The organism is Acinetobacter sp. NIPH1876 (assembly GCF_022808535.1).
GTDB classification, from domain to species: Bacteria; Pseudomonadota; Gammaproteobacteria; order Pseudomonadales; family Moraxellaceae; genus Acinetobacter; species Acinetobacter higginsii.
The window spans coordinates 1-115,343 of record NZ_JALGBR010000001.1; the positions used below are offsets into that span (position 1 = coordinate 1).

The 115,343-nt window shown below is 40.9% G+C and carries 108 protein-coding genes, 2 pseudogenes and 1 riboswitch (1 of these 111 running past the window's edge); of the genes and pseudogenes, 67 read left to right on the forward strand and 43 right to left on the reverse strand.

Going from position 1 to position 115,343, the window contains the following annotated elements; all coding sequences use genetic code 11:
* Positions 1 to 82: 82 nt before the first annotated feature.
* The 8 genes and pseudogenes from MN869_RS00005 to MN869_RS00040 form a co-directional block, all read right to left on the reverse strand.
* Positions 83 to 661 (reverse strand): annotated as a pseudogene (locus tag MN869_RS00005) (YoaK family protein); the annotation flags it as partial.
* 6 nt (positions 662 to 667) lie between these two features.
* Complete coding sequence (gene sstT, locus MN869_RS00010; RefSeq protein WP_005316023.1) at positions 668 to 1,870, reverse strand: serine/threonine transporter SstT; 1,203 nt, start codon at positions 1,868 to 1,870, stop codon at positions 668 to 670.
* 197 nt (positions 1,871 to 2,067) lie between these two features.
* Complete coding sequence (gene sulP, locus MN869_RS00015; protein ID WP_033133288.1) at positions 2,068 to 3,768, reverse strand: sulfate permease; 1,701 nt, start codon at positions 3,766 to 3,768, stop codon at positions 2,068 to 2,070.
* A gap of 81 nt (positions 3,769 to 3,849) precedes the next feature.
* Positions 3,850 to 4,161, reverse strand: coding sequence for a metalloregulator ArsR/SmtB family transcription factor (locus MN869_RS00020; protein WP_004807645.1), 312 nt, complete (start codon positions 4,159 to 4,161; stop codon positions 3,850 to 3,852).
* Between the two features lie 565 nt (positions 4,162 to 4,726).
* The gene (locus MN869_RS00025) at positions 4,727 to 5,293 is read right to left on the reverse strand and encodes a TetR/AcrR family transcriptional regulator (protein WP_004807643.1); all 567 of its coding nucleotides are present in this window, start codon (positions 5,291 to 5,293) and stop codon (positions 4,727 to 4,729) included.
* Between the two features lie 476 nt (positions 5,294 to 5,769).
* Positions 5,770 to 6,293 (reverse strand): annotated as a pseudogene (locus MN869_RS00030) (hypothetical protein).
* A 37-nt stretch (positions 6,294 to 6,330) separates the two neighbouring features.
* Positions 6,331 to 7,386, reverse strand: coding sequence for a linear amide C-N hydrolase (locus MN869_RS00035; RefSeq protein ID WP_004807638.1), 1,056 nt, complete (start codon positions 7,384 to 7,386; stop codon positions 6,331 to 6,333).
* A gap of 199 nt (positions 7,387 to 7,585) precedes the next feature.
* Positions 7,586 to 8,752, reverse strand: a complete 1,167-nt coding sequence (locus MN869_RS00040) for a cupin domain-containing protein (RefSeq protein ID WP_033133003.1) — start codon at positions 8,750 to 8,752, stop codon at positions 7,586 to 7,588.
* A gap of 202 nt (positions 8,753 to 8,954) precedes the next feature.
* On the opposite strand from MN869_RS00040, the gene dnaX reads away from it, so the two are divergent.
* The 19 genes from dnaX (at position 8,955) to MN869_RS00135 (ending at position 28,972) form a co-directional block, all read left to right on the forward strand.
* The gene (dnaX, locus tag MN869_RS00045) at positions 8,955 to 10,931 is read left to right on the forward strand and encodes a DNA polymerase III subunit gamma/tau (protein WP_243306735.1); all 1,977 of its coding nucleotides are present in this window, start codon (positions 8,955 to 8,957) and stop codon (positions 10,929 to 10,931) included.
* A 113-nt stretch (positions 10,932 to 11,044) separates the two neighbouring features.
* Positions 11,045 to 11,683, forward strand: coding sequence for a VWA domain-containing protein (locus MN869_RS00050; protein ID WP_005203231.1), 639 nt, complete (start codon positions 11,045 to 11,047; stop codon positions 11,681 to 11,683).
* Between the two features lie 37 nt (positions 11,684 to 11,720).
* Complete coding sequence (locus tag MN869_RS00055) at positions 11,721 to 12,362, forward strand: TerD family protein (RefSeq protein ID WP_005203232.1); 642 nt, start codon at positions 11,721 to 11,723, stop codon at positions 12,360 to 12,362.
* A gap of 37 nt (positions 12,363 to 12,399) precedes the next feature.
* Complete coding sequence (locus MN869_RS00060) at positions 12,400 to 13,035, forward strand: VWA domain-containing protein (RefSeq protein WP_005203233.1); 636 nt, start codon at positions 12,400 to 12,402, stop codon at positions 13,033 to 13,035.
* A 34-nt stretch (positions 13,036 to 13,069) separates the two neighbouring features.
* Positions 13,070 to 14,128: a TerY-C metal binding domain-containing protein gene (locus MN869_RS00065; RefSeq protein ID WP_033133004.1), complete on the forward strand. Its 1,059-nt coding sequence runs from the start codon at positions 13,070 to 13,072 to the stop codon at positions 14,126 to 14,128.
* A gap of 21 nt (positions 14,129 to 14,149) precedes the next feature.
* Positions 14,150 to 15,961 (forward strand): PP2C family serine/threonine-protein phosphatase, encoded by a 1,812-nt coding sequence (locus tag MN869_RS00070; protein WP_033133005.1) that lies wholly within the window; start codon positions 14,150 to 14,152, stop codon positions 15,959 to 15,961.
* Positions 15,954 to 17,483: a lipopolysaccharide kinase InaA family protein gene (locus MN869_RS00075; RefSeq protein WP_033133006.1), complete on the forward strand. Its 1,530-nt coding sequence runs from the start codon at positions 15,954 to 15,956 to the stop codon at positions 17,481 to 17,483. The genes MN869_RS00070 and MN869_RS00075 overlap by 8 nt, the downstream gene beginning before the upstream one ends.
* On the forward strand, positions 17,480 to 18,532 hold the full coding sequence (locus tag MN869_RS00080) for an ATP-grasp domain-containing protein (protein ID WP_033133007.1): 1,053 nt from the start codon (positions 17,480 to 17,482) through the stop codon (positions 18,530 to 18,532). The genes MN869_RS00075 and MN869_RS00080 overlap by 4 nt, the downstream gene beginning before the upstream one ends.
* Before the next feature lie 42 nt (positions 18,533 to 18,574).
* Entirely contained in the window at positions 18,575 to 19,714 is a 1,140-nt protein-coding gene (locus MN869_RS00085; protein ID WP_033133008.1) for a phosphoribosyltransferase domain-containing protein, read from the forward strand.
* The gene (locus MN869_RS00090) at positions 19,707 to 20,528 is read left to right on the forward strand and encodes an HAD hydrolase family protein (RefSeq protein ID WP_005203240.1); all 822 of its coding nucleotides are present in this window, start codon (positions 19,707 to 19,709) and stop codon (positions 20,526 to 20,528) included. The genes MN869_RS00085 and MN869_RS00090 overlap by 8 nt, the downstream gene beginning before the upstream one ends.
* A complete protein-coding gene (gene stiP, locus MN869_RS00095; protein ID WP_033133009.1) occupies positions 20,512 to 21,663 on the forward strand; it encodes a cysteine protease StiP in 1,152 nt (383 codons plus the stop codon). Before MN869_RS00090 ends, stiP begins: the two co-directional genes overlap by 17 nt.
* 4 nt (positions 21,664 to 21,667) lie before the next feature.
* The gene (locus MN869_RS00100) at positions 21,668 to 22,549 is read left to right on the forward strand and encodes an HpcH/HpaI aldolase/citrate lyase family protein (RefSeq protein ID WP_033133010.1); all 882 of its coding nucleotides are present in this window, start codon (positions 21,668 to 21,670) and stop codon (positions 22,547 to 22,549) included.
* A 25-nt stretch (positions 22,550 to 22,574) separates the two neighbouring features.
* Positions 22,575 to 23,774: a TerD family protein gene (locus MN869_RS00105; protein WP_033133011.1), complete on the forward strand. Its 1,200-nt coding sequence runs from the start codon at positions 22,575 to 22,577 to the stop codon at positions 23,772 to 23,774.
* Positions 23,775 to 23,876: 102 nt separating this feature from the next.
* Positions 23,877 to 24,455, forward strand: a complete 579-nt coding sequence (locus MN869_RS00110; protein ID WP_243306736.1) for a TerD family protein — start codon at positions 23,877 to 23,879, stop codon at positions 24,453 to 24,455.
* A gap of 59 nt (positions 24,456 to 24,514) precedes the next feature.
* Entirely contained in the window at positions 24,515 to 25,585 is a 1,071-nt protein-coding gene (locus MN869_RS00115) for a DUF475 domain-containing protein (protein ID WP_005203250.1), read from the forward strand.
* 87 nt (positions 25,586 to 25,672) lie between these two features.
* Positions 25,673 to 26,248, forward strand: a complete 576-nt coding sequence (locus MN869_RS00120) for a TerD family protein (RefSeq protein WP_004653185.1) — start codon at positions 25,673 to 25,675, stop codon at positions 26,246 to 26,248.
* Positions 26,249 to 26,327: 79 nt separating this feature from the next.
* Positions 26,328 to 27,626 (forward strand): VWA domain-containing protein, encoded by a 1,299-nt coding sequence (locus MN869_RS00125; RefSeq protein ID WP_033133013.1) that lies wholly within the window; start codon positions 26,328 to 26,330, stop codon positions 27,624 to 27,626.
* A 12-nt stretch (positions 27,627 to 27,638) separates the two neighbouring features.
* Positions 27,639 to 28,358, forward strand: coding sequence for a TIGR00266 family protein (locus MN869_RS00130; RefSeq protein ID WP_033133014.1), 720 nt, complete (start codon positions 27,639 to 27,641; stop codon positions 28,356 to 28,358).
* 32 nt (positions 28,359 to 28,390) lie between these two features.
* The gene (locus MN869_RS00135) at positions 28,391 to 28,972 is read left to right on the forward strand and encodes a TerD family protein (RefSeq protein WP_004807602.1); all 582 of its coding nucleotides are present in this window, start codon (positions 28,391 to 28,393) and stop codon (positions 28,970 to 28,972) included.
* Positions 28,973 to 29,048: 76 nt separating this feature from the next.
* On the opposite strand, the gene MN869_RS00140 is transcribed toward MN869_RS00135, so the two are convergent.
* Positions 29,049 to 29,483, reverse strand: coding sequence for a thioesterase family protein (locus tag MN869_RS00140; RefSeq protein ID WP_004807599.1), 435 nt, complete (start codon positions 29,481 to 29,483; stop codon positions 29,049 to 29,051).
* On the reverse strand, positions 29,480 to 30,640 hold the full coding sequence (locus MN869_RS00145) for an iron-containing alcohol dehydrogenase (protein WP_033133015.1): 1,161 nt from the start codon (positions 30,638 to 30,640) through the stop codon (positions 29,480 to 29,482). The genes MN869_RS00140 and MN869_RS00145 overlap by 4 nt, the downstream gene beginning before the upstream one ends.
* 224 nt (positions 30,641 to 30,864) lie before the next feature.
* Here MN869_RS00145 and MN869_RS00150 point away from each other — a divergent pair, with 224 nt between their 5' ends.
* Positions 30,865 to 31,956: a DUF6670 family protein gene (locus tag MN869_RS00150; RefSeq protein ID WP_033133107.1), complete on the forward strand. Its 1,092-nt coding sequence runs from the start codon at positions 30,865 to 30,867 to the stop codon at positions 31,954 to 31,956.
* A 130-nt stretch (positions 31,957 to 32,086) separates the two neighbouring features.
* Here the strand turns inward: MN869_RS00150 and MN869_RS00155 are convergent, their stop codons facing one another.
* Complete coding sequence (locus tag MN869_RS00155) at positions 32,087 to 32,422, reverse strand: hypothetical protein (RefSeq protein ID WP_005203261.1); 336 nt, start codon at positions 32,420 to 32,422, stop codon at positions 32,087 to 32,089.
* A gap of 545 nt (positions 32,423 to 32,967) precedes the next feature.
* On the opposite strand from MN869_RS00155, the gene MN869_RS00160 reads away from it, so the two are divergent.
* Positions 32,968 to 33,417: a BLUF domain-containing protein gene (locus MN869_RS00160; protein WP_005189145.1), complete on the forward strand. Its 450-nt coding sequence runs from the start codon at positions 32,968 to 32,970 to the stop codon at positions 33,415 to 33,417.
* 39 nt (positions 33,418 to 33,456) lie between these two features.
* Entirely contained in the window at positions 33,457 to 33,924 is a 468-nt protein-coding gene (locus MN869_RS00165; protein WP_005189133.1) for a BLUF domain-containing protein, read from the forward strand.
* Between the two features lie 61 nt (positions 33,925 to 33,985).
* Here the strand turns inward: MN869_RS00165 and MN869_RS00170 are convergent, their stop codons facing one another.
* The 4 genes from MN869_RS00170 to MN869_RS00175 all read right to left on the reverse strand — a co-directional run bounded on the left by MN869_RS00170 (position 33,986) and on the right by MN869_RS00175 (position 35,436).
* Positions 33,986 to 34,246 carry a hypothetical protein gene (locus tag MN869_RS00170; RefSeq protein ID WP_017402300.1) on the reverse strand — a complete coding sequence of 87 codons (261 nt, stop codon included), beginning with the start codon at positions 34,244 to 34,246 and terminating at the stop codon, positions 33,986 to 33,988.
* A gap of 168 nt (positions 34,247 to 34,414) precedes the next feature.
* On the reverse strand, positions 34,415 to 34,516 hold the full coding sequence (locus tag MN869_RS20450; protein ID WP_241345107.1) for a hypothetical protein: 102 nt from the start codon (positions 34,514 to 34,516) through the stop codon (positions 34,415 to 34,417).
* Between the two features lie 11 nt (positions 34,517 to 34,527).
* On the reverse strand, positions 34,528 to 34,650 hold the full coding sequence (locus MN869_RS20355; RefSeq protein WP_264673601.1) for a hypothetical protein: 123 nt from the start codon (positions 34,648 to 34,650) through the stop codon (positions 34,528 to 34,530).
* Between the two features lie 153 nt (positions 34,651 to 34,803).
* Positions 34,804 to 35,436: a glutathione S-transferase gene (locus tag MN869_RS00175; RefSeq protein ID WP_033133108.1), complete on the reverse strand. Its 633-nt coding sequence runs from the start codon at positions 35,434 to 35,436 to the stop codon at positions 34,804 to 34,806.
* A gap of 598 nt (positions 35,437 to 36,034) precedes the next feature.
* Here MN869_RS00175 and MN869_RS00180 point away from each other — a divergent pair.
* Genes MN869_RS00180 through MN869_RS00195 form a run of 4 tightly spaced genes read left to right on the forward strand, consistent with a single transcriptional unit; the run spans position 36,035 to position 39,765 of the window.
* On the forward strand, positions 36,035 to 36,544 hold the full coding sequence (locus tag MN869_RS00180; protein ID WP_033133017.1) for a low molecular weight protein-tyrosine-phosphatase: 510 nt from the start codon (positions 36,035 to 36,037) through the stop codon (positions 36,542 to 36,544).
* Positions 36,545 to 36,557: 13 nt separating this feature from the next.
* Complete coding sequence (gene murB / locus MN869_RS00185; protein WP_005203267.1) at positions 36,558 to 37,592, forward strand: UDP-N-acetylmuramate dehydrogenase; 1,035 nt, start codon at positions 36,558 to 36,560, stop codon at positions 37,590 to 37,592.
* Between the two features lie 8 nt (positions 37,593 to 37,600).
* Entirely contained in the window at positions 37,601 to 38,737 is a 1,137-nt protein-coding gene (locus tag MN869_RS00190) for a YdcF family protein (protein ID WP_033133018.1), read from the forward strand.
* Entirely contained in the window at positions 38,737 to 39,765 is a 1,029-nt protein-coding gene (locus MN869_RS00195; protein ID WP_033133019.1) for an alpha/beta hydrolase, read from the forward strand. Before MN869_RS00190 ends, MN869_RS00195 begins: the two co-directional genes overlap by 1 nt.
* Positions 39,766 to 39,795: 30 nt before the next feature.
* Here the strand turns inward: MN869_RS00195 and MN869_RS00200 are convergent, their stop codons facing one another.
* The gene (locus tag MN869_RS00200; RefSeq protein ID WP_243306738.1) at positions 39,796 to 41,466 is read right to left on the reverse strand and encodes an FMN-binding glutamate synthase family protein; all 1,671 of its coding nucleotides are present in this window, start codon (positions 41,464 to 41,466) and stop codon (positions 39,796 to 39,798) included.
* Positions 41,467 to 41,573: 107 nt separating this feature from the next.
* Positions 41,574 to 41,807, reverse strand: a complete 234-nt coding sequence (locus MN869_RS00205; RefSeq protein WP_004653215.1) for a hypothetical protein — start codon at positions 41,805 to 41,807, stop codon at positions 41,574 to 41,576.
* A 469-nt stretch (positions 41,808 to 42,276) separates the two neighbouring features.
* Here MN869_RS00205 and hppD point away from each other — a divergent pair, with 469 nt between their 5' ends.
* Positions 42,277 to 43,332, forward strand: coding sequence for a 4-hydroxyphenylpyruvate dioxygenase (gene hppD / locus MN869_RS00210; protein ID WP_004807569.1), 1,056 nt, complete (start codon positions 42,277 to 42,279; stop codon positions 43,330 to 43,332).
* Between the two features lie 68 nt (positions 43,333 to 43,400).
* Here the strand turns inward: hppD and MN869_RS00215 are convergent, their stop codons facing one another.
* From MN869_RS00215 to fahA, 4 genes are all read right to left on the reverse strand, one after another.
* Entirely contained in the window at positions 43,401 to 44,180 is a 780-nt protein-coding gene (locus MN869_RS00215) for an IclR family transcriptional regulator (RefSeq protein ID WP_033133021.1), read from the reverse strand.
* Between the two features lie 283 nt (positions 44,181 to 44,463).
* Positions 44,464 to 45,012, reverse strand: coding sequence for a VOC family protein (locus MN869_RS00220; RefSeq protein WP_033133022.1), 549 nt, complete (start codon positions 45,010 to 45,012; stop codon positions 44,464 to 44,466).
* Positions 45,013 to 45,031: 19 nt separating this feature from the next.
* Positions 45,032 to 45,664, reverse strand: a complete 633-nt coding sequence (gene maiA / locus MN869_RS00225) for a maleylacetoacetate isomerase (RefSeq protein WP_033133023.1) — start codon at positions 45,662 to 45,664, stop codon at positions 45,032 to 45,034.
* Positions 45,651 to 46,955: a fumarylacetoacetase gene (gene fahA, locus MN869_RS00230; protein WP_033133024.1), complete on the reverse strand. Its 1,305-nt coding sequence runs from the start codon at positions 46,953 to 46,955 to the stop codon at positions 45,651 to 45,653. Before fahA ends, maiA begins: the two co-directional genes overlap by 14 nt.
* 356 nt (positions 46,956 to 47,311) lie before the next feature.
* Here fahA and MN869_RS00235 point away from each other — a divergent pair, with 356 nt between their 5' ends.
* Both MN869_RS00235 and MN869_RS00240 read left to right on the forward strand, forming a co-directional pair.
* Positions 47,312 to 48,700, forward strand: coding sequence for an amino acid permease (locus MN869_RS00235; RefSeq protein ID WP_033133025.1), 1,389 nt, complete (start codon positions 47,312 to 47,314; stop codon positions 48,698 to 48,700).
* A gap of 180 nt (positions 48,701 to 48,880) precedes the next feature.
* Positions 48,881 to 50,053 (forward strand): MFS transporter, encoded by a 1,173-nt coding sequence (locus tag MN869_RS00240; protein ID WP_081406939.1) that lies wholly within the window; start codon positions 48,881 to 48,883, stop codon positions 50,051 to 50,053.
* A 1-nt stretch (position 50,054) separates the two neighbouring features.
* Here MN869_RS00240 and MN869_RS00245 read toward each other — a convergent pair whose 3' ends face one another.
* Positions 50,055 to 51,545: an amidase family protein gene (locus MN869_RS00245; protein WP_033133027.1), complete on the reverse strand. Its 1,491-nt coding sequence runs from the start codon at positions 51,543 to 51,545 to the stop codon at positions 50,055 to 50,057.
* 204 nt (positions 51,546 to 51,749) lie between these two features.
* Here MN869_RS00245 and MN869_RS00250 point away from each other — a divergent pair, with 204 nt between their 5' ends.
* The gene (locus MN869_RS00250; RefSeq protein WP_005189081.1) at positions 51,750 to 52,229 is read left to right on the forward strand and encodes a hypothetical protein; all 480 of its coding nucleotides are present in this window, start codon (positions 51,750 to 51,752) and stop codon (positions 52,227 to 52,229) included.
* A gap of 54 nt (positions 52,230 to 52,283) precedes the next feature.
* Here MN869_RS00250 and accC read toward each other — a convergent pair whose 3' ends face one another.
* The 5 genes from accC to MN869_RS00275 all read right to left on the reverse strand — a co-directional run bounded on the left by accC (position 52,284) and on the right by MN869_RS00275 (position 56,915).
* Positions 52,284 to 53,648: an acetyl-CoA carboxylase biotin carboxylase subunit gene (accC, locus tag MN869_RS00255; RefSeq protein ID WP_004807534.1), complete on the reverse strand. Its 1,365-nt coding sequence runs from the start codon at positions 53,646 to 53,648 to the stop codon at positions 52,284 to 52,286.
* 17 nt (positions 53,649 to 53,665) lie between these two features.
* Positions 53,666 to 54,085 carry an acetyl-CoA carboxylase biotin carboxyl carrier protein gene (gene accB, locus MN869_RS00260; RefSeq protein WP_004807532.1) on the reverse strand — a complete coding sequence of 140 codons (420 nt, stop codon included), beginning with the start codon at positions 54,083 to 54,085 and terminating at the stop codon, positions 53,666 to 53,668.
* Positions 54,086 to 54,111: 26 nt separating this feature from the next.
* On the reverse strand, positions 54,112 to 54,561 hold the full coding sequence (gene aroQ, locus MN869_RS00265; RefSeq protein WP_005315896.1) for a type II 3-dehydroquinate dehydratase: 450 nt from the start codon (positions 54,559 to 54,561) through the stop codon (positions 54,112 to 54,114).
* A gap of 728 nt (positions 54,562 to 55,289) precedes the next feature.
* The gene (locus MN869_RS00270) at positions 55,290 to 56,324 is read right to left on the reverse strand and encodes an ABC transporter substrate-binding protein (protein WP_033133028.1); all 1,035 of its coding nucleotides are present in this window, start codon (positions 56,322 to 56,324) and stop codon (positions 55,290 to 55,292) included.
* Positions 56,325 to 56,915, reverse strand: coding sequence for an ANTAR domain-containing protein (locus MN869_RS00275; RefSeq protein ID WP_005189070.1), 591 nt, complete (start codon positions 56,913 to 56,915; stop codon positions 56,325 to 56,327). It lies immediately after the preceding gene.
* A 526-nt stretch (positions 56,916 to 57,441) separates the two neighbouring features.
* Here MN869_RS00275 and MN869_RS00280 point away from each other — a divergent pair.
* The 5 genes from MN869_RS00280 to MN869_RS00300 all read left to right on the forward strand — a co-directional run bounded on the left by MN869_RS00280 (position 57,442) and on the right by MN869_RS00300 (position 66,728).
* Entirely contained in the window at positions 57,442 to 58,800 is a 1,359-nt protein-coding gene (locus MN869_RS00280; RefSeq protein ID WP_162180567.1) for an MFS transporter, read from the forward strand.
* Positions 58,801 to 58,828: 28 nt separating this feature from the next.
* Positions 58,829 to 61,375, forward strand: coding sequence for a nitrite reductase large subunit NirB (gene nirB / locus MN869_RS00285; RefSeq protein WP_033133029.1), 2,547 nt, complete (start codon positions 58,829 to 58,831; stop codon positions 61,373 to 61,375).
* Between the two features lie 11 nt (positions 61,376 to 61,386).
* Positions 61,387 to 63,006: a nitrite reductase small subunit NirD gene (nirD, locus tag MN869_RS00290; protein ID WP_033133030.1), complete on the forward strand. Its 1,620-nt coding sequence runs from the start codon at positions 61,387 to 61,389 to the stop codon at positions 63,004 to 63,006.
* Positions 63,007 to 63,324: 318 nt separating this feature from the next.
* Positions 63,325 to 66,105, forward strand: coding sequence for a nitrate reductase (locus MN869_RS00295; protein WP_243306743.1), 2,781 nt, complete (start codon positions 63,325 to 63,327; stop codon positions 66,103 to 66,105).
* Entirely contained in the window at positions 66,102 to 66,728 is a 627-nt protein-coding gene (locus MN869_RS00300) for an NTP transferase domain-containing protein (RefSeq protein ID WP_033133032.1), read from the forward strand. The genes MN869_RS00295 and MN869_RS00300 overlap by 4 nt, the downstream gene beginning before the upstream one ends.
* On the opposite strand, the gene MN869_RS00305 is transcribed toward MN869_RS00300, so the two are convergent.
* Together MN869_RS00305 and MN869_RS20360 are read right to left on the reverse strand one after the other, a co-directional pair.
* Positions 66,725 to 67,882, reverse strand: a complete 1,158-nt coding sequence (locus MN869_RS00305) for a YbfB/YjiJ family MFS transporter (RefSeq protein WP_033133033.1) — start codon at positions 67,880 to 67,882, stop codon at positions 66,725 to 66,727. The two genes, MN869_RS00300 and MN869_RS00305, sit on opposite strands and share 4 nt — an antisense overlap.
* A 19-nt stretch (positions 67,883 to 67,901) precedes the next feature.
* Positions 67,902 to 68,027, reverse strand: coding sequence for a hypothetical protein (locus MN869_RS20360; protein ID WP_017402313.1), 126 nt, complete (start codon positions 68,025 to 68,027; stop codon positions 67,902 to 67,904).
* Between the two features lie 102 nt (positions 68,028 to 68,129).
* On the opposite strand from MN869_RS20360, the gene MN869_RS00310 reads away from it, so the two are divergent.
* The 8 genes from MN869_RS00310 to MN869_RS00345 all read left to right on the forward strand — a co-directional run bounded on the left by MN869_RS00310 (position 68,130) and on the right by MN869_RS00345 (position 75,574).
* On the forward strand, positions 68,130 to 69,008 hold the full coding sequence (locus MN869_RS00310) for a LysR family transcriptional regulator (protein WP_033133034.1): 879 nt from the start codon (positions 68,130 to 68,132) through the stop codon (positions 69,006 to 69,008).
* Between the two features lie 175 nt (positions 69,009 to 69,183).
* Positions 69,184 to 70,170 carry a quinone oxidoreductase gene (locus tag MN869_RS00315; protein WP_033133035.1) on the forward strand — a complete coding sequence of 329 codons (987 nt, stop codon included), beginning with the start codon at positions 69,184 to 69,186 and terminating at the stop codon, positions 70,168 to 70,170.
* Between the two features lie 11 nt (positions 70,171 to 70,181).
* Positions 70,182 to 71,030, forward strand: a complete 849-nt coding sequence (locus MN869_RS00320; protein ID WP_005315873.1) for a TauD/TfdA family dioxygenase — start codon at positions 70,182 to 70,184, stop codon at positions 71,028 to 71,030.
* A gap of 60 nt (positions 71,031 to 71,090) precedes the next feature.
* Positions 71,091 to 72,143, forward strand: coding sequence for a 3-keto-5-aminohexanoate cleavage protein (locus tag MN869_RS00325; RefSeq protein WP_033133036.1), 1,053 nt, complete (start codon positions 71,091 to 71,093; stop codon positions 72,141 to 72,143).
* Positions 72,144 to 72,260: 117 nt separating this feature from the next.
* Positions 72,261 to 73,601: an MFS transporter gene (locus tag MN869_RS00330; protein WP_033133037.1), complete on the forward strand. Its 1,341-nt coding sequence runs from the start codon at positions 72,261 to 72,263 to the stop codon at positions 73,599 to 73,601.
* On the forward strand, positions 73,598 to 74,245 hold the full coding sequence (locus MN869_RS00335) for a DsbA family oxidoreductase (protein ID WP_033133038.1): 648 nt from the start codon (positions 73,598 to 73,600) through the stop codon (positions 74,243 to 74,245). The genes MN869_RS00330 and MN869_RS00335 overlap by 4 nt, the downstream gene beginning before the upstream one ends.
* 5 nt (positions 74,246 to 74,250) lie before the next feature.
* Entirely contained in the window at positions 74,251 to 74,577 is a 327-nt protein-coding gene (locus MN869_RS00340) for a Rieske 2Fe-2S domain-containing protein (protein ID WP_033133039.1), read from the forward strand.
* Positions 74,570 to 75,574, forward strand: a complete 1,005-nt coding sequence (locus tag MN869_RS00345) for a putative sulfate exporter family transporter (protein WP_033133040.1) — start codon at positions 74,570 to 74,572, stop codon at positions 75,572 to 75,574. The genes MN869_RS00340 and MN869_RS00345 overlap by 8 nt, the downstream gene beginning before the upstream one ends.
* 73 nt (positions 75,575 to 75,647) lie before the next feature.
* On the opposite strand, the gene MN869_RS00350 is transcribed toward MN869_RS00345, so the two are convergent.
* Entirely contained in the window at positions 75,648 to 76,664 is a 1,017-nt protein-coding gene (locus MN869_RS00350) for an AraC family transcriptional regulator (RefSeq protein ID WP_033133041.1), read from the reverse strand.
* A 300-nt stretch (positions 76,665 to 76,964) separates the two neighbouring features.
* On the opposite strand from MN869_RS00350, the gene MN869_RS00355 reads away from it, so the two are divergent.
* Both MN869_RS00355 and MN869_RS00360 read left to right on the forward strand, forming a co-directional pair.
* Entirely contained in the window at positions 76,965 to 77,558 is a 594-nt protein-coding gene (locus MN869_RS00355) for an alpha/beta hydrolase (protein ID WP_033133042.1), read from the forward strand.
* Between the two features lie 230 nt (positions 77,559 to 77,788).
* Positions 77,789 to 79,621, forward strand: coding sequence for a DUF1302 domain-containing protein (locus tag MN869_RS00360; RefSeq protein ID WP_033133043.1), 1,833 nt, complete (start codon positions 77,789 to 77,791; stop codon positions 79,619 to 79,621).
* Between the two features lie 74 nt (positions 79,622 to 79,695).
* Here MN869_RS00360 and dsdA read toward each other — a convergent pair whose 3' ends face one another.
* Entirely contained in the window at positions 79,696 to 81,021 is a 1,326-nt protein-coding gene (dsdA, locus tag MN869_RS00365) for a D-serine ammonia-lyase (protein ID WP_033133044.1), read from the reverse strand.
* Positions 81,022 to 81,348: 327 nt separating this feature from the next.
* Between dsdA and MN869_RS00370 the strand changes: the two genes are divergently transcribed.
* The 8 genes from MN869_RS00370 to MN869_RS00405 all read left to right on the forward strand — a co-directional run bounded on the left by MN869_RS00370 (position 81,349) and on the right by MN869_RS00405 (position 89,494).
* Positions 81,349 to 82,224, forward strand: a complete 876-nt coding sequence (locus MN869_RS00370; RefSeq protein WP_033133045.1) for a MaoC/PaaZ C-terminal domain-containing protein — start codon at positions 81,349 to 81,351, stop codon at positions 82,222 to 82,224.
* Between the two features lie 18 nt (positions 82,225 to 82,242).
* On the forward strand, positions 82,243 to 84,522 hold the full coding sequence (locus MN869_RS00375) for a molybdopterin-dependent oxidoreductase (protein WP_033133046.1): 2,280 nt from the start codon (positions 82,243 to 82,245) through the stop codon (positions 84,520 to 84,522).
* 288 nt (positions 84,523 to 84,810) lie between these two features.
* Positions 84,811 to 85,842: a GTP 3',8-cyclase MoaA gene (gene moaA / locus MN869_RS00380; RefSeq protein WP_033133047.1), complete on the forward strand. Its 1,032-nt coding sequence runs from the start codon at positions 84,811 to 84,813 to the stop codon at positions 85,840 to 85,842.
* 24 nt (positions 85,843 to 85,866) lie between these two features.
* Positions 85,867 to 86,118 (forward strand): MoaD/ThiS family protein, encoded by a 252-nt coding sequence (locus MN869_RS00385; RefSeq protein WP_033133048.1) that lies wholly within the window; start codon positions 85,867 to 85,869, stop codon positions 86,116 to 86,118.
* 2 nt (positions 86,119 to 86,120) lie between these two features.
* Complete coding sequence (locus tag MN869_RS00390; RefSeq protein WP_033133049.1) at positions 86,121 to 86,660, forward strand: molybdenum cofactor biosynthesis protein MoaE; 540 nt, start codon at positions 86,121 to 86,123, stop codon at positions 86,658 to 86,660.
* A gap of 17 nt (positions 86,661 to 86,677) precedes the next feature.
* Positions 86,678 to 87,601 carry a bifunctional molybdenum cofactor biosynthesis protein MoaC/MoaB gene (gene moaCB, locus MN869_RS00395; RefSeq protein ID WP_033133050.1) on the forward strand — a complete coding sequence of 308 codons (924 nt, stop codon included), beginning with the start codon at positions 86,678 to 86,680 and terminating at the stop codon, positions 87,599 to 87,601.
* Positions 87,601 to 88,830, forward strand: a complete 1,230-nt coding sequence (locus MN869_RS00400) for a molybdopterin molybdotransferase MoeA (protein ID WP_241345100.1) — start codon at positions 87,601 to 87,603, stop codon at positions 88,828 to 88,830. The genes moaCB and MN869_RS00400 overlap by 1 nt, the downstream gene beginning before the upstream one ends.
* A gap of 181 nt (positions 88,831 to 89,011) precedes the next feature.
* Positions 89,012 to 89,494, forward strand: a complete 483-nt coding sequence (locus MN869_RS00405) for a helix-turn-helix domain-containing protein (RefSeq protein WP_005203362.1) — start codon at positions 89,012 to 89,014, stop codon at positions 89,492 to 89,494.
* Position 89,495: 1 nt separating this feature from the next.
* On the opposite strand, the gene MN869_RS00410 is transcribed toward MN869_RS00405, so the two are convergent.
* Entirely contained in the window at positions 89,496 to 90,893 is a 1,398-nt protein-coding gene (locus MN869_RS00410) for a PLP-dependent aminotransferase family protein (RefSeq protein ID WP_033133052.1), read from the reverse strand.
* A gap of 125 nt (positions 90,894 to 91,018) precedes the next feature.
* Between MN869_RS00410 and MN869_RS00415 the strand changes: the two genes are divergently transcribed.
* Positions 91,019 to 91,882, forward strand: coding sequence for a DMT family transporter (locus MN869_RS00415; protein WP_033133053.1), 864 nt, complete (start codon positions 91,019 to 91,021; stop codon positions 91,880 to 91,882).
* Between the two features lie 8 nt (positions 91,883 to 91,890).
* Here the strand turns inward: MN869_RS00415 and MN869_RS00420 are convergent, their stop codons facing one another.
* From MN869_RS00420 to tusD, 4 genes are read right to left on the reverse strand one after another with little or no spacing between them, the layout of a single operon-like run.
* Positions 91,891 to 92,202, reverse strand: coding sequence for a TusE/DsrC/DsvC family sulfur relay protein (locus MN869_RS00420; RefSeq protein WP_004807454.1), 312 nt, complete (start codon positions 92,200 to 92,202; stop codon positions 91,891 to 91,893).
* Between the two features lie 38 nt (positions 92,203 to 92,240).
* Positions 92,241 to 92,516, reverse strand: coding sequence for a hypothetical protein (locus MN869_RS00425; RefSeq protein WP_033133054.1), 276 nt, complete (start codon positions 92,514 to 92,516; stop codon positions 92,241 to 92,243).
* A gap of 9 nt (positions 92,517 to 92,525) precedes the next feature.
* Positions 92,526 to 92,876 (reverse strand): hypothetical protein, encoded by a 351-nt coding sequence (locus MN869_RS00430; protein ID WP_033133055.1) that lies wholly within the window; start codon positions 92,874 to 92,876, stop codon positions 92,526 to 92,528.
* A 43-nt stretch (positions 92,877 to 92,919) separates the two neighbouring features.
* Positions 92,920 to 93,288, reverse strand: a complete 369-nt coding sequence (gene tusD, locus MN869_RS00435; RefSeq protein ID WP_005203370.1) for a sulfurtransferase complex subunit TusD — start codon at positions 93,286 to 93,288, stop codon at positions 92,920 to 92,922.
* A 67-nt stretch (positions 93,289 to 93,355) separates the two neighbouring features.
* Between tusD and MN869_RS00440 the strand changes: the two genes are divergently transcribed.
* The gene (locus MN869_RS00440) at positions 93,356 to 94,363 is read left to right on the forward strand and encodes an NAD-dependent epimerase/dehydratase family protein (RefSeq protein WP_005315793.1); all 1,008 of its coding nucleotides are present in this window, start codon (positions 93,356 to 93,358) and stop codon (positions 94,361 to 94,363) included.
* Between the two features lie 115 nt (positions 94,364 to 94,478).
* Positions 94,479 to 95,873, forward strand: coding sequence for a class II fumarate hydratase (fumC, locus tag MN869_RS00445; RefSeq protein WP_033133056.1), 1,395 nt, complete (start codon positions 94,479 to 94,481; stop codon positions 95,871 to 95,873).
* A gap of 78 nt (positions 95,874 to 95,951) precedes the next feature.
* Here fumC and MN869_RS00450 read toward each other — a convergent pair whose 3' ends face one another.
* A complete protein-coding gene (locus MN869_RS00450) occupies positions 95,952 to 96,605 on the reverse strand; it encodes a hypothetical protein (protein ID WP_227505273.1) in 654 nt (217 codons plus the stop codon).
* Positions 96,606 to 97,119: 514 nt separating this feature from the next.
* Here MN869_RS00450 and MN869_RS00455 point away from each other — a divergent pair.
* Both MN869_RS00455 and MN869_RS00460 read left to right on the forward strand, forming a co-directional pair.
* Positions 97,120 to 97,611 carry a hypothetical protein gene (locus MN869_RS00455; RefSeq protein WP_004807438.1) on the forward strand — a complete coding sequence of 164 codons (492 nt, stop codon included), beginning with the start codon at positions 97,120 to 97,122 and terminating at the stop codon, positions 97,609 to 97,611.
* Positions 97,612 to 97,747: 136 nt separating this feature from the next.
* Positions 97,748 to 97,837, forward strand: a riboswitch (glycine riboswitch).
* A 179-nt stretch (positions 97,838 to 98,016) separates the two neighbouring features.
* Positions 98,017 to 99,261, forward strand: a complete 1,245-nt coding sequence (locus tag MN869_RS00460; protein ID WP_033133058.1) for a D-amino acid dehydrogenase — start codon at positions 98,017 to 98,019, stop codon at positions 99,259 to 99,261.
* A 47-nt stretch (positions 99,262 to 99,308) separates the two neighbouring features.
* On the opposite strand, the gene MN869_RS00465 is transcribed toward MN869_RS00460, so the two are convergent.
* Positions 99,309 to 99,956: a hypothetical protein gene (locus MN869_RS00465; RefSeq protein ID WP_005315780.1), complete on the reverse strand. Its 648-nt coding sequence runs from the start codon at positions 99,954 to 99,956 to the stop codon at positions 99,309 to 99,311.
* A gap of 98 nt (positions 99,957 to 100,054) precedes the next feature.
* On the opposite strand from MN869_RS00465, the gene ispF reads away from it, so the two are divergent.
* A complete protein-coding gene (gene ispF / locus MN869_RS00470; protein ID WP_004807433.1) occupies positions 100,055 to 100,546 on the forward strand; it encodes a 2-C-methyl-D-erythritol 2,4-cyclodiphosphate synthase in 492 nt (163 codons plus the stop codon).
* Here ispF and MN869_RS00475 read toward each other — a convergent pair.
* The 5 genes from MN869_RS00475 to glnL form a co-directional block, all read right to left on the reverse strand.
* Positions 100,534 to 101,058 (reverse strand): protein tyrosine phosphatase family protein, encoded by a 525-nt coding sequence (locus MN869_RS00475; protein ID WP_005188959.1) that lies wholly within the window; start codon positions 101,056 to 101,058, stop codon positions 100,534 to 100,536. The genes ispF and MN869_RS00475 overlap by 13 nt on opposite strands.
* 145 nt (positions 101,059 to 101,203) lie before the next feature.
* Positions 101,204 to 102,124: an ornithine carbamoyltransferase gene (argF, locus tag MN869_RS00480; RefSeq protein ID WP_004807430.1), complete on the reverse strand. Its 921-nt coding sequence runs from the start codon at positions 102,122 to 102,124 to the stop codon at positions 101,204 to 101,206.
* A 111-nt stretch (positions 102,125 to 102,235) separates the two neighbouring features.
* Entirely contained in the window at positions 102,236 to 102,877 is a 642-nt protein-coding gene (locus MN869_RS00485; RefSeq protein WP_243306745.1) for a TetR/AcrR family transcriptional regulator, read from the reverse strand.
* Positions 102,878 to 103,022: 145 nt separating this feature from the next.
* Entirely contained in the window at positions 103,023 to 104,516 is a 1,494-nt protein-coding gene (gene glnG / locus MN869_RS00490; RefSeq protein WP_033133060.1) for a nitrogen regulation protein NR(I), read from the reverse strand.
* Positions 104,503 to 105,612, reverse strand: a complete 1,110-nt coding sequence (gene glnL, locus MN869_RS00495) for a nitrogen regulation protein NR(II) (RefSeq protein ID WP_004807423.1) — start codon at positions 105,610 to 105,612, stop codon at positions 104,503 to 104,505. Before glnL ends, glnG begins: the two co-directional genes overlap by 14 nt.
* Before the next feature lie 328 nt (positions 105,613 to 105,940).
* Between glnL and rimO the strand changes: the two genes are divergently transcribed.
* From rimO to bamA, 8 genes are all read left to right on the forward strand, one after another.
* Positions 105,941 to 107,284, forward strand: a complete 1,344-nt coding sequence (rimO, locus tag MN869_RS00500; protein WP_004807421.1) for a 30S ribosomal protein S12 methylthiotransferase RimO — start codon at positions 105,941 to 105,943, stop codon at positions 107,282 to 107,284.
* 52 nt (positions 107,285 to 107,336) lie between these two features.
* The gene (gene pyrH / locus MN869_RS00505) at positions 107,337 to 108,065 is read left to right on the forward strand and encodes a UMP kinase (protein WP_004807419.1); all 729 of its coding nucleotides are present in this window, start codon (positions 107,337 to 107,339) and stop codon (positions 108,063 to 108,065) included.
* Between the two features lie 76 nt (positions 108,066 to 108,141).
* A complete protein-coding gene (frr, locus tag MN869_RS00510; RefSeq protein WP_004807417.1) occupies positions 108,142 to 108,696 on the forward strand; it encodes a ribosome recycling factor in 555 nt (184 codons plus the stop codon).
* A gap of 7 nt (positions 108,697 to 108,703) precedes the next feature.
* Positions 108,704 to 109,453 (forward strand): polyprenyl diphosphate synthase, encoded by a 750-nt coding sequence (gene uppS, locus MN869_RS00515; protein ID WP_004807414.1) that lies wholly within the window; start codon positions 108,704 to 108,706, stop codon positions 109,451 to 109,453.
* A gap of 2 nt (positions 109,454 to 109,455) precedes the next feature.
* Complete coding sequence (locus MN869_RS00520) at positions 109,456 to 110,280, forward strand: CDP-archaeol synthase (RefSeq protein WP_004807412.1); 825 nt, start codon at positions 109,456 to 109,458, stop codon at positions 110,278 to 110,280.
* Entirely contained in the window at positions 110,281 to 111,477 is a 1,197-nt protein-coding gene (gene ispC / locus MN869_RS00525) for a 1-deoxy-D-xylulose-5-phosphate reductoisomerase (RefSeq protein ID WP_005315764.1), read from the forward strand.
* A gap of 5 nt (positions 111,478 to 111,482) precedes the next feature.
* Complete coding sequence (gene rseP, locus MN869_RS00530; protein ID WP_033133061.1) at positions 111,483 to 112,838, forward strand: RIP metalloprotease RseP; 1,356 nt, start codon at positions 111,483 to 111,485, stop codon at positions 112,836 to 112,838.
* Between the two features lie 34 nt (positions 112,839 to 112,872).
* Positions 112,873 to 115,343, forward strand: partial view of an outer membrane protein assembly factor BamA gene (gene bamA / locus MN869_RS00535; protein ID WP_216077037.1) — the 5' portion only. It continues 40 nt past the right edge of the window; only the first 2,471 of its 2,511 coding nucleotides appear in the window; the start codon lies at positions 112,873 to 112,875; its stop codon lies off the right edge, out of view.

Here is a 115,343-nt window from a genome sequence, read left to right on the forward strand (position 1 = left end):
CTTGAACGGGAATAGTATCTATTTTTTGCTTTCATATAAGGAAGTTACCATACTTTTTAATATGCTTAACTTCCTAAGCCCCTAAATAAGGATAAAGCAGACTCGCAATAAGTCCACCACATAAAAAACCGATAAAGATGAGAAGATGCAGAAAAATACGGCGTTTTTCTACTTTTAAGCCACGTGCTTTATAACCTAATGCTAAACCGATATCGGTCAGGACGCCAGATAAGTGCGTTGTGCGGATAATTGCACCTTTGTAGTGGCTCACCATGGCATTCTGTACGCCCATGGCAACACAGGCCCATAACAGGCCGTAGCGCGGGAAATAAGGCAGTAAGAGCCAAGTGAGAACCAGAAAGATCGCGACTAAACTAAGCGGCAAGCCATAACGTCGACCAAATGCAACGCTGCCATTGCCAAGGATTAAGCCACTATAAAAAGAGCCAATCACAAAGCAAAGGATAACCAGACTGAGGTAGATAAAATGCTCAGGCTGCCAGTCAAGCAAACTCATTGCTAACATACTGACATTGCCTGTCATGTGTGAAACGGACTGATGTAGGACTGTAAATAAGCCCAAAACGTTTACCATTCCTGCATTCAGTGCAAGGAAGAAAGCACCGAGTTGAATCCAGTTAGGTAAACGTTGAAGTGGCATAGCAACCTATGATCTTGGATGGTCTCTAAAATCAACAGCAGCGGTAAATAATACATCTGTCGATGAATTCAATGCTGTTTCCGTTGAATCTTGCAATACACTGATAATCATACCAATCGCAACAATTTGCATGGCAATTTCAGATGATATACCAAACAAACTACAAGCAACAGGGATTAACAATAAAGACCCACCTGCAACGCCTGAAGCGCCACATGCAGAAACCGTTGCAACCACCGATAAAATAATCATGGTACTCAAGTCGACAGGAATATCGAGTGTATGCACAGCAGCAAGGGTAAGTACCGTAATCGTGACTGCTGCACCTGCCATATTGATAGTCGCACCCAATGGAATTGATACGCTTGCAGTTGCTTCATTGACACCTAAACGCTGAGCCAAATCTAGGTTTACTGGAATATTGGCAGCTGAACTACGGGTAAAGAAAGCGGTGATACCACTTTCTTTTAAACAGGTAAAGACTAAAGGATATGGGTTAGCCTTCATGGTAATCGCAACCAAAATTGGATTAATCACCAGTGCAACAAACAGCATTGTGCCGATTAGAACCGCTAATAGGTGGGCATAACTGGTCAGTGTTGCTAGACCTTCGCTTGCAAATGTCACTGCAACTAAACCAAAAATACCAATCGGAGCAAAACCAATCACGGTATGAATGATTTTATTGACTGCTCCAGCCACATCAGTCAAAACTTGCTTGGTCGTGTCAGAGCTATGACGTAAAGCCAGACCTAAACCAATTGCCCAAGCCAAGATACCAATAAAGTTGGCTTCACCAATTGCTTGAACAGGGTTTGCAATAAAACTTAAAAGTAAATTCTTTAGAATCTCTGCAAGGCTACCTGGTGCTTGAAGGCCTGTTTCTGCCGGTAAATGTAAAAACAGTTGGCTTGGAAACAAAACACTTGCAGTTACTGCACTGAATGCGGCAAGTAACATCCCGACTACATATAAAACCAGTACAGGTTTGATATTTGAATTCTGACCAATCTGGAAATTTGCAATTGAAGATAGAACTAAAACAAAAACTAAAATCGGTGCAACAGACTTTAATGCTTTAATGAATAATTCACCCAATAAACTTAAGTAGGGTGTAAAGTTAGGAAAGAGCAAAGCGACGCCAATCCCTAAAAAAATAGCGATAATAATTTTGCTAACTAAGCTCAAGCGAGACAGTACATTAAACATATAAAGGCCTTATAAACCTATGCACGGTTTAAGGTTAAACAAGCGCGGTATTCTATACCTAAGAACCGTGAATAATAAAATTTTTTTTGCAATTCAATTACTTTAAAAATACCGAAAAAATTAACACAATGTTTTTTAAAAATAATTATGAAAACATGATACATCCTTTTGTATAAAAAAAATCCAATAAAAGCTGCTCATTCTACAAGCATTTCAGGCGAAAGTGTTTGTATTGCTTGATAATGTGATAAAAATATTTGGCCTGTAAGCTCATTTTTGAGCTGGGATTTACATAGTCGCTCCATAACAGGGCTCTTCACTTCGGATAAATGTAATTGGATAGTCAGCTGAGCTAATTCTCGATTTAGGTCTTCTAACATTTCTAATGCACTGAGATCGATATTGCTAATGCTTGAGCAGTTGATCACAACATGTCGCAACAGCGAATTCTGGCTAACTTCTGTAATCACATAACCTTTCAGAACATGGGCATTTAAAAAGTTAAGGTTTTCATCAACACGGAAAGAAACCACAGTTGGAGTTGTAATGACATTGTAATTTGAGATGTTTCTAAAGTGTTGAGTTCCTTCAATTAAACCAATAACAGCAATATGAGGGCGGCTAATACGCCAAAGCAGTAGAATAAAGGTCAGTACAATACCAATGATCAGTCCTGTTGAAATATCTATACAGGTTACACCAAAAAAGGTAACCCACATTGCCAGTCCGTCAGCTTTTGAATATTTCCATGTTTCAATAAATGGAGTCAGTGTTATCAACTTCCAGATAGAAACAAAAATTGTGGCAGCTAATACAGCGAGTGGTAGGTTTTGAAAGAAGCCTGTAAAGTAAAGGCTGACTGCAATCATCAATAAAGATGAAATAACACCAGACATCGGGGTTTTCGCTCCCGCATCAGCGTTGACAACCGTACGAGATAGGCTACCAGAGACTGCAAAACCGGAATTAAATCCCGCAGCAATATTGGCTAAGCCTAAAGCAATCAGTTCTTGGTTACTGTCTAAGTCATCGCGCTTTTGTAGTGCTGTGGCTTGCGCAATGGCCAGCGATTCTACAAAGCTAATCATTGCAATCATAAATGCGCTTGGGAGTAGTTGCAGAATCAGCTCAGTGTTCCATGTTGGGAAATGAAAATTGGGCAGGCCTGTTGGGATGACTCCAACTGTTTTGATTGCCTGATCATCGTTTCCAATAAAGGTGATGACCGCGATAGAGAGCAAAACCAGTAATAAAGGTAATATTTTGTTCAGAAAATTGGACCGAATCAGTTTTGGAAGCATAAACAGGAGTAAAACAGAAATTAGCCCAAAGCTTATGCCTGTCAAAGTCACTTGGTGCAAGTTTTGAGATAAGCTCAGTAAAAACTCAGGAATATTGCCTGCTTGTAACGGGATATCCAGTAAAAACTTAAATTGTCCTAAGGCGATCAGTAACGCGGATGCAATGATAAAGCTTTGAATAACAGGATGACTAATAAGCTGAATAAGAAAACCGAAACGCAATAAACCTAAAAGCAGAGAAATGATCCCGACAAGTAGCGCTAATAAGTAAGCAGCTTCGATATAGGCAGTTGATCCAGCAGCAAATAGTGGGTCAAGTGCTGTAAATACCATCATCGAAATAATGGCGACAGGACCAATCGAAAGGGTGGTACTACTTCCTGTAAAGGCATAGATAATCATGGGTAGTATACTGGCGTATATCCCCATAATTGGCGGAAGCCCTGCCAACATTGCATAAGCCATACCTTGTGGTACCAACATAGCCAATACAATGCAGGCTGCAATCAGATCAGACTTTAGGCTGGAAAGCTGATAACGACTTAACCATTTTCGCGCAGGAAAAAGTTTAGATAGGTTTAGGTTTAGCAATTTCATGCGCAATAGTCTAAATCATAAATTTATATATATTATGCAGAAAAAATGCTAAAGAGGGTACGGTTGAATTTTTTTTGAGAATTATGCCTGAGGGCAGTAATGCTCATACAGCGTATTCAAAACCACTTGCAACTTTGGATCTAAAATTGAGTAAAAAATTTGTTTGCCATCGCGACGGGTAGAAACAACATTACTTTTTCTTAACATCATCAATTGCTGTGAAAGCGTAGGTTGGAAGATTTGGGTTAATTCTTCAATTTGTGAAACATTAAGTTCTTGTTTAGCCAAATGACACAAAATAATTAAACGATCAGTATTTGCCAGAGATTTCAGTACAGTCACAATTGTACCAGCTGACTCTCTCATGGCGTCGATCTCGAAATCCTTTTGCATGCATATACTCTCTAGGTTACAGCCGAGGCTAGTATAAAGTCACGCAATGAAAAAATTGTAGTAAAACTGAATAATTGCAATGGTTTTTAATGAAAATGTATATCAGTAAAAGTAATAAGAAGGTGTTATACTGTTGATTAATCGGTTGTTTGAGTGAAATTCGTGATTAAATTCACATTATCGTGGTTTTGAGAGATTTATATCCAGTTTGACGCCATTAAGATTCGATATCCTTTGCTTTATTCTTTAAAAATACTAAATAATAAAATTAAGTGGTTAATATAATTAACGAATATAAAAAACTAAAAAAAAGATTGTGCTTTACAAAAAAACATATATAATGAGAAACAAGACAGAACGATCTGTCTGCATAAGAAGGATCGGAAGTGCGAAAGTGCAACCGCCAGAGGGTAATAATATTTATTATTCTTTTTACACTCAGACGCAAGCGTGAGCCACAATAATAACTATAAATCACGCTTTATTTTTTTATGCAATGATACCTGATTTTTCAAACACTTTTAATAAAAAAATATCCCTTTATTTATAAAGGGATATTTTGTATTTATGCCAAAGCTTTTTCAAAACTGATTAAGTGCTCAACGCGTTTCCAGTATTCATCCATTTCAACTGAGTGCTTATTGACATGGGCTTGAATCGTCATACCATCTAAAATGCTGACAATCAATGTTGCAAGATGAGTCGGGTTACGAATATCCAAACTTTTCAATAAGTTTTCAATTAAAGCTGTTAACCAAATTTTATATTGGGTAGCAGGTTGCAACGTAGAAGGATAGATTTTAATCACTTCTTCTAACGCTTTCTGAAACATACAGCCATTAAAATCTTCGCTGTTAAACCAGGCTGCATACCATCCAAAGATTGCTTTAAGTTGGTCAAGATGATCCTCTGGATCACATTCTGCCAAAGTTGCATTTAAAGAAGTTTGGAGATTAATGTTACGTTGCACTAAGCATTCTTCAATTAACTTTTCCTTTGAAGGGAAGTATTTGTAGAAAGTCATTTTTGCAACGCCCGATTCACTAATGATTCGATCTACACCGATCGAGTTATAGCTATGCGAATTAAAAAGTCTTAATGCAGTGGTAATAATATCTTCTTTTTTTGACATACAACGCCTCTAGTTCGCCCATCGCCAAGAGCATCATGTTGCATTTCATCATGCAATTTTGGCAGGGATTTTACATGGTATTTTGAAAATATCATAGGAAAAAATAACATTATTCATTTAAATGATTCTTTTGTCCGTATTTTCAAGTACAGAGTTTGAAATGAATGTTTATATCTATAGAAAATAACTATTAATAAAATCTTAAAATACGATAAAAGATTAGAATAACTTAAATTTATTTGATCCGTGATTATTCATCTAATTGTTTTCAAAGGATAACTAGTTTTATGGGGTGTTTAGATTTAATTATGATGGTTATGTTGAGATTTATTCTTGTTTGTAGGTTTGTGTATATTTAAGCAACGCTTCTACTTTTAATGCTTACTCTGGAATCTATTTTGAATAAATACATAATATAAAAGCCAGTTAGTTATAGTTAAAATAAATAACTGACTTTCATCGTATAATTTTCTATTTTAAGATTTGTTTTGTTGCAATGGTAGTGTTGCAATGAGCTTTATAAAATTATGGTAAAGCATCGATTGTTGGCTTGGGGTATAGACAGAACGTTTGATGTTGCCTTTATCTGTTTCGATCGAAAGTTCGACATTTTTTGCTTTTTTCAGCTCGTACAGGAATGTACTCGGCAGAATGAAGCTATTCGATGAGCGTCTTGGAATCAGTCGATTGATGTCTTTTTGCTGCGTTGGACCAACGGGCTGATAAGTAAAAGTCTTATCATCAATTAAGAAAGTAAGGCTAAAGTAAGGCTTTTGATATCATAATAATCATAGCTACTGTTGAGTACGGTCTCGACTCTTAATTGCTCTTTGTGTTGTTTATCCCATTCAACAAAAACATTCGGGCAAAGTTCGTTGGCTTTGCAGTTCAAAGAGCCTGCGGTTGCGAGATTGTCTGTTGAGTTTGCAGAAGAGTCAGGTAAGGTCGCGCAGCCACTCATCACAATACAAAGGCTCAGTAAACTTAAAGTTTTTTTCATCTTTTTAACTCTCTAGGATGTACTCAATATTTCAGTGTTAATGATGTAGTTGTGGACCAAGAAATTCAAATGGTTTTGATATTTTAAATTGATTGGTTGCATCACCAGCAAAAGTATTCTGTTGATCTTTGCCAAGATCAAGTTTACGCGTTAAACCATCTTTAAAGTTAATTTTCTTTAAATCCACCCAAAATACATTGGGGGAGACTGCAGATTCAAAGAAATAAAGTTGTTGTTTGTGGTCTGCAACGGTTCGCCAGCGTGTCGATGAAATATTCGGTTCTTCTGCTGTATTGAGGCCATAAGGAACAGATGCATTACGAATCACACTAAAAACAGAAGCTAAGGCATCTTTAGGATTGTCATTTTTTGGAATCGCATTGATATAAAAAGAGGCACGTGCAAAGCGGTCAGCAGCACGATTGGTCCCTGGTAACATGACTGTACCACCAATTTGTTGCCAGTAAGTGTTGAGTGCCAGTTGTTGATCAAATATTGGTGAGTTGGTCATAACTTGATATTTTTTATTGTGGTGAATAACTTGCTTGCCCCCAATATATTCGATAATGGCACTATCACCGGTTTTGTCTGAAATAGATAAATGCAATGTCGCGAGGCGTTGTTCGCCTGGCACGCTGTCAGTAATCAGATCGAAGGGTTCTTTTTCTAAAGCACTGACAGCTTCTGCAACGCTTGCATAGTTATCAAGTACATATTGCGCCCAAGCCGAAATGCTGAGTTGCGGTTTTTTAGATTGTTTGGTGTCTGGATATTGAGATTCAACCAACCATAATACATTGGCAACCAATCCAGCTTCATTCATGCCGTCAGTCGTTGAAATATCATAACCTGTGGCAATCACACTGCCGTATTTAGCTTTCCATTTTAGAGATTTTGGCCCTGCATTGCTGTCTCTAAGTACACCACTGGGTAAAATCCAAAGATTAGTGCCTACATCAACCTTCCAGTCCATGGAGCGGGCGGTGATGATATGGTCATTGTTGCCTAAATAAACTGCTCGGGTGCAGGCATGGCTGGTTTGTAGAATGAATGAGGATGCGAGAAAGGAAAAACATAATATTTTTTTAAACACAAGTCAGACTCCTTGCTGTAGTATCAAAGTGATTTATATCAAATATTTTTATAATGACTTGGCTTTAGTCTATTAAAAAAAAATTCTTATTCAAGCATTAAAATGTAATCATTATAAAAAGTAGGGTTTTATTTTTTTGATCTGGAATTTAGATAAATGTGGATAGAGATTAATCTCTATCCACAAGAAAATGGATGTTCTAGTTTTCGTTTGGTGGTAATAACATCACGACGGCGGTATTCAGCAACGTTGTGATATCTTCTAGAATCTCAACTTCATTAAATCGGTCATCTAGCAAGAGGCTTTCACCATCTGCAATTTGCTTCAAAAAAGGAATAAAAGCTTCTGATACACAAACGGTATCGCCATTTGCCCAAAACTCTAAAGATTCACCTTGTTTTCTGTAAAGCAAACGAGAGGCGGGTTCTAGAATAATTTGATAATCCGCACCAATAATCTCGGCAACATCATGAGCATCAACCTCTTCAGGTTCTGGAATGTTGTTTGGATAGCTTGCTTCACTCATATAGGCCATGATCGCTGCATCAAATTCAGGTGCCTGAGTGAGATAATCAAGTAATTGAGTCTTTAAATATGAAAACTCAGTACTGTTAATTTCCCCTAAATGTGCTGTTTGCTGGCGTGCAATATCGATCAATGGATTTTTGAGTAAGGTATTCTCTGCAAATTTATCACTCACTTGATCAATCATTTCTGAGAGGTTTGGCATGCGGAAGCCAAAAGAGTAGGTTAAGCAATCATCTTCAGCCACACCATAATGCGCGAGACCTGGTGGGACATAAAGAAGGTCGCCTGGGGCAAGAATTTCATCAAAATGAATGTCTAAGTCTGCTAGAAGTTTCAGCGGTTGATCTGGCAAAAACTCAGTTGATTCATCACACATTTGACCTAATTGCCAACGGCGATGACCATGGCCTTGTACCAAGAACACATCATAAAAATCGAAGTGCTTACCAACAGAGCCACCTTTAGGTGCATAAGACACCATGATATCGTCGCGGCGCCATTGAGGGATAAATGGAAACTTCTTCCAAAGCTCTGAAATATCAAATGAATAATGATCTACTGCTTGAACTAGAAGTGTCCAAAGATTTGGCAGCTTTTGGAAATCACCTTTGGTTAAAGGAGAGGATTTCACATGCCACTCATTTGGATTTTTATTTTTCTGACGGATTAAGCGAGCGGTGACATCTTCTTCCAATGCCAGTTCTTGAACATCTGCTGGTTCTAATAAGCCGATAATTTCAGGCATTGCATTACGGACCAACAACGGCTTTTTCTGCCAATATTCATTAAGAAATTGTTCTGCGCTAATGCCGCCGAGTACCGTTAAAGATTGAGACATGGGAAATAAAACCAACAACACATAAATTAGTGCGTATTCTCCCTTGAGTTGAATATTGGCGCAAGTCTTGTCTGAATGTGATGAAAAGATCGGAAATAGTCATCAAAAGTGCAGCAATGTATTTAATCTTGATCAATTAGAAGCGGATTCATTCACAGACTTTCAAAAAAACAGTATGCTTAAGACGCAAAAAGGAGCATTCATGTATCAAGTACTGGCAAGAAAATACCGTCCACGTAATTTCAATGAGTTAGTGGGGCAAAACCATGTTTCTCGTGCTTTAACCAGCGCATTAGAACGTGGGCGTTTGCATCATGCCTACTTGTTTACTGGAACGCGTGGTGTCGGTAAAACCACGATTGCCCGTATTTTAGCCAAATGTTTGAACTGCGAGACAGGCGTGACGTCAACGCCCTGTGAAGTTTGTGCAACTTGTAAGGCGGTAAATGAAGGTCGTTTTATTGATTTAATTGAAATCGATGCGGCGTCACGGACCAAAGTTGAGGATACCCGCGAGTTACTCGACAATGTGCCTTATGCGCCGACACAGGGTCGCTTCAAAGTTTATCTGATCGATGAAGTGCATATGCTTTCAACGCATTCATTCAATGCCTTGCTCAAGACACTGGAAGAACCACCTGAGCATGTGAAGTTCCTCTTTGCAACGACAGATCCACAAAAACTGCCGATTACCGTCATCTCGCGCTGTTTGCAATTTACCTTACGTCCTTTGGCTGTTGATGAAATTACAGAACATTTGACAGCAATTTTAAATAAAGAGCATATCGAAGCCGATCAAGATGCGATTTGGCAAATTGCAGAATCTGCGCAAGGTTCATTGCGTGATGCATTGTCTTTGACAGATCAGGCAATCGCCTATGGTCAAGGTGCAGTCCATCATCAAGATGTTAAAGATATGCTTGGTTTGATTGACCGAACCATTATTTATGATTTGATTTTGGCAATTCATCAAAATCAGCAAGCACGAGTAAGTCAGCTACTTCTACAATTTAGACAGCAAGCTTTAGACGTGTCTTTGGTTTTGGATCAATTGGTTTCTACCTTGCATGAACTGGCATTGTTGCAATACTTGCCTGATCTTGCATTGAAATATAGTGAAGAAATTAACCAGAAAATTCTGCAGCTGTCGAAACTTATTTCTGCTCAAGATTTGCAGTTGTATTATCAAATTGCCTGTAAAGGTCGAGCTGAGTTGCAACTTGCGGTGACACAAGAGCAAGGATTTGAAATGACGGTGTTGCGTTTACTGGCATTTAGACCGTTAACGTTGAATGAAGTCACGGTTACGGCAATGCCTGTTACGCAAATTACAGCACCTGAAGTGCTTCAGCCAGTACCGGATTTAAGGATAGAAAATCAGTTTGCAGTTCAGCAAGAAACGGTTAGCGTTGAACCTGAACCTGAACCTGAACCTGAACCTGAACCTGAACCTGAACCTGAACAGCGCAATCAAGATCCTCATCTCATGGTGTTTGATGTCGAGGACGGTCAGTTAATTGGATTGGATGTATCAGTACAACAACACACGATTCAGTCGAATATCGTTGAAGCAGATGAGGTGCTGGTTTTTCCTGTTGAGCAAAATCTTCAAGAACAGCTGGAGCAGCCCAAAGTTGAGCAAGTACTTGATCTCGTATCAGAGTCAGTAGCTGAAGTCGTTGTTTTGGAGCCGAGTGTTGTTGCAGACAAGCCCGTTGCACCTAAAATACAACAGCAAGTTCATGAACAAACTGATCTGATGCCTCAAGATATTTTAAAACTGCGTGAGCAGGTCTTAGACGGTGAGTGGGATTTGGAGAAGTGGGAATATTGGTTTAGAACCAGCCAGCTTTCACCTGCGGTTCAAGAGTTAGCTCAACATGGTGTGATGCAAGGACAGATCAATGGCACTTCTGTTTTTCAGATTCCTCAAGAATATGAAGGCATGTTGTCGCAATTGCAGCATGGTTTGGAGGAGGCTTTAAAAGCGCAATGGCCACAAACCCTGTTTAGTGTGCAATATGCTGCAGTGGATTCCAATACGCCTTTAATGATGCAAAATGAGCGTAAAGAAAGAGCATATCATCGTGCAGTCGAGTTATTACACCAAGAGCCGACAATTAAGAGTTTGGTCGATACTTTTGATGCCGAACTAGTCAATATTAAGCTTAATCCTTAGCTGAAATAGGTAGACAGAAGAGTATTTATTTTTTACTTTGTAATGATTTAGATAAGCTAAAAGTGTAATCTAGGCTTAAAATTTAAATCATAACGAAATAAGGGTAAAAAATAATGCGTCGTTTACCAGTTTATTTATTACTTGATACCTCAGGTTCTATGCATGGTGAGCCTATAGAAGCCGTAAAAAATGGGGTACAAATTTTACTTTCGACTTTACGTCAAGATCCTTATGCGCTGGAAACGGCCTATTTATCTTTAATCAGTTTCGACAGCCAAGCCAAACAGTTAGTGCCTTTAACTGAATTGGCTGTTTTCCAAGCACCAGATTTGCAGGTCACAGGAACCACAGCCTTGGGCGATGCTTTAGCGCTATTAGCCGATAAAATAGAACAAGAAGTGGCAAAAACCACAGCAGATGTCAAAGGTGACTGGAAACCATTGATTTTCATTATGACTGATGGTGTGCCAACAGATGATTGGCGTAAAGGTTTGCAACGTTTACAACAAGTCAAAACAGGGGTGATCGTGGCCTGCGCAGCGGGACATGGTGCTGATACTTCAATTTTAAAACAAATCACAGAAGTTGTTGTTGAATTGGCAACGGCAGATTCAAATACGATTAAAGCATTCTTTAAATGGGTTTCTGCCAGTATTTCAACTGGCAGCCAGAAAGTGGATGCAGGGCAAAAAGAAGTCACAGGCTTGGGCGATTTGCCACCTCCACCGCCTGAAGTCAACATCGTACTATAAAAAAAGCAAAATAAAGATTAAATAAGAGGGTAAAACCATGGCTGTAAGTTTAAATAAAGGTCAAGGCATAAGTTTAAGTAAAACTGAAAATAATTTGTCTCAAGTAACGATTGGTTTAGGTTGGGATATTCAGGAACAGAAAAAAGGCTTTCTTGGCGGATTATTTGGTGGCAATAGCGCTGAATATGATCTGGATGTGATTGCCTTCCTTGTGGGGAGTAATGGCAAGGTTAATAATCTGGGGCGAGATGCGCAGGGGAATGTCACCTTAGAAAATAGTGATGTTATCTTTTTTAATAATCAAAAGCATTCTTCGGGACATATCTGGTTAACCGGTGATAACCGTACAGGTGCGGGGGATGGCGATGATGAACAAATTATCGTGAAGCTCAATGACCTGAATCAACAATACCAAAAAGTGGTTTTTGTGGTGCAAATCTATAAAGCCGCAGAAAATAACCAACATTTTGGTCAAGTTAAAAATGCATTTATCCGTGCAGTGGATACCACAGGCAAGGAAATGGTCCGTTTCGATTTGTCGGGCACAGGCCAATATGATCAACAGCGCTCATTACTCTTTGCTGAACTTGTCCGTGAATCAGCTGGATGGAAATTTAATGCAGTCGGACAGGCCTCCCAATCCGATTCATTTGTAGAATGGTTAAAACAATACGCTTAAAAATTTGATTTTCGGCTAAAGAAAGGTTTAGAACAACATGCGCCGTTTACCCGTTTATATTTTATTAGATACCTCTGGATCGATGCGAGGTGAGCCAATTCATTCGGTGAACGTCGGCTTGCAGTCTATGTTGAGTGCATTGCGTCAAGACCCTTATGCATTGGAGAGTGTGCATTTAAGTATTATTACCTTTGATTTGGAGGCGAAGGTTTATTTGCCTTTAACGCCCTTAGATCAAGTGCAACTGGCTGATATCGATGTGCCGAGTGCGGGCGCAACTTTTATGGGCGCTGCACTTGAGTTGCTTGCTGAGCAAGTCACTCAGCAATTACAGAAAAGTACCGATGAGGTCAAAGGGGACTGGCGTCCACTATTGTTTGTGATGACAGACGGCTCACCGTCTGATGTCTATGCTTACCAGCAAGCGATTCCTGTCATAAAACAGTTAAACTTTGCCAGTATCGTTGCCTGTGCCGCTGGGCCAAAAGCCAAGCAGGAACATCTGCTACAACTTACTGATAAAGTCGTGGTATTGGATACCATGGATGCGGCCTCTTTTGCAGGATTCTTTAAGTGGGTGTCTGCCAGTGTTGTGGTGGGAAGCAGTAGTGCTGGGATTTCAGGCTCTGTTTCATTGCCACCACCGCCGCCAGAAGTGCAGTTGGTGCTGTAAATAAAATAAAGAATACATTAAGGATAATCAGAAGATGCGCCGTTTACCTGTTTTTTTCGTATTGGATTGTTCTGAGTCGATGGCGGGGCAAAATATTCAACAGATGCAACAAGGCATCCAGTTGATTATGCAGCAATTACGTCAAGATCCATATGCCTTGGAAACTGTATATGTTTCTGTTATTGCCTTTGCAGGGATTGTCCGAACTTTAGTTCCGTTAGTGGAAGTGTTTGCTTATTATCCTGCGAAATTACCTTTGGGCGGCGGGACACATTTAGGCAAAGCCTTAGAACATTTGATGAATGAATTTGATCGTCATTTGATTAAAACAACGGAAGAAATTAAAGGGGATTGGAAGCCAATCGTATATTTGTTTACAGATGGTCGTCCGACCGATGAATGTAAAGATGCGATTTACCGTTGGCAAAAGAAATATGCACGACGCTGTACGCTGATTGCCTTAGGAATGGGTAAAAACGTCGATTATGCAACGCTCAAGCAATTAACAGAACACTGTATTGCTTTTGATGAGTTGAAAGAACAAGACTTTAAAAAGTTTTTCCAGTGGATTAGTGCTTCTGTGGTTGCACAAAGTAAAAGTATTGGCGATGGACAGCAGCAAGATCATTTACCGCCAATCGATGAGCGTTATATGCGTCTGGTCAAGGATTTGCCAGCCAAGAAAACCTTGGTGGATGAAAACTGTGTCACTTTTGTGGGACGCTGTGGCAAGCTGAATCGACCCTATTTAATGAAATTTGAACGTGAAATTCAGTATCAAGCACCTCAAGATTTAAATATCAACCTGAATTTATATCATTTTCAATTAACCGAATGCTGCAAAATTGATGAGGATTATTTTACTTGGTCTGATCAAACCCAACATCAGCAGCAGGTCAATACCACGCTATTACAAGGTACTCCAGAATGTCCACATTGTTTGGCCGAAACGGCTTTTGCCATGTGTGGTTGTGGCCAATTGATGTGTTATGACGGTTTTAGCGAAGACGTGACTTGTCCATGGTGTCGTCGCCAAGTCAGTTTTGGCTATGGTGGAATGGACGGCTTCGATGTGCAACGAGGGCGTGGTTAACAATTGGATCTAGGAAAAGCCATGTCGCAAACTTTGACTCCTGACGTTCAGACAGTTTTTTTAAATACATTAAAGCAGCTGTTACAAGATCAAACTCAACAGAATCCTCTGTTACTGGATGATAATTCTATTGATCAATTACTAAGCAATAAGAAGATTTATAATGCCTATCATGATTTGGCTGAACAGATTTATGAGCTGATGGGCTTTCAATTAGAACAGTCAGCAGCGTTTCAGCATTCTTTATTACAGCGCATCCTGGAGCAGGGGCGCTTGCCGGTTTACATCTCTAAAGCTGAAAATATCAATAGCGCTGAATCAAGCCAACCGCTATTCGATCATATCCAAATGATGCAGAATTCAATTGATGAGACGGATGTATTGGAGTCAGTTGATCAGCTTGATTTTCTAGATGAACTTTATTTGTCCCCGTCTATTGAAGCAGAAGCTGATCCTTCTTTTATAAATGATTGCTTTGTCGCTACGCCACACCAGACAACCTCGCTGCTGTCAGTTAAGTCGATCACAGATATCGACGCAAATAATACAGACCACAATCAGAATAATGCCTCAGGAAAATCAAATCATGAGGTGAAAATGGTGAAAAAAATGCCTCATTTTCAGATACCCAATGCGCGTGTTGGGCAAGACTATCAAGCCCGTATCCAAATGCAATATCCAGTCAAAGAGGACGTGCTGATTTGCTCAGAATCGATCAAAATTCCAGACGACTTAGGCATCGTATTTGATGATGAAACGCAACAATTACAGGGCATACCGCTACAAGCTGGTGAATTTAAACTGGCATTTCAGTATAAAAATAACGAAGCCACACAAGCATGGTCTTCGGGTGAGGTGACCTTTATTATTACTGCCGATCCGCGTAGTTTATGGCAGGTCAATGAGCCTGATATCCATGCGCCTTATCAGAAAGCACATAGTGATCACCAATTGATCCAGACTGAGCACTTTAACCTTGCTGCCTGTAGCCAGCGCGGGCGCTCACATGAACACGCAGGTACATTCCGTGATGATGACTTTCTGATTACTCAAGTTGCAGAGACCGATTGGTCAGTATTGATCGTTGCAGACGGTGCTGGCAGTGCCAGTTATTCTCGACAAGGTTCTTTGCTTGCAGTGCAAAGTGCAGCCAAAACGCTGACGGATTATCTCGAACAGCATCATCCGCATCTTGATCGCTTATTGCAGCAATGGCAAGTTGGCAGTGACGATGAAATGACCAAGTCTGTTGCACAGAAAATCTATAAAGATTTTCATGATACTTTCTATAAAACAGCTCAAGTGGCCATTGAGGCCATTGAGCAGGAAGCCGAGTTAAAGCAGGTTGCAGCCAAGGCCTATGCCACGACTTTATTGGTGGCTGTGGTTAAACAATGCGAGCAAAAAACCTTTATTAGTACCTTTTGGATGGGCGATGGCGCGATTGCTGTATATGCCAAAGATAAAGTACGTTTAATGGGCAAACCAGATGGTGGCGAGTTTGCTGGGCAAACTCGTTTCTTGGATCGCAGTTTTGCACAGCAGTTTGCTAGTCGCGTCAATATTGGCTATTACGATGATTGTGAAGCTGTAATTCTGATGACAGATGGTATTTCCGATCCACGCTTTGAAACGGATGCTGGACTTGCGAACCACGAAAAATGGCAGGCCTTATGGCAAGAAATTGAACCACAGTTACAGCAGCCACACCCAGATCAGGCTTTATTGGAATGGTCAAAGTTCTTTAGTGCAGGGCATCATGATGATCGTACTTTGGCGATTTTATGGAATAAGCCTGTGAGTGTGGATGTGGAGGGTCTTGCCCATGACTAAGATTATCCAGTGTCAAACCTTAGATGGTCGGCCAGTTGCATTCGTTGATGAAGTCATTGGCTCAGGAGCAATGAAAGATGTCTATTTTTCTCCTGATAAATCTTATGTGGTGTGTTTTTTTAGCAAAGAAAAAAACCATTTCTATCAGTCACATGCTGAGCTGGAAAGACAGAAGGACCGCTTAAAGGAAATTGTTGGCAATAAATGGCAAGGTATTTTCAACAGTGCAGGCGGGGATTACTGGAAAAATGTGTTTTGCTGGCCCGATGGTTTGATTGAATATAATGGTTTGTTGGGGATTACAGCACCGACCTACCAAAAACAGTTTTTCTTTGAACATGGGTCTAAAAATAATGATTTTTTAGGCATTAAAGGTAAGGAAAAAGAAGGGAAATGGTTTGCCAGTGCCAATAACCAAAATCGGTTTTTAGATGAAAAAGAAAAAGGCAATTGGTCGAATTATCTGCGTATTTGTATTTTAATTGCCCGTGCTGTACGCCGTATGCATGCAGCAGGTTTGGCGCATTCAGATTTATCCTACAAAAATATTTTGATTGATCCTGTAACTGGCCGTGCCTGTGTAATTGATGTTGATGGTTTGGTTGTGCCGGGTAAATATCCACCTGATGTGGTCGGAACGCCTGATTTTATTGCACCTGAAGTGGTGAAAACCAATCATTTAAAAAAAGATGACCCACAGCGAAATCTCCCAAATATCATGACCGATCGCCATGCCTTGGCGGTCTTGATCTACATGTATTTGCTGTATCGGCATCCATTACGTGGTGGCAAAGTCCATGATGTGAATGATCCTCAGCGCGATGAAAATCTGGCAATGGGTGATAATGCCTTATTTATTGAACATCCAACCGATTCAAGCAATCGGGTAAAAGTTAGTCAAGTCCGTCCAAGTGCTTTACCGTGGGCCGATCCTGAAAAAATTCCATTCACTGTGACAGGCCCTTATTTAAAAGAACTGTTTTTACAAAATTTTGTGACAGGTTTACAGCAACCGCAGCAGCGGCCTTCAGCCAATGATTGGGAAACCGCTTTGGTTAAAACGGTGGATTTGATCCAGCCTTGTTTAAATAGCGATTGCAGTCAAAAATGGTATGTATTTGATAATACAACAAAACCAGTATGTCCATTTTGTGGTACAGCCTTTAAAGGCAAGTTACCTGTACTGAACCTCTATTCGGCACGCCGAGAAGGTAGTTTTAGACCTGATAATCATCGTTTAATGGTCTGGACAGGGCAGTCACTTTACCCGTGGCATGTCAATAATTTGATTGCACCGAACGAGCGTCTAACAGCAGAGCAAAGCAAACGTGTCGGCTATTTTGTTTTTCACCAAAATCAGTGGTGGCTGGTCAATGAAAATCTGCCTGACCTCATGGATGTGGCAAGCAAAACAACGATTCCAATTGGCGAAAAAGTTGAATTGCTGGATGGAAAACAAATTTTACTTTCACGTCAGGATGGAGGCCGCTTAGTGGTGGTGCAAATGGTGGAATGTGTATGACACAAATAGTGAATGATCTTGCTCAGATTGGAATTACTGAAGATTCGATCGGGATTTGGTTTACCCAAGCGCATTCTTGTCAACGTGATTTAATTTTGGCCGCAAAAACGGCGCCGTTTGATACCCGAATTCATGTGGTGGCATCACATGCAGACGATCGTCCTGAAATTACATCTGTTGCCGATATCGCTTTACAAGAACCGCCTTTGTTAGAGCGAGTCGAGTGGGTTTTACAGCAGGCACAACGCTTCAATGTCAAATTGATTATTGCTGGGCATCATGCTGAACTTTATCTGGCGAAAAAACAGCGCTTCGAACAATTGGGCATCCGTCTCATGGCGGGCTGTGATACGGTTGAGCAGATTGAGCAACTGAATGACAAAGCTCTGTTCACTCAGATCTGTGTAACACACGGCTTGGCGGTCGCGCCTGCAACCATTGTTGAAAATGCCGAGCAATTAGAAGATGCATATCATGACTGGTTGCAACAAGGCGATGTGTGCGTCAAGCCTGCCAAAGGGGTTTTTGCTTCAGGGTTTTGGCATTTAGATCCTAAAGCGGATGCTTTTGATGTGTTTGCCAATAGTATGAAATTCAAGGCGCATCCTGAAAGTTTTATTGAGAGTTATCGCCAGTTAGAACAGCCTCCTGTGTATTTGGTCATGCCATTTCTTGCTGGACTGGAGTGCTCAGTGGATATGTTGTGCGTACATGGTCAGGTGCATGGTGCGATCGCACGTTATAAGCAAAAGAATGGCTGCCAGAGTTTGACATTTGAAGATCCAGCGATTGAGTTGGCCAAACAGGTGGCTGCATTATTTGGTTGTGATGGGCTGGTGAATATGCAGGCTCGATATAATGATCAACAGCAGTTATATATTTTGGAAGTGAATTCTCGGCCATCAGGTGGCATTGCACATACCTTCATGAGCGGCGTGAATTTGGTGCATTTGGCGATTGCCCAAGCACTACAGCTCAATTATCAACCTGAAAAGATGAAAAGTTCGGTCACTGTACGCAGCATAAGTCAGAGTATTTGTGTAATATAAAGACCATTATGTATATTATTTTAACTTAGATTTAAGAATTATATGATTGAGATTGAATTACAACGTGGCAAATTGGATTTAAAGCCCGATGAAAATAGCCATTGGAAATGGCAGGATTTACTCGGTTTTGCTGAACGAATAAATCCGAAGAGAGCTTTTTTATTTGTCTCAAAAGTCTTGGGGAGACATATTCCAGTCAGTCCTCAGGTGATGCGCCATGCGTTTACTGATTTAGCCCAACTGATTCCGAGTGATTTACCTGAGCCAATCTTGGTGATTGGGATGGCAGAAACCGCGGTAGGTTTAGGCGCAGGTGTACATCAAGTCCTGCAAGAACGCTATCCAGATGCACTGTATGTCACCACGACTCGTCATCCTGTTGAAGGCGCACCGTTATTGGCTCGCTTTTTAGAAGAACATAGCCATGCCCAAGATCAATTGCTGTATGGATCTCCTGATGCTGATATCCAAAAGAAAATTTTAGCCAGCAAAAGTATCGTATTGGTTGATGATGAAGCTTCTACAGGGAAAACCTTTATCAATTTAGTGTCTGCACTACAAGCGGCTGGCTTTGATCAAATTTCCCATATTGTGACGGCTACTTTGGCAGATTGGTCATCAGGTATTCATATTGCTGGATTAGATTGTCAGTCCGTGGCGTTGATGACGGGTAAATGGCAGTGGCAGGATGCCGAAAATCCACCACAGATCAACATGCCCAAAGTCGATACCGTGGCATTTGGTGAGTACGCGACCTTGTCTGAACCGACTTGGGGACGTTTACCGATTCAGGATACTTCTGCCTATATTCGTTTGCAGGTCGAACCTCAGCAACGGATTTTAGTATTAGGAAGCGGTGAATATGTCTGGTCTTCATTCTTATTGGCTGAAGATTTGCAGCGTCAGGGCGCAGAGGTGAAATTTAGTGCGATCACCCGCTCACCGATTGCAGTAGGGCATGCAATTCAATCTGCTTTAGCTTTTTCAGATAACTATGGCTTAGGTATTCAGAACTTTGTCTACAATATCAATCCATTAGAGTATGACCGAATCTTTATTACAGTGGAAACCTGTGCTGAGTCAGTCGCCGATAGCCTATTAGACGCGATTCCAAATGCTGAAGTTATCAGCGCAGTAGAATTCCCACATCAAACCTTTAATCTGTGTAGTGCGAATGACTAATTTCTTATTTGACGCGCCAAATATTGCAACGCCGCTCATGTTGGTTGATCTGGATGATACTTTATTCCAGACCCATCGCCGTATTGTTCCCCAAGCTGACTTTAAAATGGTCACCACGGACAAACAGGGACAAGCATTGGCGTATATGAACCCGATTCAGCAGCACTTTGTGCAGTGGTTGTTGCATAGTACACATTTGATTCCCGTCACAGCACGAAGTGCAGAGGCATTGTCTCGGGTACATTTACCTTTTCAGTATGGAGCAGTTTGTTCTCATGGCGGTACGGTACTGAATGCAGATTTCAGTGTAAATCTGGATTGGCATGCACAGATGCAACATGCATTGGCCCCTTATCAAGCACGGCAACAGGCTTTAATTGAGGTGGTACAGCAACAGGCAACCCATTTTGGTTCTATCCGTACTTGGGTGGTCGAAGAGCAAGGTTTAGGTTTATACGTGGTGGCCAAGCAAAATACCGAAAATGATAATCCTTATGCACCGAATTTCTTACCAGAACTATTAAATAGCTTAAGTCCAGATGTATTAGATGGGTTCTATTTTCATTTAAATGGCAATAATTTGGCTTTGATTCCCGAACCTGTAAGCAAAGCCAATGCAGCCCGTTTTTTATTGCAACAGTTTGCGTCTCAACAACGTCCGATTCTCGGTTTTGGCGATAGTTTATCCGATGTGGAGTTTTTGAATCTATGTCATTGGTGGGGCATGCCGAATCACAGTCAATTGAATCGTTGGGTAAAACATAATTTGACGCAGCAATATAAACAAGAAGGATATTATGGCGATTATCAATAAAGATAAAGCAAATGAATTAATTTTAAAACAAGGGTTTAGCGGTAGTTATCAATCAGAACAAGTGACTTTTTTACTTAAACGGACGCATATTGAACCAACCGATACCATCGAAAAAGAACGCCTGATTCAATCGGGCGAAAAGCATTATTCGCAAATGATCAGTTTGGAGAGTGCACCGACCGAACGCCATTTACAGTTGTTTGAACAGGCCATGCAGCAAGGGCAACAGCGTTTGGCTCGAGAAGTTCAGCAGTTGGCACAAGCTTTGGTTGCACAATTCAAGGAACCAATTGTATTGGTGAGTTTTGTACGTGCGGGCGTACCCTTAGGTGTACTGCTTTATCATGCGGTACAGGATTTAGGTCGTGATTGTGTACATTATGGCATCAGTATTATTCGAGACCGTGGTATCGATTTTGCTGCCTTGGAAACCATTATTGCCAAACATGGACACCAATCGATTGTATTTGTGGATGGTTGGACGGGTAAAGGCGCGATTCGTCAAGAATTGCAGCGTAGTTTAGGCAATGATGCGCGTTTTGCTGGGCGGCCTTTACCGTTGGTGGTCTTGTCGGATATTGCCGGTTGTGCATGGTTGGCGGCCAGTGGTGAAGATTGGTTGATTCCGTCAGGTATTTTGGGGTCGACTATTTCGGGCCTTATTTCCCGCAGTATTTGTGAAGGTGAAACCTTGAGTGCCGAGGAAATCAATGCCGAGAATATCGATCAATGGCATCGCTGTATCGAATATAGCCATTTAAAAGAATTTGATACTTCGCAGCAATTTATTCAGCGCATCAACCAGATTCGCACCCAGCTTAATCCACAGCCCAATGCAGTTTGGGCAGAAATACAACAACAGGAACAACAAAATCAAAGCCAGCAAGTGGTACAGAAACTGGCTCAAGAATACGACATTCAAAATATAAATCGGATAAAACCGAGTATTGCTGAAGCAACCCGAGCGATTTTAAGACGAGTGCCTGATCTGGTCTTACTTCGCGACGCCGATGATGCCGATACCCGTTTATTGCGTTATTTAACGCAAGTCACTGAGACACCGGTACAAGTGGTTGGTGATCAAATTGCGCCGTATAGAGCGATTACATTGATTCAAAAATTGGGGAAAGGATAATTTTATGTTATCTGCATTATCTTTAGGGGCAACATTATACATGCCTGCCACGCGTCCAGATTTATGGGCTGTGGTGAAGGGTGAAAAATATCCAGAGTTGCGCTCTTTGGTGATCTGTCTGGAAGATGCGATCACTGAACAGGAAATTGAGTTTGCTAAACAAAATCTCAAACACTTGTTGCAGCAAATTCAACAGCAACAGCGCCTTGAACAACATCCAAAAGTATTTATTCGCCCTCGTCACCTTGCAATGGCCGCTGAGTTAGCAGAATGGCAAGAAATCACCGCTTTAGATGGCATGGTATTGCCGAAATTTGGTTTAGCCAGCTTTAAGCAATGGCTTAGCGTTCTTCCACCAGATCTTCATTATATGCCTACGCTTGAAACAGCTGATAGTTTTGACATGGGGCAAATGAAAGAGCTGAGACAAGCCTTGCCAGAATTTCATAAAGTATTGGTACTTCGGGTTGGGGGCAATGACTTACTCAATTGTTTGGCCTTACGTCGGCCGAGTGATATGACCTTATACCAAACGCCCATCGGCACACTCATTGCAAATCTAGCAGGTCAGTTTTTACCTTATGGTTTTGCACTGAGTGCACCTGTCTGTGAGCATTTTAGTCAGGTGAAATTATTGCAGGATGAATTATATCTGGATTTACAGCATGGCTTGTCGGGTAAAACTGTGATTCATCCTGCACAGATCTCGATTGTACATCAGGCTTATCAGGTCAATGAAATCGAGTTGAAACAAGCGCAGGGTATTTTACAGGATGGCAGCAAGGCTGTATTTGCCTGTCATGGCAGTATGCTTGAACCTGCAACCCATCGTCGTTGGGCGGAACGGATTTTAGAACGGGCAAAAGTGTTTGGGCTAAAAGTATAAAAATCAAAAAATATAGGAATAATCGATGCAACAACTGATTACAGGAGCCAATTTGGCATTGAGCCAGTCACAGTGCCAAGTGAAAATTAAAACCACATTAGCGGCGCATATCGGTTTAGATGTCACCGCCTATGTCTTGAATGCTCAGGCGAAGGTTCGTGGTGATGCGGACATGATCTTTTATGGGCAAAAGCAGACACCGAACCGTAGTGTGGAATTGGTCGAGGCAACCACAAAAGCCCCGTATATTGCGCAATTTAATCTGAACACTCAATTATTCGATGCGGATATCAGCAAGCTTGCGATGTGTGCAACGATTGATGGGCAAGGTGCAATCAATGCGATTCAAGATATTCAGATTGAATTATGGGAAAACGGACAGCTCACGGCAACAGCAACGGTAAAAAGTGCTGAAAAGACTGAAAAAGCACTGATTTTGGCCGAAGTTTATCGTCATAAAGAGCAGTGGAAATTCCGCTTTGTCAATCAGGGGTTCAATGGTGGTTTAAAACCGCTAGCTGAACATTTTGGCGTAGAAATTAGTGATCAAGCTGCAACGCCTGAGCCAGTGCCTCAACCTGTACCTACGCCAGTACCACAGCCTAGAATTAATTTAAGCAAAATTACCTTAGATAAACGCAATAGCCAGATTAATTTACAGAAACAGGCTCACGGTTTTGGTGAGATTAAAATTAATCTGAATTGGAACCAACGGACTCAACAAGCTCAGTCAGCTGGTTTCTTTAAAAAGCTGCTCAACCAAAATCAAGGTATTGATCTGGATTTGGGTTGCCTATTCGAGATGCAAGATGGTAGCAAATCGGTGATTCAGGCTTTAGGTAATCGATTTGGTGATTTTAACGGCTTCCCCTTTATCCAACTTTCTGCGGATGACCGTACTGGTGCATTAACAGAGGGTGAGTGGCTCAGAATTAATGGACAGCACTGGTCGCAGATTCGCCGTGTAGTGTTGTTTGCCTTTATTTATGAAGGTGTCCCGAACTGGGCTGAAACAGATGCTGTGGTCACCATTTATGTTCCAGATCAACCACCGATTGAAATCCGTTTAACTGAAGGGCAGCCTTTGGGGATGTGTGGAATTGTTGAATTGGTGAATCAAGGCGGTAGTATTCAAGTACAACGTCACGTGCGCTATGTACCTGGACATCAGGAGTTGGACCAAGCCTTTGGTTTTGGTCTGCGCTGGGTTGCAGGCAGTAAATAAAGTTGATATTTAATCATGTATTAGATAACAACAATTTCGTATCTATGTAGACATTATTAAGACCATTGAATTTTAAGTGTTCAAACGAGGAGAAAAAACAAAATGGCAATTAGTTTAAATAAAGGTGGAAATTTATCCCTAAGTAAAACAGATCCAAATTTAGTTCGTATTTTAATTGGATTGGGCTGGGATGAGCGTGCGACTGATGGCGCAGCATTTGACTTGGATGCGAATGCATTCTTATTAACTGCAACAGGTAAAGTACGTGGTGATCACGACTTTATTTTCTACAACCAACTTAAATCTCAAGATGGTTCAGTCGAACATACGGGTGACAACCGTTCAGGTCAAGGCGATGGTGATGATGAAACCTTATTGGTTGATCTGTCAAAAGTCTCACCTGAAATTGAAAAAATTGCGATTACCGTGACCATTCATGATGCACAAACACGTGGTCAGAATTTTGGTCAGATTGCCAATGCCTTTATTCGTGTTGTGAACCAAGACACCAATGTAGAAGTGGTTCGTTTTGATTTGGCAGAAGATTATTCGACTGAAACTGCCATGGTGTTTGGCGAGGTTTATCGCCACAATGGCGAATGGAAATTTAAAGCCGTTGGTCAAGGCTATGCTGGTGGGCTTGCTGCAATGTGCCAACAATATGGTATTCAGGTCGGCTAAGGTTCTCATTTCAACACATAAATGATGAATAGCTTAAAGCTGTTTAGAAAAGGAAAAAAATGAAACATTTTCGTTTCTCAATTATTTTTACAGTAATCTGTCTAGGGTTATCAGCATGGTGGGGCTTTACGCATGGCCCAAATGCTGGTTTCTCGATGATGCTTAAAGTTTTATTGATTACGACAGTACTAGCGGTCATGGAAGTATCCCTGTCTTTTGATAATGCTGTTGTCAATGCATCAGTACTCAGAAACTGGGACGAGTTCTGGAAAAAACTATTTCTTACCGTTGGTATTTTAGTTGCTGTATTTGGTATGCGTTTAATCTTCCCACTCTTAATTGTTGGTGTAACCGCTGACATGGGAATGATTGAGGTTGCGAAACTGGCACTGAATGATCCAAAAACTTATTCAGAAAAGTTACTTGCACATCATGCTGAAATTGCAGCCTTTGGTGGGATGTTCCTACTGTTGGTGTTCTTAAACTTCTTGTTTGATGATGGTAAAGATACGCACTGGTTCCATTGGCTGGAAACCCATTTATCGAATCTAGCAAATATTCCTGCGATGTCAGTATTCGTGTCACTGATTGCTTTACTGACTATGGCTGCTTTTGTACCTGAGCAACAAAAACTGATTGTGATTGTCGCGGGGATCTGGGGCATCGTGGTTTATATCGGTGTACAGGTATTGGGTCATTTGCTTGAAGGCAGCAGCGAAGATGATGAAGCCGATGAAAAACCAGTTACTGGTACTTCAAGTAATATCGTCAAAGCAGGCATTGGTGGTTTCCTTTACCTCGAGGTATTAGATGCTTCGTTTAGTTTTGATGGTGTGATTGGTGCATTTGCGATCACAAGTGATGTGGTTGTGATTATGCTCGGTCTGGCCATTGGTGCAATGTTTGTCCGTTCGATGACGATTTATTTAGTTGAGAAAGGCACACTAGAAGCATTTATCTATCTGGAGCATGGCGCACATTATGCGATTGGTGCTTTAGCTGCAATTATGCTTTATACCGGAACAGGTGGTCATGTGCCTGAAGTTGTAACAGGCTTGATTGGTATTGCATTCATTATTTGGGCTGTATTATCTTCAATTGCTTACAGTAAACAACAAACACAAGCTTGATAAAAATGTATGGATACATCATTTATATGATGTCCATGATTCAAATGAAATAAACAATGAGTTGAAATTTAATAAGGAGAAACTCGAATGGCAATTAGTTTAACCAAAGGCGGCAACGTTAGCTTAACCAAAGAAGCGCCTGGCATTACAAAAACAACTGTTGGTTTAGGTTGGAATCCTCGCGTAACTGATGGTGCTGCATTTGACCTAGATGCAATTGCATTTTTAGTCAATGAAGGTGGTAAGGTTCGTGCTGATAATGACTTTATTTTCTTTAATAACTTAAAGTCATCTGATGGTTCTGTGGTTCACAATGGTGATAACCGTACAGGCGAAGGCGATGGTGATGACGAAACCCTAAGTATCGATTTAAGCAAAGTTCCAGCTGACGTTGCAAAAGTGATCTTTGCGGTTACGATTTATGATGGTCAAACCCGTAACCAAAACTTTGGTCAAGTTGCGAATGCCTACATTCGTGTAATTAACGATGCGGGGGGGACTGAAATTGCACGTTATGACTTGTCTGAAGACAGCAGCACTGAAACTGCAATGATCTTTGGTGAACTTTATAAACACGGTAGCGAGTGGAAATTCCGCGCAATCGGTCAAGGTTTTGCTGGTGGCTTAGGGCCATTAGCCGCTTCTTATGGTGTTTCTGTTTAAGATGCCTGTGGAAGATAGTGTTTAGGCACTATCTTCTTTTTCGATATTTATAAATGATAAAAATAGGTTATTCCTGAATATGTTGAATTTAGTTCGCGGACAAAAAATAAAATTAAATGATGTTTTACAGGGGCAATCCTCTTTTTATATCCAGATTCAATATCAAGCCGCTTTTGATTTAGATATCGCCAGTTTTGGGCTTGATCCGCAGTATCGTTTGAGTGATGAGCGATACATGACCTTTTATAATCAGCCTGAAACGCCATGCCAAGCGGTTCGTCTGATTGAAAATCACAATAAATGCAGCCGTTTTTTAGTTGATTCTGCAAAACTACCTGCAAATATTCAACATCTGGTTTTGACCGCTGCAATTGATGGACAGAATGTCATGTCGCAATTACAGCAAGCGACGATTCAAATTCTTAACTTGCAGTTACAGCCGATTGCTGAACTGAAGTTAGATGGCAGCATCTTTGATCAAGAACGTGCCACCATGCTGATTGAGATTTATCGAAAAGACGGTATTTGGCGTTTAGCCGCTATTGGACAAGGCTTTAATGCAGGTCTTGCTGCCTTAATTCAACATTTTGGTGGAGAGGTTGCCGAAGAGCCAACAGCACAACAGTCGACACCAGTAACACCACAATCGAATATCGATTTAAAGAAAAAATTATCTTTGCAAAAGGCCGGAAAAACGGGCAATGCATCCATTATCGATCTGACCAAAAAATCACTGGTCCAACTGGAAAAGAAAAACTTACTGGGTGTAACCGCACGCGTGGCACTGGTCTTGGATGCATCTGGCTCAATGGATGGGCAATATCGCCGCGGTGATGTGCAAAAGGTGGTGAATCGCTTAATGCCACTGGCCATTCATTTTGATGATGATGGCAGTTTTGAGTGTTGGGCTTTTGCTGCTAAAACGACACAACTAGATGATGTGACGCTCGACAATGTCAATGATTTCATTAATACCACCCAACGTGGCTGGAAAAACTGGCAAGTGGGGGCACGTTATAATGAGGAAATTCCAGCAATTGAAGCTGTGATTAATTATTTCCAAAAATTCAAAGATCAAATCCCGACTTATGTTTTATTTATTTCGGATGGTGGCGTGGGCAGCCGTCGACAAATGCAGAAAATATTATCCCAAGCAGCCAAACTGCCTATTTTCTGGCAATTTGTCGGGATTGGCGGGCGAGATTATGGTGCACTAGAAAAGCTGGATGAAATGTCAGGTCGAATTGTCGATAACTGTAATTTCTTTAGTTTAGACCGCATTGATAGTGTTTCAGATGAACGTTTATATGAATTGTTATTACAAGAATTCCCTGATTGGTTAATCGCTGCAAAGCAACATCAGATTGTTAGAAATTAAAAGGAATAAATAATGGCACAGTTTAGCTTAGTTGGTTCACCAGAACCGTTCCTGCATGTATCCATGCGCCGTGGCGACAAAATCTATTGCGAAAGTAATGCCATGGTGATGATGGAAGCGCCTTTGGAGTTAAAAGGGCGTTTGCAAGGTGGTTTAATGCAATCCCTATTACGTCGTTTTGCCAATGATGAATCGTTGTTTCAGCAGCATATTGAAGCTGTACGCGGTGATGGTGACTGTCTGTTATCCGCAGCGTTGGATGGGGATATGCAGATTTTAGATGTCGGTGCGACGCAGTATTTGCTGAGTGACGGGGCTTTCGTGGCGGCACATGACTCAGTTGAAGTCAAAGCTCGTTTAAACAGCAGTCTGGGTGGTGCATTTTTTGGTAATACAGGTGGTTTTTTGGTCATGGAAACCAGCGGGCAAGGCCAAGTGGTGGTGTCTGGTTGTGGCACCTTGTTTGAGCTTGAGGTTGAACCAAACAAAGAAGTGATTATTGATAATGGACATGTGGTCTGTTGGGATTCACGCTTAAATTATAATTTATCCGTTTCTACTTCACAGAGTAGTGGTTTTCTTGGCAATTTGGTCAATAGTGTGACCAGTGGCGAAGGGATGGTATTACGTTTTTCCGGCCAAGGTAAGGTGGTGATTTGTTCTCGAAACCGTAACAATTTCCTGCAATGGTTAAGCTCGAAGTTAAATTTAAACCGTAATCAATCCAATTAAAACAATCATTTTTATCTAGAGGAGAAAAACACATGGGAATTAATTTAGAAAAGGGCCAAAAAATTAGTTTGCAAAAAGCAGATGGCAGCAGCTTACAACAAATCTTTTTAGGTGTGGGCTGGGACGTTGCGAAAAGCAAAGGCTTTTTCGGCTTTGGTGGGGGCGGTGGGAATATTGACCTTGATGCCTCTGTCATTTTATTTGATGATAACAAACAAGTATTGGATGTGGTTTACTTTGGTCAATTGCAAAGTAAGGATGGCAGTATCCACCATTCTGGCGATAACTTAACCGGCGAGGGCGATGGTGATGATGAAGTCATTCGTGTTAATTTGAACCAGATTCCAGCACAAGTAAAATCGTTGGTATTTACTGTGAGCAGTTTCCGTGGACAGACATTTGAGAAAGTTGAAAATGCATTCTGTCGTTTGGTGGATCAATCCAGCAATCAGGAAATTGCAAGCTATAAGCTGTCTTCACAAGGCGCACATACTGGTTTGATTATTGCAAAAATTTATCGCCACAATGATGCATGGAAAATGCATGCGATTGGTGAAAATGTGCATGGTCGTACCTTCCAAGATATTGTGCCTTATGCTTTACCACATATCTAATGATTTAGATTGATCATGGCCTGCCGTAACATCGTTCAATACAATGTTGCGGCATGTTTATTTCTACGATCTGAAATTACAATAAATAGTGGTTTAGAACGTCCCGCATCGCTTCTGGAATGGTGGTGCTTTTTCGGCTTACCCGATCCACAAAGACATGGACAAAATGTCCTTGAGCAGCAGCCTCGTGCTGACCTTGTTTAAAGATCGCCAACTCGTATCTAAGTGATGAGTTTCCTACTTTGCCAATCGCTACACCTACTTCAATGATTTCTGGAAACGACAGTTCCTGTTGAAAGCTACAAGCCGAATCAACCACTAGACCAATAATTTCACTGTGATGAATATCGAAACCTGTTTTCTGAATCAGTAATGAATTGGCTGCAGTATCAAAATAACTATAATAAGTCACGTTGTTGACGTGGCCGTATATATCATTATCGGCCCAACGGGTCTGGATTGGAAAAAAGAACTTAAATTGTTCGCGTCGTTTTAAAGTCGGTTTGCTCATGCATAAATCGCCTGATAGATCTGTAATGCGTCTTGTTCGGTCATTTCTCTTGGATTGTTCTGCAACAGTCGAGTTTGCAGCATGGCATCTTTGGCAAGTTGTGGTAATTTCGCTTCAGCAATATCGAGTTCTTTTAACTTCAAGGTTAAGCCACTTTGGTCCAGATGATTCTGCATATGGTCTATAAACAGGTCGCAAAGGCCATCGGTACAACCCGTACTTCGAGGGTCTAGTAATTGCATCAATTCTGCATAGTGTTGTTTGGCTTTGGGTGCATTAAATTTTAAAACTTCAACCAGTACCAATGCATTGGTATGTCCATGCGAAAGGTGAAAATGCCCACCCAATGGGTATGCGAGGGCATGTACCGCACCAACGGGGGCATTAGCAAAGGCTTGACCAGCTAACATAGAGCCCACCAACATGTTTTGGCGTGCCTCTAAATCAGCCCCATTTTTCAAGACTTTGGCTAAATTATGATTAAGTAATTTCAATGCATTTTTAGCCAGCATATCGGCATAAAAATTCTTTTTAATATTTGAGGTATAAGCCTCAATGGCATGCACCATGGCATCGATGCCTGTCGCCGCAGTAAGATGCGCAGGTAAACCTTGAGTGAAAGTCGCATCTAAAATGGCAACATCGGCATATAAAATGGGTGAAACCACGCCCATTTTGGTGGTTGCACCTGTAGTCACAATTGAAATGGGAGTGACTTCTGAACCTGTGCCCGCTGTGGTCGGGATGAGAATCAGTGGTAAACGCGGGGCTTTGGCTTGGTTTACGCCGTAGATTTCACTGAGGTTTTGTTGTTGTTCAGGATGTGCCAGCAAGGCAATGATTTTGGCCACATCCATTGAACTACCGCCACCAAAACCGATGATCACATCTATCTTTTCTTGTTTCGCAAAATCAACAGCTTCCAGCACAATATGTTCTGGTGGATCTGCTTGGATATCGGAATAAATAATGTATTCAAGACTAATCTGATTCAGAATTTTTAAAATGGGTTGATGCAATTGATGTTGTATCATTCCTGCATCGGTTACAATCAATGCCTTATGATAATTTTGTTGTGTTAAAACACTTTTAAGTTCTTGTATTGAACCAAGCCCCGCAATGATGTTCGGAACAGTTTGAAATTGAAACGAGTTCATACATACATCCTTATTTTTCATAATAAATACAACATTTTTATATCATGTGACTATAAGTTTCACTGTCTAAATAAATTAACATAAGGCGTTCCTAAAAAGTGTAGCTCTGAGCAAGAAAAGAAGAAAAAGGTATTTGTTCTGTCCTCATTTAACATTAATAAAACTGGTTGTAAGTTCTAATATAGAACTAATTTTAATTTTAAGTAACCCATTTAAAAATGTTTATGTTAGCTTCAAGTCATTTAGGGCCAAAGGGCATTAAAGATATAGTTAATAGCAAATTAGCTAAGTTTTCAGGATATTTATTAGGTGCTGTAACCCCAAAGAAACAGAGTACACTTCCTAAAGCTTTTGAATTAAGCCCACATATTGACTATAAGCGATATGGAAGTACACATTACGGGATCATGGTACCAGACTTGCCTGAACCATATCGTTATCTCTCTTGGGCTTCAGTGATAGGTTATGTTGGCTTTCCGATAACAGACTCAGAATATCAAATGTCCATTAGAGGAAAAGGTGATACCGCTTCATTGGTCCATGGGACAGCTTTATCTTCTACTGAAGAAGCATTTAAAACATATTCGATAGTTGATGATATACAGTTTAGTGAAAAGCCATTTTCTGTCATTTTTAACAATGAAACTTCTCTCACAGAAATTGACAATGGGTTTCTTCTAACTACAAAAAGAAAAGATTTGCAAATTGAAATACATTTGGTACCTACCGGAGCAATCACATGGTTTGCATATGGTTCTTTATACAAGCATTTCAGTGTATTGATGAAATATGAAGGACGAATGATTCAAAATGATGAAAGTATGGAAGTAAATGGGCTTTGCACTCTTGAATCATGGAAAGCTATAGCAACATCAATGCTAAAAAATCAAACATTAGTAAATGCTATCCAAATTCCTGTAAAGATTTTCAGTTATCAAGTAATTAACTTAGATGATGAACAGCAATTGGTGCTGGCTTTTATTTGTTATGAAGATCAACCTATTTTAACATCAGTCTATTACCGTCATATCGATGGTACTTCAATTCAATTTAATGGTGATATAAGGTTTGAAGTTACTAAGAATAAGGTTGAACCTCAGATAACACCTGATGGTTATAGCATGTATGTACCAGAAACATTTGAATGGATTGCATATCACGATAATTTGAAGATTTTAGAAATCAGAGCAGAAGTAGATACCGCATATTGCTATGGTTTAGCGGCTGGTTATGTTTCTTCGTATAAGTGGCAAGGAATGTTCCAAGGGAAAGATCTTATTGGCAGAGGGTATTTAGAGTATATCGATAGACGTTAAAAAAATTAACTTAAGAATGAACTGAATAATTTTAAAAAAGTCCTCTGATGAGGGCTTTTTTAATTAAAGTGATTCGACCTTAAATTTTCAATGCGTCTATCAGCCTTGTATTCGAATACCGACTAAGAAATTAAAAAGCATCAGTTTTATAAAGTGGGATTACTACATTCTTTTTTAGTTTTGGCATAAGCGTTTCAATTAAAATTAGTGTAGATAGTGAAGTCAAAAGCATCAACAAAACTTCTAGAGAATGACTTAATAGGAATAGTATCGTGTAAAACACAGAAAAGCATAGAAGACTGACCAAAAAATTTTTAAAATACAGTGTGATAAATACAGAGTATAAGAGTGAGGAAAAGAATAAATTAAAGTTTTGGTTCATTCCCATCTTGTCAAACACGATTATAACTAGAGAAATAATTATTACAGAAAGAGCAAAAATAAAAAAATTCTTGATGATATTCATTGTTTTTCCTCTAATTCAAGTTGAAAAGAAAATCCCCACCTTTAAGGGCCTCATCTCAAAGGTGGGGATTTGTGTGTACACCATTTTTAAAGTAAGCCTATCTATTGGTTTTGTCGTCTAAAATAATCATGGCTAGAATTTTAAACTCAATAAAAATAATGGATTATCGAAATACTGGTGTATGAGAAAATTATAGTTATTCAAAAATCTAACGGTATAATCTTTGGCTTACATGATCATAAGAAATCTCGTACATTTGATTGTTATTTGATCAATAAATAGTTGGAATAAAAATTTAATATTTATTTATATCAAATTCTTAATTTTAATATCTCTGGAATTCTCAAAAATCCATTAATATTTTTTAACAGAAGTATGGCAGAAGGCATACGTAATGAAGTAAAAAATTAAAATAGTATTAAAAAACAAATGTATGTATTGTATTAGACGGTTTTATTGTAGTCGCTGATCCTATAGACTTTTCACTTTAGTCGGTAGATTTAGCTTTTACCTATTATGTAATTTTATAGCTGGAAGTGATAAAAATGGAGTTCGTGAGAGTTTTATACGCAAGCAAGGCCACCAATATCTATCCAGATCTTAAACAGGATTTGATAAAAATCTTGGATACAGCTGTAGATTTCAATTCTCGAAATGAAATTACAGGCGTTCTTTACTATGGGCATGGATACTTTGTTCAGTGTTTAGAAGGGCGTAAGAGTAAAATTGATGAGCTTTTCTATGAAAAAATTTTAAAAGATGATCGTCATAAAAACTGCGAAATTTTATTTTATGAAAAATGTGATTTTGGACTTTTTAAACATTGGAACATGAAGTTTGCACCAATTAATAAAAGATTAGGGGACTTCTTTTTAGAAAACCATAGAGATGATTTTAATCCTTTCTTACTTACTACAAATTCAATCCCATCATTCATTGAGCTTCTAGCTTCAGAGTATGCAACAGAGCCATATGTTTTTGAAGTAAATGACTAGTACCAAATTTTAACCATGCATCGTACATGAGAGAAGAAAATGAAGATTCAATTGTGCTATGCAAGTTCACGACAAGGTCTTGCTGACGATCTGATTGATGATCTAAGCAATATCCTGACTGTAGCAAGAGACTTTAATTCCAAGAATGCTGTATTTGGAGTTTTGTACTATGCAAATAATGCATTCTTCCAATGTTTAGAAGGGGAAGACTTTATTGTTTTACCTTTATTCGAAAGTATCAAAAAAGACGCTAGACATAACAGTATTATTGAATTTGAAGTTAAAAAAATTCAGAAATATAGTTTTAAAAACTGGTCTATGAAGTATGTTCAAAAAAGCTCGAAAGTAGATATTTTCTTTAATCGGTTAGGCTGTGAAGAATTTATCCCATCTGTTTTAAATGATCAAAATTTGAATGGATTGCTTGAAGCATTATTGAATGAAAATCAAACTCGCGTTCGTAAAAGAGTGGGTTTAAATCAAAGAGGTATTCACCCATATCTTTGAAAAAATTGATTGAAGCTTATGGGGGATAGGTTTTTAGGTAAATGTGTATTGTATCAGTGGTTCAGGAATATCTAATTTTACCCATAGAGTTAATTTCAATGACCTTGTAAAGCTTGTTCTTATAATGAATTACTTTATTGACATACGCATTGTCTAGCTCATCCCATATATCAAAGTTAAAAAACTCGGCTGTTTCAGCATAAATCCATAGCCAATTTGAAACTCTATTGTTGTGGGCTGAGTCGTACACGGAGTCTTGCACTTTTTGGAGCTTATGTAACTTTAAGTCTTCATCCTGAAGAACCACTGCATTAATCTTCAAAAAAATGCCTCTTAAAAAATATAGGTAGATGTAATTTTATACAATTCGAGGATAGAGTCACATTTCAGAATGTAAAATAATTTTTAAGAAAAATTAGGAGATGTAACGGTCTATACTGGCTTCTTATTTAAGTAAACGTTGTACAGTAGGCCTATAATTTGAGAGATCTTAATTTTTAGGAATCTCAGGCCTCGTTGGCTTTCCCACCTCCCTAATAAATCGTTCTTCCATTGCGCTATACTGTTTAAAGTTTTCACGGGCTTGGTTCAGTAATGGTGCATTTACTTAAGCGCGAAAGTCATGATCTTCTGCTTTACTGGATCAGCCTCCAAGAAATATACTGGACAGATGTCATAGCCGCCGTTATATGGTTCATCTTTAGTTAAATAGCCCAGCATAAACATGGCTAAAACATTCTATTTCTCTATTCGTCTTCGTAATCACACTGAAATTTGTGTAAAAGTTCTCATAAGAGGACTTGTTTCATCAGTTAATCTGTTCAAAGTGTGACTTTACGATTCATATTTGTTAAGTGATTCACCCATATATTTTTATCTTTAGATCAGCATGCCGTCTTGTTCAATTTTTTCTGCTGCCTTCCAACTTGGTAGTGAGCTTAAACGTTCTACATAACTTTTAATATATGGATAATTTTCACCTTGTTCCATATGATGAATTAAGCCGTGAAGCCCAAATCCCATCATAAAGTCTGCCCCTGTTAAACGATCATCCACTAAAAAATTTTTATCTTTTAAATAATCATTTAAAAAACCAAAAACTTTATCAAATTCAACTTGAGTATAGTTTTCTAGAAACACCAATTTCGTACCATGCCTAGCTTCTATCTGATTAAACGTTTTTAATAAAAATGGCACCATAGCAGAGCTTTCAGCGAAGTGAATCCATTGTAGATAATCTGCATAAATAGCGTCATTTATATCTGGTGCAAGATGTGGAGCAAGTCTTTGAATCAACAACTCTACTATAGCACCTGATTCCGCAATGACTTTACCTTGCCATTCAATTACAGGAGATTTTCCTAAAGGATGAATGGTTTTTAGTGACTCAGGTGCCAAATGAGTCGTTAAGTCACGGTAATAGCGTTGCAATTGATATGGTTGTTTGATTTCTTCGAGTAACCACAAAATTCGGAAAGAACGTGATTGGTCTAAGTGATGTAATGTAATCATGATAATGCCTGCTTTAAAAATCTTATGGGTCATTTCCCCAAATTTTACGGTTTCCAATATACGCTTAAGTTTACAGATAGTGCTGTTTAGCTACTTAAATAATAGTCGAACTGCTATAGCAAATATGAAAAAGCAAATGTTTTCAATGTTTAAAGTTGCAGAGCAGGATTAAGTGATTCCTTAATCAAAATGTATCTTAACTTTTTCAACAATCATTCTTAGTCTTTGATAGAGGTGGCGTGAGTCGAATGCCCGTCCGCAAAAACCGTATTCTTTGAGCGTTTTTTGCATTTTAGCTTTATATAATTGACCTTTAAACATTCAGTTTCTTTATGAGCTTGGTTGTTCAGTGTGGTTTCATGCAACGGTTGTGAGTGGTACACATTGTTAATTCCAAAAAAGTACATATTCATACAGAATATTCAAAAGAGACAAACACTATTTCCTTTCAAATCAAAGCAATTTTTGACAAAATAGCTGATGTCAGAAAGGTCAATTCAGGCATAATGACATTTAATCGTTTTGCGTTTATTTTGCTGGAATTTTGCATGCAATATTTTAATCTCCTTATAAAACAAAATATTGGAATGTTTTTCTAATGGCTACAAAATATAATGTGTTATGTGTCTGTTTAGGGAATATTTGTCGATCTCCAACTGCGGAAGCGATTCTCAGACATTATTGTGATGTGCATGGCCTAAATGTCACGGTCGACTCTGCTGGGACCAGTAATTACCATCCGAACAAAGCACCAGACCTACGTAGTCAAAAACATGCTGCAAAACGTGGTTATGATTTATCTACCTTACGTGCTAGACAGATTGTTTTAGCAGACTTTGTTGAATTCGACTTGATTTTAGCAATGGACCATGAAAACTTTGATGATATTCAAACACTCATGTCTCAGGCTGTGCAACAGTTCGGTACACATCAGATTCGCGCCAAGTTAGCATTGATGAGTGAACATGATCCTCAATTTAGTCAACAAGCGGTGCCTGATCCATACTATGGTGGTGCAGATGGATTTGATCGAGTACTTGATCAGTGTGAATCCAGCAGCCAAGCGTGGGTCGATATTTTTAAAAATCAAATGAAAGCAGGGCAATAGGATTTAATTTAATATGCAGCTACAAGCGCAGGTTCAGCTTAAAAACTTAAATACATTAAATTTGAATGCGATTGCTTCACATTATGTACAAATCAATCATCCAGATGACGTCCTTGCGGCATTAGAATTTGCGGAGCAGCAGCATTTAAACGTTTTGGTACTTTCGGGTGGCAGTAATGTTTTATTGCCACAGCAAGTACAAGCCTTGGTGATGCATTTAAATATTCAGGGAATTGAAGTTCTTTCTGAAGATGAAAATACTATTACGGTTAAGGTGGGTGCTGGGCAAGTCTGGCATGACTTTGTTTTATATAGCACGCAACAGCAATGGTTTGGATTGCAAAATCTTGCTTTGATACCGGGGTTAGTCGGTGCTTCACCTGTCCAGAATATTGGTGCCTATGGCGTTGAAGCGGGTGAGTTTATTGAATCGGTACAAGTTTATGATCGTGAACTAAAACAGTTTGATTCGATCTCTGCGCAAGATTGCCATTTTGCTTATCGCCATAGTATTTTCAAAGATCACCCCAATCGTTACATCATTGTCAGTGTGACTTTTAAACTATTGAAACAAGCTGAACTTAAACTGAATTATGGTGATCTGAAGCAAGCAGTAGGCGATGAACTGACCGCAGAAAACTTACAGAATCAGGTGATACACATTCGCCAAAGTAAATTGCCAGACCCGAAAGAATTTCCAAATGTTGGAAGCTTTTTTAAGAATCCAATTTTGGCACAAGTTGAATTTGATAAAATTACTCAACAATTTCCAAACATTCCGCATTATCCGCAGGCAAATAGCAGTGTTAAAGTGGCTGCAGGCTGGTTAATTGATCAAGCAGGTTGGAAGGGTAAGCAATTAGGCTCAGTTGGGATGTTTCATAAACAAGCTTTGGTTTTGGTGAATTATGCTGAGGCGACTCTAGCGGATGTACAAAGCACTTATCAGGCTGTACAAAGTGATGTAAAACAAAAGTTTAGTATTCTATTGGAACCTGAACCTGTGTTATACAGTGAACAAGGTTTGATTCAAGCGCATAGTGGGTGAAGAAATCTATGGCGAAAGTACATTGGATGGTCAGTTTAGTACGAGTAATTACCATATTATTCGTGCTACTGGGCTGGTTTGTGCTTTTTTTATATTCGCCTTTTTATTCACAGTTGGTGGTGAAAGGTCTGAACCGCTTTGTTCCTGTCGATGTCAATGAGGTTGCAGCGCAGAGTCAGCGCCCTGCAGCGTTGAGTGAGCACGAAACCTTAGAGCCTGGTTCGAACCTATGGATTGCTCGACAGGCTTATTTGAAACTCATGGAAAGAAGCTTTCAATCTGAGCAATCAGAAGATTTAAGATTAATACAAGCACGTTATAAGTTGTTGCAAGAGCTGATTGCTGAAGAGCAGGAAAAAGAAAGCCAAGATGAAAAAAAGCAACCCAGTATTCCATTGATGAGTGAACAACAAGCTGAGCAGGATCAAGCAAGCTCAGCTGTTGTGATTAATACACCCTTAGATTTTTTACAGTGGAATACACCTGATAATCAGGCATTGATGGGTAAATATATTGCCTTTTTAGAAACCTATCCAATTGCTTTACCTGTGAAGGAAGAAGATAAAGATCAGACCAATAAAGACCTGATTGAATTGAAAAATAATAAAGAGAACTTGGTTGAGCCACAAAGTGCTTCACAGCCGAATGCAATTGTCGTATTGGGCGGTGGCCTCACTCTTGGTGCCAATGGTAAAGATATTGTGGTGAATAATTACACACGCTTACGCTTGGAAAAAACCTTACAAGTCGAGAAGAAATATGCTTTACCAATCGTACTGAGTGGTGTCGAAGCACCTTATATGCAGGCATGGTTAAAAGAGCGTGGTGTGGATGCTAAATTGTTAGAAAACCGCAGTATGAATACTTGTGAAAACTCTCGATTCAGTTCTCTATTACTACAAAAGAAAGGTGGTGCGCCAACCGTCATTTTGATTACCGATGAGTACCACATGCCACGGACACGACGTTTATTTGCTTTAAATGGTATTGAGACTGTGCCTGTCATGGCCCCAATGCCAACGACCTTAACGCAATGGCGTCCAAGTGAACAAAACTATGATCATAGCCGCCGTGCCAACTATGAAATGCTGGCTACGATTCGTGATATGTTATTTGGCTCAAGTGATTGTCGAGAGATACCCTAATGTCCGATATTCCATTTTTAAATCCGACAATTTTAAAACAACTGGATTTACCTGTACCAAATCGTGAGACCACACCTCAGGTGCTTGAACCTTTGGATTTATCGCGTGTCACAGAGATCTCAAAGCCATTACAGGCGTATCGTAAGTTATATGGTTTACATTTATTGGATGGCGAACATTGGCAGGGCTATGTAGAAATGCCACTGTTCCGTGTGCATGTCCAAGTGTTTCAGCCTAAACAACAGAAATTACAGGGTACGGTGTGTTTGCTGCACGGTTATTTGGAACATAGCGGTATTTATCAACCGATTATCAAAGAAATTCTTGAGCAGGGCTTTAGTGTTGTTACTTACGATTTGCCTGGACATGGCTTAAGCAATGGTTCACCTGCCAGTATTCAGAATTTTGATCACTATCAGCAAGTTTTACACGCGGTTTACGATGCGGTTCGTGGTGCGAAGCAATTACCGAAGCCGTGGTTAGGGATTGGGCAAAGTACGGGTGGTGCAATTTGGATGCATCACTTACTTGAATATGCAGAACGCCGAGAAGATCCTATTGTCGATCGGGTATTATTGTTGTCGCCATTGATTCGGCCTGCGAAAACGGCATGGTGGCATAACTCGGTTGGTCTGGGCATTATCCGTAGGATCAAAAGTCAAGTACCACGACATTTCCGTCGTAATAATCATAATCCTGAATTTTTACGCTTTGTTCGTTTAAAGGATCCTTTGCAACCTCGAATGATGGGCATGGACTGGATTTTGGCGATGTCAAAATGGATGCTGGAAATGGAACAGCGACCAGCATGTCGTATTCCTGTGTGGCTCGCACAGGGTGCTTTAGATCAAACCGTAGATTGGCGTTATAACATTGAATATATTCGCCGTAAGTTTAGATTGCAGACTTTATTGATGCTGGAAGAAGGCTCACACCAATTAATTAATGAACGTGCTGATATTCGTGCTGCGCTGACAGGCTTAATTCCTGCTTTCTTACATGCAAAACCAAATCACCACTATTACTAGTGGTGATTTTTATTGGCTTAAACGTTTATATTAAAATTGATTGGCATCCGCCATTTTCCACATACGATAGTAGAAATTCTCGTCATCATTTAAATCGCTATGCAGCAATTCATTTTCTTTTAAGAAGAAGTGGATCTGTGCATAGTTTTTGATTTCGCGATCATTCATACGCTGTGCCAAATGATGCGCTTTAATGTCGGATGGGTGATGTAAACCCGCAGCTGCAATCATTTCAGATAAGGCGTGCAGCGTGTTTTTATGGAAGTTAAACACACGTTCAGCTTTACTTGGAACATCAATCGCTTTCTGACGATCTTTATCCTGTGTTGCAATACCAACAGGACATTGGTTGGTATGGCAGCTTTGTGCTTGGATACAACCTACCGCAAACATAAAGCCACGTGCGGAATTGACCCAATCCGCACCTAAGGCAAAGGTGCTGGCAATATCAAAGGCGCTGATCATTTTACCGCTGGCACCAATTTTGATTTGATCACGCAATCCTGTACCCACTAGTGTATTATGCACAAAGCGCAAACCTTCTCTGAGTGGCGTACCAATATAGTCACTAAACTCGATTGGTGCTGCGCCAGTTCCGCCTTCAGAACCATCAACCACCACAAAGTCAGGCACAATTTTGGTTTCGAGCATGGCTTTGACAATGCTCATAAATTGCCAAGGTTGACCAATACAGAGTTTAAAGCCAACTGGTTTACCACCTGAAAGCTCTCTGAGTTTTTGAATGAAATGCATCATTTCAATCGGGGTGTTAAAACTTGGGTGTTTAGAAGGGGAAACACAGTCATGGTCTCTGGAAATACCACGAATACGGGCAATTTCTTCAGTGATTTTATGCTTGGGTAAAATACCGCCGTGACCTGGTTTCGCACCTTGTGAGAGCTTGACCTCAATCATTTTAATATTCGGATTTTTGGCTTGCTGTGCAAACTTGTCTGGATCAAATAAGCCTTCAGCGGTACGGCAACCAAAATAGCCACTGGCAATTTGCCAGACAATATCGCCACCATGCTCTAAATGGTAGGGGCTGAGACTACCTTCACCGGTATCGTGGTAGAAGTTGCCTAAATGTGCACCTTTGTTCAATGCACGGATTGCGTTAGCACTCAGACTACCAAAGCTCATTGCTGAGATATTCATGATCGATGCGCTATACGGCTGGCTACATTGCGCATTACCAATCAGTACCCGGAAAGATTCTGGATTCGCAGGAGGACACGGGGCAATGGAATGTACAATGAAGCGATAGTTTGGATCATAGACATCAATGATTGAACCAAAGGGCTTATCCGCATTTTCATTTTTTGCACGTTGATAAACAAGGCTGCGTTGCATACGTGAAAAAGGCAGGGCATCTTGATCCGATTCAATGAAATATTGACGAATTTCAGGGCGAACATCTTCAAACAGAAAGCGGAAATGTCCCAAAATTGGATAGTTTCTCAAAATTGCATGTTTCTTTTGCAGTAAGTCGCTTAAACCAACAATGCTGAGCACCCCAGTGACTAACCAAAGACCGTTTAAAAGGGTATCAGATATAAAATAATAAATGGTATGTGGGGTATAGGTAAATTTAAACCAAGTAATGGTTAAAGCAGTAAAAATACAAAGAAACCAAACAGAATGTCTTGAAAAGAAAGTGTTAAGTAATTTATGTCTTATAGCTTGCGCTGGACTAGCCATCGGCAGGAGATTCCCATAATGAAGCAACTGACAAACGATGCCAAGAAGCTCACACAAGCTCAAGTAATGAATTGTTAGATATGAGAATTATTCTCTTTCCAGGGGCGTTATTCTAGCTCAAGCTGATAGTCATCTTTGGTGACTTTAATTTTAATCTTTTTATACTTTCTTTTATTGGGGTTTAAAGCGGAGTCAGTAACTTCGGTGGCAAAACTCGAATTTCCCATCAAGTCATAATAGGCCTTATAACCAATCAAAATCTTTTGCGGTCTACCACTATGCTCATGACTATAGCTTTCAATGAGTTGAGTTAACTGTTCTAAAATCGAAGTTTGTGTCATGTCTATCTCATTCGCCTGCGTAGCTCATAGGCTTAAGCTAATCGAACTTTGTTAAGGAAATAAGACAGGCCGTCTACTCACAATACTTTTATTCGTATCAGCTTGAGACCATAGTCTGATTTAGAGATATCGCCAATTATTCTTTAATAGCGACCTTTAATTGGCAGAGCCAAACAGTAATAAAATTACACATAACATAATTGAATTATGTATTGCATAAATTTAGACTTTCTTGTAGCATGAATTTATAGCTGAGAGCCAAGATCAAGAATCATGATTTCTTCATTTGGCTGACTTATGGACGGAAAGGGCTTTAATACGGATGCTTTTACATACTTATAAAAACACCGGTCGCCTTTTCTGATAACGCATGTATAGGTTGATGCTTTTAGATAGCGATTAAGCAATTGAAGAATAAGACCTATACAGAGCATTAAACGGATGAATTTATCTAAATAAGGGAAACTAGATGGACATTTTAGATAACCCATTAGAATTATGTGGTTTTGCTTTTATTGAATTTGTTTCGACGGAAAACGGATTAGATCAGATCTTTGAGACCATCGGTTTTTCTAAAGTCGCAAAGCATAAGTCTAAAAAAGTTTATTTATGGCGTCAGGGTAATATCAACATTATCTTGAACTACCAGCCTGAATCTTATGCTTCATTCTTCTTTAAAGAACATGGCCCTTCAGCCTGTGCAATGGGTTTTAGAACTCGTGATGCAGCCAAAGCATTTAGCAAAGCCGTGGAGCTTGGTGCAGAACCAATGTATTCACAAGCTGGGCCAATGGAATTAAATATCCCTGCGATCAAAGGGATTGGTGGCATGCCAATTTTCCTTGTTGATCGTGATATCTATGAAAATGACTTTATTTTCTTTGATGATGCAGACAGAAATCCAAAAGGTGCGGGCCTGAACGAAATCGACCATTTAACTCATAATGTCTATAAAGGACGTATGGAGTATTGGGCGAACTTCTACGAAAAAATCTTTAACTTCCAAGAAATCCGCTACTTTGACATCAAAGGCGAATATACAGGTTTAACCTCTAAAGCCTTGACTGCGCCAGATGGCATGATTCGTATTCCACTGAATGAAGATTCAGACAAGGGCAACGGTCAAATTGCAGAGTTCTTGGCAGATTTTAATGGTGAAGGCATTCAGCATATCGCGTTTATTACCGATGACCTGCTTTCAACATGGGACAAGTTAAAAGGGATTGGTATGCAGTTTATGACTGCACCACCTGAAACCTACTATGAAATGTTGAAAGAGCGTTTACCTAATCATGGTGAGCCAACGGAAGAACTGCAAAAACGCGGTATCTTGTTGGATGGCAATACCAAAGATGGTCAGAAAAAACTGTTGTTGCAGATTTTCTCGCAAAACATGCTTGGGCCTGTGTTCTTTGAATTTATTCAACGTAAAGATGATGATGGCTTTGGTGAAGGCAACTTCAAGGCATTGTTTGAATCCATCGAACGTGACCAGATCCGCCGTGGTGTACTAGAAGCAAAATAATTCAGCTCAAAGCTTGAAACAAAAAAGCCAAGAAGTTTGCTTCTTGGCTTTTTTATATGGATGAATTATTAACGGGTTTGAATATATTGATTGATTGCTGCAACTTCACGTTTAAACAGTTCTAAGTTCTCGCTGCCCTCATGAACTGAGAAAAACATTTCACTGTCCAACGCGACAATACAAAACTCCATTGAATGATGCGCATTAAAGATCGGTAGACCCACTGCATTAATCCCGACCAAAAGATCACCCTGAGCAATCGACATGCCATGTTGCAGGACATTCTCTTTGAGTAATAGAAACTCATCCCAATCAGTCGGTCTAATCGGGTAATGGTTATGAGCCGCTTTTTCCCATTCCGCTTGCATCAACGGCTTAATCACGGCTTCAGGCATATAAGAGGCAAACACACGACCCGCTGCGGAATTGACCAATGGCATGATCGAACCAACCTTGGTCACGATTGAAATTGGATGGTTGGATTCAATCGATTGAACCACTAAAGGCCCTTTGGGCGACCATTTACTGATTTGAATACCACAGCCAATCTTGTTTTGTAATTCATAAATCAGGTGCTGAACCAGCTGTAATACATCGGTATGCTGGATACAGTTCAAGCCTAAACGCCATGCTTGATCGCCTAAGGCGTACTGACCATCGGTGAGCTGCTTGGCGTAATTCATGCGAATCAGACTGACCAGATAACGGTGTACCTTGGCAGGGTGCATATCCAGTTTGCTGGATAGGTCTTTTAATATAATGGGCTTGTTATGCTCTAAAAGGGCATTGAGTACCGCTAAACCGACCTCAAGTGATTGAACCCCACCAGATAACTTTTCTTCAATCATTCAATAACCCTTAAGCTGCGTGCTTTCACGCCGTGTTTGTTGCTGTCAATCATGGACAATTTACATCCAGCACATAATGCCTGAGCAGTTGGCAAAATAGAAATCATCTTTTTAAATGAATCAAATTGGTGAATTGCATAAGCATACAATTGTTTTTAGAGAGATTGCACGCTATTTTGCTGAGCCTACTATGCCTTAAAAATATACAAAATGCTTTAAATTTAGACCATAAAAAAAGGCATTAACATTTTACAATGCTAATGCCAAATTCATGGAACTGAATTTATGCACCGAGTTCATCTTCGTGTAAGAAATGAGTATGGTGTGGTGCACGTTTGGTGCGACTCCACTCATCCAGCATTTCTAATTTCATTTCTTCGGTAATTCGTGCAATCTTGGCATCGGCATTGACATCATTATAGGTCAGTTCCAGACGATGACCATTTGGATCGAAGAAGTAAATCGAGTGGAAGATACCATGGTTGGTCACCCCTAATACCTTCACGTCATTGGCTTCGAGATGTGCTTTTGCTGCCATCAGCGCATCTAAATCTTCCACTTCAAAAGCAATATGCTGTACCCATTGTGGTGTGTTTTCATCACGGCCCATATCTGGTTGCGTCGGCAGTTCAAAGAAGGCCAATACATTGCCTTGGCCCGCATCTAAAAACAAATGCATGTACGGATCAAAGGCTTTGGTGGATGGCACATGGTCTTCTGCAAAGGCCAGAATGAAATCCATATGCAGCATTTTTTTGTACCATTCGACGGTTTCTTTCGCATCTTTACAGCGATAAGCCACATGATGAATTTTTTTAATTGCAAAGCTCATGATAAAACTCCTTTTATCTCTATTCCCAATCTGGTTGTTGTTCTGGGGTCGCATTTAAGAATGCGGGAAGGGTTAAACAATGTTGGTAGATCGACTCAATCTTGGGAAAAGCACTTAAATCAATTTTAAAGCGCTTGGCGTTGTAGACTTGAGGAATCAAGCAGCAGTCTGCAAAAGTTGGCTGTGAGCCAAAGCAGAATTGCCCATTGGAATGCTGTAATTGCATTTCTAAGCTGTGAAAGCCTTCTAAAATCCAATGTCTGTACCACAGCGTTTTTTGCTCATTACTGATCGCAAGATCGTTTTGTAGATACTTCAACACTCTCAGGTTATTGATCGGATGAATATCACAGGCAATGCTTTGTGCAAAGGCACGAACTTTGGCACGTTCAATCAGATCTTTGGGTAACAGCGCTTTGGCTGGATAACGTTCTTCCAGATATTCCAAAATGCTGAGCGACTGGGTAAAGACCTGATCTTGGTCAAGTAGTGTCGGCACCAACTGACTTGGATTGAGGGCACGATAACTTGCCAGTTGCTGCTCATTTTTAACGAGATGCACTGCTTCAGTTTCATAGGGCAATGCTTTTAGGTTAAGCGCGATACGTACCCGATAAGCCGCAGAGCTACGAAAGTAACTATACAGTTTCATAACGCTCGTCCTTTTGTTGATTAAAACGAAAGTGACGTGCTGGTAAAATGGTATTGGCAACTTCGCCAAAGCCCACGCGGATTCCATCTTTTTCACAGTAGCCTTTCATCACAACACGGTCACCATCTTCCAAGAAGCCACGCTTTTCGCCGTTGCAAAGGTTGAGCGGTTTGGTGGTATTCCACGTCAGTTCCAGTAAGCTGCCATAAGAATCTTCAGTTGGGCCTGAAATTGTGCCTGAACCCATTAAATCGCCGACTTGGACATTACAGCCTGCAATAGTGTGATGGGTCAGTTGCTGTGCCATTGACCAATACATATATTTGAAGTTGGTTTGGCAAATCACATTAGACTGTGAAGATTGAGGGGTTTGAACTTCAACACTAAGCTGAATATCATAGCTGTTTGCGGTGTTTTCTTGTAGATAGCCTAATGGTTTTGGTTGTTGCTCCGGACCTTTGACTTTAAATGGTTCAAGCGCTTCCATGGTCACCACCCACGGTGAGATGGCACTGGCAAAGGTTTTGGCATTGAAAGGACCTAAAGGGACATATTCCCATTGTTGAATATCACGTGCTGACCAATCATTCAGCAACACCATACCGAAGATATGTTCCCATGCATTTTCAATGGCAATCGGCTCGCCCAATTCAGTTGCTTTACCCACGACAAAAGCAGTTTCTAATTCAAAGTCGAGTTTACGGGTTGCCGAGAACATAGGACGTTCTTCATTCGGTAATTTGATTTGTCCTGAAGGGCGCACAATGTCTTTACCGCTGACAATCACAGAACTGGCACGACCGTTATAGCCGACAGGCAATTCGCTCCAGTTCGGCAATAGCGCATTTTTAGGGTCTCTAAACATGGTACCGACATTGGTGGCATGTTCTTTCGATGAATAGAAGTCGGTATAGCCAGGTACATGAATCGGTAAATGTAAAACCACATCTTCTTGTTTAAACAAGACTTGCTGACGTAAATCTGCATCATCACGTAAGGTCGGATTTTCCGCAGACAATAAGCTTTGCACAGTGCTGCGAACCGTATGCCAATTGTGTTTGCCTGTTTCAATAAATTTATTCAATGTTGGCTGATTAAAGCAGTTTACTGTTGTGAGCTGTAATAAGCCTTTTTGCTCTAATGCGGCAAGGTCAAGCACCCATTCACCAATTGCAACGCCAACGCGTTTTTCACCTTGTGCTGTCTCGCTGAAAATGCCGTATGGCAAATTATGTATTGTGAAATCTGATTGGGCATCAATCTCAAGAAAAGAAGTTAAATGATGTGCCATGATTCGCTTTCCTTGTCTTTAATTCTGTCGGTCTAATCTGGTTATTTAGGGAGTGTTTTGATTAAGCGATTGAAAGATAAAATGATGTATAGGTTTTTATCGGTCAATTCTAGTTTGCTTAGAGCAAAAATCCCTGTGTCTTAATTTCTATCATACTGAAAATAATTAATTACGCAATACATAATTTAATTACATTATTCATAATATTTGTTATTTGTTGAATTTTCTGTTTATATGCGCGGTTATTCGAAAAGTGAATTAATTATTTTTCGGGTTAGATATAGGCATTTGTGATTAACTTATGATATACGTAATTTTAGACAGAAAAATTACGCGACACGGATGAGAATAATCATATGTCAAAACAGGAGCAAGGAAACCTGAACCCAGGTTTAAGCAATCGGCATATCCAGCTTATTGCGCTAGGTGGTGCGATTGGCACAGGTTTGTTTCTAGGTATCTCACAATCGATTAAGCTGGCTGGCCCATCGGTCATTCTGGGTTATGCGATTGCAGGGCTCATTGCATTTTTAATGATGCGACAGTTAGGTGAAATGGTGGTACAAGAGCCAGTCAGTGGTTCATTTAGCCATTTTGCTTATAAATACTGGGGCTCATTTGCAGGTTTCATGTCAGGTTGGAACTATTGGGTACTCAATGTGCTGGTCTGTATGGCTGAGCTCACGGCGATTGGGTTATATATTCAATATTGGTGGCCTGAAATCCCGACATGGGTTTCGGCATTGGCCTTTTTTATCTTAATTAACGGTATCAACCTTTTGCATGTCAAGTTTTTTGGTGAAATGGAGTTTTGGTTCTCTATCATCAAAATTTTAGCAATCTTGGCCATGATTGGTTTTGGTTCGTATTTACTTGCAACAGGAACAGCAGGGCCACAAGCTGGTATCAGTAATCTTTGGGCATTGGGTGGATTCTTTCCATTTGGTGTAGAAGGTCTGGTCATGGCCATGGCAGTGATCATTTTCGCCTTTGGTGGAATTGAGTTATTTGGTATCACTGCGGCAGAAGCACGTGATCCTGATAAAACCTTGCCGAAAGCAGTGAATCAAATTATCTATCGTATTTTGATTTTCTATATTGCAACGCTTTTCATCTTATTCGCACTGTTCCCTTGGAACCAAATGGCGCAAGGTGGTAGCCCATTCGTGATGGTCTTCGCATCATTGGATAGCCAAGGCGTTGCAACAATGTTGAACTTTGTGATCTTAACTGCGGCTGTATCTGTTTATAACGGAACCAGCTATTGCAGTAGCCGTATGTTATTGGGCTTGGCTCAACAAGGTAATGCACCTAAGTTCCTTCAGAAAATCAACAAACGTGGTATTCCAACCAATGCGGTTTATGTATCTGCATTCGTTACGGTACTGTGTGTGTTGTTGAACTATGCATTCCCTGCGAAAGCATTTGGTTTGTTAATGATGCTGGTGGTTGCAGCGATTGTGATTAACTGGGTGGTGATTTCATGGACGCATTTAAAGTTCCGTAAGGCCATGCAAGCACAGGGTGTCACTACCAAGTTCCCAAGTATTGCTTATCCATTTAGTAATTATCTGTGCATGATCTTTATGTTGGGTATTCTCGTGGTGATGTCAATGACTGCGGATATGCGGATCGCAGTCATGATGATTCCCGCATGGATTCTGTGTTTAATGCTAGCCTATTATTTGAAACAGCGAAAATTAAGAAATGCTCAGCCGAGTGTGGCTTTAAATACGGATGTTTAACTTTCAAAGCGGATATGTAAAAAAAGGGCTGAATTTTCAGCCCTTTTTTTACATATCCGCTTTGATATTCATGCGGATATTTGGCGAATTGTTTGGTGAAATGAGCTAAAATTCGCTTATATCAATCGAGTTTATTTTCTCTATTTATTCTTATTTGACACTTTAAAAAAGGCATTTGAATTGCTTCAATCATTAAGTATCCAAACACGATTGGGTGGTTTCTACCTGTTCTACTATGCCATAGTCGGAACGTTCATGCCGTATTGGAACCTGTATCTACAAGATCAGGGGTTCAATTACCAAGAGATCGGCATTCTTTCTTCAATTGCGATTATTACCCGTTTTTTTGCACCATTAATTTGGGGCTGGATTGCTGATAAATCAGGAAAGCGAATGCTTTTGGTACGTATTGCGACCTGGATGGAAACCTGTATCTGGTTTGCCATCTTCGTAATCCCGAATAGTTTCCAATCAGTGGCGTTACTGATGTTGATTTTCAGTTTCTTCCAAAATGCCATCTTGGCGCAGTTTGAGGGCGTGACTTTATTCTGGTTAGGTGAAAAACGTGCGGAACTCTATGGCAAAGTGCGTAAATGGGGTTCAGTCGGTTTTATTGTCGGTGTATTTGTAATTGGGGCTTTATTGGAGGTTATTCCAATCTCAATGCTGCCTATTTTATTGCTCTCTGTTTCATTTCTGGCTTTTCTTTGGTCATTTAGTATTAAAGAGCCTGAACATGCACCAAGCTCTCAGAAAACGCTTGAACCGCTACTCCCGATTTTAAAACGGCCCATCGTTGCTGCATTTTTTAGTATTGAATTTATTTTGCTGTTTTCATTGGCGCCGTTTTATAGCTTTTATAGTAACTATCTAAAAGAAATTGGCTTTAGCACCACACAAATTGGCAGCTTATGGGCGATGGGGGTGATTGCTGAAATCATTATGTTTGCTATTGCACAAAAGCTCTTCTTCACTCGCTTTTCATGGCGAACATTGGTAGTGATTTGCCTGCTTTTAACCAGTTTACGCTGGTTCTTGGTCGGTGTTTTAGAAAACAATTATATTGGACAGTTACTTACTCAGTGTTTACATGCCTTTAGTTTTGGCCTGTTCCATCTGATTGCCATGAAAGTGATTTTCCAAAACTTTACACCAGAGCAGCAAGGCCGAGGACAGGCATTGTATAGCACCATGTGGGGCTTAGGGGTAGCATCTGGAAGTTTATTGGCTGGGCACTATTGGCAAATATTTTCAGGTGCGACCATTTTCTTCTGTGCCAGTGTGGTGGTCTTGTTTGGTTTATTACTGGTGCTATGGCTGCCGAATCAAGTGGAAACAGCAGCCAAAACTTAGACTAGATTTGGATGTGTTTATATTGCGGCAACCATGGTTGTGCTTGTTCCAGTTGAGCGGCAAGTTGCAACAAGCGGTCTTCACATCCAAAAGGTGCGATAAACTGGCTACCGAGTGGCATACCGTGTTTATTCCAATACAAAGGGACTGACATGGCAGGTAAACCGGTTACATTGGCGAGCTGGGTAAAAGGTACCCAACTCAAATTGTCCTGTACCATTTTCTCTACCAACTTACCTTGTGCCAAGTAGTGGGCTTTTCCTAGTTTTAGCAAGCCTTTTAGGATTGGCTTCTGCCAAGCAGGTGTGGCAACCTCACCATTTTTAGGCGCGACTGAGGCCGTGGTTGGCGTGAGGTATAAGTCATATTTTTCAAAGAAAATATTCATCTGGGTGCTGTACAGTCCCCAATTATTAAGCGTATGAATATATTCTGTCGCCGTGGTCTTCGCTCCAAAGGCAGCCAAAGTAATTGAATCGAGTTCGAAATCACGATTTTTTGCACCCGCCATTTGTTTGATTTGTGCCTGCATATAGGAGAACTGACTGAACCATGTGGTGACAAAATCTTTTGCCAGTTCGAGACCATCTATTTTAGGTCGGTCTTCAACCACAATATGACCCAATGATTCCAATAGCTTCGCAGTTTTTTGCACAGCTTGGATTGCATCTTTAGAGATTTTGGTACCAATCGGTGATTGGGTATTAAATGCGATACGAAGTTTTTTTGGACTTTGTTGAATGATATCTAAGTAGTTTTGTTTCGGTGCTTCAATACGAAATAGTGAGGTTTGTTCAGGACCTTGCACTGCATCAAGCATGGCTGCACTATCTCGAACGGTTTTGCTGAGCACATGCTGCATGGCAGCGCCGTGCATGGCTTCGCTAAATTGTGGTCCCCATGGCGTACGTCCACGACTGGGTTTAAGTCCAAATAGACCGCAATACGAAGCAGGGATACGAATTGATCCACCGCCATCACCCGCACCCGCAATAGGGACTAAGCCGCCTGCAACTGCTGAAGCAGAACCGCCTGAAGAGCCACCGCTGTTATGCTTTAAATTCCAAGGATTATGGCATGCTCCCCAAGCATCAGGCTCAGTAATCCCTTTAATACCAAATTCAGGCGTATTCGTTCGTCCAAAAGTGACAATACCAGTTTGTTCCCAGCGATTGACAATTTCTGCATTAAAGTCTGGTGTGTAATTGATTTTTTTTAATGCTTGACTGCCATAAGACGTTGGCACACTTTGGTATTCTTGAAATAGATCTTTGACTAAAAATGGAACACCTGAGAATGGACCTGATAAAGCGTGTTGAGCGCGTTGTTTGGCTTGTTCATACATTGGGATAATGATGGCATTCAGTTTCGGATTGACTTGATTGCTTCGTTCTAATGCGATTTCGAGCAGCTCTGACGGCTGAACTTCTTTGTTTTTGACTAACTCGGCTAACCCTAAACCATCGTACTGTACGTATTCTGAAAATTTCATGGCTTTTATCCCTAAAGCGAAAATCTTTATAAAGTAAAAAGTTAAATACAATTTGAAAAATAGCATACCTGAAAAAGTGTCAAAACAAGCAATTAAATTACATGGTAAAAATATTGTGTTTATATGGTTATGAATGCATGCTTTTATCAAAAAATATGCTAATTTAAGCCTATGCACCGTTAAGATGACGACTTAATTAAATCTATGAAAAATATTTATATTATTGGATTATTATGGGCTTGCTCAACATGGACTATGGCAGAGACGGTCGTAAATGACAAAGCAGCAGTAACCCCTCAACAAATAGCTAAAGCCAATGCGATTCGGGTCACAACTCGCCCTGAGATTATGGGGCTGTGGGGAATGGAAATTCCAAACAATAAGAAGTGTGTCGAATACTATAACTTCCGTGGTGCAAGTGATGTGGTGATTAAAAGTGGTCAAGAATGGTCGTATGGCTTATATGATTATCAGCCATCAGAAGATCATAAAGAGCGCTTGCCCGCATTAGTTCTGCAAATCAAATATGACAATAATGAAATGGACTGTTCAGGTCAAAAGCAAGATCAAACGGGTGAAGTTTCGCAGTACTTTGTAAAATGGGCCAATGATTCAACTATCGATTTTTGTGCCAGTGAAAAAGGCGATAAGTGTTTTGCGACCTTGCGTCGTGTTTTACCCTAAGAATTAAGATTGAGTTAGAAATAAAAAAGCCTCTTGAGTAAGAGGCTTTTTTATTTAGGCTTTTTCAGCTTTTGGTTCAAGCTGTTTTAGCAAATGTTTTTCAAGATAATGAATATCCATTGCCTGTTCACAGAAATTTTTGTCTTGTAAGATCAAATCTTTATGCAAAGGAATATTGGTTTTAATTCCTGTCAAAATCATTTCATCTAATGCTTGGCGCATGCGAGCTAATGATGTTTCACGGTCTTTACCATGAGAAATCAATTTTGCAATCATTGAGTCATAGTAAGGCGGGATGTTGTAGCCCTGATAGATGTGTGAATCCAAACGGATACCAGCACCACCTGGCGCATAGAAACTTTCAATTTTACCTGGAGAAGGCAAGAAAGTAGTTGGATCTTCAGCATTGATACGGCATTCAATCGCATGACCTTTAACTTCGATTTGCTCTTGTTCAAGTTCAAGACCTAAACCAGCTGCAATACGAAGTTGCTGTTCAATGATATCAACCCCAGTCACCATTTCAGTGACAGGATGTTCAACTTGCACGCGAGTATTCATTTCGATGAAGAAGAATTCGCCATCTTCAAATAAAAATTCAAATGTACCTGCACCACGATACTGCATCAACTTACATGCATTCACACAGGCTTCTAAAATATCAGCACGTGCTTGTTCAGGTAGGTTTGGTGCCGGTGCTTCTTCTAATACTTTTTGATGACGACGTTGTAAAGAACAGTCGCGATCATAGAGGTGAATCGCATGACCATTACCATCACCAAGAACCTGTACTTCGACATGGCGAGGTTTCTGTAAGAAACGTTCCATATAAACCGTATCGTCACCGAACCACATCTCTGCATCGCGTTGCGCCGCTTGAACCGATTCAAGTAGCGTGTCGACACGTTCTACGATACGCATACCACGACCGCCGCCACCAGAAGCCGCTTTCACGATCAATGGGAAGCCGATTTCTTTTGCTTCCGCGAGTGCATTGTTAATGGTTACGGCATGATCACAGCCAGGTACCGTTGGTACACCTGACTTTTTCATGGCAATAATCGCTGATACTTTATTCCCCATAAGACGAATATGTTCAGGGCGAGGGCCAATGAAAATAAAGCCAGAACTTTCAACGATTTCAGCAAATTCCGCATTCTCGGATAAAAAACCATAACCAGGATGGATTGCATCCGCGCCTGTGATTTCTGCAGCAGTAATAATTGCAGGAATATTTAAATAGCTTTCACTACTTGCACCCGGTCCGATACACACTGCTTCATCAACGAAGCGTAAGTGCATTAAATCTTTATCGGCATCTGAATAGATACCAACTGTTTTAATGCCAAGAGTTTTACAAGCCCGAGTAATTCGTAAAGCGATTTCGCCACGGTTTGCAATTAATACTTTTTGCAACATAGGAATCCCCAAACTGATTAAGCACGGTAGCGGAAAAGTGGTTGACCGAATTGGATCACTTCACCATTTTTCACTAGAATTTCTTCAATTACGCCGCTTTTTGTTGCTTCAATTGGGTTCATGATTTTCATTGCTTCAATGATCCCTAATGTTTCACCCGCAGATACTGTTTGACCTACATTTACAAATGGTGCTTCACCTGGACTTGGTGCTGCATAGAACACACCAACCATAGGTGATGATTCAACTGCACCACGTGGTGTTTTTGCTGCTGGTGCTGGAGCAGCAACCGTTGGAGCTGCAGCTACAGCAGCCGCGGCATAAACAGGAGTAGGGCGAGTTAATGAGATGGATTGGTCGCCTTCCTTAACTTCAATCGCTTGTAAGTCAGATTCAATCATCAAGTCGATGAGCTTCTTGATTTTACGGATATCCATGAGTGAGCATTCCTAAAAAGTCTAAATTAGTTAGAAGATTGAATTTTTTCGATAGCGTAATCGAGAGCAAAGGAATAACCCTTTGCACCTAAGCCACAAATTACGCCAATGGCTTTATCTGATAAATATGAGTGATGACGGAATGATTCACGGGCGTGAACATTTGACAAATGAACCTCAATAAATGGGATGGCAACACCAAGTAAGGCATCGCGTAAAGCAACTGAGGTATGGGTCAAGGCTGCAGGGTTGATAATGATAAATTTCACACCCTCGTTTTGTGCTTGATGGATACGATCGACAATCGCACCTTCCCAGTTGCTTTGAAAAGTATCTAGTGTGAGTGATGCATGTTGGGCTTGAGCGATGAGTTGCTGGTTAACATCATCTAGCGTGAGATAACCATATACCTCTGGTTCGCGTTTTCCTAGCAAGTTCAAATTCGGTCCATGAATTACCAAAATGGTTGAGCTCATTCAGCCTGCTCCAATTTCTAAATCTGCAAAAGTTTTTTGCAAGATGTCTGCAAAGTTTGCTTATTATGGCACAAAATTCTGCAATTTTTTTATAATTTGTTTTAATCGATGAAGAAATTTGCATGCCAAGCATGGTGCATATAATGAAAACTTTGCAAGGAATTGGCAATGTTAAAATATGACAAAATTTAGCGTAATTTTATTTTTAAACATTCTAAACTGAATTACCTCATTTCGTTCATGGGATTTGTGTAACTCAGCAGTCAAGCTATTTATATTTTGGTATCTTAGTGCGACTTAAATCCTTAGAAAAGAATTGGGTAAAGTGTATTTTTATGTGATCCAATAGGATGAAGGTTTTATACTAACATATTGTTTTTATGTGTTTAAATTATTATTTATGAGGATAGTAAACCTGTAGTTGCTAAAATATGAATATTGAACCTTTTCTGATGCTACTTGTTGATTGCGTGACATTGTGAAGCGCTTGATGACTGCAATGCAAGATGATTAGAGATTGAACACTGTTGTCGCTTAATCAGTTGGCAGAAATGATAAAAATTCGCATTCTAGATGGCAGTTAATGACATAAAAATGTCCGAAAAAGATATCTCTGCTTTCAATATGATAGTGACTACTTAAGGGATTACTTGTGATTGGTGTAATCCCTTTTGGGTCTTTCAAAAGCTGTCTTTAAATATCAAGACAGCTTTTTTTTGTCCTTGGTTTTATGTGGGATTCGCAGCAGCTTTATAGGTTTCAAGCAGTAGGCAATTCTGAGCTTGAGTCATATAAGTGTCTCGTTCAAGTTCTACAGCATTCCACTTATGCATTTGTTGAAATAGCCATTCAAAGTCTTGGGCTTTTGGCTCAGCACTGTTTTGTACAAAGTTACGAATGATATTCTGGATGGTAAAGTACTTTTCAACATGAACGTCTGGCGAGCAATGGAATTGAATCACATCAAATTCAATCAGAAGTTGCCATACAGGGCTGAAATCATCTAGTTGTCGCAACTCTTGTTGCGCTTTGAGAATGGCACTGGTTAAGGCAATCAAAGTGTGTGGATGTTGTTGCGCCCATTCTTGCGTGACTGCTAAGACTTTGTCGGCAACATTCGGGATAATGTGCTGACTTGAACAGACAATTTGGCTTAGACCTTGTAACTCAGCTTGAGTATTCCAAGGTTCACCGACACAAAACCCATCTATTAAATGATTACTGATCGCTTCAACCATATAAGGTGGCGGTAAGGTTTTCATTTGAATGGTTTGCGCTAGTTGAGGGTCAGCCAAAGCGAGCCATTCTCTTAAGCAGTAGTGATGAATCGAGTGTTGGAATACATGTGCCAAAGAGACGTTTTGATCTTGGCGGATATAATCCGTCAGTTTCTGTGCGGAGCTCTCTGCGTTGTCTTGCTTCTGAATATTCAGTGCATAACAGAGCTTCTGGCTTAAGCTGATAAAGGCTCGGTTTTCACTCAGCACGAGAGAGGTTTGTAGTGGAATCCCAATTTGATCAGTTCCGACCGCTGCTGCTGGCAACATGGCAGACAGGCAATGTGCAGCATCGAGTAAGCCAAAAGCTAAACGATCACGTAAACTGGCCCAAGAAGCTTCCTTGACTAAATTGACATTTAAACCGACTTCTTCAAAAAAACCACGCTGCTTTGCCCAGAGTAATGCGACACAATCAAGTAAGGGAATATAGCCCAGTTGTAATTCGGTTTTTTCTACTTTTGCTAATTCGACTAAATGGCTCATCTATTCATCCTTTAGTTGATTATTTAAAAGTTGTTGGGCATCGAGTAAACGGCGTGCCATTTCTCCAATAGTCATGCGGTGGCTCATGGCATTTTTTCTGAGTAATTGAAACGCGGTGTCTTCAGTTAAGCCATGCAGTTGCATGAGCAACACTTTGGCCTTTTCGACATCTTTACGATCTGCAAGTTTGGTCTTGGCATCTTTCAGGTCACATTCCAGTTTTTTATGCTTTTTATACTGCTCAATCGAAATATCTAAAATGGTGTGTAAGCGGCTTGGGTCTATACCATCGACGATATAGGCGGTAATCCCTGCATCAATGGCTTGTTTGATAGTGTCTTTATCGGTGTTCTTGGTAAATAAGACGGTAGGCAGATCAAAGTTGCTGACACAACTTTCGATCACATCGCGATGTGGGTGATCCATATCAAGCAGAATGACATCGGCTTGAAGATGTTCGAGTTTAAAAATATTGAGATGATCGAGGGTAAAACAAGCCACTACATCAAAGTCATGTTCAATCAAACAGGTTTTTATGTATTCAGCCCGAGCCTGGTCGTCATCAATAAGTGCGATCTTGAGTTTCGGCATAAGTATATAGGTCAAACGGTGGGGTTATGCACAGAGATTAAAGTACTGTGCGTATTGTTTTTGAAGCAAAAATAGTGCCAGTGAAGCTATTTTGATTTCTTATTCGGTGCAATCGCTCCATGGGGCGTATTGTTTATGCGCTTTATTGTATCGCTGTGACCAAGTAGAAGAAATGAAAAATTTGACTTATATCCTCCAGAATAAAACTGCACTTTTTAAGTGCGTAAAAAGAATTGTTTTGAAGCAGTGCGAATTGTGCTTTAAAACAGGTCGTTGTACTGAACTTGTTCTCTTCAACCGAATTGGTATTCATTAAAAATAAAGAGTAAATGAATAAAATTAATATAAAACAATAACTAATGTTATGTTGGTGTGATTGTGGTTAGAACTTGGCACAGCATTTGCTAACTATTCCTTGAGTCAAAGATGACTTGCAAAATTGTAAGACGGCCAACGATGTCCGATCTGATCGGTTTGTTGATACAGCGTGCTGTATGAGCAACACATGATACGTTCAGTATGGGAGATGGCAATGTCTTTAGATTTATCGGCGAAAAAAGCCACGTCAATTAAGTTATTCAACTTTTCCGCACCAGCGATGCGGGCATTCCACATGAGTTGGCTTGCTTTCTTCGTTTGTTTCTTTGCTTGGTTTGCTTGTGCACCATTAATGCCAGTGATTGCAGGCGAGTTCCATCTCACCAAAGATCAGATCGCCAATATTAATATTGCTGCTGTTGCAATCACGATTGTGGTTCGATTAATCGTTGGTCCACTGTGTGATAAGTATGGTCCGCGTAAAACGTATACTGCATTGTTATTGTTGGGCAGCATTCCTGTATTTGGTGTTGCTGCAGCAAATAGTTATGAATCCTTCCTATTCTTCCGTTTATTGATTGGTGCAATTGGCGCCAGCTTTGTCATTACTCAATACCATACCAGCATTATGTTTGCACCAAATGTTGTAGGCACTGCAAATGCCGCATCAGCGGGCTGGGGGAATGCAGGTGGTGGTGCGACACAAGCCTTGATGCCTTTACTGTTGTCTGCCTTGGTGATGTTCGGTGTAGAACAAGCCATGGGTTGGAGAATTGCATTGCTTGTACCGGGTGTGATGATGCTGATCGTGGGTGTGCTTTATTGGAAGCTGACTCAAGATTGCCCACAAGGCGATTTTAAAGAACTTCGTGCGCAAGGTGTTGTGGTGGGAAGCGATAAAAAAGGGGGCTTGGCAATCCTAATGCATGCAGCACGCAACTATCGGGTCTGGATTCTATTCTGCTCTTATGCGGCATGTTTTGGTATTGAAATCTTCATGCACAACATCATTGCGATGTATTACGTCGAACACTTCAACTTTGGCTTAAAAGAAGCAGGACTGGCTGCTGGGGTTTTTGGTTTGCTGGCACTGTTTGCCCGTGCCCTTGGTGGGATTGTTTCAGACAAAGTCGCGCTGAAAAAAGGTCTAGATGGTCGTACCAAAATCTTGTTTCTGTTGATCTTGGGTGAAGGACTGTTCCTGATGCTATTCGCGCATATGAATAGTGCAGTTCTTGCAATCCTCAGTATGACCATCTTCGCACTGTTTACCCATATGGCATGTGGTGCGACTTATGCATTGGTTCCATTTATTGATCGTGAAGCACTCGGTGGTGTGGCAGGCATTATTGGTGCAGGTGGCAATGTCGGGGCAGTCGCAGCAGGATTCTTGCTGAAAGGAATGGTCGATTTTCAAACTTGTTTAATGGTTTTAGGTGGCTTGGTAGTGATTGCTGCAAGCTCGGTGATGCTGATCCGATTCTCGGTAGAGCATAAACAAAAAGAACAACAGCTGTTTGAACAAGCCATGTTGGAACGTAGCTCAGAACAAAGCAGCGCAGCTTAATCAAAGATTCGATTTGAGGAGAAACACAATGAAATTAGTGATGATTGGTCACGGTATGGTGGGGCATAAATTCATCGAAGCCATCTTGGAGAAAGCTGATGATGAATTAGAAATTACCATCCTTGCAGAAGAACCACGTATTGCCTATGACCGCGTACATTTGACTGAATACTTCTCTGGTAAAACAGCCAAAGATTTATCACTGGCTCGCTTTGATTTTGCAGACGCGCACGGTATTGATTTAAGACTCAATACCAAAGCGGTAGAAATTAATGCAGCTGAGCAAACGGTGACTACCAATTTAGGCGATGTCATTCATTATGACAAATTGGTCTTAGCAACAGGTTCATATGCCTTTGTTCCACCAATTTCAGGCAATGATCGTGAAAACTGTTTTGTCTATCGTACCATTGAAGACTTAGATGCCATTCGTGCTGCGAGCTTAAATGCCAAAACAGGTGTGGTGATTGGTGGTGGTTTATTAGGTCTGGAAGCTGCCAAAGCATTGCGAGATTTAAATCTGGAAACGCATGTGGTGGAGTTTGCACCGCGTTTAATGGCGGTACAAATTGATGATCTAGGTGGCAAGGTATTACGCCGTAAAATTGAAAATCTTGGGGTAAAAGTCCATACCCAAAAAGCCACGCAATGTATTGAAGCCGGTGATAGCACAACGCACATCATGAAGTTTGCGGATGGCAGTGAGCTGGAAACAGATATCATTTTATTCTCAGCGGGAATTCGCCCACGTGATGAATTAGCGCGCTTGAGTGGTTTAGCGTTGGGTGAGCGTGGCGGGATTAAAATCAATGATTATTGTCAAACCTCAGATGAGCATATCTATGCGATTGGTGAATGTGCGCTGTGGGATAATAAAATTTATGGCTTAGTCGCACCCGGCTATGACATGGCACGTATTGCCGCAAAACATATCTTAGCCGAAGAAACCCATTGTTTCGCAGGTGCAGATATGAGCACCAAGTTGAAGTTGATGGGGGTTGATGTGGCATCCGTCGGTGATGCGCATGGCATGACGCCAAACTCACTCAGCTATTTTTATGCTGATGAAGATAGCTTGGTTTATAAAAAGATCGTGGTCGATGCAGATAAAACCAAGTTGCTTGGTGCGGTCTTGGTCGGTGATGCCAAAGAATATAATGACCTACTACAAATGATGCTAAATGGTCTGGCACTACCAGAAACACCTGAAAGTTTGATCATGCCAGGTTTTGCCGATTCAGGTGCCAAAGCAGGCGGTAGTGGTGTCGATTTATTGCCAGATAGCGCAACCATTTGTTCTTGTAATAACGTGTCCAAAGCCGATATTTGCCAAGCAATTTGTGACGGTTCAACCTCACTTGGTGCTTTGAAAAAATGTACCAAAGCGGCGACAGCCTGTGGTGGTTGTGCACCTTTAGTCACGCAAGTGTTGAAGTCTGAGCTACAACGGCAAGGCGTAACAGTCAATAACCATGTGTGTGAGCACTTCCCGTACTCACGCCAAGAAATTTATCACTTGGTTCGTGTCAATGAAATCAAGACCTTTGATGATTTGATTCATCAACATGGTCATGGTCTAGGCTGTGATATTTGTAAGCCAATGGCGGCCAATATTTTGGCATCGTGCTGGAATGATTTTGTACTTGAACCCAGCCATGCGGGCCTACAAGACAGTAACGACTACTACTTGGGTAATATTCAAAAAGATGGTTCTTACTCGGTTGTTCCGCGTATGGCAGGTGGTGAAGTCACTCCAGATGGCTTAATCGCCGTAGGTCAAATTGCCAAAAAATATAATCTGTATACCAAAATTACCGGTGGACAACGTGTCGACTTATTTGGTGCGCAAATTCATCAACTCCCGTTTATCTGGGAAGAACTCAATGCAGCGGGTTTTGAATCAGGTCATGCTTACGGTAAATCATTACGTACCGTGAAATCCTGTGTCGGTAGTACATGGTGCCGTTACGGGGTGGATGATTCTGTGGGCTTGGCGATTGAACTTGAGAACCGCTATAAGGGCCTACGTTCGCCACATAAATTGAAAATGGCGGTTTCAGGTTGTACCCGTGAATGCGCCGAAGCGCAAGGTAAAGATGTCGGGGTGATTGCAACAGAGAAAGGTTGGAACATGTATGTCTGTGGTAATGGTGGCATGAAACCACGTCATGCAGAGTTATTGGCTTCTGACCTTGATACCGAAACCTTGATTCGTTATATCGACCGTTTCTTTATGTTCTATATCCAAACTGCAGATCGTTTACAACGTACCAGCGTATGGCGTGACAATATGGAAGGCGGTTTGGATTATCTCAAATCAGTGATTGTCGATGATTCGCTAGGACTTGCCGAAGAACTCGAAAGTCGTATGAGTCATGTGATTGGGACTTATCAAGATGAATGGCGTACTGCGGTTGAAGATCCTGAGATTCGTAAACGTTTCCAAACCTATATCAATGCCAGTGCAGAACAGCAAGCTGACCCACATATTCAATTTACCCAAGTGCGCGATCAGATTCGCCCTTTGAATGACGCTGAACGCTCAGTCGATCGTATCCCAATGGTTGAAGCATAAGGAGAACTCAAATGACCAGTTTAAAGAACATCGATATGCTGCCAGAAAATCAATGGGTCGAGGTGTGTGCGTTGGATGACATCACACCAAATACGGGTGTGGGCGCACTGATCGAAGGTCAATCCGTTGCACTGTTTCGTGTTGGTCACGAAAAGCGGATTTATGCGCTTAGCAATAAAGATCCATTTAGCCAAGCCAATGTGATGTGTCGCGGCATCATTGGCGATTTACAAGGTGAACGCGTGATTGCATCGCCGATTTATAAACAACATTTTAGTTTAGCGACGGGGCGTTGTCTGGAAGATAAAGATCAAAAGCTCTTGGTTTTTCCAACCAAAATTGAAAATGGTCGGGTGTGGGTCGGGTCTGTTCCGCAAAAAACCTATATTACCAACAATGGGGCTGCTCAAGAAAAGCTGAAACTGGTGTTAATTGGCAATGGTTTGGCGGGGATGCGTTGCCTAGAAGATTTATTGGATATGGCACCGGATCGTTATGATGTAACCGTGATTGGTGAGGAGCCTTGGGGCAATTACAACCGTATTATGTTGTCGCCAGTACTTTCAGGTGAAAAAACCATTGATGACATCATGTTGCATCCACATGCGTGGTACAGCGACAAAGGGATTCAATTTATTGCGGATGATCCTGCAATCAAGATTGATCGTACTCGCAAAGTTGTTCATACCGAGAAAGGCGAAAGTGTTGATTATGATCGTTTGATTATTGCCACTGGTTCATTACCATTTGTTCCACCTGTGCAAGGTGTAGATCTAAAAGGCGTGATTAGCTTCCGTGATATTTATGATGTCAATACCATGATCAAATATTGCGAAACCAAAAAGAATGCGGTGGTGATTGGTGGTGGTTTACTGGGTCTGGAAGCGGCCTATGGACTGAAACAACGTGGCATGAATGTCACGGTTCTACACCTGATGGATCGAATTATGGAGCGTCAGTTGGATGGGCGTGCCAGCCGTATGTTGCGTCATAGTATTGAGCAAAAAGGGATCAATATCATTACTGAGGCGAATACCGAAGCTTTGATCGGTGAGGATGGTCATGTCAGTCAAGTCCGCCTTAAAGATGGAACGGTACTGGATGCGGATTTAGTGATTTTTGCGGTCGGGATTCGCCCGAATATTGCCTTGGCTCAAAGTGCTGGACTGCGTTGTAACCGAGGTATTTTGGTCAATGACACCATGCAAACTTTTGATCCAAGTATTTATGCTGTGGGTGAATGCATCGAACATCGTAATCAAACCTTTGGTTTGGTTGAGCCACTTTGGGGACAAGCTTTTATCTGTGCAACGCATTTGGCTGAACATGGCAGCTTAACCTTTAAATCACCGACGGTACCAACGCAGTTAAAAGTCAGCGGTGTCGATGTGTTCTCTGCTGGGAACTTTGAACCGAAAGAAGATTATGAAGACATCATCCTCAATGATGATAAACGTCAGATTTACAAACGTATCATTATCCAGAAAGATAAAGTGATTGGTGCGGTTCTGTTTGGTGATACGGAAGATGGGATGTGGTATGCCGAGTTGATTGCAGATCAAACGCCTGTTTCTACTTTTAGAAATAAGCTGTTATTTGGTAAGGATTTTGCAATGAAAAAGGCAGGGTGAAAGCTTACCCATTCGAGAAGAATAGGTAAAGGATGAATGGCATTGCCGCATATGTGATGTATGAGCCGATAATTTTTGTAAAGGCATTGCCTTACTTTTCAAGGATGAAAAGTAACAAAAATCCTTTGTTAAGCTGACGGTACATCCTTGCTACCGCAGCTCAACAAGGCGGCATCCATGCCGCCTGTCACGATAGTGTGTGATGAGAAAAATCTAGTTTTAGAAAGTTTATCCATAAGCTGAAACTGGAGAAGAACTCAGAATGATTTTTTAGTTGAGTGTAAAGTTCAGCGGATTAACTAGGTAAAAGGGGCAGTCATGAACAGTATTCAAAATCTAGAACACAGTCGCTCCGATCAAGCAGAAACAATTATTACAAAAACAACATGTCCCTATTGTGGCGTGGGGTGTGGCGTGGATGTCAGTGTCCAACATAAAACGCATGGGACGACAGTACAAGTTGCAGGAGATCTAGAGCATCCTTCAAACTTCGGACGACTCTGCATTAAGGGCAGCAACTTAGCTGATACGCTAGGTTTGGAAACTCGTGTTTTGCATCCGATGTTTGGCCGTAAAAACCATCGTCAAGCCACCACTTGGGATCAAGCAATTGAAAAAATTGCAAATCAGTTTCAAGCATGTATTGATCAGTATGGAGCAGACAGCGTTGCATTTTATGTCTCAGGACAGTTGCTGACTGAAGACTATTATGTGGTGAATAAGTTTGTGAAAGGCTATTTGGGCACTGCCAATATTGATACCAATTCACGTCTATGTATGTCGTCTGCAGTTGCAGCGCATAAACGTGCCTTCGGTGAAGATATCGTACCTGCCAGTTATGAAGACTTTGAACATACTGACATGGTGGTTCTGGTTGGCTCTAATACGGCATGGTGTCATCCCGTACTGTATCAACGCATCATGCAGGCTAAGAGTCAGAATCCAGATTTATTTGTGGTGGTGGTCGATCCTCGTTTTACCAGTACCTGCGAGCAAGCAGATTTACACTTGCCAATTTTACCCGGTCAGGATGTGGCTCTATTTAATGGTCTGTTTCAGCATCTTTACCATCATGATTATATCGACCAGCATTTTGTTGAGACTTATACCGAAGGTCTAGCGGCACTTTTAGCTGCGAGTGAAAGTGAACAAGATTTTAATGCTTTAGTCAAACGGACAGGAATATCCGCAGAAAAATTACAGCTGTTTTTTGATAAGTTTGCCAAGACGGAGAAAGTGATTACGCTATTTTCAATGGGCGTTAATCAATCCTCTCAAGGTGTAAATAAAGCTAATAGCATTATCAACTGTCATTTACTCACTGGAAAAATTGGTAAATTAGGTGCAGCGCCATTTTCAATGACGGGTCAACCTAATGCAATGGGCGGTCGTGAGGTAGGTGGATTGGCCAATATGTTGGCAGCGCATCTGGATTTGGACAATCCTTCACATCAAAATTTAGTCCAAAGTTTTTGGAACAGTCCTGTGATTGCCAAGCAATCAGGCTTAAAAGCAGTTGATTTGTTCCAGGCGGTAGAAAGCGGCAAAATCAAGGCGATCTGGATTATGGCAACCAATCCTGTGGTGAGCTTACCCGATGCAGACCAAGTCAAACGTGCTTTGGAAAAATGTGAGTTTGTGGTGGTCTCTGATATTTGTGCAGATACCGATACCACAGCCTATGCAGATGTGTTGTTGCCTGCATTAGGTTGGGGTGAGAAAGATGGTACGGTCACCAATTCTGAACGCCGTATTTCACGGCAACGTGCCTTTTTAAATCCGCCAAAGCAAGCCAAAGCGGATTGGTGGGCGGTGGCAGAGGTTGCGAAAAAACTGGGTTTTACAGGTTTTGAGTTTAGCAATGCCTGTGACATTTTTAATGAACACGCGGCTTTATCAGCCTATCAAAATGCCAGTGTTGACCAACGTGATCAGGTCGAAAACTTCCGTTATTTCAATTTAAAAGGCTTAATGAATTTAAGTCTGGATGAATATAACCATTTACGCCCAACCCAATGGCCAGTTTGGGAGAAAGGGCAAAGCATCGCCGTGGAGCAATTGTTTGATCGTGGTAGTTTTAGTCATAAAAACAAAAAGGCCAAACTGATTCCTACTGTTGCCATTGATCCAGTGCATGCCATCTCCGAAGATTATCCATTGGTGTTGAATACGGGACGTATCCGTGATCAATGGCACACCATGACCCGTACAGGTTTATCGGCAAACCTCACCACGCATCGCGCTGAACCATTTTGTGAGATTCATCCGAATGATGCATTAAAATTTGGTATCCGTGATAAAGCTTTAGTGGAAGTCCGCTCCCAATGGGGCCGTTGTGTATTGCGGGTGACACTGGCACAAGGTGTGCGTCGTGGCCAAATCTTTGCCCCGATTCACTGGACTGAGCAAGTCGCTTCTGATGCGCGGATTGGTAAAGTGGTGAATCCTGTGGTGGATGCGATTTCAGGTGAGCCTGAGTTTAAACATACCCCTGTGGTCATTCAGCCATTCCATACCACTTGGCAAGGGGTACTCTATGTCCGTGAAGGCTTTGAACATCAGATTAAAGCATCTTTACAACGTTGTGCGTGGTGGACCAAGATCAAAACAGCGAAAGCGATGCGTTATGAAATTGCTGATCGTCATAGTATTGATGAGACCCAAAAGAATTTGAAAAGCTTCCTGCCTTTTGTAGATGAAACCTATGAATGGTTAAGTCTGGAGGATATTTCATCGCAGCTCAGCCATAGTGTGATTTTAAAAGATGGTATCCTGATTGCCAGTTTATATATTGCACCTGTCGATTTATTGCCAAATCGGGATTGGGTGGCGAGTCTATTTAAACGTGAACGATTAAGTGCCTTGCATCGTAAAACTTTGCTGGCGGGAATGCCGATGTCTGCGGCAAATAACGATGGACCATTGGTTTGTAGTTGTTTTAAAGTGGGTAAGAATAAAATTATTGAAGCCATCAAAACGCAAAATATCACCCATGAAAAACAAGTTACAGCATGTTTAAAAGCGGGTGGAAATTGTGGTTCTTGTTTACCTGAGATTCGTGGTCTGATTAAAACTTGTCAATTGGAGGCAGAAGCATGAATACAGAATATCCCGCTACAGATCTAGTGATCTTGGCGGGAGGGCAAGCGCGCCGTATGAACGGTACTAATAAACTGCTACAACAGTTTGATGATCAGATTCAGCTGTCAAAAATTTGTGAAAGTTTTAAGACTCAGGTTAAACACATTTGGGTGAATAGCCACCGTGATAACTCGATATATAAACAGATTGAACCTGATATTCGATGTTATGCAGATGATCAAAATGGTTTCCTTGGTCCGTTGATGGGGATGAAAAGTGCTTGGTCACATCTGCAAGCTGACTATGCTTTATTTATTCCCTGTGATGTGACTTATATTCCCAATCAGGTTATACACAAACTGCATCGTGCTTTACAAAAGCAACCGCTGGCGCAAGTGACTTATGTCAATATCAATGGAGATGCCTTATATCCATTTTGTTTACTTAAGCGAGAAAGTTTATCTGTGTTGGAGCAAGCGATTGCTGAGAATAAACTGAGTTTGCGAGATTGTTTTAAACAATTGGATGCACAGGTGGTGGCATTTCAAAAGCAAGGCCTGTTTTGTCATAGTATTAACTCATTAGATGAACTGCAACAATACAAGCAGATGAAGGTTTTTAAACAATCTATTTCTGGTTAATGGATCGTCTCAGCTGATTTCAGACTAATCACTGTTGCAATCAATAATGCCATAGCTGCGCTAATTAGTGAGCTATTAAGCGTATGATAGATCGAGAATAGGGCATTCGCTACGATTGGACCGATGATCTGACCTATTCCATACACGACAGTCATCAAGGCAATTAAATTATTTTGTGCTTGGCGAGCGATATGCTGTGCCACAGGCATGGCAATGGTCACCGTTCCCATAAAGGTTCCACCCACGAGTAATGCACTCGACAGATAACCCAAAGCGGTTGGTAGGATGATCGGCAATACAACACCAAAAGCCTGTAATCCTAAATTAGAGGATAAGGCGATTTGTGTGCCGAAGCTGCGGTGGATACGATGCCAGAAAAAACACGAAGGAATCGCACCTAAACCAAAGATTGCCCAGATCTGTGCCGCATCAATATTCGGTAAGGCCTGTTTCACAAATAAAGGTAAATAGGTTGCGGTAATGATGTAGCCAAAACCTGCCAAGGCATAAATCAGAATCAGGGCGTAGGCATGGGGAGCTTTGCGATTTGTGCTTGATATCTCATGAGTTGAAACAGCATTTGGCTGAGCTTGCGATAAACCAAACATTGCAATGCAACCAAGGACCAGACTGGATAGACCGAGTGATAACCAAAGCATTTTGCTGTGCCAACTGAGATGCGTACCGAAAACCAAAAGCTCGGCAGAGAGCGCAATCCCGAGACCAACGCCTGCATACAAGATAGGGGGTTGTTGTGTTTGTTTCTGCTGTTCAAGCAGCCATAATGAAGCAGATACCATGGCGAAAGCACTAAAAATCCCAGCCAAACCACGAGTCAAGATGATCAGGCCAATGGTATTAATACAACTAAGTAGGATCAGACAAAATACCGTACCTACAGTGGCAATAATACTACCGAGATAACTCTGCTGGGATTTCATCTTGATCGCAAATAAAGCACCCAACAGATAGCCCGCATAGTTTGCAGAAGCAGCCAAACTGGCATGCTGTAGATTAATGATGCCTTCATCAATCATATGCGGGTAGACCGCAGTAAACGCAAAGCGCCCGAAACCCATACCAATTGCCATAATCAAGGCTGCACTGATCGCTGATTGCAGGCCGCGGTTGCTGTTTTTTGCTGGCTCAGTCATGACCTGTTCATTCCATCAATTAGTCGCTATGACTCATATGCGCAAGAGGTTGTGCTTTGGCAAGAAATTTATAGTCAAATACATAGAGTGCATAGCTGAAACAACTTAAAATACTGATTAAAAATAACAGCTTAGTACCAGACATTGTTTGAACCATCTTTAGGTGTTGAGAAATGAATAGCTATTTAAACAAGCGCTATTAATCATGTAAAATGATTTGAATTGATACTAACTATCTCTAATAGTGATGGCGATGCAGATTAAATCTTTAGAAATTTTTATGATGGTGGTGAAGTTAGGCAGTTTTTCCGAGGCGGCAAAAACGCTCTATACCGTACAATCCAATGTCACCAGTCATATCAAAAAACTGGAAACAGAGTTGAATGTCGAGTTGCTACATCGGCAGAACCCCATTCAACCCACTAGAGCTGGAGTGCAACTGTATGGTTATGCTGAAAAAATGCTGCATCTACAAAAAGAGCTATTGGACACGTTTTCCCATAGTCAGCTGACAGCCAATTTTCCTTTAGCGATTGGGAGTATGGAAACCACGGCTGCGGTTCGACTGCCAGTGTTGATCCGCGATTTACAACAGCACAGCCCAGATTTTCCTTTTGCCTTATCGACCGCACCCACACGAGATCTAATTGATTTGGTCCATGCATCTAAGCTAGATTGTGCATTTGTGGCACATCATGCACCGATTGATGGGATGTTCAATTTACATGTCTGGACTGAGCAATTGGTGCTTATTTCATCAAAGCATATGCCTGAACGATTTACAAATGACGATCTGATTCAAAAGAAATTTATTGCCTTTAAGCAAGGTTGTAGTTACCGCAAAGCCATTGATCAGTTCTTATCTTCCCATCATTTACCCGCAGCCAATGTGATTGAAATGGGCAGCCTAGATGGCATTATCAGCTGTGTCAGTCTCGATGTTGGCCTTGCAATTTTACCGATCAGCTATGTACAGCAATCTCATTTTGCCCAAAGTGTGAAGATTCATCCCATTGACTCGGCTACAGCGCAGATCAATACCTATCTGGTTGCACATCGTGATATGAGTACATGGGCAACCAATATGCATCATTTCGTTGAGCATGTGAAAGGCATGAATCAGTAGCTTGGTAAATAACCCCTAAGCTTTGCGCCGTTCTATAAAAGAATCCTATCGATTGAGTATTTGTCGTCAAAGGTGATGTGCGTGTCGTGTTAAGTAAAGTCGACGTTCTCCTGAGTATTGTATTTTTTAGTCATATTGCTTCGGCACTGAATAAAAATACAAGATGGACAGGAAAATGACGTTGAATAAAGCGATACGGTTCTACGGAACAGGGACACCAGAGGTGATGCGCTATGAGGACATCGAAGTCGGCGCACCTGCGGTTGGTCAAGTACGTCTACGCCACGTAGCGGTGGGTCTCAATTATGCTGATACCTATTTCCGCAATGGGACTTATCCGATTCCCTTACCAAATGGTATAGGTGTTGAAGCCTCTGGCATTATCGAAGCGGTGGGTGACGGTGTAACCGATTTTGTGGTGGGTGATCGTGTCACCTATACAGGGTTTTTGAATACGCTTGGCGCTTATAGCACCGAACGCCTTATTGCCGCAGATGCATTAATCAAACTCCCTGACGATATTTCCTGTGAAACTGCGGCTGCAATGACCATGCGTGGTTTAACGGCGGCCTATCTGATGCGTCGTATCTATGACTTTAAAGCAGGCGATTGCATTTTATTACATGCAGCCGCAGGTGGTGTGGGGCTAATCGTTTCGCAATGGGCCAAACTGTTGGGGCTAAACGTGATTGGGACCACCTCGACGGATGAAAAAGCAGCGGTAGCACGTGCCTATGGCTGTGATCATGTGATTAATTATAGCCATGAGAATGTGGCTGAACGGGTGCGTGAGTTGACCGATGGCATTGGGGTCAATGTGGTCTTTGATAGTGTGGGCAAAAATACCTTTATGGCCTCATTAGACTCACTCAAACGCCGTGGTTTATTGGTTTGCGTAGGTACCGCATCAGGGCCAATTCCTGACTTTAACCCTGTGTTACTGGCAATGAAAGGTTCGTTGTTTATCACCCGTCCAGCTTTAGCCGATTATATTGCCGATCCAGAAGAAAAAAGAGCCTTAGCCAAGGAACTGTTTGATCATGTCAGCAGTGGACGCATCAAGATCGAGATCAATCATCGCTATGCACTTGAAGATGCCGTACAAGCACATCGTGATCTGGAAGCACGTAAAACCATAGGTTCATCCATTTTTGTGATTTGAAGGGATTTCTGATGCAAATTGAACAGTTAACTTGCAATATTGGTGCAGAACTACATGGTGTCCACTTAGCCGATGCGATTCATGATGACGGGCTATTCACTGAAATTCGGACGCAATTGCTAAAACATCGCGTGGTGTTCTTGCGTAATCAGCAGATGACGCGGGCTGAACATGTGGCTTTTGCCGAACGATTTGGGCCGTTGGAGGATCATCCTGCGGTGGGTAGTCATCCAGATCATCCAGGTTTGGTACAAATTTATAAACATCCTGACAGCCCGATTGATCGGTATGAAAATGCATGGCATAGCGATGCCAGCTGGCGCAAAATTCCACCGATGGGATGTGTACTGCGTTGTGTGGAATGTCCACCTGTTGGCGGCGATACCATGTGGACCAATATGGTGATGGCCTATGAAAATTTGCCTGAAGATATCAAGGAAAAGATTGCGCCTTTACGTGCCTATCACAGTATCGAAGCCAGTTTTGGCGCTGCCATGCCTATCGAAAAACGTTTGGCATTGAAGGCACAGTTTCCAGATGCTGAACATCCTGTCGTACGAACACATCCAGAGACAGGTGAGCAGATTCTCTACGTCAATGCATTCACTACCCATTTTAGTAATTACCACACCAAAGACCGCGTACGGTTTGGGCAAGATGCCAATCCAGGTGCAGGAGATCTATTGCGTTACTTAATCACCCAAGCTGCGATTCCTGAATATCAGGTGCGTTGGAGTTGGGAGCCGAATAGCATCGCTATTTGGGATAATCGAAGTACCCAACATTATGCAGTGATGGATTATCCGCCATGCCATCGCAAAATGGAGCGGGCAGGTATCGTCGGTGATGCAACCTATTAAATTCCAAATCCAAACTTTTTAATTCAATACCGTTTTATAAACTATAAACAGGAGATGCACATGCAATTCTTTGACGATTCTTTGCACCCAGAAAATATGGAAAAAGTGGTCATTACCGTTGCGCCCTATGGCCCAGAGTGGATGCCAGAGGACTTTCCCGAAGATATTCCAGTGACCATGGATGAGCAGATTCAGAAAGCGGTGGAATGCTATGAGGCAGGCGCGACAGTGCTGCATTTGCATGTGCGTGAACTGGATGGTAAGGGCTCTAAACGGTTGTCCAAGTTTAATGAACTCATCGCAGGGGTGCGTGAAGCCGTACCCGAGATGATTATTCAAGTCGGTGGCTCGATTTCATTTGCACCTGAAAGCGAAGGTGAGGCAGCTTTGTGGCTGAGTGATGATACCCGTCATATGCTGGCTGAATTAACACCAAAACCTGATCAGGTCACGGTCGCAATTAACACCACACAAATGAATATTATGGAGTTGCTCTATCCAGAATATTTGGAAGGCACATCTTTGGCACATCCTGCAATTCAGGAAGCTTATGCTGAAATGACCGTTCCGGCAGGACCTGCGTGGGTCACAGAGCATTTAAAACGTCTTTGCCAAAATAATATTCAACCGCATTTTCAACTCACTGGAATGCATGGCTTAGAGACCTTAGAACGGATGGTACGTAATGGCCTATACATGGGGCCATTGAATTTGACTTGGATCGGAATTGGCGGCGGATTCGATGGGCCAAATCCATTTAATTTCTTTAATTTTATTCATCGTGTACCAGATGGTTGCACCCTGACTTCGGAATCATTGCTTAAAAATGTATTGCCATTCAATACCATGTCGATGGCGATGGGTTTTCATGCACGGGTTGGTAATGAAGATACCATTATCGATCATCGTGGTCAGCGCTTCTCATCTGTACAACAAATTCAGCAAACTGTACGTATTGCACATGAATTAGGTCGTGAAGTGGCAACAGGCCCAGAGGCACGAGAAATCTATCGGATTGGTGTGCAATATCAAAGTATTGAAGAAACTTTGCAGGCTAATGGTATGTCACCAAACCGCCAACCAAAACAAAAAGGTGTACCTCAGCGCCATTAAGTCTGAGCAGCAATGGATTGAATGTCACAATAAATGCAGTACGCAGCAAGCGTATTCAAATAGCAAGCCACGTACTGCAATCAAAAATATAAATCATAACAATACAAGGAGGTTGCTATGGATGCTCATCCATATACCGTGCATACGGATCATGTTGATACCTCAACGAATGTCCCGCGCCGTTATGCGTGGCTGGTATTTGCGCTGACATTTGGCTTGTTGATTTCAGACTATATGTCTCGGCAAGTGCTGAATGCCGTATTTCCATTGATTAAAACTGAATGGGCCTTGACCGATAGCCAACTTGGCTTATTAAGCGGCATTGTGGCACTGATGGTCGGGATCTTAACTTTGCCCTTATCCTTACTGGCCGACCGTTTTGGGCGAGTGAAAAGCCTGGTCATTATGGCGGTGCTATGGAGTTTAGCGACTTTGGGTTGTGCTGTTGCTGAAAACTATCAGCAAATGTTTGTGGCCCGTTTTATGGTCGGTGTGGGTGAGGCTGCTTATGGCAGTGTTGGCATTGCAGTGGTAGTGGCGATTTTTCCACGCGAAATGCGAGCTACGCTGGCCAGTGCATTTATGGCAGGTGGGGTATTCGGCTCATTTCTCGGGATGGCACTGGGCGGTGTGATGGCAGAGCATTTTGGCTGGCGTTGGGCATTTGGTGGTATGGCATTGTTTGGTTTGATCTTGGCTTTGCTCTATCCCATGGTGGTTAAAGAAAAAAGAGTCAATCTAAGCAGCAAAACATCCAACAACACTCAGAAACAGCAACAGAGCAAACAATGTTTAAGCACGATTTATTCAAGTCGATCAGTGATCGCAACCTATATCGGTAGTGGCTTTCAACTGTTTGTTGGCGGCACCGTCATTGTGTGGATGCCGAGTTATTTAAATCGTTATTACGGCATGAATACTGATTCTGCAGGTGTACTGGCCGCCGTGATTGTACTGTGTAGTGCGGTCGGGAGCATTCTATGTGGCATGCTTAGTGATCGCTTTGGTCAAAACTGCCCAGATCGTAAGGTGAGTTTAGCAATTGGCTACTGTATCGGGAGCTGTTTACTACTTTCGATTGCGTTTGCAATGCCTGCAGGAAAATCCCAATTGTTGCTGATATGCATGGGCATGTTTATTGCGTTAGGAACCAATGGCCCATCCAGTGCAATGGTGGCCAATCTCACTCATAACAGCGTCCACAGTACAGCTTTCGCGACCTTAACCTTAGCCAACAATTTATTGGGATTGGCACTCGGTCCTTTAGTTATAGGCAAGCTCTCCGATGTGATTGGTTTAGATCATGCCTTTCAATGGATGCCTTTGGTCAGCATGGTCGCAGCAGCCGTGTTTCTCTATGCCAAAAACTATTACCACCAAGATATTGCACGACTGACTGAGCAAGCAGTTTTACCCAATCTAGACAGCACTCGTTCAAGTGGTGCGGAAGAAAAATGATGATGCGTGAATTAAATATTGATGTCTTTTTTGATTTTATTTGTCCATGGTGCTTGATCGGCAAACGTCAGTTACAGACTGCAATTGCGCAATTAAAGCAAAGTGATCCTGAGGTTGAGGTCATTGTACATTGGCATGGTATGCAGTTACTCCCTGAGATTCCTATAGCGGGTGTCGATTTCAAACAGTTCTATCAAAAACGATTGGGCAGTTTAGACGCTGTAAAACAACGCCAAACCCAAGTGCGTCAGGCAGCCAAGACAGTTAGTGTCGAGCTGCATTTTGAAAAAATCAAATGGATGCCAAATACGGCTCAAGCGCATCATCTGTTTCAAAGCGTTTTAAAACTGGGAACAGCGCAGCAAGCAGAGCATTTATTGGAACAGCTTTTTGCTGCCTATTTTGAAGCAGGTGAAAACTTGGGAGATAGCGCTGTGTTGCAAAGGATTCTCAAGCAATGTGGTTACTCGGTGAATGAACAGGGCCGTGGATGGTCGGAAGTCAACCCGTCTTTTCAGTCGACCTATACAGGAGCAAATGGCGTGCCTTATTTTATTTTTGATGGTTACCTGACCTTGGCTGGTGCACATTCAGTCGATGTGCTCTATCAAGCCATGTTAGAAGCCTTGGTGGTACAAGGATAAGGGCAATGACTATTCGTTTTCAGGTTCCACAAGAAAAAATCCCAGTATCAGGTGCGAGAGCTTTTCTCCAAATTGAGGGGAAAAATATTGCACTGTTTCATATTGGTACACAGTTTTATGCGATTGAGGATCGCTGCCCACATCAAGGTGCGTCTTTATTTAGCGGCGAATTAGAAGGGCAAGCGATTCGTTGTTGTGCCCATGGTTTGGTTTTTGATCTGGCGACGGGATATATGTTGAATTCAAAGCATTTAAAAGTGGCGACCTATCCAGTTGAAGTCGATGCAGCGCAGCTATTTATCCTGATAGATACAGGAGAAAACAATGACTAAATTCATGGATTTTCGTCTGCGTACCCGTGAGTTGATGCCAGGCCTTATTGTCAGTACCGTTGTTGCAGCAGCAGCCTGTTTTCTTTCAGAGCATTATGGTGCACCTGTGATGTTATTTGCTTTGCTGTTGGGAATGGGTTTGAACTTTCTTTCTAGTGAAAGTCAATGTAAAGCAGGCATCGAATTTACGGCACGAACAGTGTTACGCATTGGGATTGCCTTGTTGGGGATGCGGATTACGCTAGGACAAATTACCGCGTTGGGCTGGCAACCGATTGTACTGGTGATCACATTGGTGATCGTGACGATTTCAGTTTCAGTGATCACGGCTAAAATTCTGGGTTTTAAAAAACTTTTCGGGATGTTGACCGGCGGTGCAACTGCAATTTGTGGTGCATCAGCAGCCTTAGCGCTTTCCGCTGCATTTCCTCAACATCCTCAAAAAGAAAAAGCCACGCTATTCACTGTCATTGGTGTTTCTGCACTGTCCACGTTGGCTATGATTGTTTATCCGATGATTGCACGATGGTTAGAACTAGCGCCACAGCAGGCAGGTGTATTTTTAGGGGCAACTATCCATGACGTCGCACAGGTGGTTGGAGCGGGTTATAGCATGTCGCCAGAAACAGGTGATACTGCAACCGTAGTTAAATTGATGCGGGTTGCCATGTTATTGCCTGTCATTATTTGTGCGGCAATGATCACACGTATGCAAGGTGGAGACGCTACCGGTAAACATCCACCTTTATTGCCTTGGTTTGCCGTTGGTTTTTTAGTTCTTGCCTGTATCAATAGCACGGGTTGGGTTCCCAGCATGCTACAACAAGGGGTGAATGAATTATCGAAATGGTGTTTAGTGATTGCAATTAGTGCCTTAGGCATGAAAACACAACTGAAGGAACTGGCTTCTGTTGGAATCAAGCCGATTTTACTGATGCTGGGTGAAACCATTTTCTTGGTGATGCTGGTTTTACTGTTAATGCATTGGATGTTTTAGAGGGCAATACCTCATCATCATATGCTGTCGAGATCAAAGACAAGTAGTCGGCTTTGATCTCTAAACCTTGTGTTTAGGACTTCATAACTGTCTTGTTATTATTCCGCCAAGTGGTGGGTGACATACCAAATTCACTGCTAAACCAACGGGTAAATGAACTTGGCATTGAATAACCTAAAATGTCCGAGACCTGTCCTAGAGAGTAATTTAGGTTTTTTAGATAGCGAAAAACCAGATTACGACGTACATCGTTGATCAACACACTGAAGTTGGTATGCGCAGCTTCCAGTCGGCGTTGTAGGGTTCGGACGTTGATGCCATGAGTATGGGCGACTTGATCAATCGTGGCCCGTCCCATCGGTAACAGCAGATGAATACTTTTACGAATATCAAAAATAATTGAAGATTCACTTTCACGATGCAATAGATCCGTTTCAAGAAAACGTTTGGCATGTGCCAGCATCGTAGTATTGGCATGTGGATTGGTTTTATCTAATTCCGTTGCATTGCAAACAATACCATTAAACTCGCTGCCAAACTCTAGCGAACAACCAAACATACGTTGATGCATCGCCGTATCATACGGGGCATCATGGGTAAAATGAATACTCAAAGGGTGCCATTTCTGCAAAAAAGCAGCACAGAAACGATGGGTAATGCCTAAAGCAAGCTCGATCGCTTGGCGACTGTACTCTGTCGCTGCAGTAATTACCTCGACTCGAATAATGACGGTATGACCGACTTCTTCAATATACATTTCCAATGCGTTATTGATTAGATTTCGATACTGCACAAGGGTGTATAAGCCATCACGCAAGGTATGTTGATAACTCAATAATAAACTCAGCTCACCAAAATCTGCGAGTTGGCGTTGTTCTGCCATATGTAACCCGAAGTATTCACAACCACTTAACTGTGCTGATTGTTCCAGTAGCGTCACCGCTTTGTCTACGGGAATACGCTGTGCACTATCTTGTAGCTGTGCAGGATAGATGCCTGCATCGGACAACAGTTGGTATGGATTCAGGTCTAATTGCTGGCTGACAGCTAAATAATTTTTAAGCACAGCAGTATGGGCGAGTGGCACCATGCTGATCTCCCGATTTTTTAAAATAACCTTCCTAGTTATGCATTATTTATAACTAAAATATGCTGTTTAGAAAAGCACTAAGGCTTATATAAATTGATGTTGGCATGATGATTATTGTTTTTGAAGCGACTTTTTCTGCTAAGCATATTGATATATATGAGATCGTTTGAAGTGTGCTGTCATCAAATGAAAAGTGCCTGTCGTGCCATGTATATCCGTCGCTCTATTGACCCTCTATGTTGAATATGACGTGATGCATCCCCGTTATTTTTATCAAAACAAGGGTTGATTGGTGTAAAGATGGAAAAAATACAAACAGAGGCGACAGTTTTAATTATCCCAGGTTTGCGGGACCATGTGGCTTCGCATTGGCAAACCATTTTAGAAACACGCTTAGCCAAGGTCCGTTCAGTACCACCTTTGCAAGAAGATAAGCTCAACTGTGCAAAACGTGTTGCTGCGATACAGGCTGAACTGGAAAAAATACAGGGTCCAGTGATTCTGGTGGCGCATAGCGCAGGGGTACTGATGGCGATACATTGGGCCGCGCGATATCAACACGCTATTCAAGGGGCATTGCTGGTGACACCACCTGACTTGAATGACGTTTGGCCAGAACATTATCCTTCGCCCAAAATGCTTAGACAAGCAGGATGGTCGCCATTGCCTAATCAAGTGCTGCCATTTCCAAGTATTGTGGCTGCTAGTGTTAATGATCCACTAGCGCATTTTAATGCCGTGGCGGCAATGGCGAAAACATGGGGCAGTGTATTGATTAATTTAGGTGCTGTCGGGCATCTCAATCCTGTATCTGGGTTTGGTCCATGGCCTCAGGCAGAACAATTGATTCAGCAACTGGATTGTAAGGTCGATCAACCGAGCCTGATTGCATAATTAATCTTGCTATAAACCAACCTAAAACATTGTCTTATGCCGAGCTATGTTTGGCTAGATTTCTTTAATTTCGCATTTAAGTACGACACGCCTTGAAGCATAAAGACCCATCGGAAGGCTGGGTTTGAGCCCAGTTGCTTAAAACAAAAATAGAACGACCTGAAATGATTGCATTTTGCTGAATGGGTCAGGTGTTAATTATTCATACATCATATCGATATGGAGATGGTATGGTTTGTCATATTAAACATCCAAATGAACAAATAACCACTGCTATTTTAGCTCAAACAACGCTGCTGTTGGGATTGCTGTGTTCACTTTCAGATGCTTCAGCAGCCAGTTATCAAATCAATGAAGACTGGCGTTTAGAGAGCAATAGCACGATTGCGCTGGGGGCAAGTTGGAGTACCCAAGCGCCATCAGCCGCATTGTTATATAAACCCGATGCCAATCATATTGGCAAGAATGGCATGAGTGTAGATATTAACGGTGATGATGGACGTGCTAACTTTGATCGCGGGGATGCCATTTCACAAATGGTTAAAGGTTTAACCGAATTTCGTTTAAACGGAGCACAGCAAGGTGCGGTGTTGAGCGCCAAGTATTGGTATGACCATGCCTATGAAACTGGGCAAGGTGATTTAAAACCTTTCGATGATTCTGAATGGCCAAACTTGGTGAAGTTTAAAGGAATCGAGTTATGGGATGCCTATCTCTGGAAAAATATCGAATTTGATTCCAAGCAGTCTCTGAAGCTAAAACTGGGTAAACATCGCTTGAATTGGGGGAAATCCCAATTTTTCCAAAATGGCTTGAACTCGGTCAGCGCCTTTGATTTTGCAGCCATTAATCGACCTGCCAGTGAAGCCAAAGAACGGATAATTCCAGTTGAGATGTTGTCTTTTGAAGCCGTGATTCAACCAAACTTAAAATTAGAAGGATTCTATCAATTCAAGTTTAGACCGTCGGTGGTAGATGGCTGTGGGACGTTTTTTGCAATTTCAGATTTTGTTCCCGAAAATTGTGGACCGATTATGTTAACAGTAACACCGGGTGACAAGTTAACTGAAACTGCTGCCAAGGCGCAAACTTATATCCCTCGTTCAGCCAGTCATTATGCAAAAGACAGTGGGCAATACGGTGTTGCACTGAAACGAAATTTATCGAGCCTGAATCAAGCTGAATTGGGTTTTTATTTCGCCAACTATCATAATCGAAATGCAAACTTTGATGGTATCGCCGTGACTGCTGCTGGCGTTGAAAACTTTAAAACGGCACGTTTTTTTTCTATTTATCCTGAAAATATCAAGATCTATGGTCTAAGCCTGAGTGGAAAGGTCGGTACAACCCAGCTATTCAGTGAGTTGAGCTATAAACCCAATCAACCCTTACAGCTGAATGGAACAGATATTGTCTATGCTCAGGTGCTCTCAAAAGAAACACCACTGAAACCTGCAGGTGTTGCTGCTGAGTTTGGCGAGTATCTGCAAGGATATGTCCGCTTGCCAGTCACACAATTCTCCATTGGCGCCACTGATAGCATTGCAGGCATTTTAAAAGCAGATGGTTTGTCTTGGGGTGCAGAATTCGCTGTGAATCATATCGCCAATATTGGCAATCATCGCTTTGGTCGGGTTGGGGTTTTTGGTCGCAGTGAATTATCAACAGGCGCTTATGATTCAGAAACAGGTGAGTTTAAGTGTACGCCATATGGCACAGCAAACCTTCCGAATGATGCTGTTGATCGTTTGAATGAACGTTATTGCAATAAAGATGGTTTCTTTAGTGAATGGTCATATGGTTATCGCTTACGTGCAGCTCTAAGTTATCAAGACCTTTTACCTGCAACGGTGATTACACCCAGTTTAACTTTCCGCCATGATGTATCTGGATATAGCCAAAATTTTCAGCAAGGGCAAATGAGTCTGGCTGCCGCAGTATCGGCCAACTTTCGACAAAAATATTCAGCAGAAGTTCTGTATCAAAACTTTTTTGGATCAAATGACTTTAGTACCATTGATGACAGAGACTTTATATCACTTGCCTTTAAATATAGTTTTTAACTCGTTTAAGTAAATCATATAAGTATTCAAACAGCGTGGCTTGCGTCGCGCTGTTTGGCTGTTCAATCAGTGCTTTAAGCTTTTGCCAGATAATTTTGCATTTCTTCTGCTGGAACCATCCCACCACCCGTTCCCCATACAATATGATTGGCTTGCTGTAACTGCGGTTCAGTAAATTGATGCAAATCGATATAAGCTTGATGGTTGCTGATTAAAATTGGCCCTAACATACCTGCGAGCGCAGAAGGTTCAAGTTTCAGGTTTTCAGACTGGTTGAGCATTCCGAGCAAGCGATACATGGTTGGGTCATCCAGTGTATAAAAACCATCTAATAATCGTTGCATGGCACGACCAACAAAGCCAGAAGCGCGGCCCACAGCAAGGCCATCTGCCGCCGTAATATTATCAATGCCAATGTCCTGAACTGAAATTTCATCATGTAAACCAGTTGATACGCCGAGTAACATACATGGGGAATGAGTAGGTTCGGCAAAGATACAATGTACATGATCGCCAAAAGCCATTTTTAGGCCAAATGCAACGCCACCAGGCCCGCCACCCACACCGCAAGGCAAATAAACAAATAAAGGATGTGCTTGATCCACAACAATACGCTGTTGATCTAACTGTTTCTTTAAACGTTCACCCGCAACGGCATAGCCTAAGAACAGGGTTTTAGAGTTTTCATCATCAATAAAAAAACAATTTGGATTTTCTAATGCTGCCTTTCGGCCTGCTTCTACAGCAACACCGTAGTCTTGTTCGTACTCAATCACGGTTACACCATGCGCACGTAACTTATCTTTCTTCCATTGTCGTGCATCGGCTGACATATGCACGGTCACATCAAAACCCAACTGTGCGCTCATGATACCAATCGAGAGACCAAGATTGCCTGTTGAGCCGACCGCAATGCTGTATTGACTAAAAAACGCTCTAAATTCTGGACTATTCAGTTTGGCATAATCATCGTCAAGAGTGAGCAAATTGGCTTGTAGCGCAAGCTGCTCGGCTCGATAAAGTACCTCATAGATACCACCTCGTGCCTTAATTGATCCCGAAATAGGGAGATGACTATCTTTTTTCAACCATAGTTTGCCTGCAATTTTTTGCTCGAAGTGCGTTTCAAGTGATTGCTGCATATTCGGGATATCGATCAGATCAGACTCAATGATGCCTTGAGCTGCAAGGGTTTCTGGAAAAACAGCTATGAGGTAGGGTGCAAAACGCTGTAAACGGTCGCGAGCATCATCAATATCGGCTTGTGTCAGCCCAACATAGGGCAAGCCTTGCTCAAGCGTGGTGAATGACGGGTTAAACCAGATTGTCTCTTTAAGTTCAATCAGGTCTTTAACAATGGGATAGTGTGTAACAAGGTTTTGAATTTGATTCGAATCCATTCGGTTTCTCATAAAATTTTACATACATCAATAACAGCGAATTGCCCAAAGCGATTCTATGCATTTGGATAAGTCTTCCAGTATGCTTAAGATTAAACCAAGAACAATGATTTTTCACGTTTTTAATGCAGACTTTTGCTGAATGATATTATTTGATTGGAGATTAACTTTTGTTAATTTCTGACTAGTGCACTTGACCTTTATTAAAATGAGTTCTATTTTGGAACTTAATTGATTTTTGACCATATCAGGCTTGTCTAATCAGGACTAGAATTAACTCAACTATGGTTTGAGAACTGAGAAAAATAAAAGGAACAGGAGTTTCATATGTTTGCGATTCGTTACCAACAGATTCCATTGCAATTTTTATTTGAACATCGGGCAACTTTGGCAGGACTTGGAAAAATAGGCTTACGTAGTCTTAAAAAAACAAAGATTGCTCCAGTGGACTGGCAGTCATTAGCATCGATGAATGAAGTGATTGACCCACCAAGCCTTGAATTGATAGACCACTATGTACAATGGAGTGGTGCTGAACTGACTAAATATCAAGACACCATCCCACCGCATATGGTGTCACAATGGGGACTTTCGTTTGCAACGCGATTATTGCTGCAAACTCATTACCCATTGAGTCAAGTCATCAATCAGGGCGTCAGCCTGAAAATTCATGGCAAGCTTCCACGAGATCAAAAGTTGCTGATCCAAGCCAAGATTGCCAATGTCGATGAACGTAATGGACTAGCGCGTGTTTCCGTGCAAATTACCACAGGTACAATCACACAACCTGAGTTAGTCGAAACAGTGCTGCATATGGCATTTATTCTGCCGCATTTTGAGAAAACTAAACGTGTAGAAACAGCAGATCATAAAACTTGGCAGCGTTTAGGTGAATGGTCTGCGGCAGCGGATGATGGTTTGAAATTTGCCTTATTAACAGGCGACTTTAATCCGATTCATTGGATTACACCATTAGCCAAACTATCAAACTTTGGTCAAAAAGTGCTGCATGGCTTTGGTGTGTTTGCACGTAGCTTTGAATTGTTGCCTGAAACAATACAGCAAATCGATATTCGATTCCTCAAACCAGTTAAACTTCCTTCAGAACATAATCGAGTTGAAACCAGTACTGAGCAGATGCAAAAGTATGTCCGTGTTGTCGGTTCGGCAGGGCAAATCTGTTTAATGGGTCAATATTCATAAAATAATAAGGTGAGAAAAATGACGACTGCTACAGCAATCAAACAGGATGTAACCGCTTGTATTCTATGTTCACGTAATTGCGGACTCAGTGTAGAAATTGAAGATAATCAGTTCAAGAAAATTAGAGGCGATGATGATCATCCTTTCTCGCAAGGTTATATCTGTCAAAAAGCCGCACGTTTACAGCATTACCAACAACATGCTGATCGTTTAACCACTCCGTTAAAACGTCAGTCAGATGGTTCCTATCAAGAGATTAGTTGGGATCAAGCTATTCAGGAAATTGCTGAGCAGCTTGTACAGATTCGAAATATCCATGGTGGAACTGCATTTGCATCGGTTGGTGGTGGTGGTCAGGGCAATCACTTGGGTGCAGCCTATGGTCGTCAGTTGCTCTACGCCATGAAAAGTTTCTATGCCTACAACTCTTTGGCGCAGGAAAAAACAGGTGATTTCTGGGTGAATGGACGTCTGTTTGGCAGTCAAGCTTGTCATACCACTGAAGATGTGGAATATGCAGATTATGTGCTGTTTATCGGAACCAATCCTTTTCAGGCGCACGGTATTCCAAATGCCAGAGATACCTTAAAACATATCAGAAAAGATCCAAACCGAACCATGGTGGTGTTTGATCCACGCGTGACCGAAACGGCTAAGCAAGCCGATATTCATGTGCAATTAAAACCAGGAACCGATGCTTATCTGATGTCAGCTATGATCGCGATCATGCTGAAAGAAGAGTTATATGATCAGCAGTTTATTCAGCAGCATACGCATGGCTTTGATCAGATTAAACAGGCTTTTCTAGCGATTCCAATCGAAGAATATATTCAGAAAGCCGATGTTTCAGTCGAACTGATTTACCAGATTGCCCGTGATTTTGCTCAAGCACATCGTGCGTGTGTCCGGATTGACCTTGGTATTCAACACACCTTAAATACCACTTTAAATGGTTATTTGGAAAAGCTTTTATATTTACTCACAGGAAATTTTGGTAAACAAGGTGCTAATAATCTACATACCATGTTTATTCCCATCCTAAGCAATACCGATGAGCGTAATCCTAAATATCGCCGTACCGTACATCATAAAATGTTCCCGATTTCAGGTTTTTTTCCTCCGAATATATTGCCCGATGAAATCTTAAAAGCGGGCGAGAAACGGGTTCGTGCGGTGTTTGTGGACAGCTGTAATCCTTTGTTGACCTATCCTGATACCGCAGCATATGAGCAAGCATTCCAGTCACTTGAGCTATTGGTGGTAGTCGATGTGGCCATGACTGAAACAGCACGTTTAGCGCATTATGTGTTGCCTGCACATAGCCAATTTGAAAAGTGGGAATTCACAGGCTTTAATCTGGAATTTCCGAAGAATGGCTTTCATTTACGCCATCCACTTTTTAAAGCACAAGGTAATAGCCTGCCTGAAGCCGAGATCTACACGCGCTTGCTTGAAGCCATGCAGGTGATCCCTCGGCAGTTTCCGATATTGAATAAAATTGCAGAAAAAGATTCGGCCAATACCGCGTATCTTGCTTACTTCGGTGCGCTAGGGGTCAGTTTTGCGAAAAATAAAAAGTTAATTCCCTATGCGGCATCCATTGTATATCGTACCTTGGGTAAGACTTTGCCGAATGATGCCGCATCTACCGCGCTGTTATTACCCTTATGTATGCAATATGCAGCTCAACATTATCAAGCGGTTAAGCAAGCAGGATACGAAGGTAATCGATTTAATCTGGGGGTAAAATTATTCCAGACCATTTTGCAGCAACGTTCAGGTGTGGTGTTATCACAACATGACTATGCTGATGTGTGGAGCTTGATTGCTTATAAAGACAAGAAAATTCGTTTGGCGATTCCTGAGATGTTTATCGAGTTAGCACAGTTAAAACAACAGTCTTTGACCTTAACCGATGCATATCCTTTCATTTTGCTTGCGGGTGAACGTCGTAGTTATAACGCCAATCAAATTTATCGTGATCCTGCATGGCGTAAAGTTGATGCTGAAGGTCGTTTGAGAATGAATCCTGATGATGCATTGAGTTTTGGCGTTGAAACAGGTCATGTACTGCACTGTATTTCTGAGCACGGCAAGATTCAAGTGACGGTCGAACTTGATGAGGGAATGCGCAAAGGCGTGGTGTCGTTACCGCATGGATACGGATTACGCTATCGAGGTGGAGAGCCGATTGGGCCACAATTGAATCGTCTTACTTCTGCTCAGCATTGTGATCCATTATCCAAGACACCATATCATAAATATGTGCCTGTACGTTTAGAGCGACTCACAGCTTAGACGATTAGCCTATTGATATTTTTGCTTAAATGCACCAAATTCTTTCATATTAGTTAAATCATGTTTGAAATTGGTGCAATATAAACTGAACAAAAATATGCTGACAGGTGCAATTTTTATTTGTAGATTGAAAGTGTGACTTATTCAATTAAATAAGCAACATCATCATAAAGTTGCTGTGTGATTGGAATAATTATTGCAATAAAAAATAATTCACTGTGATGAGTACAACAAGGATGCACAGAAGCTGTGCTAAGCCCAGTCAAAAGATTCACAAAATGAGTGCGTATGATGAAGCATGAGAGACCTGAAACGAGCTTAGCGATCTTGCAAGATCAGTATGGTCGTATTAAGCGTAAGTTACGGATTTCCGTGACCGACCGCTGTAATTTCAAATGCGTTTATTGTATGCCTGAGCATCCACAATGGATGAAAAAGCACGATTTACTCAGTTTCGAGGCACTGTTTATTTTCTGTCAATATATGGTTGGACAGGGCATTGAAAATATCCGTATCACTGGTGGTGAGCCTTTGATGCGTCAAGGTGTGGTGCATTTTATCCGTGATTTGCAAAGTTTAAGAGCTTTGGGGCTAAAACGTATTTCAATCACCACCAATGGACATTATCTGGGCAAGTATGCAGAACAATTAAAACAAGCAGGTTTGGATGATCTAAATATCAGTCTGGATAGCCTTGATCCGCTTCAATTTAAACAACTGACTAAAAAAGAGCTTGCCCCTGTATTTGCTGGTATTGAAGCCGCAACAAAAGCTGGTCTACCGTTCAAAATTAATTGTGTATTGATGCAAGGTCAGAATGATGACCAAATTGTGCCGATGGTGAAATGGGCCAAACAACATAATATTCCGTTGCGTTTTATCGAGTTTATGCCGCTGGATGGTGATCAGCACTGGACAGATCAAGCCGTGGTCAGTGAAGCGGAAATCTTAAAGCAGCTCTCAGCGTATTATGACATTCAGGTCTTAGAACAACAGCATGAACCTGCACGGCTCTATCAGCTTGATGGCCAATATAAACTCGGTATTATTTCAACCATTACCCATTCATTTTGTGGGGACTGTGATCGAATTCGACTGACGGCTCAAGGTGAGTTATATAATTGTTTATTTGCAAAACAAGGTCTAAATATAAAACCTGATCTGCAACAGGCAATCAAACAAAAAGCTGAGCTCAAATCGTTAGCATTCCATCAACTTGATCAAAAAATTAAGCCTTATATTTGGAAGAAAGCGCAGGGTTATCATGCAATACAACATCAGCAAGTACGTAAAATTAGTATGCATATGCTTGGTGGTTAGTGAGGGAAGTTGTTTGGAGAAAATATGCAAACCATTGAGATAAAAATAGAAGCCTTTGGTGCAATTGAACGGTTATTACCCAAAGCGCTGGCATTTGAGTTTGCAAAAGACCAAATGGTCAAAGATGTACTGTCACATATTACTAATCTTTATCCAGATGCCAGCCCCACGATGGAAAAATGCGCCTGTGCGATTGGTGAGGATATCGTGACACGTCAAACTGCATTAGCTACATCCTGTACTTTAGTTTTGTTGTCGCCAGTGGCGGGAGGATAAATATGCGTGAATTTGCCCGCGTCCAAGATCAGGCTTTAAGCCTCGATCACTTTGATCCGATTCAATCATTTCCTGAATGTGGCGGGGTTGATATTTTTATTGGAACTGTGCGTAATCACCATGAAGGAAAAGCGGTTAAAGCACTGAAATATACCTCTTATACGCCTGTCGCAGAAAAGATGATTCGCGCAATTGAACAGGAAATCAAAGATAAATATCAGGTTTCTTATGTACGTGTCATGCATCGGATCGGTTACTTGGATGTCAGTGAAACCGCGATTATCGCGATTGCCTATGCAGCACATCGCCGTGAAGCCTTTCAAGCCTGTGAAGAGGCAGTAGAGCGGGTCAAACATGAAGTGCCGATCTGGAAAGAAGAGTTTTTTATGGATGGCACCAGTCAATATGTAGAAGGCTGTTGTATTCGTAAAGATCAAACCGATGATGTTCAAGCGAAAATCCCCCTAAGTCCCCCTTTATTAAAGAGGGATTTACCCGTGCATCACCATGAAAATTGTAGCCATGAGCATACACACGAATAAAGCGTCAGGAAGTTAAAATGAAAAATGTTGGGATGAAACCCGAGAGTTATCGTGTTGCAGAAGCACAAGCGATTTTACATGCGCCAGCGCATTGCATTCAGTTATTGCGAGATGGTAATACCGAAAAAGGCGATGCCTTAAAAACGGCACGTATTGCAGGGATTCTAGCGGCTAAACGTACCGATGAGCTGATTCCACTCTGCCATCCATTGCCGATTTACCGCGCTGATGTTGATTATGATCTAAATGACGACCATGTGGTGATTCTGACCACAGTTGAAACCATTGGCCCAACAGGTGTGGAAATGGAAGCTCTAACGGCTGCGAGCTTAGCGGGCTTAACCTTATATGACATGTTAAAACCGCACTGTGAGCCAGAAGAACTGTGTTTAGATCAGTGTAAATTGCTCAAGAAAAAGGGTGGAAAATCACACTTTAAACGTACGTTGCGCCAACCTGTTTCAGCGGCTGTAATTGTACTGTCAGATACAGTTGCAGCGGGTCGTAAACCCGATACCGCAGGTAGGTCCGTGGTTGAGACTTTGACTGAAGCAGGCTTTGATCCGATTCATTATCAGATTTTGCCTGATGAAGCTGATCAGCTCAAAGATTTAGTGTTAGAGCTGACCAAATCTTATGCATGCATTATGACGGTCGGAGGTACTGGTATTGGTAGGCGGGATATCACTGTAGATACCCTAGAACCACTATTAGAACGCAAACTCGACGGCTTAATGGAGGCGGCACGTTCATTTGGACAAAAACGCACGCCATATGCAGCCATGTCACGCGGTGTTGCAGGCTTTATTGATCGCTCATTGTTGGTGACTTTACCAGGAAGTCGTGGTGGTGCGAGTGAATCGATGGCTGCCATTTTACCAGCCCTCGTCCATATTTTTGATGTATGTCGTGATTTACCACATCCAGGAGGTTATGAATAATGTCAGGATGTGGTGCTGAAAAAGGTTTGATCAGTATTGATGAGGCATTAGCGTTGGTGCAAACCCAACCGAAAGCTTTAAAGATTGAGACATTGTCTTTAGCCGATAGTCTGAATCGCTATTTAGCCAAAGCTGTCTGTTCAAATGTGGATCTACCGAGTTTCTCACAAAGTGCTGTCGATGGTTATGCACTGAATAGTGCTGCCGATCATCTGCAAGATGCAGTCTTTGACGTGATTGGTGAAATTAAAGCGGGTAGTGAATCTGATTATCAGCTCAAAGATGGGCAAGCGATTCGTATTTTTACAGGCGGGAAAACACCTGAGGGAACAACGCATGTTGCTCGACAAGAAATTGTCGTCGTTGAAGCCAATCAAACCATTCGCTTGACTGAACACATTCAGCCTCAAGCGGATATTCGTTTTGTCGGTGAAGAAGTGCAACGGGGTCAGCAATTGGCGGATGTTGGACAACGAATCAATATTGGTGCACTGGCAGCGCTAAGTATGGCGGGTGTGCAAAGTATTGATGTTTTTCAATCACCTAAAGTGGTTGTGGTCATTACAGGGGATGAAGTTGCTGAAACTCCTGAGGACTTGCAGGCAGGGAAAGTTTTTGATGCCAATGGCCCATTACTGAAAGCTTGGTTGCAAGACTATGGCATAGATGCGGAAATCTTACATATTGTAGATGAAGCCGCAGAGGTGATGCAGTGTTTTGAGCGCTTAAAACAACAATATGATCTGATCATAACCACGGGTGGTGTTTCTGTTGGCGATTATGATTTTGTTCGCCCATGTGCATTTGAAACAGGTTTTGAACAAATCTTTTGGAAGGTAAAACAAAAACCCGGAAAGCCATTATTCTTTGCCGAATACACACAGCAAGATAATCGTTGCTATTTGTTGGGTTTACCCGGCAATCCTGCCGCAGTGTATGTGTGTATGCAAGTCTATGGCAAAGCTTTGCTTGATGCCTTGCAGAACCAACGCCAACCCTTGCAGTGGTTGAGTGGCGTACTGACACATGATTTGAAGTCAGACGCACGAGAACGTTTCTTAAGAATGCATGCTTATTTTGATCAAGGGCAGCTCAAGCTACAAAGCTTAGCGAAGCAACAATCACATATGCTGAGCAACTTAATGCAAGCAAATAGTCTGGTACGTATCCCAGCCAATACGAAATTAGAAGCAGGACAAATCCTTTCTGGGCTATTCATTTACAACTAAATTGTTTTGATGAATTTATGTAAAATGACTGAATATTGGTATTTTTAGCCAAGTGCCAATATTGCATCTGATGGATAAGGTGGTTTAGTGTATATTTTATATTGTTTAGTTTCTAAACATGACGGTTCAAGACATAGATGTCTTTTAAATAAAACTTTAAAAAAATGATTAGGTGATAATAATGAAATGGGACGAAATTGGCGACCAGCCATGTTCAGTGGCGAGGACGCTTTCAGTATTGGGTGATCGTTGGACAATGCTCATCTTACGTAACGCATTTATGGGTATACGCCGTTTTGATGATTTTCAGCGTAGTTTAGGACTGACACGTCATGTACTTTCAGAGCGTTTAAAGCGTTTGGTCGAGCATGGGATTTTGACTAAAGTGCCGTATGTTGATCGTCAAGAGCGTTTTGAATATCAATTGACAGACAAGGGTTTAGATCTCTATCCAATCATTCTCTCGATGGTGCAGTGGGCCGATAAATGGATGGATATGGGACTGGGCAAACCTGTTGAATTTACCCATAAAACCTGTGGCAGAAAAATCAACCCCAAAGTGGTGTGTTCTGAGTGTGATGAACCGATTCAAGCCAAAGATGTTCGTGTCGCGGCTGGACCCGGCTATTTCGCTTTTATCGAGCAAAAAAAGCAAAGTGCTTGATTTATAAATTTTGTCGTTCTGTCTCTTGTTGAATGGCATGAGATAGAACCTCAAAAACTTTGGGTTGCAGTGATTGCGCCACATTAAAACGAATAAAGTTTTTGAAATTTTGGCTCTGGCTAAATGCATTTCCTGGAGCCAAAATCACGCCATTGTCTAAGCAGCGCTGTGCAATACGTGCTGTATCGAAGTGGTGTGGTAATTCACACCATACAAATATCCCAGCAGTGGGTTTAACCCAGATGTTGATTTCTAGTTTCTCAAGTTGTTTGATTGTTGCATCCATTGCTTTAGACAAACGGACCTTTAATTCTTCTAGATATTTACGATAATTTCCATCAGTTAATGCAGCATACAAAATTTCTGAAGATAAATTACTCCCTCCAAAGCAAGTCGCGATTTTGATATCAGTTAAATCTTCAATCCATTCTGTTTTGGTTGCAATGTATCCTGTACGGACTGAGCCAGATAAAGTTTTTGAAAAACTGCCGATGTGAATGACACGAGATAAGCCATCCAAAGCTGCGAGACGAGGGGCACTATGCAATTCTAAATCTGCAAAAATATCATCTTCAATGACAATCAAATTAGATTGCTCAACCAGTTTTAACACCTGATAAGCCGTTGATGCCGTTAACACAGCACCAGTCGGGTTGTGAATGCCTGAGTTGGTAATGTAGAGGCGTGGATTGTAGTTTTGGATTGCCTGCGAAAATGCTTCAAGATCAGGTCCAGTCGGCGTATAAGGCACACCGATGATTTGTATCTGATGAACTTTGAGTAGGGCATGAAAGTTGAAATAACAGGGATCATCAACCAGAACTACATCGTTCGGTTTAAGAAAATAACGACAAATTAAATCGATCGCCTGCGTACCTGAATCTGTCAATAAGATCTGATTTGGACGCGCTTCAATGCCTTTGCTCAAGATTCTTCTTGAAAGTAATTCACGTAAAGGTGCTAGGCCTAAAGGTGTTGAGTAATCAGTCAAAATGTTGGAAGTGGCTTTAGATATCTTACGAATGGCTTTGCGGATATTTTCGTGTGGCATCCAGTCATCAGGTAACCAACCACATCCTGGTTTTAATACATCTGGCTTTGCTTCCAAAGCTTGTCTAGAAATCCAGAGTGGATCAATACTTCGATCAATCTTTGGATAGATTTCAGAGATAGACAAGGGTGCAAGTGGTCCTGCAACAAAAAAGCCCGATCCTGTTTTAGCTTCAATAATCCCTTGAGAGGCAAGACGTTCATAAGCTTCAACAATGGTTGAAACAGATAAATGCAGCAAGCCAGCTAAAGCGCGAACTGAAGGTAGACGAGAACCTGGCAGTAAAGAGCGGGTTTTGATTTGCTCCTGAATGTGCTGGATCACGAAATCAATTTTTGTACTTTTCATCTCGATCTATCTTTAAACTGTATGGGGTAGTAAGCCAATACGGTTATTTGGAATTGTACTGTACTGTGTATGGTGCTTAAACCATATCACAGTTTAAATTCTTCATATAGATTTGGAGAATTTAAATGAAAACTTTAAGTCGTGGTTGGATGAATGGTCTGATCGGTGTGATTATTTTTGCCGGTTCACTACCAGCCACACGCGTTGCGGTTATGGATTTTAGCCCTACCTTTTTAACTGCTGCTCGTGCCGCAATCGCGGGTCTTCTTGGTTTGGCCTTGATTTTATTATCACGTCAGCAATTACCAACACGAAAAGATTGGTTGCCATTATTTTATGTTGCGATTGGGGTTGTAGTTGGCTTTCCGTTATTTACAGCATTAGCACTTCAATATGTCAGTGCTGCACACACCATTGTCTTTGTAGGCTTATTGCCTTTGGCGACTGCTATTTTTGGTGTGCTACGAGGTGGAGAAAGACCGAATTTCGTATTTTGGTTATTCGCAGTTTTAGGTGCTTCACTGGTTTTTGGGTATATGTTAGTCCAAACAGGGAGTTGGGCCTTTAACTATGGTGATATTTTCATGTTATTGGCAATTATATTCTGTGGTTTTGGTTATGCCGAAGGCGGAAAACTCTCTAAACATTTGGGAGGGTGGCAGGTGATTTGCTGGGCATTGATTATTACATTGCCGATCATGCTGCTCATTTCATATCTCTATATGCCTATGAGCTTTGATCAAATTTCAACATCGGCAAAACTTGGTTTGGCCTATGTGTCTTTATTTAGTATGCTGATTGGTTTTTTCTTTTGGTATAAGGGCTTGGCACAAGGTGGGATTGCAACTGTTGGGCAACTCCAGCTGTTGCAACCGATCTTTGGTTTGGCGATTGCCGCAGTCTTATTACATGAACAAGTAAGTCCTGCCATGTTTGGCGTCACGATTGCAGTAATTGCCTGTGTTGCTTGTGCCAAGAAATTTGCGTAAATAAAAAATTATAAACAATTTGCAGGTTTAGGTACGCCAGCTAAACGACTTAAATGTCGAGCGACTAAACCTGTATTAAATTTCTGCTGTAATGCTGCATTATCAATTTCAGGACTGACGGTTTTCATTAAAAACTTAATCAGCGGACGTGTTGCAGGTGAATGTCCAAATTGCTGATAAAACTGGCGTACTGCATAAAGAATCTCAAAATGCCAGTCGGTTAACTGCAAATCTAAAGACTTCGCTAATTCTTGTGCAACGTCTTGATTCCAAATGGTGTAATCAACTAAATGGCCGTCTTGGTCTAACTCTAACTGCATAAAATAGCCTAACAAATTTAAAATGAATTGAAGATGTCTTATTTCAAAGAAACACAACGTTTGAATTTTAGAGTTAAATCCGCAAATTGTGCATAATCGATCGCTTGAATCCGAGATTTAATTTCATCATCAAGTAAGTTGTGCTCATTTGTTAAACAATAAATGTTGTAATAAGTTGCTGTAATCGCGCTAGGTATTTGAATTGCTGCATTACCCATAATCACAATATAGTCATCAGATTGTGCCATTTTAATTAAATCCGACCAAATTTGATCAGCATTAGATTGCACGAGGAACAGTGTTGTTGCTTGCATGGAGTGGCCTTACCAGTACATTATATGATCAAATGATTGAATGAATTCAGAACAGAGATCAACAAATTCAATTTCCTGTTCTGTATTTTTAACAGCGTTAAGTTCTTGATTTTTTGATTCAATTAAAATTGGGGTTAAATCATAGAACTCAAAACTTTCAACCAAGTTGGATGCAATTTTAAACTCGTGTAAAAGTTGATCAAATTCTAATTTATTATCCAATAAGTTAATTGCTGCACATTTTAATAATACTTTGACAGAAATACCAAAGGTTGCTAAAACCATAGTAGCGGACAAGCTTTCATTGATTTGCAAACTTGTTAAGTTAGGTTGAGTTAGAATGACGAGTACAGATTTCACACAATTTACCTTTTCAAAGCAACACGCTAGTAAAGAACTTTAATTAAAATTGAATTAAACGAGAACAGCTTTGTACTGCGTCAGCAAGTTCTCCGAGACCCACAAGTTCAAAGCCATTGGCTAAGTTGTGATGTTGAAGTGAATGACGTTTTGCATTGTCCGCATCAGTGATACCCCGAGCAAGGGCAGCACTGACACAGACAGGGAGTCGGATGCCAAGCTTTTGCCATTCTTGTTTTAAGTTGCGTTGATCATCGGGAAACCACTGTAAGTCATTCGCAACCTGAACACCATCTTGGTAAAAGAAGACACGAACTTCTTCATCCTTATTTTGAAGCGCTTGAGCTAGACCAAAAGCATGCCAAGCCATAATCGACGTAGGAGAGGAAGTAATTAGCAATAGTGTGCTCATGGAATATTCACTATGGTCATAATTGGCAAAAAAATGATGGACAGATATAAAGGAAGGTAAGTATACAATGATTTTGCTGACAGGTGGTTTAGGCTTTATTGGTTCACATATTGCTTTGAGCCTTTTGGCTCACGGGCAAGAAATCGTCATTGTGGATAATTTAGCCAATTCGACCTTACAAACTTTAGAACGTTTAGAATATATCTCAGGAATGTATATTCCATTTGCGAAACTTGATGTTCGAAATACACCTGCACTTAATAAAGTTTTTGAACAATATTCCATCGACACTGTGATTCATACTGCCAGTTTTAAATCATTAGAAGAATCTACTTTAAAACCTCTTGAATATTATAATGACAATGTTAGCAGCATTATGAGCCTGTTAAGAGCCATGCAACGCATGGGGGTGAGACAGTTAATCAATTTGTCCAGTCTGGCGGTTTATGGGCAATCAAGTACTGAGCTTAAGGAAGAGACTGAATTTAATTATAAATATTCGAACCCTTATGTTCGATCTCAGCAAATGGTTGAAGATATTATTGCAGATACTTATCGTGTCGATCCCGAGTGGAGGATTGTAAATCTGAGGTTGTCCAATATTGTTGGTGCATTTGAGCATGGTGTGTTAGGTGAGTTTGTCACTCAATTGCCTAAGAATATCGTGCCATTAGCTTTACAAGTTGCTGCTATGCAGCGTGAATGTATTGAATTGCAGAATCAGGCCGCAACTACTGATGGAACTGTTGAGAGAAGCTTTCTGCATGTTTTAGATGCATGTGATGCCATTTTAATGACTCTAAATTGGTTAAGTACGCAGAACAACTGTATGGAGTCATTCAACATCGCACATTCACAACTGACCTCAATTCAAAACTTATTAAATGAAATTGAGAAAGTGACTCAGGCGAAAGTGCATGTTCAGCCCGCAGTATTTCAGCATGATGAGATTGCACAATTAGGTGCAATAATTGATAAGGCAGGGAAGATTCTTAACTGGTCACCAAAACGACCTTTAGCACAGATGATTGAAGATGAATGGCGCTTTTATCTGAATACCTTAAAAGGCAATTAGGATAATGATTATTATTTACAATTATATCTGCTTTGATTAGGATAACGGCAACTAGCCAAAGCATCACTTTGCTTCAGCCCGTGAGAACTTTAACCAAATAGAGTAGAGGTTGTTTATGCAAATGCGAATTGAACACGACACAATGGGTGACATTGAGGTCCCGAATGAAGCCTTATGGGGTGCGCAAACGCAACGAAGTTTACAAAACTTTAAGATTGGTCAAGAACGCTTGCCACGTGCCATGATTCGAGCAATGGGTTTGGTGAAAAAAGCTGCTGCCATTACCAATGCTGAATTAAAACAACTTCCTGAAGATTTAAGCCAATATATCGTTGGTGCTGCTGAAGAGGTAATTGCTGGACAATGGGATGCACAATTTCCATTGGTGGTTTGGCAAACTGGTTCAGGTACGCAAAGCAATATGAACTGTAATGAAGTGATTGCCAATATCGCCAATCAGAAATTAGGTCAAGTATTGGGTGCACAAAAACCAGTTCATCCGAATGATCATGTCAATCGTGCACAATCAACCAATGACTCATTCCCAACTGCAATCCATGTGGCTGCAAGTATTCAAATTAATGAATTACTCATTCCAGCCGTTGCGAAGCTAAAAGATACATTACAGCGTAAGTCAGAAGAATTTGATGATATCGTCAAAATTGGCCGTACCCATTTACAAGATGCGACACCTTTGACCTTGGGCCAAGAATTTAGTGGTTATGTTTCACAATTAGAGCATGGTTTGAAGCGTTTACAACAAGCACTGTCTGGTTTATATGAATTGCCTTTAGGTGGGACAGCGGTTGGTACTGGATTAAATGCACATCCAGATTATGCGGTTAAAGCAGCGGAGCAATTAGCTGAATTAACCGGTCTGCCATTCGTGACAGCACCGAATAAATTTGAAGCGTTGGCTGGTCGTGATGCTGCTGTGTTTGCATCAGGTGCATTAAAAACACTTGCTGCAAGCTTAAATAAAATCGCCAATGATATTCGTTGGTTGGCAAGTGGCCCTCGCTGCGGATTTGGTGAAATTCGTATTCCAGAAAATGAACCTGGTTCAAGTATCATGCCAGGTAAAGTTAATCCGACCCAAAGCGAAGCGATGACCATGGTTGTTGCTCAAGTTTTAGGGAATGACACCACAATTAATATAGCGGGTGCTTCAGGTAACTTTGAGCTCAATGTATTTATGCCCGTGATTGCTTATAACTTACTGCAATCGATTCAATTGTTGGGCGATGCTTGCAATAGCTTTAACGATCACTGTGCAGTGGGTATTGAACCGAATCGTGACAAGATCGATCATTTCTTGCATAACTCATTGATGTTGGTCACTGCATTGAATCCTGTGATTGGCTATGAAAACTCTGCCAAAGTTGCGAAAACGGCTTATAAGGAAAATAAAACCTTAAAGCAGGTCGCGGTTGAACTTGGTTTAGTGACTGCTGAACAATTTGATGAGGTGGTGAAACCTGAAAATATGGTGTCACCGAATAGTAAGTAAGCTTGATTCCTGAATAAGAAATCCCTCTTTAATAGAGGGATTTCTTTATAAAATAGAGATATCAAGTACTGTAGTTGGTCAGGATCTATGATGTGTACAAATAAGGAAATCCAAGTACTGATACCAGCGACTAAATGCTTTAAAGACTTGTTTTATGGATTGAGTTGCAATTTCACTTTCATATGTTGAGAAGGTTAGCTGATCTATGATTTTTTCTTCAGCTCCAATGGTATGACCTGTTTCTTTATGATAATGGATGTCTCCACAATAACTTAACTGGTAATTAGAATGTTGGGTGATATCTCTCAATTTTGAAAAGATGATATGACCTGTAATCTCGATTGCTTCGATAATTGCAAGTCGAATATTGGCTGGTTGGTTGTGAACTAGATGGACTAACTCGAAAAAAAGGATTTGGTTTTCTTCATTTTCTTTTGACCATAATTTTTTTAAAGTTGTCGTAAATTTTTCAGGAAGATCATAGCTTAGTTTTTCTAAATCATGCACATACCAAATCCAATGTTCGGCATCTTCTGCTGCATGTATGTTTACGAGATTTTCCAATTCATTTGTTGGCGCTTTAAATGGCAATACATATTTATTAAAGTCACCAAAATTCATAACGAAATGGGCGATAAAAGGTAGAAATACAAGTTTATTTTTTAATGAGATGGATGTGCTGTCTAATGTATCTAATAGTTTTGATTTATCTAAGACTATACGTTCAGACATTATCAATTCTTTGATCTTAATCACTTTGATTAACTCCTACAAAGCCTATTCAGAACGGACATAAGGTAATCAGTAAATGATGTCCGTTGTTTTAAAGCCTATTGAATTAATAGATATTTCACATGTTTTTTTATCTTCAAAAAGCTGTGAAATGAGTAATTTTGAACTGACCTGCATGGTCAGTTCTATTATTCCAAAGGTAGAGAACGGATAGCAAACTTTTATGTATCTGCTACACGATGATGATGTAAATAATTATTCTCCATGATGTGGTAGGCAGTTGGTTAAGGTCAAAGATCTCTCTTTGACTATGTTTTATGCTTGAGATTATGATTTTGTAGGAGCTACTTAATGTGTAGAGGAAAGTCTTTAGAGCGAAACTAACATTGAATAAATTGTCATAATTGTTAGAATGATCATCTCCTTCTGTTTTTATCTTTTTTGTTTTGCCAAAACTGTGCAGAGCTGAAATTAACTTTATATAAAACAGTATTTTACCTTAGGATTTTTTTTGATGCTCTCTATCTATTTAACAGATACCCAAACCAACATCCAATTTTCTGATCTTCCGAATGAAAATCCTGTTAAGTTTCTGTTGAATTTAAAGAAAATCTTTCCTAGCACTGCAGATTTATTATTGCCCGTACTACCTGAAGACAGTAATTTAGACAATGTGACATGGGAAGCAACATCAAAAGACTTTGAGACTTTTAAAAAATTATTGGAAGGCTGGGGCATTATCGAGCTACGTTTAAGTGCGATCACCACCTATAAAGACAAAAACTTTGCCAATGAACTGGTAAAAAAAGCGCAAGTTAGACGTAAGCAAATAACCCAAAGTCAGCCGCAATTATCACTCATTGCTTTGGATTATGTGTTGATGCATGAAATTCATGCGCTGATTGATGCTGAACTAGTCATGATTGGGGAGAAATTCTATTTACCAACGTTACGCGAACTCTGGAAAGGTCAGTTCCCAGAACAAATTTTGCAATGTAAATTTTAATATTTGAAAGCAGACTTAGAGTCTGCTTTTTTATGGCTTAAGTAACTTGAAATAGAACACTTCTTCGCCTACAAACAATTACAAGAATTTAGTGTCGGTATTTTTAGGCGGCATATATATTGCTTATAAGGATATAAATATTATTGCGGGAGAGAAGTTCTTCAATGAACTCGCCGAAGGAGCAACGACCCCGGAAACTCTCAGGCAGAAGGACTGTAATAATAGAAATACAATCTGGAGAGCAGTGCTCAACTTGTAGAAATTAACAACTTTTTTCTTCTATGATAAACACTCACCGAAGGGGAAGGCTCAATGATTAATTGGTAATCATCTGCCGAAACTCTCAGGTACCATGACAGATGGGGCTATGCATTAAGAAATGTTATGCATTTCTAGGAGTTTGCTATGCCACATGTTGTTGTCATTGGTGCGGGGATTACGGGTGTAACGTCTGCTTATGAATTAAATAAATTAGGTTATGAAGTGACGGTGATCGATCGTCATCTCTTTCCAGCCATGGAAACGTCTTTTGCCAATGGCGGACAGTTGTCTGCCTGTAACGCCGAGGTTTGGAATCAAAAGGCAACCGTACTTAAAGGTATTAAATGGATGAGTAAAAAGGATGCACCTTTATTGCTCAATCCATCCTTTAGTGCACATAAATATCGCTGGTTGATCGAATTCTTAACGCATATTAAAAATTATAAAGCCAATACCATTGAGACTGTACGTTTGGCACTTTTGGCGAGACAACGCTTGTTTGAGATTGCAGAAAAAGAAAGTATTTCGTTTGACTTGGAAAAGCGTGGCATTTTACATATGTATCACACCAAGGAAGACTATGAGATTGCCAAAAAGGTCAATGATGTGTTGGTTGAAGGAAAACTTGAACGAAATGCGATTACACCTGACGAAATGAGAGCCATTGAACCTACGCTAACAGGTGATTATTTTGGGGGATATTACACGGCTGGGGATGCAACAGGAGATATTCATAAATTCTCTGTTGGCTTGGCTGAAAAAACTCAGCAAAATGGTGTGAAATATCGTTTTGGCTTAGATGTTGTTGATGTCAAATTTACGCAAGACAAAGCGATTGTTCACTGTAAAAACAGTTCCGAAAATGTCAATCCAAGTGCGGATGGAATCACGGAAATTATTGCCGATTTAGTTTTGGTTTGTGGTGGTGTAGGAAGCTACCAATTAGCCGACATGCTCGGTGATAGTGTGAATGTCTATCCAGTCAAAGGCTATTCAATTACGGTGCAGCTGAAAGATGAGCGTAGTGTAAAAAATGCGCCATGGGTGAGCTTACTTGATGAAAGTGCCAAGATTGTGACCTCTCGCCTCGGTGCTGATCGTTTACGTATCGCGGGTACAGCTGAGTTTAATGGATATAACCGAGATATTCGTGCAGATCGTATTCAGCCTTTAATTAATTGGGTCAACCAAAACTTTGATATTTCGACTGAGCATGTTGTGCCATGGGCCGGTTTGCGTCCAATGATGCCGAATATGCTGCCTGTGGTAAAACAGGGTAAGCAACCACGAGTGTTTTATAACACTGGACATGGACATTTGGGCTGGACTTTATCTGCGGCAACAGCGGTATTGATTAGCCAAGAAATTGCTGAAAAATTCCCAAACTGAAGCAAAAAAGCCGATGTGAAAACATCGGCTTTTAAATGTTAAGACCACTAATCGTACAGGCGGTAGATCCCTGTAAATCTGCCGCAATCTTTCTGCGTAGATTTAATAATCAATAAGGCTTTTTGAAAATCAAACTGATACTGGCATTTTTTTTCATTATCAATGATTTGGCCTTTTTGTTCAGGCGTACTATATGCCAATAAAGACAAGGTTTGAGTTTCTAGACGATTATTGGGATTGCGGTATGCCGTGCCTTCTATTTTGAGTTTATCCTTATCCAACTGATGGATCTGTAAATGCACCGGTTGAGCTGCTAGTTTACCGTGTTCATATTTCAAATAATGCTGTGTCAAGGTTTGGTTCATTGAGGTATAAAAATTCAAATCATCCAAACGTGCATCAAATTGCTGCTGATAACAGCTTTTGCTTTTACATTGCTGTACTTGATTCAGCCACAAGGTTTGGGTGTCATGTAATAACTGTAATGGAGCATCGGTCACCAAATAAGCGGTTAAAAACTTGGCATTGAGCTTCAGACGCTGCTCTTTATATTGCTTAGCGCAGATTTTTTGCGCTTCCAAATCCTTGCTCGTACAGTCAATTGATTCCGCATAGGCAAATGTTGAGCAAAAACAACTCAATGTGATGATGTAGCCAGATTTCTTTAATTGATTTCTTACAGTGTTAAACAGCATAATCACTTATACTTTCAGTCTAATTTGCTCAACGTACTATAGCGAAATAGAAAGCCTGAATACAAGATTTGTTCGGTATATTGTAAAAGGAAAATCATATGGTTGCTCAAATTCGGATTGGACAAGGGATGGATGTACATGCGTTCGAAGAAGGTGATTTTGTTACTTTGGCGGGTGTTCAAATTCCACATACGCATGGTTTAAAGGCACATTCGGATGGGGATGTGGTATTACATGCGCTGAGTGATGCCTTGTTGGGCGCGTTGGCACTCGGTGATATTGGTCAGCATTTTCCAGATACAGACCCTGAATATAAAGGTGCAGATAGTCGCTTGTTACTCAAACATGTTTATCAATTGATTTTGGATCGTGGCTATCAGCTGAATAATGCAGACATCACGGTTGCTTGCGAACGTCCTAAATTAGCGAAGCATAATCTAGAGATGCGCCAAAGCATTGCAGATGTGTTAGATGTTGATGTGACTCAAATCAGTATTAAAGCCACAACAACTGAGAAATTGGGATTTACTGGTCGCCAAGAAGGGATCTTGGCAACGGCAACGGTGTTAATTTCGCATCAAGCAAAGTGATTGCTGTTAATTAATGATTGTTCTAGTTCTTGTGTTGCTTTACGGCCTTGTAGTTGTAAAGTAATGCTATGAATTAAGCCTGTCCAAGTTTCGTTCGGTTCCCAAATTTGGTGTAAAAGTTCTTGGGCGGTGGGTAGGTCGATATTCATATAGAATTGGCGATAGAGATACATCAAACTACTGACACGCATATTGTCATCGCAATGTAACCAAATGATCTCGTTTTGAACTAGATGATCAATGAGATCCAAAACAAAAAGACATTGTTCAGAGCAAGGCACATCCCAGCCGATTGGAATATGAATGTAGTTTAAACCCAAGTCTAAACAAATTTGATCTTGCTCAGATAGATGGTTATCTGATTTGCTGGTCGCAAGATTAATGACAGTACTGCAACCATATTCTTTGATCTGTTGCAGTTGCTCAGCAGTCGGTTGAGCAGAGCTAAACAGATGTTCATGCACCAAAGAAAAGCTTGGTATTTGAGATAGGGCTTGTTCAAGTGAAGTCATAACGTCCGCTGTGTATTGAGTGAAGTTCTCATATCATGAGAAACTTAATCTAATGGGCTTGTCTTACTATAAGTGTTTTTATTTCAGTGTTCAATTTAGAACGCACAAATAAAAACAGCATCGAATGATGCTGTTTTTTTTAAACTTAGTCTTTTTTCAGATTCTCATTCAGTAAGAATTCCATCAACGCTTTTTGTGCATGCAAACGGTTTTCTGCTTCATCCCAAACCACAGCATTTTTGTGGTCTAACATGTGTTCAGAAATTTCTTCACCACGGTGTGCGGGCAAGCAGTGCATGAATAAGCAATCAGGGTGTGCCAAGTCCATAAGTTTTTCATTGACTTGGAAATCTGAGAATGCTTTTTCACGTAACTTCTGTTCTTCTTCCTGACCCATGCTAGCCCAGACATCAGTTACGATAAGATCTGCATTGACAGCTGCATCTTCAGCCTTATTAAAGACTTCTACGCAATCAGCAAACTCAGTGAGGAATCTTGCTTGTGGCTCATAACCTTCAGGCGATGCGATTTTAAGCTTAAAGCCCATCATATGTGCCGCTTCAATATATGAGTTACACATATTGTTGCCATCACCAATCCACGCTACGGTTTTACCTTCAATGCTGCCACGGTGTTCTTGGAAGGTTTGCAAATCAGCAAGTAACTGGCAAGGGTGGTGATCATCCGTCAGACCATTAATGACAGGTACGGTCGAGTAAGATGCAAAACGCTCTACAATATCGTGACCGAAAGTACGGATCATCACGATATCCAGCATGCTCGAAATGACACGAGCAGAATCTTCAATCGGTTCACCACGCCCTAATTGCGTGTCGCGTGGTGAAAGAAAAATTGCGTTACCACCAAATTGGCAAATACCTGCTTCAAAAGAAATACGCGTACGTGTGCTCGATTTCTCGAAAATCATTCCCAAAACTTTACCAGCAAAAGGTTGATAGACCGTATTGCTATGTTGCATGCGTTTAAGTTCTTGTGCGCGATCTAAAATACGCTGCAATTCTAAAGAGGATAGGTCTCGTAAAGTAAGAAAATGCCGAAGCGCCATATTTGCTCCCCCAATAATTATTGAATAAAAACAATAATTAAGTGATGATTAATGGGTGTAGAAAAAAAGGAATTGAATACTATACTATACGCGTAAAAAAAAGCAAAAGAATTAGACCTTTTGGTGGGCTTTTAAAAACAAATCTACAGAATAGTTAATATAATCAATGGTTTCTTCATCATCGGCTGGTACGTCTAAGCCCATTAAGTTGCGCCACTCGACATCGCGTAAAATGACAAAATACATGGTCGAAGAGAATTTTGGTTTCGTACAATAAATCTCGCCGCTGTTATGGGCATACTCAAGTGCAAAAGCAATAGTATTTTGAATATTGAGTGCACATTGATCATAGAAATAATGAGCGAGCTGTGCATCTTTTTGAGTTTGCTCGGTAAACATCCGCATGAAAGCGATATTTTCAGGTTGAATAATGTGGTGATAAAAACGTTGAAGGGTTTGTGTGAGGTAGCTTCTTAAATCAGGTTTTTCAGGCGTATAAGGAAAACAAACACCTTTAAAGAAAACTTCTCTGCGATAATCGCAAATCGCTGTGAATAGACCTTCTTTATTGCCAAAATATTTATAAATAGATGTTTTTGAACCACCAGCATGATTGACGATATCATCCAAAGAGACTGCCTCATAACCTTTTTCTAGGAATAAATCGGTTGCGCACAATAATAGTGCGAGACGACGTTCTTCTCCGCGGCGAGTTTGAGGTTTAGCACAGCTTGGATAGCAAATATCAGACATTATCTACTTTGGGGTGGTTGGGGTTGATTCTAGTATAACAAAAACCATATCCATTGTATGGTTATGGAATTGATGAGTGTTTCAAAATTTCTCAATCCAAATGAAAAAGCGAGTAACTTGTACTCGCTTTTTCATTGTCTTTTAATTATGCAGAACGAATTTCTTCGTCGTCATCGTCATCGGTAGAATCCATACCGAGCTCTTTGAGTTTGCGGGTAAGAGTATTACGTCCCCAACCTAAAAGCTCAGCGGCATGGCGTTTACGTCCACGTGTTTGTTGTAGTGCGGCATTAATCAGCGTGCGCTCAAACATAGGTGTGGCGATGTCTAAAAGTTTCATTTCACCATTTTTAAGCTTTTGGATTGCCCATTGTGCCAATAATTCATCCCAATGATGAACGGCAATGCGTTCAACCAAAGCAGGGCTGGTATTAGACGCAGCTTGAGCATCATTGTTTTTATGCACAGACGCTTGTTTAAGCTCAGCAGGCAGATCTTCCGGATAGACTTCACGACCCGTAATCATCACCGTTAACCAGCGACAAGTATTTTCCAACTGGCGCACGTTACCTGGCCATGGCAGTTGTTGCATATAATCCGTAGTTTCTGTGCGTAAAATTTTAGGACTGACTCCAAGCTCTTTGCCCGCACGTGCCAAGAAGTGTTGCGCTAACATCGGAATGTCTTCGCTACGATGAGACAGCTTTGGAATGTGAATACGAATGACATTTAGACGGTGATATAAGTCTTCACGGAAACGTCCTTCATTCACCAGTTTTTCCAAATCTTGGTGGGTTGCAGCCACGATACGTACATCCACCTTGACTGGGATATGACCACCTACGCGGTAGAACTCACCATCTGCTAAAACACGAAGCAAACGTGTTTGCGTTTCAAACGGCATGTCGCCGATTTCATCAAGAAATAAAGTACCACCATTGGCTTGTTCAAAGCGGCCTTGATGTTGTGTGTTTGCACCTGTAAATGCGCCTTTTTCATGACCAAATAACTCGGTTTCAATCAAGTCTTTTGGAATGGCTGCCATGTTTAGTGCGATAAAAGGTTTGGCGCGACGAGGTGAGTGTTTATGCAGTGCATGGGCAACCAACTCTTTACCTGTACCAGATTCACCATTAATCAATACGGTAATATGGGATTGTGATAAGCGACCAATTGCACGGAATACTTCCTGCATTGCAGGTGATTCACCAATAATTTCGGTCGATTGCAAAGGTGAAGCGGTTTTGGTTGCTTCTTGTTGTTGCAGCTTATTGATATGCAAAATCGCACGATTAACCAAAGCTAATGCTTCATCGATATCGAATGGTTTTGGTAAATACTCAAAAGCACCTGTTTGATAACTCGAAACAGCTGACTCTAAATCAGAGTGTGCTGTCATGATGATGACAGGTAGATCTGGATGCGTATTTTTAACTTTAGATAAGAAGGTTAAACCGTCAATCCCTGGCATACGGATATCGGTTAAAATCACATCGGGCGCATCATCATGTAAACGCTCAAGCGCAGTTTGTGCCTCTTCAAAGTTGGTGACATCAAAACCCTCTTCTTTAAAGGTTTTTTCCAGTACCCAGCGCATGGCACGATCGTCATCTATTACCCAAATTTTATTTCGTGACATGGTTTAACTCCCAAGGTAGATATAGGCTAAATACGGTTTTTCCTGGAACTGATTGACACTCAATCATTCCGTTATGTTGATGCATAATATTTTGAGCAATACTGAGACCCAGTCCTGTGCCTTTGGCGCGGCCAGTGACTAGCGGATAGAAAACAGACTCCAAGATACTTTCAGGAACACCAGGGCCATTGTCTTCAATGTCAATGCGAACCGTTGAGCGATTCAGCACACCATTAATGGTGACAAGGCGTTGTATTCGGGTTCTTAAAACCAGCTCTGGTTCTGAGTCGGTAAAAAAGTCTTTATTCTCAGTCATGGCCTGTACGGCATTAACACTGATATTGAGCATGACCTGAATCAATTGGTCCCGATCGGCCATGACATCAGGCAAGGACAAGTCATAGTCGCGTGTGATCTTAATTTTTTTCTTAGTTTGATTTGCAATGAGTGAGCGAACGCGCTCTAAGGGTTCGTGTACATTGACATGTTCATAACTTGGTAACTGACGAGAGCCAAGCATGGTATCCGCAAGATTGGTCAAACGATCGACTTCACTAATAATAATGTCAGTAAATTCACGATAGTTATCATCACCCAAACTACGGGCAAGTAGTTGTGTTGCGCCACGAATACCTGCTAGTGGGTTTTTAATTTCATGTGCTACACCGCGAACTAACTGTCGAGCGACTTGATGTTGTTGAACTAGGTTTTCTTCTTTCGAAATTTTCAACATGCGGTCAATCGGATTGAGTTCAATTAACAGGAGTGGATGATAGCTTTTGCCTGCATTGAGTTGTGATGCAGTGTAATCGACATGAATCGGTTTAAAATTCACATTGATCACGGCTTCACGACGGGTATAGTGTTGCCCACTTTCTAAAGTGTTTAATAATGCTTCATGTGTATTAAATGAATCATCATGCGCATGCAGTAAATTTAATACAGGTTGACCCGAGGCGCGGAGCAAGCTGATATCAAATAATGCTTCGCAAGCAGAATTTAAATAAAAAATATTAAGCTTACTATCGACCAATAAAATGGCAGTGCTCAGATTATCTACTAAGAGTCGATAGTCGATAGTGTTCTGTTGATCCATTTGTGAATCATCCTGTTTTAAAATGGCGCAATAAATATAAATTTTAATGAATAGCCATTAACTTCTAAAATGTACTTTATGCAAAATACAAGCCAACTTTGTATTAACTAAATTTCAATCACTTAAATCTGAAAGAATCGATTTATACGGTATTTTTCACATACATCTGCTTATTTCAATATTTTATTATGTTCCAAATTGGTGCGTTGTTGAATTTTGTTTAAAAATTTGGTCGTATTTTGGTGCATTACACAAAGAGATGGCTTTGCAGCTATGCGGAAGCAAAGAAAAGTCATACAATACGCCGATTCAAGTGGAGCGCAGATTCATGAAGACCCCCAAAGTCGGTTTTGTATCTTTAGGTTGTCCTAAGGCATTGGTAGATTCTGAACGAATTTTAACTCAGTTAAAGACTGAAGGTTATCAGGTTGCATCAGATTATGACGGTGCAGATTTGGTTGTTGTTAACACCTGTGGTTTTATTGAATCTGCAGTGCAAGAGTCTTTAGATGCCATTGGCGAAGCCATGAGCGAAAACGGTCGAGTGATTGTCACCGGTTGTTTAGGTAAAGACGAAGACAAAATTCGCCAAATGCACCCAAATGTGCTTAAAGTAACAGGTGCGGCAGCTTATCAAGATGTAATGGAAGCAGTGCATGAGTATGTGCCAGCTCCTCCAAAGCACAATCCATTTATTGATTTAGTTCCTGAGCAAGGTGTTCGTTTAACACCGAAGCATTATGCTTATTTAAAAATCTCGGAAGGTTGTAACCACCGTTGTACATTCTGCATTATCCCAAGCATGCGTGGCGACCTCGTGTCTCGTCCTGTAGGGAAAGTGTTGGATGAAGCAGCTGCACTTAAACGCGCCGGTGTAAAAGAAGTCCTTGTGATTTCTCAAGATACGTCTGCATATGGTGTTGATACCAAGTACAAGCTAGATTTTTGGAATGGTCAGCCAGTAAAAACCAAATTCTATGACATGTGTGAAGCGCTTGGCCAGCTTGGGATTTGGGTTCGTTTGCATTACGTTTATCCATATCCGCATGTAGATGCTGCCATTGATTTGATGGCACAAGGTAAAATCCTGCCTTATTTAGATATTCCTTTTCAGCATGCCAGTCCGCGCATCTTAAAATTGATGAAGCGACCAGCCCATAGTGAAAATACTTTAGAACGTCTTAAATTGTGGCGTGAAAAATGCCCTGAATTGGTGATTCGTTCAACTTTCGTTGTTGGTTTCCCTGGTGAAACTGAAGACGATTTCCAAATGTTGTTGGAATGGCTCAAAGAAGCTCAGCTCGATCGCGTTGGTTGTTTTACCTATTCACCAGTTGAAGGTGCGACAGCAAATGATCTACCTGATCATGTGCCAGAAGAAATTAAACAAAATCGCTATGAGCGTTTTATGGAAGTCCAGCAAGAGATTTCTGCTGCAAAACTGCAAAAACGTATTGGTCAAACTATGACTGTATTGGTGGATGGTCTAGAAGACGAATTCCCAGTTGCTGTGGCACGCTCATATGCGGATGCACCAGAAATTGATGGCAATGTTTTTGTTGAAGATATTGATAAGAGTGTGATTAAAGCTGGCGATTTGCTAGAAGTCGAGATTACCGATGCAGATGAATATGATTTGTATGCAAAGTTAATTCAGATTAAATCTGCTTGATGTTGAATTAAATTTAAGAAAGTTTTGAGATTAGTCGGTTTGGAGTATAGGTATGTCAGCTTCTAAAAATCCACGTTATGCACGAATTTTGCTAAAGCTTTCGGGTGAAGCTTTAGCTGGTAATAAAGATATGGGTATTGATGCCCAAGTATTAGATCAAATGTCACTTTCAATCGCTCACTTGGTTGGTTTAGGTGTTCAGGTTGGTATTGTTGTTGGTGGTGGTAATTTATACCGTGGTAGCCAACTACAGAAAGACGGCTTGGTTGGTCGTGTTACTGGTGACCAGATGGGCATGTTGGCAACTGTGATGAACGGTTTGGCACTGCGCGATGCATTGGTGCGCCGCAATATCAAAACACGTCTTATGTCTGCATTGTCGATTGGTACGGTGGTGGAACCATATTCAAGCCGTGATGCGATTCGTCATTTAAGCCAAAATGAAGTATGCGTATTTGTTGCTGGTACAGGTAATCCATTCTTTACTACGGATACAGCTGCTTGCTTGCGCGGTATCGAGATTGAAGCAAACTTGATCTTGAAAGCAACTAAGGTTGATGGTGTTTATAACAAAGATCCAAGTAAATACGATGATGCGGTTAAATATGATCATTTAACTTTTGATCAGGTTCTTGATGAGAAGCTGGGTGTAATGGATCTTACGGCAATTTGTTTATGCCGTGACCATAATGTTCCATTGCAAGTTTTTGATATGAACAAATCTGGTGCATTGCTTTCTGTTGTAATGGGCGAAAAAGAGGGTACTCACGTAACGAACTAATGTACGTGAGCCATAAAGCTCTTTATACTAATGTCTAAATATTTTGTAATACCTATGAATAAGTAAGGAAGATCATATGATTAACGATCTCAAACAAGATGGCGAACAGCGTATGCAGAAGTCGCTTGACTCGTTAGAGTTAGGCTTTGCTAAAGTTCGTACAGGTCGTGCGCACCCATCTATTTTAAATGGTGTGATGGTTTCTTACTATGGCTCTGATGTTCCATTGAATCAAGTGGCAAACGTTGGGCTTGAGGATTCGCGTACACTATTGGTACAACCATTTGAACGTTCGATGGTTGCTGCGATTGATAAAGCGATTCGTGAAGCCGGTTTGGGATTGAACCCAATTACTGCTGACGCAATCCGTGTACCAATGGCTGCGTTAACTGAAGAAACTCGTCGTGACATGCAAAAAGTTGCGCGTAGCGAAGCTGAAAATGCCAAAGTTGCGATTCGTAATATTCGTCGTGATGTGTTAGGTGATATCAAAGCATTGTTGAAAGAAAAAGAAATTTCTGAAGATGATGATCGCCGTGCGTCAGATGAGATTCAGAAAATGACTGATAAATATGTTGCAGAGGTTGATAAGCGTCTTGCAGCGAAAGAAGCAGAATTGATGAAGGTCTAATGTTATTATGACCTTGCAAGAAGAACCGCTTCTTCCCCAACATGTTGCCATCATTATGGATGGCAACAATCGTTTTGCCAAAAAAAAGCAAATGCAAAAAGGTGATGGGCATCGTGAAGGCAAAAATGTCTTGGATCCTATTGTTGAACATTGCAAAAAAGAAGGTGTTCGTGCATTAACAGTTTTTGCATTTTCAAGCGAAAACTGGAATCGACCACAGTACGAAGTTGATTTGTTAATGAAGTTGTTAGAAGAAACAATTCATGAGCAATTACCGCGTATGGAGAGGTTCAATATCGCGCTACGCTTCATTGGAGACCGTTCTCGGTTGTCAAATGAGTTGCGTGATTTAATGCAATATGCAGAGCAGAAAACCGCAGCTTTTGATTCAATGACGCTTACCATTGCCATTAGTTATGGTGGTATGTGGGATATGGCACATGCAGCAAAAGTGATTGCGCAAGAAGTACTTGCTGGAAAACTTCAAGCAGATCAGATAAATGTTGATTTATTTGATAAATATGTCAGTCTAAATGATCTTCCTGCTGTGGATTTGTTAATTCGTACAGGCGGAGATTACCGTTTATCTAACTTCTTATTGTGGCAAGCTGCGTATGCGGAGTTGTATTTTACCGATACCTTGTGGCCAGAATTTACCATAGAAGAGTTGGATCGCGCATTTCGTGTTTTTTCAGGACGTGAAAGACGCTTTGGTAAAACCTCAGAACAGATTCAACAAGCGAAAATAGAGAATTAATAATGTTAGAGCGGATTATTACCGCATTGGTGTTAGTTGCTGTTGTTTTAAGTTGCATGTTTGCAACGCAATCACATTATCCAATGTTTGTGCTTATGATTTTAGCCGCGGGGGTTGCAGGTTATGAGTGGTTTAAGCTTATGCCTAGAACTACAACGCCTGTGTCAAAACCTAAGGCTTGGGTATATGGGGGATGTGTTGCGCTAATATCAACACTGGCATTATTTTTTGATGATGTAGCACTTTTACTTTGGGCTGCATCCATTCTCACTTGGTTGGGTAGTATCTATTGGGTTAAGAATTTCCCACAATCTGATAGTTGGTACAATGTATCATTACATATTGTTGGATTTATTCTTATTTCTGCTGCAGTGACCGCCCTTTATGGCGTGTGGCATAGTTCACCATGGTGGCTGATGTATTTGTTCCTTTTGGTATGGGGAGCGGATAGTGGTGCCTACTTTGTTGGGCGTAAATTCGGTAAGAAAAAACTTGCACCCTTTGTGAGCCCGAACAAATCTGTGGAAGGTTTGTATGGTGGTATTGCAACAACCATTATCATTATGTTGGTTGTGCAGTATTTCTATCTAAATTTAAGTGTTATACAACTGATCTTATTTTTGGTCCTTTCAATTATTACCGTGTTTGCTTCGGTATTGGGTGACTTGTTTGAATCTATGATTAAGCGTCGTGCGGGAATTAAGGATTCAGGTCGTGTTCTTCCAGGGCATGGTGGTGTATTGGATCGTATCGATTCTTTGCTTGCTGCCGCACCGATTTTTGCGACAGGTATGTATATATTAAAACTTATTGGTGTAGATCTTTAAATGACTCAAGCTGTTTGTATATTGGGTGTTACGGGTTCAATTGGCCAAAGTACTTTAAAAGTATTGGAACAACACCCAGATCAATACACTGTATTTGCAGTCTCTGCATATAGTCGTTTAGATGAACTTTTAGAAATTTGTAAAAAATATCATCCGAAAATTGTTGTTGTGCCAAATGAGAAAGCATTGGAGTTGCAACAACGTTTCAATCAAGAAAATCTAAAACAGATTGAAATTTTAACTGATGAAACAGGCTTGATCACAATCGCTGAACATGCTGATGTTGATATAGTGATGGCAGCGATTGTCGGTGCTGCTGGTCTGCTGCCAACACTTGCTGCAGTAAAAGCTGGTAAGCGTGTTCTACTCGCGAATAAAGAATCATTGGTAATGTCTGGCGACATTATGATGCAGGCGGCAAAAGAGAATAATGCGCTATTATTGCCTGTAGACTCTGAGCACAATGCAATCTTCCAGTCTTTACCACATAATTATCTAAATGCAGAAAGAACGGGGCAGCCACAATTAGGTGTCTCGCAAATTTTATTGACTGCATCTGGTGGTCCTTTCCTGAATCACACCTTAGAGCAATTAAAAGACGTAACGCCGCAACAAGCATGTAAGCATCCGAACTGGTCTATGGGGCAAAAAATCTCCGTAGATTCTGCAACTTTGATGAATAAAGGCTTAGAATTGATCGAAGCTTGCCATTTGTTTTCAATATCAGAACATTTTGTTACAGTTGTTGTTCATCCACAAAGTATTATTCACTCCATGGTGCAATATGTGGATGGATCAACTTTGGCACAAATGGGTAATCCTGATATGTGCACACCGATTGCACATGCATTGGCGTGGCCAAAACGTTTGGCAACACACGTTCCTGCATTAAATTTATTTGAGACAGCTCAATTAAATTTCCAATCACCTGATCTTGTTAAATTTCCAGCATTGGATTTAGCACGTCAAGCGATGCGCGCAGGCGGTTTAGCACCAACGATTTTAAATGCTGCAAATGAAATTGCAGTTGCAGCATTTTTGCAACAAAGAATTAGATTTACTCAGATTGCTGAAGTAGTCGAAAATACTTTGCAAACTGTACAAAATGCTAAAGCAGAAAACATAGACATCATTTTACAGACTGATATGATCGCAAGACGAATTGCAGAAAAGTATATTGTGGGTATAGGAGGCTAAATCGTATGAATGCACTATTTATGATTGTTGCAGCGATTTTATTGCTTGGTCCTCTGATCGCAATTCACGAATTTGGTCATTATTGGGTCGCGCGTAAACTGGGTGTTAAGGTCCTGGTCTATTCCATTGGTTTTGGCCCAACTTTGTTGAAATGGCAATCTAAAAAATCAGGCATCCAATATCAACTTTCAGCATTACCACTCGGTGGTTATGTCAAAATGCTGGATGAGCGTGAAGGGAATGTTGCTGAACAAGATTTACCTTATGCGTTTAACCGTCAATCTCCGTGGAAACGGATTGCGATTGTTGCTGCTGGCCCGTTAATTAATCTGATTTTTGCAGTATTCCTGTTTTGGATTTTATTCTTGCCAGCGCAAGAACAGCTGAATACCCGTATTGGTAAAGTCATGCCGAATACGCCAGCAGCACAAGTTGATCTACATGTAGGCGATAAAGTGTTGATGGTTGATGGTCAAACAACATCGACATGGGAAAAGTTGAATTATGCTTTGGTCAACCGTGTAGGTGAAACTGGGCAGGTTTCAATCATTGTTGATCGTGCTGGAACCGAGAAGCAATTTAGTTTACCGATTAAAGAATTTTTGAAAGATCAGAGCCAATCGCCATTAGATGTACTTGGCTTCTTACCTTATCGCCCTGTTATTCCTGCAACAGTCAAAGAACTGAGTGCGGATGGCGCGGCAGTCCGTCAAGGAATGAAGGTTGGAGATCAAATTGTTGCAATTGATAATGTTGCAATGAAAGATTGGTTTGATGTGGTTGATGTGGTTCAAAAATCACCAGAAAAGCTTTTGAATATTGATGTGCTACGTCAAGGTCAATTGGTACATCTACAAGTGATGCCTCAAGGGCAACGCGATAATATGGGTAATACGACTGGGATGCTCGGCGTGAAAAGTGATGCTGGCAAAATCACGATTCCAAATGATTACAAGCAGACCATTCAATATTCGCCTGTTGAGGCGCTTGTGGTAGCTTTTGAAAAGACAACACAGCTTTCAGGCATGATTTTCAACTCCATCATTAAAATGGTGCGAGGCTTAATTGGTTTAGATAATTTATCTGGTCCAATCACAATTGCCAAAGTTGCTGGTCAAAGTGCAGAAATGGGGTGGCAAACCTTTATTTCATTCATGGCTTTGATGAGTGTAAGTTTGGGGATTCTAAACTTATTGCCGATTCCTATGTTGGATGGTGGTCATTTAGTTTATTACTTTATCGAAGCAATTCGTGGTAAACCTGTTTCTGAACAAATACAGATGTTTGGTCTAAAAGTTGGTATGGTACTGCTCGGTAGCATGATGCTTTTGGCTTTATTTAACGACTTCATGCGTTTATAACAACGCAAATGGAATTTAACTTACTGGAAAATATATGGGCATGCGTCACACACATTTATTAATGCCTTTGGCACTGGTTAGTGCGATGGCAGTGGTACAACAAGCATACGCAGCAGATGAGTTTCTTGCACGAGATATACGAATTGATGGCTTAGTGCGTTTAACACCTGCAAGTATCTATTCTATGTTACCAATAAATAGTGGCGATAGAGTAAGTGATCCAATGATTGCTGAGTCAATCCGCACTTTATATGCCTCAGGTTTATTTGACGATATTAAAACTTATAAAGAAAATGATGTTTTAGTTTTTAAAGTTGTTGAACGTCCAGTTATTTCTAAATTGGAATTTAAAGGCAATAAACTTATTCCGAAAGAAGCCTTAGAACAAGGCTTAAAGAAGATGGGTATTGCTGAAGGTGAAGTGTTTAAGAAGTCTGCATTGCAGACCATTGAAACTGAGCTTGAACAACAATATACCCAGCAAGGTCGTTATGATGCGGATGTAACGGTTGAAACTGTTGCGCGTCCAAATAACCGTGTTGAATTAAAGCTTAACTTTAATGAAGGTACGGCGGCTAAAGTATTTGATATCAATATTATTGGTAATACAGTCTTTAGTGATAGTGATATCAAGCAGGCTTTTGCAGTCAAAGAAAGTGGTTGGGCATCGATTGTTACGCGTAACGACCGTTATGCACGTGAGAAAATGGCGGCTAGTTTAGAAGCTTTACGTGCACTCTATTTAAACAAAGGTTATATCAACTTTAATATCATCAATTCGCAATTGAATATTAGTGAAGATAAAAAGCACATCTTCATTGAAGTTTCAGTAGATGAAGGTAGTCAGTTTAAATTTGGTGAAACGAAGTTCTTAGGTGATGCACTTTATAAACCTGAAGAGTTACAAGCACTAAAACTATATAAAGATGGCGAAACTTATTCACAAGAACGAGTAAATGCGGTTAAGCAGCTGTTATTGCGTAAATATGGTAATGCTGGCTATTACTATGCTGAAGTGAATGTTGTACCTGATATTAATAACCAAACTGGTATTGTTGGTTTAAATTACTACATCAATCCTGGTCAACAAGTAACAGTACGTCGTATTAACTTCACAGGTAACAGTAAAACTGCGGATGAAGTATTGCGTCGTGAAATGCGCCAAATGGAAGGTGCGTTGGCAAGTAATGAGAAAATTGACTTATCTAAAGTGCGTTTAGAGCGTACAGGTTTCTTTAAAACTGTTGATGTTAAACCTGTCCGTGTTCCAAACTCTACAGACGAAGTTGACTTAAATGTCAATGTTGAAGAACAACATTCTGGTACGACTACGCTTGCAGTAGGTTACTCTCAGAATGGTGGTGTAACTTTCCAAGCGGGTTTAAGTCAAACCAACTTTATGGGTACAGGTAATCGTGTTGCGGTCGATTTGTCACGTTCTGAAACACAAGATTACTATAACTTAAGCGTAACTGACCCGTATTTCACCATTGATGGTGTCAGCCGTGGTTATAACGTTTATTACCGTAAAACCAAGCTGAATAAAGACTATAACGTTAACAACTACGTCACCGATAGTATTGGTGGTAGTGTAAGTTTCGGTTATCCAATCGATGAAAACCAAAGCTTAAGTGCCTCTTTAGGTGTTGATCAAACCAAAGTACGTACTGGTCCGAGCGTTTCGACTTATATCCGTGATTACTTATTAGCGAATGGTGGTAAAGCGACTGGTAGTTCAAGCTACTGTCCTTTAGATGAGAATGGTAATTCACAAATTGACGAGACGACTTTGCAGTGTAAGGTTCCTTTAACAACTTACGATAATGCATTTGAAGGTACTTTCTTAACCTATAACTTGAACTTGGGTTGGTCATATAACACATTAAACCGACCAATTTTCCCAACTTCAGGTATGTCACATCGTGTCGGTTTAGAAATTGGCTTGCCAGGTAGCGATGTTGATTATCAAAAAGTAACATATGATGCGCAAGCGTTTAAATCACTTTGGGGTGGTTTTGTCCTTCGTGGTTACGGTAAGTTAGGCTATGGTAATGATCTACCATTCTATAAGAACTTCTATGCGGGTGGTTACGGTTCTGTTCGTGGTTATGACAATAGCTCTCTAGGCCCAAGATATCCAAGTGTAATTTTCCAGAAAACTGATCAAACTGACCTTGACCCAGAAGAGGTTGGTGGTAATGCACTCGTCCAATTCGGTACAGAACTTGCGATTCCTTTACCATTTAAAGGGGATTGGACACGTCAAGTACGTCCAGTATTGTTTGCCGAGGGTGCTCAAGTTTTCGATACGAAATGTGATGTTCCAACTGGCACAATGAAAATGAATAATAGCAATATTGATATTAAGCAGTATTGTAAAGACAACTACAATTTTGATTTTGGTAATATGCGTTATAGCGTCGGTGTTGGTTTCACATGGATTACCATGATTGGTCCATTATCATTGAGCTATGCATTCCCGCTGAATGATAAAAAAGGCGATGA

What these genes read in the sequence shown, in the direction of transcription:
- sstT (WP_005316023.1), bottom strand. Translation starts at nt 1,870, where the DNA reads ATGTTTAATGTACTGTCTCGCTTGAGCTTAGTTAGCAAAATTATTATC.
- sulP (WP_033133288.1), bottom strand. Translation starts at nt 3,768, where the DNA reads ATGAAATTGCTAAACCTAAACCTATCTAAACTTTTTCCTGCGCGAAAA.
- MN869_RS00020 (WP_004807645.1), bottom strand. Translation starts at nt 4,161, where the DNA reads ATGCAAAAGGATTTCGAGATCGACGCCATGAGAGAGTCAGCTGGTACA.
- MN869_RS00025 (WP_004807643.1), bottom strand. Translation starts at nt 5,293, where the DNA reads ATGTCAAAAAAAGAAGATATTATTACCACTGCATTAAGACTTTTTAAT.
- MN869_RS00040 (WP_033133003.1), bottom strand. Translation starts at nt 8,752, where the DNA reads ATGTCTCAATCTTTAACGGTACTCGGCGGCATTAGCGCAGAACAATTT.
- dnaX (WP_243306735.1), top strand. Translation starts at nt 8,955, where the DNA reads ATGTATCAAGTACTGGCAAGAAAATACCGTCCACGTAATTTCAATGAG.
- MN869_RS00050 (WP_005203231.1), top strand. Translation starts at nt 11,045, where the DNA reads ATGCGTCGTTTACCAGTTTATTTATTACTTGATACCTCAGGTTCTATG.
- MN869_RS00055 (WP_005203232.1), top strand. Translation starts at nt 11,721, where the DNA reads ATGGCTGTAAGTTTAAATAAAGGTCAAGGCATAAGTTTAAGTAAAACT.
- MN869_RS00060 (WP_005203233.1), top strand. Translation starts at nt 12,400, where the DNA reads ATGCGCCGTTTACCCGTTTATATTTTATTAGATACCTCTGGATCGATG.
- MN869_RS00065 (WP_033133004.1), top strand. Translation starts at nt 13,070, where the DNA reads ATGCGCCGTTTACCTGTTTTTTTCGTATTGGATTGTTCTGAGTCGATG.
- MN869_RS00070 (WP_033133005.1), top strand. Translation starts at nt 14,150, where the DNA reads ATGTCGCAAACTTTGACTCCTGACGTTCAGACAGTTTTTTTAAATACA.
- MN869_RS00075 (WP_033133006.1), top strand. Translation starts at nt 15,954, where the DNA reads ATGACTAAGATTATCCAGTGTCAAACCTTAGATGGTCGGCCAGTTGCA.
- MN869_RS00080 (WP_033133007.1), top strand. Translation starts at nt 17,480, where the DNA reads ATGACACAAATAGTGAATGATCTTGCTCAGATTGGAATTACTGAAGAT.
- MN869_RS00085 (WP_033133008.1), top strand. Translation starts at nt 18,575, where the DNA reads ATGATTGAGATTGAATTACAACGTGGCAAATTGGATTTAAAGCCCGAT.
- MN869_RS00090 (WP_005203240.1), top strand. Translation starts at nt 19,707, where the DNA reads ATGACTAATTTCTTATTTGACGCGCCAAATATTGCAACGCCGCTCATG.
- stiP (WP_033133009.1), top strand. Translation starts at nt 20,512, where the DNA reads ATGGCGATTATCAATAAAGATAAAGCAAATGAATTAATTTTAAAACAA.
- MN869_RS00100 (WP_033133010.1), top strand. Translation starts at nt 21,668, where the DNA reads ATGTTATCTGCATTATCTTTAGGGGCAACATTATACATGCCTGCCACG.
- MN869_RS00105 (WP_033133011.1), top strand. Translation starts at nt 22,575, where the DNA reads ATGCAACAACTGATTACAGGAGCCAATTTGGCATTGAGCCAGTCACAG.
- MN869_RS00110 (WP_243306736.1), top strand. Translation starts at nt 23,877, where the DNA reads ATGGCAATTAGTTTAAATAAAGGTGGAAATTTATCCCTAAGTAAAACA.
- MN869_RS00115 (WP_005203250.1), top strand. Translation starts at nt 24,515, where the DNA reads ATGAAACATTTTCGTTTCTCAATTATTTTTACAGTAATCTGTCTAGGG.
- MN869_RS00120 (WP_004653185.1), top strand. Translation starts at nt 25,673, where the DNA reads ATGGCAATTAGTTTAACCAAAGGCGGCAACGTTAGCTTAACCAAAGAA.
- MN869_RS00125 (WP_033133013.1), top strand. Translation starts at nt 26,328, where the DNA reads ATGTTGAATTTAGTTCGCGGACAAAAAATAAAATTAAATGATGTTTTA.
- MN869_RS00130 (WP_033133014.1), top strand. Translation starts at nt 27,639, where the DNA reads ATGGCACAGTTTAGCTTAGTTGGTTCACCAGAACCGTTCCTGCATGTA.
- MN869_RS00135 (WP_004807602.1), top strand. Translation starts at nt 28,391, where the DNA reads ATGGGAATTAATTTAGAAAAGGGCCAAAAAATTAGTTTGCAAAAAGCA.
- MN869_RS00140 (WP_004807599.1), bottom strand. Translation starts at nt 29,483, where the DNA reads ATGAGCAAACCGACTTTAAAACGACGCGAACAATTTAAGTTCTTTTTT.
- MN869_RS00145 (WP_033133015.1), bottom strand. Translation starts at nt 30,640, where the DNA reads ATGAACTCGTTTCAATTTCAAACTGTTCCGAACATCATTGCGGGGCTT.
- MN869_RS00150 (WP_033133107.1), top strand. Translation starts at nt 30,865, where the DNA reads ATGTTAGCTTCAAGTCATTTAGGGCCAAAGGGCATTAAAGATATAGTT.
- MN869_RS00155 (WP_005203261.1), bottom strand. Translation starts at nt 32,422, where the DNA reads ATGAATATCATCAAGAATTTTTTTATTTTTGCTCTTTCTGTAATAATT.
- MN869_RS00160 (WP_005189145.1), top strand. Translation starts at nt 32,968, where the DNA reads ATGGAGTTCGTGAGAGTTTTATACGCAAGCAAGGCCACCAATATCTAT.
- MN869_RS00165 (WP_005189133.1), top strand. Translation starts at nt 33,457, where the DNA reads ATGAAGATTCAATTGTGCTATGCAAGTTCACGACAAGGTCTTGCTGAC.
- MN869_RS20355 (WP_264673601.1), bottom strand. Translation starts at nt 34,650, where the DNA reads ATGTTTATGCTGGGCTATTTAACTAAAGATGAACCATATAACGGCGGC.
- MN869_RS00175 (WP_033133108.1), bottom strand. Translation starts at nt 35,436, where the DNA reads ATGATTACATTACATCACTTAGACCAATCACGTTCTTTCCGAATTTTG.
- MN869_RS00180 (WP_033133017.1), top strand. Translation starts at nt 36,035, where the DNA reads ATGGCTACAAAATATAATGTGTTATGTGTCTGTTTAGGGAATATTTGT.
- murB (WP_005203267.1), top strand. Translation starts at nt 36,558, where the DNA reads ATGCAGCTACAAGCGCAGGTTCAGCTTAAAAACTTAAATACATTAAAT.
- MN869_RS00190 (WP_033133018.1), top strand. Translation starts at nt 37,601, where the DNA reads ATGGCGAAAGTACATTGGATGGTCAGTTTAGTACGAGTAATTACCATA.
- MN869_RS00195 (WP_033133019.1), top strand. Translation starts at nt 38,737, where the DNA reads ATGTCCGATATTCCATTTTTAAATCCGACAATTTTAAAACAACTGGAT.
- MN869_RS00200 (WP_243306738.1), bottom strand. Translation starts at nt 41,466, where the DNA reads ATGGCTAGTCCAGCGCAAGCTATAAGACATAAATTACTTAACACTTTC.
- MN869_RS00205 (WP_004653215.1), bottom strand. Translation starts at nt 41,807, where the DNA reads ATGACACAAACTTCGATTTTAGAACAGTTAACTCAACTCATTGAAAGC.
- hppD (WP_004807569.1), top strand. Translation starts at nt 42,277, where the DNA reads ATGGACATTTTAGATAACCCATTAGAATTATGTGGTTTTGCTTTTATT.
- MN869_RS00215 (WP_033133021.1), bottom strand. Translation starts at nt 44,180, where the DNA reads ATGATTGAAGAAAAGTTATCTGGTGGGGTTCAATCACTTGAGGTCGGT.
- MN869_RS00220 (WP_033133022.1), bottom strand. Translation starts at nt 45,012, where the DNA reads ATGAGCTTTGCAATTAAAAAAATTCATCATGTGGCTTATCGCTGTAAA.
- maiA (WP_033133023.1), bottom strand. Translation starts at nt 45,664, where the DNA reads ATGAAACTGTATAGTTACTTTCGTAGCTCTGCGGCTTATCGGGTACGT.
- fahA (WP_033133024.1), bottom strand. Translation starts at nt 46,955, where the DNA reads ATGGCACATCATTTAACTTCTTTTCTTGAGATTGATGCCCAATCAGAT.
- MN869_RS00235 (WP_033133025.1), top strand. Translation starts at nt 47,312, where the DNA reads ATGTCAAAACAGGAGCAAGGAAACCTGAACCCAGGTTTAAGCAATCGG.
- MN869_RS00245 (WP_033133027.1), bottom strand. Translation starts at nt 51,545, where the DNA reads ATGAAATTTTCAGAATACGTACAGTACGATGGTTTAGGGTTAGCCGAG.
- MN869_RS00250 (WP_005189081.1), top strand. Translation starts at nt 51,750, where the DNA reads ATGAAAAATATTTATATTATTGGATTATTATGGGCTTGCTCAACATGG.
- accC (WP_004807534.1), bottom strand. Translation starts at nt 53,648, where the DNA reads ATGTTGCAAAAAGTATTAATTGCAAACCGTGGCGAAATCGCTTTACGA.
- accB (WP_004807532.1), bottom strand. Translation starts at nt 54,085, where the DNA reads ATGGATATCCGTAAAATCAAGAAGCTCATCGACTTGATGATTGAATCT.
- aroQ (WP_005315896.1), bottom strand. Translation starts at nt 54,561, where the DNA reads ATGAGCTCAACCATTTTGGTAATTCATGGACCGAATTTGAACTTGCTA.
- MN869_RS00270 (WP_033133028.1), bottom strand. Translation starts at nt 56,324, where the DNA reads ATGAGCCATTTAGTCGAATTAGCAAAAGTAGAAAAAACCGAATTACAA.
- MN869_RS00275 (WP_005189070.1), bottom strand. Translation starts at nt 56,915, where the DNA reads ATGCCGAAACTCAAGATCGCACTTATTGATGACGACCAGGCTCGGGCT.
- MN869_RS00280 (WP_162180567.1), top strand. Translation starts at nt 57,442, where the DNA reads ATGGCAATGTCTTTAGATTTATCGGCGAAAAAAGCCACGTCAATTAAG.
- nirB (WP_033133029.1), top strand. Translation starts at nt 58,829, where the DNA reads ATGAAATTAGTGATGATTGGTCACGGTATGGTGGGGCATAAATTCATC.
- nirD (WP_033133030.1), top strand. Translation starts at nt 61,387, where the DNA reads ATGACCAGTTTAAAGAACATCGATATGCTGCCAGAAAATCAATGGGTC.
- MN869_RS00295 (WP_243306743.1), top strand. Translation starts at nt 63,325, where the DNA reads ATGAACAGTATTCAAAATCTAGAACACAGTCGCTCCGATCAAGCAGAA.
- MN869_RS00300 (WP_033133032.1), top strand. Translation starts at nt 66,102, where the DNA reads ATGAATACAGAATATCCCGCTACAGATCTAGTGATCTTGGCGGGAGGG.
- MN869_RS00305 (WP_033133033.1), bottom strand. Translation starts at nt 67,882, where the DNA reads ATGACTGAGCCAGCAAAAAACAGCAACCGCGGCCTGCAATCAGCGATC.
- MN869_RS20360 (WP_017402313.1), bottom strand. Translation starts at nt 68,027, where the DNA reads ATGTCTGGTACTAAGCTGTTATTTTTAATCAGTATTTTAAGTTGTTTC.
- MN869_RS00310 (WP_033133034.1), top strand. Translation starts at nt 68,130, where the DNA reads ATGGCGATGCAGATTAAATCTTTAGAAATTTTTATGATGGTGGTGAAG.
- MN869_RS00315 (WP_033133035.1), top strand. Translation starts at nt 69,184, where the DNA reads ATGACGTTGAATAAAGCGATACGGTTCTACGGAACAGGGACACCAGAG.
- MN869_RS00320 (WP_005315873.1), top strand. Translation starts at nt 70,182, where the DNA reads ATGCAAATTGAACAGTTAACTTGCAATATTGGTGCAGAACTACATGGT.
- MN869_RS00325 (WP_033133036.1), top strand. Translation starts at nt 71,091, where the DNA reads ATGCAATTCTTTGACGATTCTTTGCACCCAGAAAATATGGAAAAAGTG.
- MN869_RS00330 (WP_033133037.1), top strand. Translation starts at nt 72,261, where the DNA reads ATGGATGCTCATCCATATACCGTGCATACGGATCATGTTGATACCTCA.
- MN869_RS00335 (WP_033133038.1), top strand. Translation starts at nt 73,598, where the DNA reads ATGATGATGCGTGAATTAAATATTGATGTCTTTTTTGATTTTATTTGT.
- MN869_RS00340 (WP_033133039.1), top strand. Translation starts at nt 74,251, where the DNA reads ATGACTATTCGTTTTCAGGTTCCACAAGAAAAAATCCCAGTATCAGGT.
- MN869_RS00345 (WP_033133040.1), top strand. Translation starts at nt 74,570, where the DNA reads ATGACTAAATTCATGGATTTTCGTCTGCGTACCCGTGAGTTGATGCCA.
- MN869_RS00350 (WP_033133041.1), bottom strand. Translation starts at nt 76,664, where the DNA reads ATGGTGCCACTCGCCCATACTGCTGTGCTTAAAAATTATTTAGCTGTC.
- MN869_RS00355 (WP_033133042.1), top strand. Translation starts at nt 76,965, where the DNA reads ATGGAAAAAATACAAACAGAGGCGACAGTTTTAATTATCCCAGGTTTG.
- MN869_RS00360 (WP_033133043.1), top strand. Translation starts at nt 77,789, where the DNA reads ATGGTTTGTCATATTAAACATCCAAATGAACAAATAACCACTGCTATT.
- dsdA (WP_033133044.1), bottom strand. Translation starts at nt 81,021, where the DNA reads ATGGATTCGAATCAAATTCAAAACCTTGTTACACACTATCCCATTGTT.
- MN869_RS00370 (WP_033133045.1), top strand. Translation starts at nt 81,349, where the DNA reads ATGTTTGCGATTCGTTACCAACAGATTCCATTGCAATTTTTATTTGAA.
- MN869_RS00375 (WP_033133046.1), top strand. Translation starts at nt 82,243, where the DNA reads ATGACGACTGCTACAGCAATCAAACAGGATGTAACCGCTTGTATTCTA.
- moaA (WP_033133047.1), top strand. Translation starts at nt 84,811, where the DNA reads ATGATGAAGCATGAGAGACCTGAAACGAGCTTAGCGATCTTGCAAGAT.
- MN869_RS00385 (WP_033133048.1), top strand. Translation starts at nt 85,867, where the DNA reads ATGCAAACCATTGAGATAAAAATAGAAGCCTTTGGTGCAATTGAACGG.
- MN869_RS00390 (WP_033133049.1), top strand. Translation starts at nt 86,121, where the DNA reads ATGCGTGAATTTGCCCGCGTCCAAGATCAGGCTTTAAGCCTCGATCAC.
- moaCB (WP_033133050.1), top strand. Translation starts at nt 86,678, where the DNA reads ATGAAAAATGTTGGGATGAAACCCGAGAGTTATCGTGTTGCAGAAGCA.
- MN869_RS00400 (WP_241345100.1), top strand. Translation starts at nt 87,601, where the DNA reads ATGTCAGGATGTGGTGCTGAAAAAGGTTTGATCAGTATTGATGAGGCA.
- MN869_RS00405 (WP_005203362.1), top strand. Translation starts at nt 89,012, where the DNA reads ATGAAATGGGACGAAATTGGCGACCAGCCATGTTCAGTGGCGAGGACG.
- MN869_RS00410 (WP_033133052.1), bottom strand. Translation starts at nt 90,893, where the DNA reads ATGAAAAGTACAAAAATTGATTTCGTGATCCAGCACATTCAGGAGCAA.
- MN869_RS00415 (WP_033133053.1), top strand. Translation starts at nt 91,019, where the DNA reads ATGAAAACTTTAAGTCGTGGTTGGATGAATGGTCTGATCGGTGTGATT.
- MN869_RS00420 (WP_004807454.1), bottom strand. Translation starts at nt 92,202, where the DNA reads ATGCAGTTAGAGTTAGACCAAGACGGCCATTTAGTTGATTACACCATT.
- MN869_RS00425 (WP_033133054.1), bottom strand. Translation starts at nt 92,516, where the DNA reads ATGCAAGCAACAACACTGTTCCTCGTGCAATCTAATGCTGATCAAATT.
- tusD (WP_005203370.1), bottom strand. Translation starts at nt 93,288, where the DNA reads ATGAGCACACTATTGCTAATTACTTCCTCTCCTACGTCGATTATGGCT.
- MN869_RS00440 (WP_005315793.1), top strand. Translation starts at nt 93,356, where the DNA reads ATGATTTTGCTGACAGGTGGTTTAGGCTTTATTGGTTCACATATTGCT.
- fumC (WP_033133056.1), top strand. Translation starts at nt 94,479, where the DNA reads ATGCAAATGCGAATTGAACACGACACAATGGGTGACATTGAGGTCCCG.
- MN869_RS00450 (WP_227505273.1), bottom strand. Translation starts at nt 96,605, where the DNA reads ATGTCTGAACGTATAGTCTTAGATAAATCAAAACTATTAGATACATTA.
- MN869_RS00455 (WP_004807438.1), top strand. Translation starts at nt 97,120, where the DNA reads ATGCTCTCTATCTATTTAACAGATACCCAAACCAACATCCAATTTTCT.
- MN869_RS00460 (WP_033133058.1), top strand. Translation starts at nt 98,017, where the DNA reads ATGCCACATGTTGTTGTCATTGGTGCGGGGATTACGGGTGTAACGTCT.
- MN869_RS00465 (WP_005315780.1), bottom strand. Translation starts at nt 99,956, where the DNA reads ATGCTGTTTAACACTGTAAGAAATCAATTAAAGAAATCTGGCTACATC.
- ispF (WP_004807433.1), top strand. Translation starts at nt 100,055, where the DNA reads ATGGTTGCTCAAATTCGGATTGGACAAGGGATGGATGTACATGCGTTC.
- MN869_RS00475 (WP_005188959.1), bottom strand. Translation starts at nt 101,058, where the DNA reads ATGACTTCACTTGAACAAGCCCTATCTCAAATACCAAGCTTTTCTTTG.
- argF (WP_004807430.1), bottom strand. Translation starts at nt 102,124, where the DNA reads ATGGCGCTTCGGCATTTTCTTACTTTACGAGACCTATCCTCTTTAGAA.
- MN869_RS00485 (WP_243306745.1), bottom strand. Translation starts at nt 102,877, where the DNA reads ATGTCTGATATTTGCTATCCAAGCTGTGCTAAACCTCAAACTCGCCGC.
- glnG (WP_033133060.1), bottom strand. Translation starts at nt 104,516, where the DNA reads ATGTCACGAAATAAAATTTGGGTAATAGATGACGATCGTGCCATGCGC.
- glnL (WP_004807423.1), bottom strand. Translation starts at nt 105,612, where the DNA reads ATGGATCAACAGAACACTATCGACTATCGACTCTTAGTAGATAATCTG.
- rimO (WP_004807421.1), top strand. Translation starts at nt 105,941, where the DNA reads ATGAAGACCCCCAAAGTCGGTTTTGTATCTTTAGGTTGTCCTAAGGCA.
- pyrH (WP_004807419.1), top strand. Translation starts at nt 107,337, where the DNA reads ATGTCAGCTTCTAAAAATCCACGTTATGCACGAATTTTGCTAAAGCTT.
- frr (WP_004807417.1), top strand. Translation starts at nt 108,142, where the DNA reads ATGATTAACGATCTCAAACAAGATGGCGAACAGCGTATGCAGAAGTCG.
- uppS (WP_004807414.1), top strand. Translation starts at nt 108,704, where the DNA reads ATGACCTTGCAAGAAGAACCGCTTCTTCCCCAACATGTTGCCATCATT.
- MN869_RS00520 (WP_004807412.1), top strand. Translation starts at nt 109,456, where the DNA reads ATGTTAGAGCGGATTATTACCGCATTGGTGTTAGTTGCTGTTGTTTTA.
- ispC (WP_005315764.1), top strand. Translation starts at nt 110,281, where the DNA reads ATGACTCAAGCTGTTTGTATATTGGGTGTTACGGGTTCAATTGGCCAA.
- rseP (WP_033133061.1), top strand. Translation starts at nt 111,483, where the DNA reads ATGAATGCACTATTTATGATTGTTGCAGCGATTTTATTGCTTGGTCCT.